Source organism: Mesorhizobium sp. M1396 (assembly GCF_040317725.1).
Lineage (GTDB): Bacteria > Pseudomonadota > Alphaproteobacteria > Rhizobiales > Rhizobiaceae > Mesorhizobium.
In genome coordinates, this window is record NZ_JAMYLA010000009.1 from 55,926 (window position 1) to 153,721 (window position 97,796).

General features: G+C 62.8%; 92 protein-coding genes and 1 pseudogene (1 of these 93 only partly in view). 37 read left to right on the forward strand and 56 right to left on the reverse strand.

From position 1 onward, the window contains the following. Both NKH02_RS07895 and NKH02_RS07900 read right to left on the reverse strand, forming a co-directional pair. Nucleotides 1-763, reverse strand: partial view of a circularly permuted type 2 ATP-grasp protein gene (locus NKH02_RS07895; protein WP_352877705.1) — the 5' portion only. Its footprint begins 650 nt before the window's first position; the window shows 763 of its 1,413 coding nt (coding positions 1-763); its start codon is at nt 761-763; its stop codon lies off the left edge, out of view. A gap of 170 nt (nt 764-933) precedes the next feature. After that, nucleotides 934-1,170 carry an Lrp/AsnC family transcriptional regulator gene (locus NKH02_RS07900; protein WP_010909609.1) on the reverse strand — a complete coding sequence of 79 codons (237 nt, stop codon included), beginning with the start codon at nt 1,168-1,170 and terminating at the stop codon, nt 934-936. A 311-nt stretch (nt 1,171-1,481) separates the two neighbouring features. Here NKH02_RS07900 and NKH02_RS07905 point away from each other — a divergent pair, with 311 nt between their 5' ends. After that, nucleotides 1,482-1,901, forward strand: coding sequence for a DUF4864 domain-containing protein (locus NKH02_RS07905; RefSeq protein ID WP_352877708.1), 420 nt, complete (start codon nt 1,482-1,484; stop codon nt 1,899-1,901). An 11-nt stretch (nt 1,902-1,912) separates the two neighbouring features. Here the strand turns inward: NKH02_RS07905 and NKH02_RS07910 are convergent, their stop codons facing one another. From NKH02_RS07910 to coaD, 8 genes are all read right to left on the reverse strand, one after another. Continuing rightward, entirely contained in the window at nt 1,913-2,638 is a 726-nt protein-coding gene (locus NKH02_RS07910; protein WP_352877710.1) for an SDR family NAD(P)-dependent oxidoreductase, read from the reverse strand. Between the two features lie 72 nt (nt 2,639-2,710). Further along, nucleotides 2,711-3,841 carry a tRNA guanosine(34) transglycosylase Tgt gene (gene tgt, locus NKH02_RS07915; protein ID WP_352877713.1) on the reverse strand — a complete coding sequence of 377 codons (1,131 nt, stop codon included), beginning with the start codon at nt 3,839-3,841 and terminating at the stop codon, nt 2,711-2,713. Further along, nucleotides 3,834-4,103 carry a hypothetical protein gene (locus tag NKH02_RS07920; protein WP_352877716.1) on the reverse strand — a complete coding sequence of 90 codons (270 nt, stop codon included), beginning with the start codon at nt 4,101-4,103 and terminating at the stop codon, nt 3,834-3,836. The genes tgt and NKH02_RS07920 overlap by 8 nt, the downstream gene beginning before the upstream one ends. Further along, nucleotides 4,096-5,181 (reverse strand): tRNA preQ1(34) S-adenosylmethionine ribosyltransferase-isomerase QueA, encoded by a 1,086-nt coding sequence (queA, locus tag NKH02_RS07925; RefSeq protein WP_352877719.1) that lies wholly within the window; start codon nt 5,179-5,181, stop codon nt 4,096-4,098. The genes NKH02_RS07920 and queA overlap by 8 nt, the downstream gene beginning before the upstream one ends. Further along, on the reverse strand, nt 5,181-5,630 hold the full coding sequence (locus tag NKH02_RS07930) for a DMT family transporter (protein ID WP_352871748.1): 450 nt from the start codon (nt 5,628-5,630) through the stop codon (nt 5,181-5,183). The genes queA and NKH02_RS07930 overlap by 1 nt, the downstream gene beginning before the upstream one ends. Nucleotides 5,631-5,642: 12 nt before the next feature. Continuing rightward, entirely contained in the window at nt 5,643-6,155 is a 513-nt protein-coding gene (locus NKH02_RS07935; RefSeq protein ID WP_109669164.1) for a peptidylprolyl isomerase, read from the reverse strand. A 40-nt stretch (nt 6,156-6,195) separates the two neighbouring features. Further along, the gene (locus NKH02_RS07940) at nt 6,196-6,690 is read right to left on the reverse strand and encodes a peptidylprolyl isomerase (RefSeq protein WP_352969084.1); all 495 of its coding nucleotides are present in this window, start codon (nt 6,688-6,690) and stop codon (nt 6,196-6,198) included. A gap of 109 nt (nt 6,691-6,799) precedes the next feature. Then, nucleotides 6,800-7,300, reverse strand: a complete 501-nt coding sequence (coaD, locus tag NKH02_RS07945; RefSeq protein WP_352871745.1) for a pantetheine-phosphate adenylyltransferase — start codon at nt 7,298-7,300, stop codon at nt 6,800-6,802. 298 nt (nt 7,301-7,598) lie between these two features. On the opposite strand from coaD, the gene NKH02_RS07950 reads away from it, so the two are divergent. Beyond that, nucleotides 7,599-7,751 carry a hypothetical protein gene (locus NKH02_RS07950; protein ID WP_352877721.1) on the forward strand — a complete coding sequence of 51 codons (153 nt, stop codon included), beginning with the start codon at nt 7,599-7,601 and terminating at the stop codon, nt 7,749-7,751. 68 nt (nt 7,752-7,819) lie between these two features. Here the strand turns inward: NKH02_RS07950 and gyrA are convergent, their stop codons facing one another. Together gyrA and NKH02_RS07960 are read right to left on the reverse strand one after the other, a co-directional pair. Further along, nucleotides 7,820-10,624, reverse strand: coding sequence for a DNA gyrase subunit A (gene gyrA, locus NKH02_RS07955; protein ID WP_352877723.1), 2,805 nt, complete (start codon nt 10,622-10,624; stop codon nt 7,820-7,822). 254 nt (nt 10,625-10,878) lie between these two features. Further along, on the reverse strand, nt 10,879-11,721 hold the full coding sequence (locus NKH02_RS07960) for a helix-turn-helix transcriptional regulator (protein WP_352877725.1): 843 nt from the start codon (nt 11,719-11,721) through the stop codon (nt 10,879-10,881). Nucleotides 11,722-11,806: 85 nt separating this feature from the next. On the opposite strand from NKH02_RS07960, the gene NKH02_RS07965 reads away from it, so the two are divergent. Both NKH02_RS07965 and NKH02_RS07970 read left to right on the forward strand, forming a co-directional pair. Further along, complete coding sequence (locus tag NKH02_RS07965) at nt 11,807-12,340, forward strand: hypothetical protein (RefSeq protein ID WP_352877727.1); 534 nt, start codon at nt 11,807-11,809, stop codon at nt 12,338-12,340. A 147-nt stretch (nt 12,341-12,487) separates the two neighbouring features. Then, on the forward strand, nt 12,488-13,117 hold the full coding sequence (locus NKH02_RS07970; RefSeq protein ID WP_352877729.1) for a MarC family protein: 630 nt from the start codon (nt 12,488-12,490) through the stop codon (nt 13,115-13,117). 24 nt (nt 13,118-13,141) lie between these two features. Here NKH02_RS07970 and NKH02_RS07975 read toward each other — a convergent pair whose 3' ends face one another. From NKH02_RS07975 to NKH02_RS07980, 3 genes and pseudogenes are all read right to left on the reverse strand, one after another. After that, nucleotides 13,142-13,567 carry an OsmC family protein gene (locus NKH02_RS07975; protein WP_352877732.1) on the reverse strand — a complete coding sequence of 142 codons (426 nt, stop codon included), beginning with the start codon at nt 13,565-13,567 and terminating at the stop codon, nt 13,142-13,144. Between the two features lie 310 nt (nt 13,568-13,877). After that, nucleotides 13,878-14,024 (reverse strand): annotated as a pseudogene (locus NKH02_RS34535) (DUF2306 domain-containing protein); the annotation flags it as partial. A gap of 43 nt (nt 14,025-14,067) precedes the next feature. Further along, on the reverse strand, nt 14,068-14,589 hold the full coding sequence (locus NKH02_RS07980) for a single-stranded DNA-binding protein (protein WP_352877735.1): 522 nt from the start codon (nt 14,587-14,589) through the stop codon (nt 14,068-14,070). 223 nt (nt 14,590-14,812) lie between these two features. Here NKH02_RS07980 and NKH02_RS07985 point away from each other — a divergent pair, with 223 nt between their 5' ends. The 8 genes from NKH02_RS07985 (at nt 14,813) to NKH02_RS08025 (ending at nt 23,282) form a co-directional block, all read left to right on the forward strand. Further along, entirely contained in the window at nt 14,813-15,127 is a 315-nt protein-coding gene (locus NKH02_RS07985) for an ArsR/SmtB family transcription factor (protein WP_352877737.1), read from the forward strand. Continuing rightward, nucleotides 15,124-15,633, forward strand: a complete 510-nt coding sequence (locus tag NKH02_RS07990; protein WP_352877739.1) for an SRPBCC family protein — start codon at nt 15,124-15,126, stop codon at nt 15,631-15,633. Before NKH02_RS07985 ends, NKH02_RS07990 begins: the two co-directional genes overlap by 4 nt. A 23-nt stretch (nt 15,634-15,656) precedes the next feature. After that, complete coding sequence (locus NKH02_RS07995) at nt 15,657-16,262, forward strand: ATP-dependent Clp protease proteolytic subunit (RefSeq protein ID WP_352871729.1); 606 nt, start codon at nt 15,657-15,659, stop codon at nt 16,260-16,262. 84 nt (nt 16,263-16,346) lie between these two features. Continuing rightward, nucleotides 16,347-16,640, forward strand: coding sequence for a hypothetical protein (locus NKH02_RS08000; protein ID WP_352871727.1), 294 nt, complete (start codon nt 16,347-16,349; stop codon nt 16,638-16,640). A 714-nt stretch (nt 16,641-17,354) separates the two neighbouring features. Beyond that, nucleotides 17,355-20,276: an excinuclease ABC subunit UvrA gene (gene uvrA / locus NKH02_RS08005; protein WP_352877741.1), complete on the forward strand. Its 2,922-nt coding sequence runs from the start codon at nt 17,355-17,357 to the stop codon at nt 20,274-20,276. Nucleotides 20,277-20,311: 35 nt separating this feature from the next. Further along, nucleotides 20,312-20,776: a GNAT family N-acetyltransferase gene (locus NKH02_RS08010; RefSeq protein WP_352877743.1), complete on the forward strand. Its 465-nt coding sequence runs from the start codon at nt 20,312-20,314 to the stop codon at nt 20,774-20,776. Between the two features lie 42 nt (nt 20,777-20,818). After that, a complete protein-coding gene (locus NKH02_RS08015; protein ID WP_352877745.1) occupies nt 20,819-21,622 on the forward strand; it encodes a DUF72 domain-containing protein in 804 nt (267 codons plus the stop codon). A gap of 508 nt (nt 21,623-22,130) precedes the next feature. After that, nucleotides 22,131-23,282, forward strand: a complete 1,152-nt coding sequence (locus tag NKH02_RS08025) for a GGDEF domain-containing protein (RefSeq protein ID WP_352877749.1) — start codon at nt 22,131-22,133, stop codon at nt 23,280-23,282. Between the two features lie 50 nt (nt 23,283-23,332). Here NKH02_RS08025 and NKH02_RS08030 read toward each other — a convergent pair whose 3' ends face one another. The 6 genes from NKH02_RS08030 to urtA all read right to left on the reverse strand — a co-directional run bounded on the left by NKH02_RS08030 (nt 23,333) and on the right by urtA (nt 29,551). Next, complete coding sequence (locus NKH02_RS08030) at nt 23,333-23,509, reverse strand: hypothetical protein (RefSeq protein ID WP_023759335.1); 177 nt, start codon at nt 23,507-23,509, stop codon at nt 23,333-23,335. A 271-nt stretch (nt 23,510-23,780) separates the two neighbouring features. Further along, on the reverse strand, nt 23,781-24,476 hold the full coding sequence (urtE, locus tag NKH02_RS08035; protein ID WP_109669216.1) for an urea ABC transporter ATP-binding subunit UrtE: 696 nt from the start codon (nt 24,474-24,476) through the stop codon (nt 23,781-23,783). A gap of 69 nt (nt 24,477-24,545) precedes the next feature. Then, nucleotides 24,546-25,292: an urea ABC transporter ATP-binding protein UrtD gene (gene urtD, locus NKH02_RS08040; RefSeq protein WP_352871715.1), complete on the reverse strand. Its 747-nt coding sequence runs from the start codon at nt 25,290-25,292 to the stop codon at nt 24,546-24,548. A 6-nt stretch (nt 25,293-25,298) separates the two neighbouring features. Next, nucleotides 25,299-26,531 carry an urea ABC transporter permease subunit UrtC gene (gene urtC / locus NKH02_RS08045; protein WP_352877751.1) on the reverse strand — a complete coding sequence of 411 codons (1,233 nt, stop codon included), beginning with the start codon at nt 26,529-26,531 and terminating at the stop codon, nt 25,299-25,301. Continuing rightward, on the reverse strand, nt 26,528-28,141 hold the full coding sequence (gene urtB / locus NKH02_RS08050; RefSeq protein WP_352877753.1) for an urea ABC transporter permease subunit UrtB: 1,614 nt from the start codon (nt 28,139-28,141) through the stop codon (nt 26,528-26,530). The genes urtC and urtB overlap by 4 nt, the downstream gene beginning before the upstream one ends. A gap of 99 nt (nt 28,142-28,240) precedes the next feature. Further along, entirely contained in the window at nt 28,241-29,551 is a 1,311-nt protein-coding gene (gene urtA / locus NKH02_RS08055; RefSeq protein ID WP_352870909.1) for an urea ABC transporter substrate-binding protein, read from the reverse strand. Nucleotides 29,552-29,865: 314 nt separating this feature from the next. On the opposite strand from urtA, the gene NKH02_RS08060 reads away from it, so the two are divergent. Next, the gene (locus NKH02_RS08060) at nt 29,866-30,279 is read left to right on the forward strand and encodes a hypothetical protein (RefSeq protein ID WP_352877756.1); all 414 of its coding nucleotides are present in this window, start codon (nt 29,866-29,868) and stop codon (nt 30,277-30,279) included. 64 nt (nt 30,280-30,343) lie between these two features. Here NKH02_RS08060 and NKH02_RS08065 read toward each other — a convergent pair whose 3' ends face one another. From NKH02_RS08065 to NKH02_RS08075, 3 genes are all read right to left on the reverse strand, one after another. Continuing rightward, nucleotides 30,344-31,915: a GMC family oxidoreductase gene (locus NKH02_RS08065; RefSeq protein ID WP_352877759.1), complete on the reverse strand. Its 1,572-nt coding sequence runs from the start codon at nt 31,913-31,915 to the stop codon at nt 30,344-30,346. A 38-nt stretch (nt 31,916-31,953) separates the two neighbouring features. Continuing rightward, nucleotides 31,954-32,484 carry a gluconate 2-dehydrogenase subunit 3 family protein gene (locus NKH02_RS08070; RefSeq protein WP_352870906.1) on the reverse strand — a complete coding sequence of 177 codons (531 nt, stop codon included), beginning with the start codon at nt 32,482-32,484 and terminating at the stop codon, nt 31,954-31,956. 169 nt (nt 32,485-32,653) lie between these two features. Further along, nucleotides 32,654-33,049 carry a VOC family protein gene (locus tag NKH02_RS08075; RefSeq protein WP_352877761.1) on the reverse strand — a complete coding sequence of 132 codons (396 nt, stop codon included), beginning with the start codon at nt 33,047-33,049 and terminating at the stop codon, nt 32,654-32,656. A 225-nt stretch (nt 33,050-33,274) separates the two neighbouring features. Here NKH02_RS08075 and NKH02_RS08080 point away from each other — a divergent pair, with 225 nt between their 5' ends. After that, nucleotides 33,275-33,580, forward strand: coding sequence for a ribbon-helix-helix domain-containing protein (locus tag NKH02_RS08080; protein WP_352870912.1), 306 nt, complete (start codon nt 33,275-33,277; stop codon nt 33,578-33,580). Here NKH02_RS08080 and NKH02_RS08085 read toward each other — a convergent pair. Then, nucleotides 33,577-34,287 (reverse strand): purine-nucleoside phosphorylase, encoded by a 711-nt coding sequence (locus NKH02_RS08085; protein ID WP_352877764.1) that lies wholly within the window; start codon nt 34,285-34,287, stop codon nt 33,577-33,579. The two genes, NKH02_RS08080 and NKH02_RS08085, sit on opposite strands and share 4 nt — an antisense overlap. Before the next feature lie 85 nt (nt 34,288-34,372). Further along, on the reverse strand, nt 34,373-36,946 hold the full coding sequence (gene cckA / locus NKH02_RS08090; RefSeq protein WP_352877766.1) for a cell cycle histidine kinase CckA: 2,574 nt from the start codon (nt 36,944-36,946) through the stop codon (nt 34,373-34,375). Nucleotides 36,947-37,169: 223 nt separating this feature from the next. Here cckA and NKH02_RS08095 point away from each other — a divergent pair, with 223 nt between their 5' ends. After that, the gene (locus NKH02_RS08095; RefSeq protein WP_352877769.1) at nt 37,170-37,907 is read left to right on the forward strand and encodes a hypothetical protein; all 738 of its coding nucleotides are present in this window, start codon (nt 37,170-37,172) and stop codon (nt 37,905-37,907) included. 231 nt (nt 37,908-38,138) lie between these two features. Here the strand turns inward: NKH02_RS08095 and dksA are convergent, their stop codons facing one another. After that, on the reverse strand, nt 38,139-38,555 hold the full coding sequence (dksA, locus tag NKH02_RS08100; RefSeq protein ID WP_013531862.1) for an RNA polymerase-binding protein DksA: 417 nt from the start codon (nt 38,553-38,555) through the stop codon (nt 38,139-38,141). Between the two features lie 332 nt (nt 38,556-38,887). Here dksA and NKH02_RS08105 point away from each other — a divergent pair, with 332 nt between their 5' ends. The 4 genes from NKH02_RS08105 to NKH02_RS08120 all read left to right on the forward strand — a co-directional run bounded on the left by NKH02_RS08105 (nt 38,888) and on the right by NKH02_RS08120 (nt 42,747). Further along, nucleotides 38,888-39,391: a SixA phosphatase family protein gene (locus NKH02_RS08105; protein ID WP_352870901.1), complete on the forward strand. Its 504-nt coding sequence runs from the start codon at nt 38,888-38,890 to the stop codon at nt 39,389-39,391. A gap of 63 nt (nt 39,392-39,454) precedes the next feature. After that, the gene (locus NKH02_RS08110) at nt 39,455-40,933 is read left to right on the forward strand and encodes a YcjX family GTP-binding protein (RefSeq protein WP_352877772.1); all 1,479 of its coding nucleotides are present in this window, start codon (nt 39,455-39,457) and stop codon (nt 40,931-40,933) included. After that, nucleotides 40,930-42,057, forward strand: a complete 1,128-nt coding sequence (locus tag NKH02_RS08115; RefSeq protein WP_352870899.1) for a YcjF family protein — start codon at nt 40,930-40,932, stop codon at nt 42,055-42,057. The genes NKH02_RS08110 and NKH02_RS08115 overlap by 4 nt, the downstream gene beginning before the upstream one ends. A 135-nt stretch (nt 42,058-42,192) precedes the next feature. Further along, entirely contained in the window at nt 42,193-42,747 is a 555-nt protein-coding gene (locus NKH02_RS08120) for a hypothetical protein (RefSeq protein ID WP_352870898.1), read from the forward strand. 89 nt (nt 42,748-42,836) lie between these two features. Here NKH02_RS08120 and NKH02_RS08125 read toward each other — a convergent pair whose 3' ends face one another. Continuing rightward, nucleotides 42,837-43,103 carry a hypothetical protein gene (locus tag NKH02_RS08125; protein ID WP_352870897.1) on the reverse strand — a complete coding sequence of 89 codons (267 nt, stop codon included), beginning with the start codon at nt 43,101-43,103 and terminating at the stop codon, nt 42,837-42,839. A gap of 247 nt (nt 43,104-43,350) precedes the next feature. On the opposite strand from NKH02_RS08125, the gene NKH02_RS08130 reads away from it, so the two are divergent. Both NKH02_RS08130 and NKH02_RS08135 read left to right on the forward strand, forming a co-directional pair. Continuing rightward, complete coding sequence (locus tag NKH02_RS08130) at nt 43,351-45,186, forward strand: monovalent cation:proton antiporter-2 (CPA2) family protein (RefSeq protein WP_352877774.1); 1,836 nt, start codon at nt 43,351-43,353, stop codon at nt 45,184-45,186. A gap of 14 nt (nt 45,187-45,200) precedes the next feature. Further along, nucleotides 45,201-45,746 (forward strand): DUF924 family protein, encoded by a 546-nt coding sequence (locus NKH02_RS08135; protein ID WP_352877777.1) that lies wholly within the window; start codon nt 45,201-45,203, stop codon nt 45,744-45,746. A gap of 25 nt (nt 45,747-45,771) precedes the next feature. On the opposite strand, the gene folK is transcribed toward NKH02_RS08135, so the two are convergent. Genes folK through folP form a run of 3 tightly spaced genes read right to left on the reverse strand, consistent with a single transcriptional unit; the run spans nt 45,772 to nt 47,482 of the window. After that, nucleotides 45,772-46,284, reverse strand: coding sequence for a 2-amino-4-hydroxy-6-hydroxymethyldihydropteridine diphosphokinase (folK, locus tag NKH02_RS08140; protein ID WP_352870892.1), 513 nt, complete (start codon nt 46,282-46,284; stop codon nt 45,772-45,774). Next, nucleotides 46,268-46,627: a dihydroneopterin aldolase gene (folB, locus tag NKH02_RS08145; protein ID WP_352870891.1), complete on the reverse strand. Its 360-nt coding sequence runs from the start codon at nt 46,625-46,627 to the stop codon at nt 46,268-46,270. Before folB ends, folK begins: the two co-directional genes overlap by 17 nt. Nucleotides 46,628-46,630: 3 nt before the next feature. Further along, a complete protein-coding gene (gene folP / locus NKH02_RS08150) occupies nt 46,631-47,482 on the reverse strand; it encodes a dihydropteroate synthase (protein WP_352877780.1) in 852 nt (283 codons plus the stop codon). 103 nt (nt 47,483-47,585) lie between these two features. On the opposite strand from folP, the gene NKH02_RS08155 reads away from it, so the two are divergent. After that, nucleotides 47,586-48,221, forward strand: coding sequence for a DUF922 domain-containing Zn-dependent protease (locus NKH02_RS08155; protein ID WP_502910997.1), 636 nt, complete (start codon nt 47,586-47,588; stop codon nt 48,219-48,221). A gap of 216 nt (nt 48,222-48,437) precedes the next feature. Then, nucleotides 48,438-49,913 carry an MDR family MFS transporter gene (locus NKH02_RS08160; RefSeq protein WP_352877782.1) on the forward strand — a complete coding sequence of 492 codons (1,476 nt, stop codon included), beginning with the start codon at nt 48,438-48,440 and terminating at the stop codon, nt 49,911-49,913. A gap of 51 nt (nt 49,914-49,964) precedes the next feature. On the opposite strand, the gene NKH02_RS08165 is transcribed toward NKH02_RS08160, so the two are convergent. The 3 genes from NKH02_RS08165 to NKH02_RS08175 form a co-directional block, all read right to left on the reverse strand. Further along, on the reverse strand, nt 49,965-50,999 hold the full coding sequence (locus NKH02_RS08165; protein ID WP_352870888.1) for an NAD(P)/FAD-dependent oxidoreductase: 1,035 nt from the start codon (nt 50,997-50,999) through the stop codon (nt 49,965-49,967). 96 nt (nt 51,000-51,095) lie between these two features. Then, complete coding sequence (locus NKH02_RS08170) at nt 51,096-51,416, reverse strand: 2Fe-2S iron-sulfur cluster-binding protein (protein ID WP_023674833.1); 321 nt, start codon at nt 51,414-51,416, stop codon at nt 51,096-51,098. 112 nt (nt 51,417-51,528) lie between these two features. Then, entirely contained in the window at nt 51,529-51,897 is a 369-nt protein-coding gene (locus NKH02_RS08175) for an Hpt domain-containing protein (RefSeq protein ID WP_352877785.1), read from the reverse strand. A gap of 271 nt (nt 51,898-52,168) precedes the next feature. Here NKH02_RS08175 and NKH02_RS08180 point away from each other — a divergent pair, with 271 nt between their 5' ends. Continuing rightward, the gene (locus NKH02_RS08180) at nt 52,169-58,468 is read left to right on the forward strand and encodes a kinesin (protein WP_352877788.1); all 6,300 of its coding nucleotides are present in this window, start codon (nt 52,169-52,171) and stop codon (nt 58,466-58,468) included. Nucleotides 58,469-58,626: 158 nt separating this feature from the next. Next, on the forward strand, nt 58,627-59,241 hold the full coding sequence (locus NKH02_RS08185; RefSeq protein WP_352877791.1) for a 3'-5' exonuclease: 615 nt from the start codon (nt 58,627-58,629) through the stop codon (nt 59,239-59,241). A 20-nt stretch (nt 59,242-59,261) separates the two neighbouring features. Here the strand turns inward: NKH02_RS08185 and NKH02_RS08190 are convergent, their stop codons facing one another. From NKH02_RS08190 to NKH02_RS08205, 4 genes are all read right to left on the reverse strand, one after another. After that, a complete protein-coding gene (locus NKH02_RS08190; RefSeq protein WP_502913527.1) occupies nt 59,262-59,855 on the reverse strand; it encodes an ABC-type transport auxiliary lipoprotein family protein in 594 nt (197 codons plus the stop codon). A 94-nt stretch (nt 59,856-59,949) separates the two neighbouring features. Continuing rightward, nucleotides 59,950-61,323 (reverse strand): MlaD family protein, encoded by a 1,374-nt coding sequence (locus tag NKH02_RS08195; protein ID WP_352877795.1) that lies wholly within the window; start codon nt 61,321-61,323, stop codon nt 59,950-59,952. 14 nt (nt 61,324-61,337) lie between these two features. Next, the gene (locus NKH02_RS08200) at nt 61,338-62,159 is read right to left on the reverse strand and encodes an ABC transporter ATP-binding protein (RefSeq protein WP_352877798.1); all 822 of its coding nucleotides are present in this window, start codon (nt 62,157-62,159) and stop codon (nt 61,338-61,340) included. A 1-nt stretch (nt 62,160) separates the two neighbouring features. Then, complete coding sequence (locus NKH02_RS08205; protein ID WP_352870878.1) at nt 62,161-63,348, reverse strand: MlaE family ABC transporter permease; 1,188 nt, start codon at nt 63,346-63,348, stop codon at nt 62,161-62,163. 76 nt (nt 63,349-63,424) lie between these two features. Between NKH02_RS08205 and dgcA the strand changes: the two genes are divergently transcribed. Then, nucleotides 63,425-64,408, forward strand: a complete 984-nt coding sequence (gene dgcA, locus NKH02_RS08210) for an N-acetyl-D-Glu racemase DgcA (protein WP_352877801.1) — start codon at nt 63,425-63,427, stop codon at nt 64,406-64,408. Here the strand turns inward: dgcA and NKH02_RS08215 are convergent. Both NKH02_RS08215 and NKH02_RS08220 read right to left on the reverse strand, forming a co-directional pair. After that, complete coding sequence (locus NKH02_RS08215) at nt 64,379-65,593, reverse strand: MFS transporter (protein ID WP_352877803.1); 1,215 nt, start codon at nt 65,591-65,593, stop codon at nt 64,379-64,381. The genes dgcA and NKH02_RS08215 overlap by 30 nt on opposite strands. A gap of 125 nt (nt 65,594-65,718) precedes the next feature. Continuing rightward, complete coding sequence (locus NKH02_RS08220; protein WP_352877806.1) at nt 65,719-66,534, reverse strand: UDP-2,3-diacylglucosamine diphosphatase; 816 nt, start codon at nt 66,532-66,534, stop codon at nt 65,719-65,721. A gap of 122 nt (nt 66,535-66,656) precedes the next feature. Between NKH02_RS08220 and NKH02_RS08225 the strand changes: the two genes are divergently transcribed. The 3 genes from NKH02_RS08225 (at nt 66,657) to NKH02_RS08235 (ending at nt 71,243) form a co-directional block, all read left to right on the forward strand. Further along, nucleotides 66,657-67,436: an SDR family oxidoreductase gene (locus tag NKH02_RS08225; protein WP_352870872.1), complete on the forward strand. Its 780-nt coding sequence runs from the start codon at nt 66,657-66,659 to the stop codon at nt 67,434-67,436. Nucleotides 67,437-67,613: 177 nt separating this feature from the next. Beyond that, nucleotides 67,614-69,938: an NADP-dependent malic enzyme gene (locus NKH02_RS08230; protein WP_352877808.1), complete on the forward strand. Its 2,325-nt coding sequence runs from the start codon at nt 67,614-67,616 to the stop codon at nt 69,936-69,938. A gap of 90 nt (nt 69,939-70,028) precedes the next feature. Beyond that, a complete protein-coding gene (locus NKH02_RS08235) occupies nt 70,029-71,243 on the forward strand; it encodes a DUF2865 domain-containing protein (protein ID WP_352877810.1) in 1,215 nt (404 codons plus the stop codon). Here NKH02_RS08235 and gltX read toward each other — a convergent pair. The 5 genes from gltX to NKH02_RS08260 form a co-directional block, all read right to left on the reverse strand. Beyond that, nucleotides 71,161-72,534 (reverse strand): glutamate--tRNA ligase, encoded by a 1,374-nt coding sequence (gltX, locus tag NKH02_RS08240; RefSeq protein ID WP_352877812.1) that lies wholly within the window; start codon nt 72,532-72,534, stop codon nt 71,161-71,163. The two genes, NKH02_RS08235 and gltX, sit on opposite strands and share 83 nt — an antisense overlap. Before the next feature lie 202 nt (nt 72,535-72,736). Beyond that, the gene (locus NKH02_RS08245; RefSeq protein WP_352877815.1) at nt 72,737-73,918 is read right to left on the reverse strand and encodes a hypothetical protein; all 1,182 of its coding nucleotides are present in this window, start codon (nt 73,916-73,918) and stop codon (nt 72,737-72,739) included. 199 nt (nt 73,919-74,117) lie between these two features. Further along, nucleotides 74,118-75,923, reverse strand: coding sequence for an ABC transporter ATP-binding protein (locus tag NKH02_RS08250; protein WP_352870868.1), 1,806 nt, complete (start codon nt 75,921-75,923; stop codon nt 74,118-74,120). 460 nt (nt 75,924-76,383) lie between these two features. Beyond that, the gene (locus tag NKH02_RS08255; protein WP_352870867.1) at nt 76,384-78,060 is read right to left on the reverse strand and encodes an NAD+ synthase; all 1,677 of its coding nucleotides are present in this window, start codon (nt 78,058-78,060) and stop codon (nt 76,384-76,386) included. An 86-nt stretch (nt 78,061-78,146) separates the two neighbouring features. Next, the gene (locus NKH02_RS08260) at nt 78,147-78,863 is read right to left on the reverse strand and encodes a DNA-3-methyladenine glycosylase I (RefSeq protein WP_352877818.1); all 717 of its coding nucleotides are present in this window, start codon (nt 78,861-78,863) and stop codon (nt 78,147-78,149) included. A 93-nt stretch (nt 78,864-78,956) separates the two neighbouring features. Between NKH02_RS08260 and NKH02_RS08265 the strand changes: the two genes are divergently transcribed. Beyond that, nucleotides 78,957-79,520, forward strand: coding sequence for a DUF1003 domain-containing protein (locus NKH02_RS08265; RefSeq protein WP_352870865.1), 564 nt, complete (start codon nt 78,957-78,959; stop codon nt 79,518-79,520). Next, a complete protein-coding gene (locus tag NKH02_RS08270; RefSeq protein ID WP_352870863.1) occupies nt 79,517-80,104 on the forward strand; it encodes a DedA family protein in 588 nt (195 codons plus the stop codon). The genes NKH02_RS08265 and NKH02_RS08270 overlap by 4 nt, the downstream gene beginning before the upstream one ends. A gap of 58 nt (nt 80,105-80,162) precedes the next feature. Here NKH02_RS08270 and NKH02_RS08275 read toward each other — a convergent pair whose 3' ends face one another. Both NKH02_RS08275 and NKH02_RS08280 read right to left on the reverse strand, forming a co-directional pair. Then, a complete protein-coding gene (locus tag NKH02_RS08275) occupies nt 80,163-80,522 on the reverse strand; it encodes a diacylglycerol kinase (RefSeq protein WP_292179283.1) in 360 nt (119 codons plus the stop codon). An 81-nt stretch (nt 80,523-80,603) separates the two neighbouring features. After that, nucleotides 80,604-81,020, reverse strand: a complete 417-nt coding sequence (locus NKH02_RS08280; RefSeq protein WP_352877821.1) for a GFA family protein — start codon at nt 81,018-81,020, stop codon at nt 80,604-80,606. Between the two features lie 410 nt (nt 81,021-81,430). On the opposite strand from NKH02_RS08280, the gene NKH02_RS08285 reads away from it, so the two are divergent. From NKH02_RS08285 to NKH02_RS08295, 3 genes are all read left to right on the forward strand, one after another. Continuing rightward, on the forward strand, nt 81,431-82,501 hold the full coding sequence (locus NKH02_RS08285) for a diguanylate cyclase (protein WP_352877823.1): 1,071 nt from the start codon (nt 81,431-81,433) through the stop codon (nt 82,499-82,501). Between the two features lie 98 nt (nt 82,502-82,599). Beyond that, on the forward strand, nt 82,600-82,974 hold the full coding sequence (locus tag NKH02_RS08290; RefSeq protein WP_183451823.1) for an MbcA/ParS/Xre antitoxin family protein: 375 nt from the start codon (nt 82,600-82,602) through the stop codon (nt 82,972-82,974). After that, on the forward strand, nt 82,934-83,701 hold the full coding sequence (locus NKH02_RS08295) for an RES family NAD+ phosphorylase (RefSeq protein WP_352877826.1): 768 nt from the start codon (nt 82,934-82,936) through the stop codon (nt 83,699-83,701). The genes NKH02_RS08290 and NKH02_RS08295 overlap by 41 nt, the downstream gene beginning before the upstream one ends. Nucleotides 83,702-83,769: 68 nt before the next feature. Here NKH02_RS08295 and NKH02_RS08300 read toward each other — a convergent pair whose 3' ends face one another. Beyond that, nucleotides 83,770-85,143, reverse strand: coding sequence for a class II 3-deoxy-7-phosphoheptulonate synthase (locus NKH02_RS08300; RefSeq protein ID WP_352877841.1), 1,374 nt, complete (start codon nt 85,141-85,143; stop codon nt 83,770-83,772). On the opposite strand from NKH02_RS08300, the gene NKH02_RS08305 reads away from it, so the two are divergent. Beyond that, on the forward strand, nt 85,100-85,300 hold the full coding sequence (locus NKH02_RS08305; RefSeq protein ID WP_352870913.1) for a hypothetical protein: 201 nt from the start codon (nt 85,100-85,102) through the stop codon (nt 85,298-85,300). The two genes, NKH02_RS08300 and NKH02_RS08305, sit on opposite strands and share 44 nt — an antisense overlap. A gap of 57 nt (nt 85,301-85,357) precedes the next feature. Here the strand turns inward: NKH02_RS08305 and mfd are convergent, their stop codons facing one another. Next, complete coding sequence (gene mfd / locus NKH02_RS08310) at nt 85,358-88,858, reverse strand: transcription-repair coupling factor (protein ID WP_352877828.1); 3,501 nt, start codon at nt 88,856-88,858, stop codon at nt 85,358-85,360. Nucleotides 88,859-88,886: 28 nt separating this feature from the next. Then, nucleotides 88,887-89,174, reverse strand: a complete 288-nt coding sequence (locus NKH02_RS08315) for a succinate dehydrogenase assembly factor 2 (RefSeq protein ID WP_352870856.1) — start codon at nt 89,172-89,174, stop codon at nt 88,887-88,889. A gap of 95 nt (nt 89,175-89,269) precedes the next feature. Here NKH02_RS08315 and recG point away from each other — a divergent pair, with 95 nt between their 5' ends. Next, nucleotides 89,270-91,378: an ATP-dependent DNA helicase RecG gene (gene recG / locus NKH02_RS08320; RefSeq protein ID WP_352870855.1), complete on the forward strand. Its 2,109-nt coding sequence runs from the start codon at nt 89,270-89,272 to the stop codon at nt 91,376-91,378. Here recG and NKH02_RS08325 read toward each other — a convergent pair. From NKH02_RS08325 to NKH02_RS08350, 6 genes are all read right to left on the reverse strand, one after another. After that, entirely contained in the window at nt 91,330-92,085 is a 756-nt protein-coding gene (locus NKH02_RS08325; protein WP_352870853.1) for a DUF502 domain-containing protein, read from the reverse strand. The two genes, recG and NKH02_RS08325, sit on opposite strands and share 49 nt — an antisense overlap. Nucleotides 92,086-92,165: 80 nt before the next feature. Next, nucleotides 92,166-92,465, reverse strand: coding sequence for a HigA family addiction module antitoxin (locus NKH02_RS08330; RefSeq protein WP_352870851.1), 300 nt, complete (start codon nt 92,463-92,465; stop codon nt 92,166-92,168). 37 nt (nt 92,466-92,502) lie between these two features. Continuing rightward, nucleotides 92,503-92,784, reverse strand: a complete 282-nt coding sequence (locus NKH02_RS08335; RefSeq protein WP_352870850.1) for a type II toxin-antitoxin system RelE/ParE family toxin — start codon at nt 92,782-92,784, stop codon at nt 92,503-92,505. 118 nt (nt 92,785-92,902) lie between these two features. Continuing rightward, nucleotides 92,903-94,726: a glutamine--fructose-6-phosphate transaminase (isomerizing) gene (gene glmS, locus NKH02_RS08340; protein ID WP_352877830.1), complete on the reverse strand. Its 1,824-nt coding sequence runs from the start codon at nt 94,724-94,726 to the stop codon at nt 92,903-92,905. A 175-nt stretch (nt 94,727-94,901) separates the two neighbouring features. Continuing rightward, nucleotides 94,902-96,260, reverse strand: coding sequence for a bifunctional UDP-N-acetylglucosamine diphosphorylase/glucosamine-1-phosphate N-acetyltransferase GlmU (glmU, locus tag NKH02_RS08345; RefSeq protein ID WP_352877832.1), 1,359 nt, complete (start codon nt 96,258-96,260; stop codon nt 94,902-94,904). 145 nt (nt 96,261-96,405) lie between these two features. Then, entirely contained in the window at nt 96,406-97,152 is a 747-nt protein-coding gene (locus NKH02_RS08350; protein WP_352877835.1) for a cytochrome c biogenesis CcdA family protein, read from the reverse strand. Nucleotides 97,153-97,337: 185 nt separating this feature from the next. On the opposite strand from NKH02_RS08350, the gene NKH02_RS08355 reads away from it, so the two are divergent. Further along, entirely contained in the window at nt 97,338-97,715 is a 378-nt protein-coding gene (locus NKH02_RS08355; protein WP_352877836.1) for a COG4315 family predicted lipoprotein, read from the forward strand. Nucleotides 97,716-97,796 lie beyond the last annotated feature (81 nt).

The following is a 97,796-nucleotide window of genomic DNA, read 5'->3' on the forward strand; positions in this document are numbered from 1 at the left end:
CATGGCCGTCGACGACCCGCAGATCCTGGCCTTCGACCAGTTGCACGCCCATCTGGTCGGCCAGGAAGGCGTGTTCGAAATAGGCGGAGTTGAAGCTGCCTGGCGTCAACACCGCAATCGTCGGCGCGCCCTTGGTGTTCTGCGGCCGCACTGCCGCCAGCGACTGGCGCAGAAGCTGCGGGTAGTTTTCCACCGGCCGCACCTTGATCTTCTGGAACAGCTCGGGGAACAGCTGCATCATCGTCTCGCGGTTCTCCAGCATGTAGGAGACGCCTGACGGCGTGCGCGCATTGTCCTCCAGCACGTAGAATTCGTCCTCTGAGATGCGGACGATGTCGACGCCGATAATGTGGGTGTAGACGCCGGCCGGCGGCCTGACCCCGATCATTTCCGGCAGGAATGCCTCGTTTTTGGCGATCAATTCCCTTGGAACGCGCCCGGCGCGCAGGATTTCCTGGCGATGGTAGATGTCGTCAAGGAAGGCGTTCAGCGCCTGCACGCGCTGCTCGATGCCTTGCGTGAGACGCCGCCACTCATTGCCCGAAATGATGCGGGGAACGATATCGAACGGGATCAGCCGCTCGGAGGCTTCCTGTTCGCCATAAACGGCGAAAGTGATGCCGGTCTTGCGGAAGACGCGTTCGGCGTCCTGCATTTTCTCGGTAAGCCTGGCCGGATCCTGCTCTTTCAGCCAGCAATCATAAGCCGAATACGGTCTTCTCAATCCGGAGACTTCCGGAAGCATTTCATCGAACGCTGCCAATCGCATACTCCCCTGTGACGCCATTTCACTGGCGTCGCCGGAGAAAATCAAGCGCAATCGGTGATTTGCGAGATACGGGCGATCAGTATGTTGCGCCTGCCTAAAATTGAGGCAGCCGAAATATAACAGTAATCAGGCTTTGCCTCGTGTCCGGGCAAGCGGGTTTCCAGCTAGAAAGCGCGGAACGTGACCACTGTGAACGTGTCCTTGATGCCGGGGAGAATCTGCACCTTCTCGTTGACGAAATGGCCGACATCTTCCTCGTCGTCGACATAGAATTTGGCGAGCAGATCGTAGTTGCCGGCGGTGGAGTAGATTTCCGAGGCGATCTCGGCATCGGCAAGCGCGCTGGCAACCTCATAGGATTTGCCGAGCTCGCATTTGATCTGCACGAAAAACGCCTTCATGGCTTCGTCCCGCTAAACGTCCAAGTCCAAGCGGCCCTTCTGGCAGACTGGACGCGGGCTTTCAAGCGCTGGAATTTGTACTCAGCCGGCACGGCCTCGATCTACGCCGCATCATTGGCATGCAGCGGTGGAAGAGCTTGCCACGGAGCACCAACGGGCGCTCACCGTTGAAAGAGGCTTGAGCACCGTTTGAGCGGGCGATGAATATTCCTCATCGCTGAAACCGTGAAGCACCGTCGCACGTATGTTAGGATATCTCCTGAAACGGCTTTTCTGGAGAGGCAGCTTTTCGAGGGCAACGGAGACAGGCCATGCGCCGCATGTTTCTCGCATTCGCGTTCGGTCCATTCATCCTGGTCTCGTCGGCGTTCGCCGGCGACGCCGAAATCAAGGCAGGGCAGTCTGTCATCGACGGTCAGTTAAAGGCCCTCATCGCCAATGACGGCGCCACCGCCTACAGCTTCGCCGCCCCGAATGTGAAACGGATTTTCCCGACCGTCGAGGCCTTCATGAACATGGTGACCAACGGTTATCCGCCGGTGCGCAAGCCGCAGACCTATTCCTTCGGCAAGGTCGAGGAGACGGCTCCGGGTTCGATCGTCCAGCAGGTGCTGATCGTCGGGCCCGACGGCAAGGACTACGAAGCTGTTTACACGTTGCAGCAACAGCCCGACGGTACGTTCCAGATCACAGGCTGCAGCCTGCGCGCGTCGAATTCGTTCAGCACCTGAGTAGAAAACGCTCAATAGCGCGCCCTGCCGCCCGACATATCGAACACCGCTCCAGTGTTGAACGTGCTGGCATCGGAGCATAGCCAAAGCACCAATGCCGCGACTTCATCCACAGAACCGAGGCGCCTGAGCGGACTGGCGTTGATCATGTCGTTCACGACCTCGTTGCCAAGGCGCCTGATGAGCTCGGTATCGATCGGCCCCGGCGCGACGCAATTGACGCGGATGTCGGTGTCGCTGACCTCCCGCGACAATGCTTTCGTGAAAGCAATGACACCCGCACTTGCCGCAGAATAGGCTGCGAGGTTCGGCAGTCCTTCCTTGCCCGCCAGCGAACCCATATTGACGATACGACCACTCCCGGCCTTGCGCATGATCGGCAGAACCTGATGCGTGACTTCGAAAACACCCATCAGGTTGACGCCGATGATCCGTTGCCATTCGATCGGATCGAAGGCCTCGAATCCACGATAGCTGCCAAGGTAGCCTGCATTGTTGATGAGGATATCGATCCGCCCGTCATCGGCTGTGGCCCCGGCCAATGCGTCCTTTATCTGGTGTGCCTTGGTCACATCGACAGTCTGGCAATGGGCGCCATCGAGAGGCAAGGGATCTGCATCCCATATCCAGACATCGGCACCGGACTGTATCAACTGCGCAGCAACGGCTTTGCCGATACCCCTTGAGCCGCCGGTCACGATCGCGGTCTTGCCGCCAAAGTCGTACGTCACGGTCATGGCTTAACCCCGACGGGACTCTGCGTCCGGACAATCGACCAGTCAATGATTATCACGCAGACGCTGGCTCATTCAAAGGGCCGGAATATCGCCCCTCGCCCAGCCCTCGGTCATTTCCGCGCCGCGCGTCTCGAAGGAGCCGGCCCCAATAGCGGCACGGATGTCCTGCATAAGCCTTTGATAATACGATAGATTGTTCCAGGTCAGAAGCATGGCGCCGAGCGCCTCCTGCGAGCGCACGAGATGGTGCAGATAGGCGCGTGAATAGTCCCGCGCGGCCGGGCAGTCGCTTTCCTCGTCGAGCGGGCGCGGATCGTCGGCATGGCGGGCGTTGCGCAGATTGACCTTGCCGCGCCTGGTATAGGCAAGGCCATGCCGGCCGGCTCGCGTCGGCATCACGCAATCGAACATGTCGATGCCGCGCGCCACCGATTTCAGGATATCGTCGGGCGTGCCGACGCCCATGAGGTAGCGCGGCTTGTCATCAGGCAGTTCCGGACAGGTGATGTCGAGCATCTCGAGCATCACCGCTTGCGGCTCGCCGACGGCTAGGCCGCCGACGGCGTAGCCTTTCAGCTCCAGCGCGCTCAACGCCTGCGCCGACCGCACCCGCAGTGCCGCGTTGTCGCCACCCTGCACGATACCGAACATCGCCTTGCCTAGCTGATCGCCGAACGCAGTCTTGCAGCGCTCGGCCCAGCGCAGCGACAGTTCCATGGCCCGCTCGATCTCCTTCATCCCGGCCGGCAGCGCCGTGCATTCGTCGAGCTGCATCTGGATGTCGGAATCGAGCAAGCCCTGGATCTCGATCGAGCGCTCCGGTGACATCTCATAGGCGGCGCCGTCGATATGCGAGCGGAAGGTGACGCCTTTTTCGGTCAGCTTTCTCAGCTTCGACAGCGACATCACCTGAAAACCGCCGCTGTCGGTCAAGATCGGATAAGGCCAGCGGGCGAACTCGTGCAAGCCGCCGAGCCGCGCCACGCGCTCGGCGCCGGGCCGCAGCATCAGATGGTAGGTGTTGCCCAGGATGATGTCGGCGCCGACGCCGCGCACCTGGTCCATGTACATGGTCTTGACGGTGCCGCCGGTGCCGACCGGCATGAAGGCCGGCGTGCGGATTGCACCGCGCGGCATGTCGATCACGCCGTGCCGCGCCTTGCCGTCAGTCGCCAGAACCTTGAAGCTGAACGGCTTAGCCATTGAATTCCTTGTCATGGACCGGGGCGTCCGGAGCCTGCTTGTCGAGCGACTGGCGGTAGTGGATGCAGCCACGCATGAATTTTGGCCAAGGCGGCACGGCGATCGCCGGTTCGGTCTTCTCCGGCAAGAGATCCCACAGATCGGGGTGATGCCAGCACAGATCGTGGCCGGTGGCATCGCGATGCTGGCGAATACCGGCGCGCAGTTTTTTCACCTCCGCGATCAGGGCATCGCGGTCCAGGTTCTTGAGATCATCATCCATCGCTCGTCTCCGCTCGATAAAGCAGGCTTGAGTCGCCATAGGAATAGAATCTGTAGCGGTTCTCGATCGCATGCGCATAGGCCGCGCGCATCGTCTCGAGGCCGCTGAAGGCTGAAACCAGCATGAACAGCGTCGAGCGCGGCAGATGGAAATTGGTCATCAGCATGTCGGCGGTGCGAAAGCGATAGCCGGGCGTGATGAAGATGTCGGTTGGGCCGGACCAGGCAACCAGGGTGCCGTCCTCGCGCGCGGCACTTTCCAGCAGGCGCAGCGAGGTCGTGCCGACGGTGACGATGCGTCCGCCCCTCGCCTTCACCGCGTTCAACGCGTCCGCGGTTTCCGCGCTGACCGAACCGGTCTCGGCATGCATCTTGTGGTCGGTGGTGTCATCCGCCTTCACTGGCAGGAACGTACCGGCGCCGACATGCAAGGTGACGAAGCGGCGTTCGATGCCCTTGGCGTCAAGCGCTGCAAAAAGCTCCGGCGTGAAATGCAGGCCCGCTGTCGGTGCCGCGACGGCGCCTTCCTCGCGGGCATAGATGGTCTGGTAGTCGGCCCGGTCGCGTTCGTCGTCGTCGCGCTTCGAGGCGATATAGGGCGGCAGCGGAATGTGGCCGACCGCGTGCAGTGCCTCGTCGAGGAAAGGCCCTGACAGGTCGAAGCCAAGCAGCGCCTCACCGCCCTCGCCTTTCTCGATCACGGTTGCGTCAAGCTGGCCGAGGAAACACGAATTGCCGTCATGGCCGAAATGGATGCGATCGCCGGCGGCAATGCGCTTGCCCGGCCGCATGAAGGCCAGCCAGCGGTCCGGTGCCATGCGCATATGCAGCGTGGCCTCGACCTGAGCCTGTGCCTCGCCGCGCCGCCTGAAGCCTTTGAGCTGCGCCGGAATGACCTTGGTGTCGTTGAACACCAGCACGTCACCGGCCCTGAGCAAGGATGGCAGGTCGCCAACCCTGCGGTCGTCGAGCCCTTCGCCCGGTTTGATCACCAGCATCTTGGCGCTGTCGCGCGGCTCCGCCGGACGAAGCGCGATGCACTCCTCCGGCAAATCGAAATCAAAGAGGTCGACGCGCATCAGTAGAGCCGGACGAGCAGCGCTCCGGCCAGCAGCAGCACCGCGCCGGCAACGCGGCCGAGCGAGATTTCACGCACCGCGACGCCGAGGAAGCCGACGCGGTCGATGAGCATGCCGGCCAGCAACTGGCCGGCCACCAGAAACGCCATCAGCGCGGCGGCGCCGATGCGCGGCGTCAGGATCGTCGACAACGTCACATAGAAGCCGCCGAGCATTCCGCCCGCGACGAACAGCCAGGGCGCCGGCGCTTTCCAGTCGAGCGAGATGCCCTGCAGCTTCACCACCGCGACGGAGATGACGCCCAGCACGATCGCGCCCGACAGGAACGAAAACGCCGCCGCCGCGACCGGAAGACCGAGATCGCGCGCCAATTGCGAATTGATTGGTGCCTGAATGGCAATGAAAGCGCCGGACAGGATGCCGAGAAGCGACCAGACGACGCCCATCATTGTCGTTTACCCTTACTTGACGTCGGCCGCGACCTTCAGCGACACGATCTTGTCGGGATCCTGCACCGGCTCGCCGCGCTTGATCTTGTCGACATTGTCCATGCCTTCGATGACCTGGCCCCAGACCGTGTACTGGCGGTTGAGGAAGGCGGCATCGTCGAAGCAGATGAAGAACTGTGAATTGGCCGAGTTCGGATTCTGCGAACGGGCCATCGAGCAGGTTCCGCGGCCATGGTTGGCGTTGGAGAATTCGGCCTTCAGGTCCGGCTTTTCCGAGCCGCCCATGCCAGCCCGGGACGGCGCAAATGTGGGCTTGCTGGAATTGCCGAACTTGACGTCACCGGTCTGCGCCATGAAGCCCTCGATGACGCGGTGGAAAACCACGCCGTCATAGGCGCCTTCGCGGGCCAGTTCCTTGATGCGGGCGACATGGCCGGGCGCCAGGTCGGGGAAAAGTTCTATGACCACCTTGCCCTTGGTCGTTTCCATGATGAGCGCGTTCTCGCGGTCCTTGATTTCGGCCATGTCAGATATCCTTTTGAGAAAACAGAGTTATTTGACAACTTTACTTGTCTGCGGCGATGCGCACTTTGATCATCCGGTCTGGATCGGTGACCGTGCCGTTGTCCGCCTGGTCGCCCTTCTTGATGTGATCCACCAACTCCATGCCGCTGACGACATTGCCGACGATGGTGTACTGGCCATCGAGCGGCGGCGCCGGCGCGAACATGATGAAGAACTGCGAATTGGCGGAGTTGGGGTCCTGCGAGCGGGCCATGCCGACCACGCCGCGCTTATAGCGTTCGGTCTGCGAGAATTCGGCCGGCAGGTCGGGCAGATCGGAACCGCCGGTGCCGACGGCCTCGGCGCTGAAACCCTTCTTCATGTTGCCGAACTTGACGTCGCCGGTCTGCGCCATGAAGCCGTCGATGACGCGGTGGAAGGCGACATTGTCATAGGCGCCCTGGCGCACCAGAGTCTTGATCTGGGCGACATGCTTGGGCGCGAGGTCGGGCCTCAGCGCAATGGTGACGTCGCCGTCCTTCAGCGTGATGATCATGGTGTTTTCCGGCTCGGCGGCAAAAGCCGAGACCGATGCGGTCACAAGACCGGCAAGCACGACGAGGAACGAGGCGAGCTTTTTCAGCTGCATGGTTTTCTCCGAGAACTTATTTTGCGAATTTGGCGGTGAGCGCACCGGCAACCGCCGCCGGCACGAAGGGGCGGATGTCGCCTCCCATCGAGGCAATCTGGCGGACAAGTGTGGCGGTAATGGTGCGCACGGAGGGGCTGGCGGGCAGAAAAACCGTCTGCAGTTCAGGCGCCATGGTCTCGTTCATGCCGGCCATCTGCATCTCGTAGTCGAGGTCGGTGCCGTCGCGCAGGCCGCGGATCATGATCGAGGCGCCTTGCTTCCTGGCCGCGTCGATGACCAGACCGTCGAAGGCGACGACCTTGATGCGGGCACCTTCACGCCCGAATTCCGCTTTCGTAGCGATCTCGATCAATTGCACCCGCTCCTCGAAGGAAAACAGCGGCTGTTTGCCTGGGTGGATGCCGATCGCCGCATAAACGATGTCGGCCACGGCCAGCGACGCCTTCAGCACGTCGAGATGGCCGTTGGTCAGCGGGTCGAAGGAGCCGGCATAGAGGGCGATGCGTTCAGTCATGGCAGGTGCTTCTAATGCATGATCCCAAAAAGTGGAAACCGGTTTTTGGAAAAGATCATGCTCAAATGAAAGCTAGAGCCTGTTCCATCTTCCGTCCATCAAGATGGAACAGGCTCTAGCGAGCCTCTCTCGCAAAGGCAAATCCGATCGGGGTGCCGGCCGTGAACCTTTTCCGGCGCATGAACGACAGATGAACACGCTAATCACGAAGCCTTCACGCAGCGTTCACTAGGTTGCAGCTTAATAAGATGAAACCAAAATCCCATCTATCCGTTGTTAGGCGCAGGAGAACACGCACATGCTGATCTACATGCTCGCCACCGCAATGACCGTCGCCATGCTGATCGCCACCGTATTTGGGCTGCATCGGGAGGCACAACGCATTCGCGCCAAGGCCAACACCAAGCGCTTCGAAGGCTTCGGCCCCCGCAAGCCCTATAGTCACTACTAAGTCAGTCTGAACCTGCCGCCGCGCCGGCTGATGGCCGGCGTTGCCATGTCAAAACCTGGATGCCGTGCTTACTCCGCACCCTCCGGACCGGCGTCAGCCGCCGGAGCGGCTTCAGCACCGCCCTCGACGGTCTCTTCGCTTTCTTCGTCCGATTGCGGTTCCGAGATCCGCTCGACCGAAACCACCTTTTCACCTTCAGCCGTGTTGAAGATGGTCACGCCCTTGGTGGCGCGGCTGGCGAAACGGATGCCGTTGACCGGCACCCGGATGACAGTGCCGCCATCCGACACCAGCATGATCTGGTCGTCATTGCCGACCGGGAACGTCGCCACCAGCCGGCCGATCTCGGCCACCTTCGACACGTCGGTGGCGCGAATGCCCTTGCCGCCGCGCCCGGTCAGGCGAAAATCGTAGGACGACGAGCGCTTGCCGTAGCCATATTCGGTCACCGTCAGCACGTACTGCTCATGTGCCTTGAGGAATTCGTAGCGTTCGTCGGAAAGCTCCGTCTCCTCGCCGACCTCTTCATTGGTCAGCGCGATCTCTTCCTCTTCGCCGGCAGCGATCCCGGCGGCAAGCCGCCGTTCGGCCGCCGCCCGCTTGAGATAGGCCGCGCGCTCGGCTGGCGGCGCATCGACATTCTCGATCACCGACATCGAGATGATGCGGTCGGTCTCGGCCATGGTTATGCCGCGCACGCCGACAGAATTGCGGCTCTGGAAGACGCGTACGTCGCCGACCGAGAAGCGGATGCACTGACCTGAACTGGCGGTCAGGAGCACGTCGTCATTGTCGGTGCAGGTCTCGACGCCGAGGATCTCGTCGCCTTCTTCCTCCAGCTTCATGGCGATCTTGCCGTTGCGGTTGACCTGGACGAAGTCGGACAGCTTGTTGCGGCGCACGGTGCCGCGCGTGGTGGCGAACATCACGTCGAGCTCGCCCCAGCTGGTCTCGTCCTCGGGCAGCGGCATGATGGTGGTGATGCGCTCGCCCTGCTCCAGCGGCAGCATGTTGATCAGCGCCTTGCCGCGTGACTGCGGATTGCCGATCGGCAGCCGCCAGACCTTTTCCTTGTAGACGATGCCGCGCGAGGAGAAGAACAGCACCGGCGTATGCGTGTTGGCCACGAACAGCCGGGTGACGAAATCCTCTTCCTTGGTCGACATGCCGGAGCGGCCCTTGCCGCCGCGGCGCTGCGCCCGGTAGAGCGACAGCGGCACGCGCTTGATGTAGCCGGAATGGCTCACCGTCACGACCATGTCCTCGCGCTGGATCAGGTCCTCGTCTTCCATGTCCGAACCGCCTTCGGAGAGCTCGGTGCGGCGCGGCGTGCCGAACTCGTCGCGCACGGCGGCAAGCTCGTCCTTGACGATCTGCTGGACACGCGCACGGGAAGACAAAATGTCCAGATAATCAATGATTTCGGCGCCGATCGTGTTCAACTCGTCGGCGATTTCGTCGCGGCCGAGCGCGGTCAGGCGCTGCAGGCGCAGTTCGAGGATGGCGCGCGCCTGCTCCTCGGACAGGTTGTAGGTGCCGTCCTCGTTGATGCGATGGCGCGGATCGTCGATCAACAGGATCAGCGATTCGACATCGCCGGATGGCCAGCGCCGCTCCATCAACTGCTCGCGCGCCGTCTGCGGATCCGGCGCGGTGCGGATCAGCTTGATGACCTCGTCGATGTTGGCGACGGCTATGGCGAGACCGACCAGCACATGGGCACGGTCGCGCGCCTTGCGCAGCAGGAATTTCGTCCGCCGGGTGATCACCTCCTCGCGGAAGGCGACGAACGCCTTCAGCATGTCGGTCAGGTTCATCACCTCCGGCTTGCCGCCGTTCAGCGCCACCATATTGGCGCCGAAAGAGGTCTGTAGCGGTGTAAAGCGATAAAGCTGATTGAGGATGACGTCGGCGACTGCGTCGCGCTTCAGCTCGATGACGACGCGGTAGCCCTGGCGGTCGCTCTCGTCGCGGATGTCGGAAATGCCCTCGATGCGCTTGTCGCGCACCAGCTCGGCCATCTTCTCGATCATCGACGATTTGTTCACCTGGTAGGGAACTTCGGTGATGATGATCGACTCTCGGTCATTGCCGCGCTGTTCGATGTTGACCTTGCCGCGCATGACAATAGAGCCGCGGCCGGTCGAGTAGGCGCTGTAGATGCCGGAACGGCCAAGCACGATGCCGCCGGTCGGGAAATCCGGTCCCGGAATGATCTCCATCAGCGCAGGCAGGTCGATCGCCGGATTGTCGATGAGGGCGATCGCGCCGTTGCAGATTTCGCTGAGATTGTGCGGCGGGATGTTGGTCGCCATGCCAACGGCGATGCCGCCCGAGCCATTGACCAGAAGGTTGGGGAACCGTGCCGGCAAAACCTTGGGTTCACTGCCCGACGCATCATAAGTGTCTTGGAAATCGACGGTATCCTTGTCGATATCCTCCAAGAGCTCGTGCGCGACCTTGGTCAGCCGCGCTTCCGTGTAGCGCATCGCCGCCGGCGGATCGCCGTCGATGGAGCCGAAATTGCCCTGTCCGTCGATCAGCGGCACGCGCAGCGACCAGTCCTGCGCCATGCGCACCAAGGCGTCATAGATGGAAGCGTCGCCATGCGGATGGTATTTACCCATCACGTCGGCGACCGGACGCGCCGATTTCACATATTTGCGGTTCCAGTGGTAGCCGCTCTCATGGGCGGCGAAGAGAATGCGGCGATGCACCGGCTTCAGGCCGTCGCGCACGTCGGGCAGCGCACGGCTGACGATCACGCTCATGGCGTAATCAAGATAGGAGCGCTGCATCTCTTCGACGATGGATATCGGCTCGATGCCGGTGGGGCCGCCGTCGGCGCCGCGCGGTGTTTTCTGGTCGGTCAAATCGGATCACAATCTAATCAGGAATCACTCGGTGCTTATATAGGAAGCAAGGCTGAAACTCCAACATGCCAGGCACTTTTCCAGTGTCATTTTTGATGGTAATTTCAAAAGGATACCACTGATTGCGACGATATGGCCAAGGCGGTTTCGCCGCCTTCGACGCAAAAGCCCGTAATGGACGTTTTTCCCTGAACGAAAGCCGCGAGTGCGATGGATCGGACCCTGTTGCCGCCCTTGCGAGCACCTGAACCGATTCACGCGACGCGAACGCCCATCGCGCCACGGCGGGCGCGATATTGGCCCGGCGTTTCGCCCATGATACGCCGAAACCGGCGGTTGAATGTCGACAGATCGTTGAAGCCGGCCTCGAAGGCGATCGCCGAGACCGCCTCATCCGACATGTGCAGTCGCACCGCTGCCCTGTGCAGCCGCGTCTTGAGCAGGAATTGATAGGGGGTCATGCCCGCGACCTGCCGGAAGATGCGCAGGAAATGATACGGACTGGTCGCAGTTTCATCCGCAAGAGCTGAAAGCGGGACTGGCCCGTCGGCATCCAGCTCTATCCGCCGCACGGCCTCGGCAACCCGCTTCTGGTCGCGACGGCTCGGCGCGCGCCTGACATGCGTCGGGCTGGAGACCGTTGCCACGGCGGCACCCGCAATGCGCAGCCCGAGTTCCTCGAAGGCGTCGATGTCGGCCGTCTCGCGAGCGGTTTCCGCCTCGGCGAGCAAGGACGCCAAGGCCGGCAAAGGTGGCAGGCGTGGCACCTCAAAGGCCAGCTTCCTGGCGCCCGGCACGCCAGCCACGATCCTTTCCATGTAGGACGGCCCGAAATGAAACGACAGGCAACGGTCGCCGCTGCCATGTTCATGCCCGCATTCGTAACATGTGCCGGGATTGCCGAGCAGGAGGGCGCCGGGCGCCAGCATCGCCGTGCCTTGTTGCGCGCGGTAGCGGAACGTGCCGTTGGTGACGGCGGCGACGCAGAAATCCTGATGTGCTTCCTCGAACGGCCGGTCGCCGGCGCCGGCCGTGCAGATCACATCCGTCACGTGCCAGCCGGGGCCGGATGCAAGCGTATGCATTGTCGCTGTCATGGCCGAAATATAGCAATTTTTCCCAAGCCCAGAACCCTGTCACCGCCTACCCTTCTCGGTCTCCTGACAAGAAGAGAGCTGAATCATGTTCGACCAATCCTCGTTTGCCGAAGCCTTGCACAGTTCCGGACCAGCAGAAGGGCTTGCCGAAAAACTGAACCTTTACGGCCGATTCGTCGGCGCCTGGATGTTCGATGCCTCGCGCCATCTCGAGGACGGCACGGTGCTGACCGGGCGTGGCGAGGTGCATTTCGGCTGGGTGCTGGAGGGCCGGGCGATCCAGGACGTCTGGATCCTGCCCGCGCGTGATGCCGGCCCCTCGCCCTCGCTCGGCACCTGGACCTTCTACGGCACGACACTGCGTGTCTATGATCCCGGCGCGGATGCCTGGCACATCTTCTGGAGCGATCCGCGCAACCAGTATTTCAGCCGCCAGCTCGGCCGCGCCGAGGGCGACACGATCGTGCAAGTCGGCGCCGATGGCACCGGGTCCTCGGTGCGCTGGAGTTTTTCGCGCATCACCGAAAATTCCTTCCGCTGGCTCGGCGAGCGTTCGCACGATAATGGCGCGACATGGCGGCTGGAAGTCGAGTTCCTGGCACAGCGGGCGGTTCGATGATCGAGGAATGCAGCCGCTCGAAATGAAAGCCTCGCGAACCTTCGCGCTCATGCTTTCAAAAGTTGAATGCCCGAAACTGTTCCCACCGACCGGGCTTTGCTCTACCAATGCCATGGTACGGGCCCTGCCCGGCGGGAGGGGTCAGAGATGCCGAGCTTCGACAGCCTGTTCAACGCCTTCGTCACCATTCTCGTGACCATCGATCCGCCCGGGCTGGCGCCGCTGTTCCTCGCCGTGACACGAGGCATGAACCGCGACGAGCGCCAGCAGGTGTCCGTCCGCGCCTCGATCATCGGCTTCCTGGTGATGGCGCTGTTTGCGGTTGCCGGCGCCTCGATCCTGTCGGTGTTCGGCATCACATTGCCGGCCTTCCGCGTCGCCGGTGGCTTCCTGCTGTTCTTCATCGCCTTCGAAATGGTGTTCGAGCGCCGGCAGGACCGCAAGGAGAAGATCGGCGACGTCGCCATCACCAAGGACATGATCCACAACATCGCTGCCTTCCCGCTGGCGATCCCGCTGATCGCCGGGCCCGGCGCGATTTCGGCGACGGTGCTGCTCTCCGGTTCCTTTCAGGGATTTGCCGCGCAGGCGGCCCTGGTCGGCATCATCTTCGCCTGCCTCGCCATCACCTATCTGGTGTTCGTGCTGTCGGAACGCATCGACCGCATCCTCGGCCAGACCGGGCGCTCGATCCTGACCCGGCTGCTCGGCGTTATCCTGGCGGCACTGGCCGTGCAGTTCGTCGCCGACGGCATCAAGGCGCTGATGGCGGGGTGAACGGCAGTGCCTACTGCCTTCCGCCTAATTCACGGCCGCATCGATCACTTCGAAGTCGTGAGTGATCGCAGCGGTCTTGGCCAGCATCGCCGAAGCCGAGCAATATTTTTCGATCGAAAGGTCGATTGCCCGCTTGACCTTGTCGCTGGACAGCGCCCGGCCCTTGACCACGAAATGCATGTGGATGCGCGTGAACACTTTTGGCTCGGTTTCCGCCCGGTCGGCGTCGAGTTCGACCACGCAATCCTCGACCGCTTCGCGGCCCTTTTCTAGAATATGGACGACATCATAGGCCGAACAGCCGCCGGTCCCGATCAGCACCAGTTCCATCGGGCTCGGGCCCGGCGTCTTGCCTTCCGGTCCGGGCGCGGTTCCGAACACGACCTTGTGGCCACTGCCGGACTCACCGACGAAGGTGCGCTCCTCGACCCACTTTACGCGTGCTTTCACCTGACATTTCCTTCCAATTTTGCGGTCATCCGCCTCTAAAACCGAAGAGGATCACGGCCCGGCTCGCGCGACGCCAAAGACGACGTCGTGCACGACCCTGCCCGGCAACAGCGTGAAGATGCCGGCGCCGGCCAATGCAAAGACATACAGCGCGATCATCGCCTTGCGATCCTGGCGATGCAGTGATTGTGAGCATGCCACAGCGGCACGGTGACCAGCACCAGGATCGACAGGAAATGGATCGGACTGAGGGGCCGATGAGCCGGATCTGATGAATCCAGAAACTCGAGTCGGCGATGACCAGCATCAGCGCGGCCCACACATAGCCCGCGATGCGATGGCTCGGCGTTCCCTTCGGCAATGCCAACTGCGTTGGCCCTATCGCCAGTGCGGCGAAGGCCGCAAAGGCATGCCAGGGTATAGGAGAGGGTGCGGCAAGCAGCGGGTCCTGCGACATTGTCCCCTCTCCGGTGACTGCCCCTCAATACGATCGATTGTCCTCAGAACGGGATTTCGTCGTCCAGTTCGCGCGACGAACCGCCACCGCCGCCACTCTTGGCACCACCGCCGCCGCCGCGATTGAAGCCTTCGCTCGGGCTGGACTGGCCGAAATCGGAACCACGGCTGCTGCCACCGGCATTGCCTCCGATCTGGCCGCCCTCACCCTGTCCGCGTGCGTCGAGCATCTGCAGCTCGCCCCGGAATTTCTGCAGCACGACTTCCGTCGTGTACTTGTCGGCGCCGGTCTGGTCCTGCCATTTGCGCGTCTGCAGCTGGCCCTCGACATAGACCTTCATGCCCTTCTTCAGATACTGCTCCGCCACCTTGGCGATGCCCTCATTGAAGATGACGACGTTGTGCCACTCGGTTTTTTCCTTGCGCTCGCCGGAATTCTTGTCGCGCCAGCTTTCCGACGTCGCGATGCGGATGTTGACGACCGGCTCGCCCGAGTTCAGGCGGCGGATTTCAGGGTCCGCACCGAGATTACCGACCAGAATGACCTTGTTGACGCTACCCGCCATGATATTTCTCCGCTCATCCAAAACCAATTTTTGTCGCAGCACCTTACAGGCTGCGGGCGTCGGCCGCCTGCTAAGGCTGGCTTTTCCCACAAGGTTTTTGTTCCCTTTTCGTTCTTATCCGCACTGCCGCTTATTGTCAAGGAATGGCAGCATCGCCGGAGCCCACATATGGGTTTGAAAAGAACGCTTGCCAAATCGATAAGTATCCACTTATGCTTTTGTCATGATCGAAGCAGAGATTTTCCGGGCCCTGGCCGACCCGACGCGCCGCGCCGTCTTTGAGCGGCTCGCCGCTGGTGAAATGACGGTATCGGAATTGCGCACCGGCATGATGGTGTCGCAACCGGCGGTGTCACAGCATCTGGCGGTGCTGCGCGGCGCCGGCCTGGTGGTCGAGCGACGTGCCGGCCGCAATGCTTTTTACCGCGCCGATCCGCAGGGGCTCGCCCCCTTGCTCTCCTGGATCGAACGCTACCGGACCTTCTGGCCGGAACGCATCGAAAGATTGAAGGCGGTTTTGAAGGACATGGACCAATGACGAACGTTCGATCGATGAAAGCCGACCAAAACCATCGCGAGATCTCTCCCGATGCGATCGAGTTCGAGTACGACCTTGCCGAGCCGCCGGAAAAGGTGTGGCGGGCCCTGACCGTGCCGGAGCTGCTCGCCGCATGGATGATGCCGAACGACATCAGGCCGGAGACCGGCAATCGTTTTGCCTTCGTCGGGCCGGATGCAGCGATCGAATGCGAAATCCTCGACGCCGAGCCGGAGAAGCTGCTGCGCTATTCCTGGCGGGAGCAGCCAGGCGACGCCGCGCGGCAGGATCGCCTCGACGGCCCGTTGGACAGCATTGTCACCTTCACACTTGCCCGAACCGTTTCCGGCGGCACCCATCTGCGCATCGTCCATGACGGCTTCGCCCGCAAGGCAATGCCCGCTGTCGCCATGGCGTGCGCTAGCTGCCGGCTTTCGCTCGACGCCAACGGTACACGCAAGCCGATCGCCGCAAACACGCTTCGCCGCTTGCTGCGCGCAGCCTGAACAAGGACAATGGAGAGAAGATCATGAGCGGTGTTGCCAGTCTGGTGCCGATGGTAATCGAGCAATCGAGCCGCGGCGAACGCGCCTTCGACATTTTCTCGCGGCTGCTGCGCGAGCGCATCGTCTTCATCAATGGCGAGATCAACGACGACATCTCGGCGCTGGTCTGCGCGCAGTTGCTGTCGCTGGAATCGGACAATCCCGACAAGGAGATCTCGCTCTATATCAACTCGCCGGGCGGCGTGGTGACCAGCGGCTTCGCCATCTACGACACGATGCAATACATCAGCTGCCCGGTGTCGACCGTGTGCATGGGCTTTGCCGCCTCGATGGGTTCTTTCCTGCTGATGGCGGGCACACCGGGGCGTCGTATCTCGCTGCCGAACGCCACCATCCTGCTGCATCAGCCGCTGGGCGGGTTCCAGGGCCAAGCCTCCGACATCCAGCGCCATGCCGAGCGCATCGTCCAGACGAAACGGCACATGGCCGGGCTCTATGCGCAGCATTGCGGACGCACCTATGAGGAGGTCGAACGCACGCTGGACCGCGACCACTTCATGACCGCCCGCGAGGCCCAGACCTGGGGCATCGTCGACCACGTTTTCGACACGCGAAAAAAGGCGGCATAAAGCCAGGCCCGGCTTCCTGCCGGCTTTCGAAGATTTGATGATGCCGGTCTGGTCCCATCGGGGGCAGGCCACTATAGTCCTGGGATGATCGACACTCATCCACCCAGAACATTGCACCGTGTCATCGCCGTTGTAGCGCTCGTGTGCCTTTCGAGCGGCACGGCCTTCGCCGGCGACAGCTCGGCGCAGGCGCAAAAAGGCGCCCTGCCCGGCGTGGCCGGCGACTATCGCATCGCCAAGCCGGCTCCCGAACCCGACGATGCATATCCCGGCAACGGCAACGGCCAGTTCAAGATCGGCGATACGGATGTCAGGATTTCCGGCAGCATCACCGTCGATCTCGGAGCCGGCTCAATCGGGCAGCCCCGCCACCGATAGTGGTGCCGGCGTGCTGCGCTGGCATATCGCCAACAAGACATCCGCACATAAAACGGCCCCGCCGTGCTTTGCGCAAACGGACGGGGCCTTTTTGGATCTAAAATCCAACTTCTACCGGGGGCGTACTGCCGGCACTAGATTTCGGATGCAACGCGGCGTCAGCCGACGATCCGACTGCAGTCTCTGATTTTTACGGGGTATGGCAGGTCACGGTTTGTCGGGTGGCGCAAACGCTAAACCCTGGCACTTATGCCTGCCGCCGCTCCAGTAACGACTGGAACCCTGTGGGACGATCCGGTGGCGTCATAGCTCCGCTCCTTTTTGTCCATTGCGACGTTGTCGTCCGAAGCACAAATCGCTAATGCCTGCGGCGTCTCGCAGGCCGCCTCTGGGCGGCGAGACCATCGAAAGACGGCCGGCTTCGTTGACTGCCGAAGCTTGCCTCCAGGAGCCGGCGCCCGTCAAGCTTCAATAGCCGGTTACCGAAAAATGTGATCGTCGGGAGGTTACGTGCAAGTCAGTTTTTGCACAGCTTTGTCAGGAGCGTGTTCGGTCTTTGTTCTTTCTACTTGCCCGTTCACGCGAAAGACGCTTAAACGGCTTTTGTCGGGAATTGTGGCGTCTCTCGACGTGGCGGCAAAACTACCTACATAGGGGATGGCTGGGAAAACCCGCCATTCCAGGAAATTCCAGATTCTGAGGCGGCGACCGGCGATGGCCGACCATAAATATCTTTCCATTCGCGGGGCGCGCGAACACAATCTGAAGAATGTCGATCTCGACCTGCCGCGTGACAGCCTGATTGTCATGACCGGCCTGTCGGGTTCCGGCAAGTCGTCGCTTGCCTTCGACACCATCTATGCCGAAGGCCAGCGCCGCTATGTCGAAAGCCTTTCGGCCTACGCCCGGCAATTCCTCGAAATGATGCAGAAGCCTGACGTCGACCAGATCGACGGCCTGTCGCCTGCCATCTCGATCGAGCAGAAGACCACCTCGAAGAACCCGCGTTCGACGGTCGGCACCGTCACCGAGATCTACGACTATATGCGCCTGTTGTTCGCGCGCGTCGGCATCCCCTATTCGCCGGCCACCGGCCTGCCGATCGAGAGTCAGACGGTTTCGCAGATGGTCGACCGCGTGCTGGCGGTCGAGGAAGGCACGCGCCTGTTCATCCTGGCGCCGATGGTGCGCGGCCGCAAAGGCGAGTACCGCAAGGAACTGCTGGAACTGCAGAAGAAGGGCTTTCAACGCGTCAAGGTCGACGGCGTCTTCTACGAGATCGCCGACGTGCCGGCGCTGGACAAGAAGTACAAGCACGACCTCGACGTCGTCGTCGACCGCATCGTCGTGCGCGGCGATCTGGCGACGCGGCTCGCCGACTCCATCGAAACGGCGCTGAAGCTGGCCGATGGGTTGGCGGTAGCCGAATTCGCCGACAAGCCGCTCGACTCCAGCCAGACCGGCGAGGATTCGGTCAACAAGTCGAAGAACGAGACGCATGAGCGCATCCTGTTCTCGGAAAAATTTGCTTGCCCGGTCTCCGGCTTCACCATTCCGGAAATCGAACCGCGCCTGTTCTCGTTCAACAACCCGTTCGGTGCCTGCCCGACCTGCGACGGTCTCGGCAGCCAGCGTGCCATCGATGGCAATCTGATCGTGCCGGACGAAAACATCTCGCTGCGCGACGGCGCCGTCAGCCCGTGGGCTAAGTCGACCTCGCCCTATTATACACAGACGCTGGAGGCGCTGGGCAAGGCTTATGGCTTCAAGCTTGGCGACAAGTTCAGGGATCTGACCGAAGAGGCAAAGGAAGCCATCCTGCGCGGCACCGGCGAGCGCGAGATCACCTTCCAGTATGATGACGGCCTGCGCTCCTACAAGACCACGAAAACCTTCGAAGGCGTCATCCCCAATCTCGAGCGCCGCTGGAAGGAGACCGAATCCGCCTGGATGCGCGAGGAGATCGAGCGCTTCATGTCGGCCACGCCCTGCCCGGTCTGCAAGGGCTACCGCCTGAAGCCCGAGTCGCTTGCGGTGAAGATCGCCGGCAGGCACATCGGCGAAGTCACCGAACTTTCGATCCGCAAGGCCGACCAGTGGTTCACCGACCTGCCCGCGTCGCTCAACGACAAGCAGAACGAGATCGCGGTGCGCGTGCTCAAGGAGATCCGCGAGCGGCTGCGCTTCCTCAACGATGTCGGGCTCGACTATCTCACTTTGTCGCGCAATTCCGGCACGCTGTCGGGCGGCGAGAGCCAGCGCATCCGGCTGGCGTCGCAGATCGGCTCCGGCCTCACCGGCGTGCTCTATGTGCTGGACGAGCCGTCGATCGGTCTGCATCAGCGCGACAATGCGCGCCTGCTCGATACGCTCAAGCACCTGCGCGACATCGGCAACACGGTGATCGTCGTCGAGCATGACGAGGACGCCATCCTGCATGCAGACTATGTCGTCGACATGGGCCCGGCCGCCGGCATCCACGGCGGCGAGATCATTGCCCAGGGCACGCCGCAGCAAGTCATGGCCAACCCCAATTCGATCACCGGCAAATATTTGTCGGGCGCGCTCGAAGTGGCGACGCCCGGCGTGCGCCGCGAGGCGAAGAAAAACCGGCGCCTCAAAATCGTCGGCGCGCGCGGCAACAATCTGAAGAACGTCACCGCCGAAATCCCCCTCGGCACCTTCACCGCCGTCACCGGCGTGTCGGGCGGAGGCAAGTCGACCTTCCTGATCGAGACGCTGTTCAAGGCCGCCTCGCGCCGCATCATGGGCTCGCGCGAGCACCCGGCCGATCATGATCGCATCGAGGGCCTCGAATTCCTCGACAAGGTCATCGACATCGACCAGTCGCCGATCGGCAGGACCCCGCGCTCCAACCCGGCCACCTATACCGGCGCCTTCACGCCGATCCGCGACTGGTTCGCGGGCCTTCCCGAGGCCAAGGCGCGTGGCTATCAGCCCGGCCGCTTCTCGTTCAACGTCAAGGGCGGGCGCTGCGAAGCCTGTCAGGGCGACGGTGTCATCAAGATCGAGATGCACTTCCTGCCCGACGTCTACGTCACCTGCGACGTCTGTCACGGCAAGCGCTACAACAGAGAGACGCTCGATGTCCTGTTCAAGGGCAAGTCGATCGCCGACGTGCTCGACATGACCGTCGAGGAAGGCGTCGACTTCTTCGCCGCAGTGCCCGGTGTGCGCGACAAGCTCGATACGCTGAAACAGGTCGGCCTCGGCTACATCCATATCGGCCAGCAGGCGACGACGCTGTCGGGCGGCGAGGCGCAGCGCATCAAGCTCGCCAAGGAGCTGTCGCGCAAGGCGACCGGCAAGACGCTCTACATCCTGGACGAGCCGACCACCGGCCTGCACTTCCACGACGTCGCCAAGCTCCTGGAAGTGCTGCACGAGCTGGTCGACCAGGGCAACACGGTGGTGGTCATCGAGCACAATCTCGAAGTCATCAAGACCGCCGACTGGGTGCTCGACCTCGGCCCAGAAGGTGGCGACGGCGGCGGCGAGTTGGTGGCCTCCGGCACGCCGGAAGCGATCGTGCGCGAAAAGCGCAGCTACACCGGCCAGTTCCTCAAGGAGCTCCTGGAGCGACGCCCCGGAGGCAAGCGCGAAGCGGCGGAGTGATGATCCGGCCGGTTGGCGCCTGGAGAGCTTTTTGAATGACAATCCGAAGAGCGCTTGCCGGTGATCTCCAAACTGTCGTGTCGCTAACCGAAGCCGCCTATGCACCCTACAGCGCCCTGTTCGGGGCACCGCCGATTCCGGTCACCGAGGACTATGCGCCGCGCATCGCGCGTGGCGAGGTCTGGCTTCTGGAGAGCGGCGGCGAGATGGCCGGAGCGCTCACCGTGGAGCGGCATGACGATCATGCGATGATCTTTTCCGTCGCGGTTGCCCCGGCCTTTCAAGGCAAAGGCCTCGGCATCGCCCTGCTCAAACACGCCGACGAGCAGACGCGCCTGTGGCGCCTGCCCGAGGTGCGGCTCTACACCAACGCCAGGATGGAGCGGAACATCGCGCTCTATCTGGCCTATGGTTTCCATGAAACGGGGCGCCGGCCCAATCCCTACCGGCCAGGATGGGTGCTCGTCGACATGGCAAAACCAGTCGGTGAAACGGCCTGATCTTCTGAACTCGGCCAGATTTCTTCACTTGGGAGGATGACAATGAGCACATCGGGAACAATCCGCGCCGGCATGGGCGGCTGGACCTTCGAGCCCTGGGACACGTCCTTCTATCCCGACAAGCTGTCGAAGGCCAAACAGTTGCAATACGCCACCCGGCAGGTGCCGACCATCGAGGTCAATGGCACCTATTATTCCAGCTTCAAGGAGCCGACCTTCGTCAAATGGGCAAGCGAGGCGCCGGACGGTTTCGTCTATGCGCTGAAGGGCAACCGCTTCGTCACCAACCGCCGCGTGCTTGGCGAGGCCGGCGAATCGATGATGCGCTTCCTCGGCTCGGGTGTGGCGGCACTCGGCGAAAAGCTCGGGCCGATCCTGTGGCAGTTCGCGCCGACGAAAAAGTTCGATCCGGACGATTTCGAAGCTTTTTTGAAACTGCTGCCGGAAAAGCAGGACGGCGTCGCGCTGCGCCACGCGGTCGAAGTGCGCAACGACAGTTTTGTCGTGCCGGAATTCGCGGCGCTGGCGCGCAAGTATAAGGTGGCGATCGTCTATGCCGACCATGCCAAATATCCTGATATCGCCGACGTTACCGGTGATTTCGTCTATGCACGGCTGCAGACCGGCAGTGACGACAATCCCGACTGCTACACGCCAAGGGGTCTCGATGAATGGGCCGCGCGGGCAAAGGTCTGGGCGGCGGGCAAGCAGCCGGCCGACCTGCGGCGTGCCGATCCCGCTACCGATGCACCGGTCCAGCCGCGCGACGTGTTCGTCTACTTCATCACCGAGGGCAAGGTGCGCGCGCCGTTCGGCGCCATGGCGCTGATGAGGCGTGTGAATTAAAGCGGCGGATCTCCACCCGGCGCCTTACTTTGGAACCTGCCCGGCGCTTTGATCGTTCTATGCTCTCAGGCGGCGACGCGTGCGACATCGCCAACGCTTAGCCACCGATCCCGCAAGTCCCTGCAAAGAAGGGCAAGGACAAATGGCTATCATCCTCCTCGGTGCATTGCTTACCGTCGCTGGCGTTGTGTACATGGCAGGCGCCGCCCTTCGGCGCGGACGGCTTAGCGATCCCGCGCCTGTGGTTCCAGATCGCCCGATGCCAAACCTCGCAACACCAGGCCCGACGCTCGAGCCACGCCGGCGGGGGCTCGGTTTCCTCGGCCTGTCACAGAATTGGCCAGGCCTGTTGATGATGGGCATCGGCCTAGCCTTGCTGTTGTTGTCGGCGCTCTTCTGACACGGCGAAATCTCGACATCTTCACTGATATCGTAACCTTATCGATACTTCCTTGCTGCATGAATCCATCTGGGCGCGGAGTTGCCCAGAGCGGGCAAGGAAGAGGGCATGTCACTCGACTACAACTCACTGCTGCTCGCGGTCGGCTTTTCCGCCGCCTGCCTCAGCCTGACGTTGTTCGGCATCTGGCTTACCGCGCGTTCCGAGAAATTCTTGCTGACCTGGGCGGCCAGCGTGCTTCTGGTTGTCGGCGACGTCTTTGCCTACAAAGCCTATATCGACCAGCCCGGACCGATGCTCGGCGTCGCCACGCTCACCCTGCTGCTGTTCGGTTTCTCGACCATGCTCGGCGCCGCCCACCAGTTCACGACAGGCCGCTCTCCGCTGCCGCGTATCGCGCTCGGCGCCAACATCTCGCTGGCCGTGGCCCTGCCGCCGATGGCGCTCGGCTATGACGGACTGGGCTTCATGCTGGAGAATTCCTTTGCCGCGCTGCTGCTCTTCGCCACCGCTCTCGAATACTGGAAGGGCCGCGTCGAATCTCCTGCCCCGATCATCGGGCTCGCCGCGCTCTATTCGATCACCGCCGTATCCTTCGTGCTGTGCGCCATGGTTCTGGCATCGGACGGTAAGCTTGTGCTCGGCCATGCGCCGAGCAACTGGGCTGAGGACCTAAGCCTCGTCATCGTCATCGCCTGCATGACCGGTATCGGTGCTCTTTCGCTGGCGCTCAACCAGGGGCGCCTGGCACACTATCACCGCCGCAATGCGCTGACCGATCCGCTGACCGGCCTTCTCAATCGCCGTGCCTTGTTCGACATGCACGGCGATGCGCCCGTCGGCGCCTTCACGGCCGTGGTGGTGTTCGACCTCGACGGCTTCAAGGCCATCAACGACGAATTCGGCCATGCCGCCGGCGATGAAGTGCTGAGGGTGTTCGCCAGGGACCTCGCCGGCAATCTTCGCCCGGCCGACGTCGCCGCGCGCATGGGCGGCGAGGAATTCGCGCTCGTGCTGAAGCGGACCTTGCCCGAAACGGTGGAAGCCACCGCCGAAGCCATACGGGCAGTTTTTGCCGCGCGTCGCATCGAAACCGAGACCGGCTCGCTGATATGCACGGTTAGTGCCGGTTTTGCCTTCGGCACCAAGGAGGGCCTCAGCTTCGACAAGGTGCTCAGCGCCGCGGACAAGGCGCTCTATGCCGCCAAGCGCGGCGGCCGCAACCGTGTCACCGCCTCGGCATTCCGGCGCGCGGGTTAGACCACGCGCACCGACGCCATGGCTACGACCGGGACGGGCGAATGCGGCTCCTATGCCGCCATGACGATTTCATTGAAAGCATCCAGGTCGACATAGAAGACCTTGGTGATTTCCTCGATCAGGTCGTCGTGGCCGTAGCCTTGGGACTTCAAGATGTTGATGGCGGTGATGATATCGACGCGCTCGGTAAGCCGCCGCTTCTGGTAGTCCTCGACATAACGTTCCATGGCTGTCCCTTGGCCTGTGTGCCCAAACACGTTTGAACGACAGAGATCGCAGGAGGGAAGCTAGGAAGCCTTGCTTGCGTGAACCTTGCCCGGTGCTAGCCGCGCCCTCGATCTGCGATGAACCAGACTGATACGGAAGCGGCCGACTCACAAAAGCCTTGGGGAAAGACTAGCACGCAGCTTGTGGCGCACCAGTGACGCAGAGAGCTCGATCGGAGAAATATTGGCTTGCCAAGGACTTCGGATCGTCAACTGAAGTCCAGCGCCGATTCTACACCGTCAGGAACTTGCGAACGTCCGCCCTGTCGAGATCTTCCGCCGGGCCGGTATGGACGATCAGGCCACGGTCCATGATGTTGACCTCGTCGGCGAGTTCGCGGCAGAAGTCGAGATATTGTTCGACCAAAAGCACGGCGATGCCGGCCTGGTCGCGCAGATAGCGGATGGCACGGCCGATATCCTTGATGATCGACGGCTGAATGCCTTCGGTCGGCTCGTCGAGCACCAGCAACTTCGGCCGCATCACCAGCGCCCTGCCGATGGCGAGCTGCTGCTGCTGGCCGCCGGAAAGGTCGCCGCCACGGCGGCCGAGCATCTGCTTGAGCACCGGGAACAATTCGAAGACATGCGCCGGAATGTTGCGGTCGGCCCGCTTCAGCGGCGCGAAGCCCGATTCGAGATTTTCCCGTACGGTGAGCAGCGGAAAGATCTCCCTGCCCTGCGGCACGAATGCGATGCCCGACCGGGCGCGGTCATACGCCGCGCTCCGGTCGAGCGCCTTCCCCTCGAAGGCAACGCTTCCGCTCGTCAGCCGGTGGTGGCCGACGATCGATCTCATCAAACTGGTCTTGCCGACGCCGTTGCGGCCGAGCACGCAGGTGATCTTGCCCGCGCCTGCCTTCAGCGACACGCCGCGCAGCGCCTGGGCGGCGCCGTAGTGCAATGTGGCATTGGAAACTTCGAGCATGTCAGCGCCTTCTCCAGAACCTGAGAAACGACAGATCGAAGCGATGGAATTGAACCCGCCAGACCATGCTCACCTCCCCAGATAGACTTCGACGACGCGCTCGTCGGCCGACACGAAATCGAGTGTGCCTTCCGACAGCACCGAGCCCTCGTGCAGGCAGGTGACCTTGACGCCCAGCTCGCGCACGAAATGCATGTCATGCTCGACGACGATGACTGAATGATCGCGCGCAATATCTTTGAGCAGGCGCGCGGTTTCCTCGGTCTCCGCATCGGTCATGCCGGCGACTGGCTCATCGACCAGAAGCAGCTTCGGATCCTGCGCCAGCAGCATGCCGATCTCGAGCCACTGCTTTTGTCCATGGCTGAGATTGGCTGCCAGTTCGTTACGCTTGTCGCCAAGCCGGATGATGCCGAGGATGTGGTCGATCTGCCGCGTCTCGGCGGCCGAGCGGCGATGGAACAGCGCCGGAAAGATCGAGCGCGGACCCTTCAGCGCCAGCATCAGGTTTTCCTTGATCGTGTGGCTTTCGAACACGGTCGGTTTCTGGAATTTGCGGCCGATGCCCATCATGGCGATCTCGGCCTCGTCATGCTTGGTGAGATCCACCTCTCCGTCGAAGAAGACCTCGCCCTCGTCGGGTCGCGTCTTGCCGGTGACGATGTCCATCATCGTCGTCTTGCCAGCCCCGTTGGGGCCGATGATGGCCCGCATCTCGCCCTTGTCGAGCACCAGCGACAGCTTGTTGATGGCACGAAAGCCATCGAAGGAAACCGAGACGCCGTCGAGATAGAGGATCGTGTTCGACTTCGACATGGTCGCTCACTCCGCCGGCTGCGGTTCTGGGCTGGTCGAGGACCAGTCGCCGGGCGTTCTCGCCGCGCTGCGAACGATTTTCACTGGCGGCGGAACGACGGCATCGGTGCCCGCTTCCTCGGCAATCGAGGCTGCCCGCAACGCTTTGGCGTTGCCATGCCAGGAATCCCACATGCCGATGATGCCCTGGGGCAGCAAAAGCGTGACGGCGACGAACAGCCCACCCAATGCAAACAGCCAGAATTCCGGCAGCACGCCGGTGAACCAGGATTTGCCGGCATTGACCAGCAGCGCGCCGATGATCGGTCCGACAATGGTGCCGCGTCCGCCGACTGCCGCCCACACCACGACCTCGATCGAATTGGCCGGCTCGAACTCGCCCGGATTGATGATGCCGACCTGCGGCACGTAGAGCGCGCCGGCGATGCCGGCCATGACAGCCGACACGGTAAAGGCGAACAGTTTTACATTCTCCGCCCGCCAGCCGAGGAAGCGCGTGCGGCTCTCGGCGTCGCGCACCGCCATCAGCAGCTTGCCATATTTGGAACCGACGATTGTCCAGGTGACGAAGACGGCGAGCGCGAGCATCACAGCACTGGCCGCGAACAGCGCCGAACGCGTCGCGTCGGCCTGCACGTTGAAGCCGAGAATATCCTTGAAATCGGTCAAGCCGTTGTTGCCGCCGAAACCCATGTCGTTGCGGAAAAACGCAAGCAGCAGCGCGTACGTCATCGCCTGGGTGATGATGGAGAGATAAACGCCGGTGACACGGCTGCGGAAGGCAAACCAGCCGAAGACGAAGGCGAGCAGGCCAGGCACCGCGAGCACCATGATCGCGGCGAACCAGAAATGGTCGAAGCCATACCAGAACCACGGCAATTCCTTGTAGTTCAGGAACACCATGAAATCGGGCAGGATCGGGTTGCCATAGACGCCGCGCGAGCCGATCTGGCGCATCAGATACATGCCCATCGCATAGCCGCCGAGCGCGAAGAAGGCGCCGTGGCCGAGCGAAAGGATGCCGCAATAGCCCCAGACAAGATCGAGCGCCAAGGCGAGCAGCGCGTAGCAGAGATATTTGCCGGTCAGCGCCACGATGTAGGATGGGACGTAGAAGGCGCTGGTGGGAGACACCGCAAGATTGAGCAGCGGCACGATGACCGCCACCGCCAGCAGGATGAGAATCGTGACGGCGATGCGGCGATCCGCGCCCGCGGCGAAGAAGCGTCCTGACATCATGCTTCCACCGCCCTACCCTTGAGCGCGAACAGGCCGCGCGGGCGCTTCTGGATGAACAGGATGATGAGGACCAGCACGACGATCTTGCCGAGCACGGCGCCGGCATACGGCTCAAGTAACTTGTTGACGATGCCGAGCGAGAACGCGCCGACCAGCGTGCCCCACAGATTGCCGACGCCGCCGAAGACGACGACCATGAAGCTGTCGATAATGTAGCCGCGGCCAAGATTGGGCGAGACATTGTCGATCTGGCTGAGCGCGACACCGGCGATGCCGGCAATGCCGGACCCTAGCGCGAAAGTCAGCGCGTCGACCCAGGGCGTCCTGATGCCCATCGAGGCGGCCATGCGCCGGTTGGCGGTGACGGCGCGCATCTGCAGGCCCCAGGGCGTGCGCTTCATCACGTAAAACAGCATGGCGAAGACGGTGAGCGCGAAAACCAGGATCCACAGCCGATTCCAGGTGATCGCAAGCTGTCCGACATTGAACGAGCCCGACATCCATGAGGGATTGCCGACCTCCTGGTTTGTCGGCCCGAAGATCGAGCGCACCGTCTGCTGCAGGATCAGCGAAACGCCCCATGTCGCCAGCAGCGTTTCCAGCGGCCGGCCGTAGAGGAACCGGATGACACCACGCTCGATGATCAGGCCAACCAGTGCCGAGACGAGGAAGGCGAGCGGCAGCGCGATGACCAGCGACCAGTCGAACAGGTCCGGAAAAGACGTACGGATCACCTGCTGGACGACGAAGGTCGTGTAGGCGCCGAGCATGACCATCTCACCATGCGCCATGTTGATGACGCCCATGACGCCGAAGGTGATGGCAAGCCCGATCGCCGCCAGCAGCAGCACCGAGCCGAGCGAGATCCCGTACCAGATGTTCTGGCCGGCTTCCCAGAAGGCCAGGGTCGAATTGATGGTGGCGATCGCGGCTGTCGCCGCTTGCTTGACCGCATCCGGAGAATTCGCCTCGACCGAAGTCAGCAACGAAACCGCATCACGGTCGCCCCGTGCACCGATGAGCGCAATTGCGGCGAGCTTGTCCGCGTCTGGTCGGTCGGAGACCAGGATGGAGGCCGCACGAGCCTGTTCGAGCAGAGCCTTGACGCTGGCCACGGCCTCGCTGGCGATCGCGGTGTCGAGCGGTTCGATGTTTGCGGCGTCGGGCGTCTTGAACATGGTATCGGCCGCCGCAATACGTACAGCCGGATCCTTGGCGCCAAGCGTCAGCATGCCCAGCGCATCGCGGATGGCGCGGCGCAGCGTGTTGTTGACCTTGATCTTGGTGATGTCGTCCTTGGCCGCCTCGCCCGATGCCTCGCCGCTCAGCGGATCGAAAAGTTGGACGCTCTCGCCCGCTTCCTTGCCGGCGAACACCAGGGAATCGGCCTTGCGGATGTAGAGGTTGCCGTCGGCGAGCGCCGCAAGCGGCCGCTCCACCGCCGGGTCGCCGGTGGCAGCCAGTTCGTGGACGACGGCTCCGATCTCAGAAAAACCCTTGGCCGTCGCGAATTTGGCGATGATGCCGCGCAGATCGGCTTCGCCAGCGCCCGATGACGACAGAGTCGCCAGCAGGAACAACAGCGTCAGGCCGGCGCGGATCAAGGTCATCGGCTTATGTTAACCCCTTGAAAGGTTTGAATTGGACGTCCGGACGGCGGAGGAAGCCGTCCGGACGCGCGCGGTCTGACTAGATCAGCCCGGGGAGGATCAGTTCGTTCCCTTGCCGCCGCACTTGCCCGTGGCGACGTTGAAGTTGCCGCAGGACAGAGGCGCGCGCCAATCGGAGATCAGGTCCTTGGAATCAGGCAAATAGTCGGACCACTCGTCGCCCATCACCAGGCCCGGCGTGCGCGAGACGGTTTCGAACTGGCCGTCGGCCTGGATTTCACCGATCAGCACCGGCTTGGTGATGTGGTGGTTCGGCATCATCGTCGAATAGCCGCCGGTCAGGTTAGGCACCGAAACACCGACCATGGCGTCGATGACCTTGTCCGGATCCGTGGTGCCGGCCTTCTCGACCGCCTTCACCCACATGTTGAAGCCGATGTAATGGGCCTCCATCGGGTCGTTGGTGGTGCGCTTGTCGTTCTTGATGAACTTGTGCCAGCCGGCGATGAACTTCTTGTTCTCGGGCGTGTCGATGCTTTCAAAGTAGTTCCAGGCGGCGAGATGGCCGACCAGCGGCGCGGTGTCGAGACCGGCGAGTTCTTCCTCGCCGACGGAGAAGGCCATGACCGGGATGTCCTCGGCCTTGACGCCCTGGTTGCCGAGTTCCTTGTAGAACGGCACATTGGCATCGCCATTGACGGTCGAGACGACGGCGGTCTTCTTGCCGGCCGACCCGAACTTCTTGATCGCCGAAACCTCGGTCTGCCAGTCGGAGAAGCCGAACGGCGTGTAGTTGACCATGATGTCTTCGGCAGCGACGCCCTTGGCCTTCAGATAGGCCTCGAGGATCTTGTTGGTGGTCCGCGGATAGACGTAGTCGGTGCCTTCCAGCACCCAGCGCTTCACCGAACCGCCATCCTCGCTCATCAGATAATCGACCGCCGGAATGGCCTGCTGGTTCGGCGCCGCGCCCGTGTAGAACACGTTGCGCTCGCTTTCCTCGCCCTCATACTGGACGGGATAGAACAGGATGTTGTCGAGTTCGGAGAACACCGGCAACACCGACTTGCGCGACACCGAGGTCCAGCAGCCGAACACCGCCGCGACCTTGTCCTTGGAGATCAGTTCGCGCGCCTTTTCTGCGAACAGGGGCCAGTTGGAAGCAGGATCGACGACAACCGCCTCGAGCTTCTTGCCGAGCAGGCCGCCCTTGGCGTTCTGCTCGTCGATGAGCATCAGCATGGCGTCCTTCAGCGTCGTCTCCGAAATCGCCATGGTCCCCGACAGCGAATGGAGAATGCCGACCTTGATGGTGTCGTCGGCCGCCCTGGCGGGTGCGGACATCAACAGGCCGGCGGCAACCACGCTCGCCGAAAACATCTTTGTTATTGTCGAGAAATTACCCCTCATATTACAGACTCCCAAGCTGGTTGATTGCACCGCAACACTACAAAGCAACCCCCATGCCAATCGCCTTGGCGACACCAAATGGAGACGAATAGTCCAGCGTTATCAGCGTGTTGAAATGCCAGGCTTATAGAAACATAGAGAGCTGGTTAAAAATTGATTGAGAGAAATTTGCGCAGCACACGGGGGCATCTGCCTAATTTTCGCTCATTATTGTTAAATGCCTAGATTTTGATCTTCGTAGGCATGTCGCAGACGACCGGTGTTGCGGCACGGTGCAAAAATAGGGCAAGCTCGCGCCTCAAACGAGCGACGTCATGGTTTCAGGCATTTCACGCATTTTTATCGGTATATTGCTTGCGGCGGCAGCAACCGGGGCCGCGCGAGCCGACTTCAGCGACGGCAGGATGCCCGACGGCACCTATCGCTGCGAAGTGTATCTGCTTGGCATGTTCCTCAATCTCGGCGACATCACCATCAAGGGGAACGTCTACACTGGCCCATTCTACACCGGCCTCGGCACCTTCGGGACCGCGCAGCAGGGGTACAATTATCAAATGGATGCAAACGGCGGGATCTCCTGGCTCGGGCCATTGGGCGGCTATACCGCCGGCGGCAACTCGCTGTCGCTGACCCAGGCAACGTTGGACGGTCAGACCCCGCCCTCTTTCGACATCATCATGAAGCAGCCCGACGGCGCCTTCACCGCCTCGACCTGCACCAAGCAATGAGGCGGCAAGAAAAAGACGCGGAACCTTGCGGGTTCCGCGCCATCAGGTCGTCGGGAGGAAGTGACTAGATCGTCTTGGCCGACATCTGCGCGGCGATGTAATCGGCCTGGCGGATTGCCAGCGACACGATCGTCAGCGTCGGATTTTCCGCCGCACCGGTCGTGAACTGGCTGCCATCCGACACGAACAGGTTCTTGATGTCGTGCGTCTGGCCATGCTTGTTGACGACGCCGTCTTCCGCTTTTTCGCTCATCCGGTTGGTGCCGAGATTGTGGGTCGACGGATAGGGTGGCGTCGGGAAGGTGCGCGTGGCGCCGACCGCATCGTAAAGCGCCGAAGCCTGCTTGTAGGCGTGGCTGCGCATCGCGGTGTCGTTCGGATGGTCGTCGAAATGCACGTCGGCGATCGGCATGCCGTGCGCGTCCTTCTCGTCGGCATGCAGCGTGATGCGGTTCTCCGCGCGCGGCATGTCCTCGCCGACGATCCACAGGCCGGCCATGTGGTCGTAGTGGTCGAGGGCGGTGGTGAAGGAGCGGCCCCAGGCGCCCGGATCGAGGAAGGCGGCCATGAACGGCAGACCGAGCGACAACGTCTCGAACTCGTAGCCGCCGACGAAACCACGCGACGGGTCGTGGCGCGCCTCGTCGCGGATGATGCCGGCCATGGTGGTGCCGCGATACATGTGCACCGGTCTGTCGAAGATGGCATAGACCGAGCCGGTGGTGTGCCGCATGTAGTTCTTGCCCATCTGTCCCGACGAGTTGGCGAGACCATCGGGGAATTTGCCCGATGCCGAATTGAGCAACAGGCGCGGGCTTTCGATCGAGTTGCCGGCGACGGCGACGATGCGCGCCTTCTGCTCCTGCAGCTTACCGTCCTTGTCGGCATAGACGACGCCAGTCACCTTGCCCGTGGCGTCATGGTTGATCTTGATCGCCATGGCGTTCGGCCTGACCTCGAGATGGCCCGTCGCCTCGCCCTTGGGGATCTCGGTGTAGAGCGTCGACCATTTGGCGCCCCATTTGCAGCCCTGGAAGCAGAAGCCGGTTTGCTGGCAGGACATACGGTCGTCGCGCTCGACCGAGTTGATCGCCATGTTGCCGGTGTGGCATTCCTTGTAGCCGAGCTTGTCGGCGCCGGCCTTCAACACCTTGAAATTGTTGTTGCCCGGCAGCCTCGGCCAGTCATTGGTGCCGGTGACGCCCATCTTGGCTTCGGCCTTGGCATAGTAGGGCTCCATCTCGGCCAGCGTGATCGGCCAGTCCTGCAGGTTGGCGCCTTCCAATTTTCCGTAGGTCGACAGCGTCTTGAACTCATGCTCCTGGAAGCGCAGCGAGGCTCCGGCCCAATGCGTGGTCGAACCGCCGACCGACTTGACGATCCAGGCAGGCAGGTTCGGAAAATCCTTGGCCACACGCCAGTCACCGGACGTCGTGCGCTTGTCCGTCCAGGCGAGTTGGGTGAACGAGCCCCATTCGTCGTTGATGAAATCCTCGTATTCGTGGCGCGCGCCGGCTTCCAGGATGACGACGTCGACACCCTTTTGGGCGAGTTCGTTGCCGAGCGTGCCGCCGCCGGCGCCCGAGCCGATGATGACGACCACGCCGTCGTTGTTCAGATCAAATGAAGCTGCCATGGTTTCCTCCCATGATTTCTGTTTGCGGGTTCGGGGGCTCAGAGCCACTCGATGTCGTCGAAACCGCGCGCGATGTAGCCGCCCTTGGAATAGGATTCGCCCTCGTAGCCGAAGATCGGCCACACCTCTTTTTGGTTGTAGAGGCTGACGACGAGGCCGCCACGGATGGCCTGGAAGAACGGCGTCGCCTCGACCTGCTTCAGCACGCCGACGCGCTGGTCCTCCCAGCCGAGGCCTCGATAGCCGCCGTCACCGGCCTTCTTGTCGAGGTCGGCGATGCCGTCTTCGATCATCGCCTTGTAGGCGGCATCCTTGCCGGCCTCCTCGTCATGGCCCTTCACGGCAATGGCATAATATTTGTCGGGGACCTGATCGTGCGGATAGATGTCGCGCGCCATCTGGATCAGCGTCGCCATGGTTTCGGGCTTGAGCGCCGATGTCTCGAGCCCCCAGGCATGTTCGGGACTGATGACCGCACTGCCGGAGATGACCAGCAGCGCGCCGATGCCACCGCGTTTGAGAAGCTCGCGACGTGAAAGCCCAGGCTTCGCGTCATAGATCGTGACCATTTTGTTCCTCCCTGCTTGCTATTTGCACCCCTTGAAGCACGTCACAATTGACGGGCTTCAAGACCTTGTTTGTGCATGTCGTCATCCCAAAACCGCTGCGCACTTTTGGGCGACATGCTTGAGAGTGCCGTTGCTGGCGTCGCGCTGGCGAGCGCGGCCGAATATTCTCCTATTGGAAGCGACCTGTGCGTTGCAGAACCTCGATCTTGTAGCCGTCGGGATCCTCGATGAAGAAGAAGCGGGCGATCAGCGACCCGTCGCGGTTGAACTCGACGATCTTCTTCGGGTTGAGGCCGATCGCGCCGAGACGGTCATGTTCGCTGTCGAGGTCGACGACCGAGACCGCAAGGTGACCGTAGCCGTCGCCGAGTGCGTAAGGCTCCTGCCGATCCTTGTTCACGGTCAGTTCGAGCTCGAACCCCGTCTCGGCATTGCTGAGGTAGACGAGCGTGAAAGTCTCGAAGTCCAGCCTGTCGGCGACATCGAGCCCGAAGGCATTTCTGTAGAAGTCGACGGATCGGGCCTCGTCGAGGACCCGGATCATGCTGTGGATCGCCTTGGGCAAATCAGTCTCCGCGATGGTGTGCAGGCGATTATGCGCGGCGCGGACAAAAGGTGGTGGCAGCCGGTTACCCCGCCCGAGGCCGTAACCGTCCTGCATCGCCGACAGGGACAAAAGTCCGATTGCCGTCGCGGCGATTTTGCCCGAGAATGCACATGGGGACAGGTTAAGCAGTATCAAACCGCAGGCCCGTCCACCCAAGACCAACAATCATGGGAGGTTTGTCGGATGTGCAGGGTGTTTGCGGGCCAGGATCCCGAAGGCTATCGCCAGATCAACCGGTCGATTCGCATCGACGGCCACTCGACCAGCATCCAGCTTGAAGCGACATTCTGGGCCTTGCTGGACGAAATCGCTGAAAACCAGGGTTTGACGACGCCGAAATTCATCTCCAAGCTTTATGACGAAGCCATCGAGATCAACGGAGCCATTCCGAACTTTGCGTCGATGCTGCGCACCACCTGCGCGCTCTACCTGCGTGGCCACCGGCCGAGCATGGAAGAGCGGATGGTGCCGAAGCGGGAAGCGGCCTAGGGCGCCTCCACGGCGACCGCGAGCGCTAGCCGGGTCATGTCGGTGAAAAGCGCCTGGCGCTCGGAATAATCGATCTGTTCGCCGGTCTCGATGTCGTCGACCACGACGCAGATCGACAGCGCGCGAGCCCCGAAATGCGCGGCGATGCGATAAAGAGCGCTGGTTTCCATATCCACGGCCAGGGCTCCGGCCGCCCGCGCATCGGCAAAGCGGCCGGCTCCTTCGGGGTGATAAAAGATGTCACTGCACACCGTTGGGCCGGTGCAATGGTCGATGCCAAGTTCGGCCGCCTTGGCAAGCGCACAGGCGAGAAGCGCCGGATCCGGGCCGGCGGGTTCATAAAGGCCGAAGACCTGACCACTCTGCGCGCTTTCCGCTTGTGCCGATTGCGAGATGACCAAGCTGCGCAGCTTTGCCTTGGCGGTCAGGCTGCCGCAGGTGCCGGTACGGATCAGCGTCCGGGCGCCATAATAATCAAGCAATTCATGCACATAGATCAGAAACGACGAGACGCCGATGCCGGTCGAGTGGATGCTGACGGGCTTGCCGCGAAACAGTCCGGTAAAGCCAAGCGCGCCGCGTCGGCGATTGATGCAGCGCGGCACTTCCAGGAAGGTTTGCGCCATCCAATCGGCGCGCTGCGGATCGCCCGGCAACAGCACCGTGTCGGCGTAGTCGTCCTTGTCCGCTTCGTTGTGCGGCGTCAATCGCTGCTCCCCAAGCCCGCTTGCCGTTTCACCCGCGATCATGGCGTTGTCACGGCGCGACGCAAGGGAAGAAAATAGAGAAGTTCTAAGACTCCAGCATGTCCTTGACGATCGTCGCCAGCTGCTTGAGCGAAAACGGCTTTGGCAGGAAGCCGAAATGCGCGTCGGCCGGCAGGTTTCTGGCGAATGCGTCCTCGGCATAACCGGACACGAAGACAAACTTGATGTCCGGCTGGCGCTTGCGCAACTCACCAAGCAGGGTCGGTCCATCCATTTCCGGCATCACCACGTCGGAAACGACGATGTCGACCTTGCCGCCCAGCGCCTCGAACACTTCCAGCGCCTCGACGCCCGAAGACGCCTCATGCACGGTGTAGCCACGCGACACCAGCGCGCGCATGCCGCCCATGCGCACGGCATCCTCGTCCTCGACGAGCAGCACCGTGGCCGAGCCAGACAGGTCCTTGGCCGCATCGGCCACCTTCACCGGTGCCGCCGGCACATCGTCGGGCTCGCCTGCTTTTTTTACGTCCGCGATATGACGTGGCAGGAAAATGCGGAAAGTCGACCCTTTGCCGACCTCGGAATCGCAGTAGATGAAGCCGCCGGTCTGCTTGATGATGCCGTAGACCATCGACAGGCCAAGGCCGGTGCCCTTGCCGACTTCCTTGGTGGTGAAGAAGGGCTCGAAAATCTTCTTCAGCACGTCGGGCGCGATACCGCTGCCGGTGTCCTCGACTTCGACCACGACATAGTCGGCCGGGGTGAGTTCACGATAGGAAAAGGCCTTGCATTCCTCGGCGGTCACATTGCGGGTGCGCACGGTGAGATCACCACCCCCCGGCATGGCGTCGCGCGCGTTGACCGCGAGGTTGACCACCACCTGCTCGAACTGCCCGATATCGACCTTGACCGGCCACAGGTCGCGGCCATGGTCGACCTTCAGCTTGATGTCGTTGCCGACCAGGCGGGCCAGCAGCATCCTGAGATCGGCGAGCACGTCGGTCAGGTTGAGCACTTCCGGCCGCAACGTCTGCTTGCGCGAGAAGGCCAGCAACTGCCGCACCAGCGAGGCCGCCCGGTTGGCATTCTGCTTGATGTTCATGATGTCGGGGAAGGACGGGTCCGACGGACGGTGGTTGGTCAACAAAAGGTCGGACGCCATGATGATGGCGGTCAGCACATTGTTGAAATCATGCGCGATGCCGCCGGCAAGCTGGCCCACCGCCTGCATCTTCTGGCTTTGCGCCATCTGCCCTTCGAGCGCTTTCTGCTCCGTCGTCTCGACGGCGTAGACGATGGCGGACTCCTCGGCGCCCTCGCCGCCGGTACCGTCGGCGACAGCGTTGACGTAGAAACGGATGTGCCGCTCGTCATTGCCGGGCAGAAGCGTATCGATCGGCTCGATGTCGGCCTGCCGCTGCTGCGCCTTTTCGAAAGCAGCCGCGAAGGCCAGCCGGTCGCGTTCATGGATGACCGTGTCGAGCCGCACACGGCGATCGACGGCGTCGCGGTCGACGACGGATGAAAACAGCGACAGGAACGGCGCATTGGTGCGCAGGATGCGCCCGTCGTGGTCGACGCCGGCTATCGCCATCGGTGTCGAGTTGAAGAAGCGGGTGAAGCGCACTTCCGAGGCCCGCAAATCGGCAGAGGAGTCCTCGCCTTGCGTGCGGTTGAGCACGATCGTGCGCGTCGGGCCGTTGAGGCCTTCGCGGCTGGCCGAAACGCGATGCATGAAGCGCACCGGCAGCGCTTCGCCCGTCATCGTCGTCAAGTCGAGATCGACGACCGCGTTGCGCGTCGTGCCGGGATCGGCCTTGACCGAACGGACCAGCGCCATGCCGTCGCCGGCCACGATCTCGGCCAGGGAGACCGCACCGGGCGTGAAGCTGGTGAGGTCGATGCCCAGCCATTCGGCGAGCGTGGCATTGATGTAGGTGACGCGGCCCTCCTGGTCGGCCGAAAAGAAGCCGGCCGGCGCGTGGTCGAGATGATCTATCGCCTGCTGCAAATCGAGGAAGAACCGCTCCTGCTCGGCCCGCTCCTGCGAGATGTCGGCAAGCTGCCAGGCCAGCATCGGCAGCCGCTGGCCTGGAACGCTGAAGGTGCGGGCGCGCGCCCGGTACCAGCGGGCGCCGGGCTCGGCACCGGGCCGAATGGATTGCGCGAGCCGAAACTCGCCATCGCCCGGCTGGCCGTCGCGCAGGCCGGACGCCAGGCGATAGATCGTCACCGACGCTTCGGGGACATCCGAGAGCAACCCCTCGACCGTCTTCAGGTCGGCCGCCGACGACGCTCCGGTCATATCGGCATAGGCGCGATTGGCGTAGACGACACGGCCCTTGGTGTCGGTGACGAGAAGGCCCTGCGACATCGAATCGACGAAGGATTTCGACAGTTCGTCGCCTGTCGAGCGCGGCGTGACCTGCACGAAGCCGATCGCCGTGGCAAACAGGAAGCCGACGCCGATCATCGCCAGCACGCCGAGCATGCCGAGCAGGAAAGGATCGCCGAGGCGCTCGCGGAAAAGGCCGAAGACGATCGCCGCCCCCGTCAGAACGACGATGAAAATGATGAGCCGGGTGACCGCGCCCGGTCGCGTGTTCTGGTCGACGATCGGTACCGGATAGAAATCGCCGCGCGCTTCCTTGGCCATATGCCCCCTGCTCGTGAATTCCGGTGTTCCGACATCCGCCCCTAGCGGGTTGAATCACATTCTCCTAGTCCGGAAAAGGCCTTGGCGGCAAATGTCGGATAAAAATGATGTCTTCAAGCCTTCGGAGTTTTTCTAGCTGTTCACCAGCGTGAAACGCAACTTGCGGTGGCCCGCCGCAACGGTCTAGTGTCGCGTCACTTCCAAGGGCAATCAGGGGAAACCGATGCAATGGCTGGATAGCGTGGCGGGTCCTGGTTATGCCGCGGCACTGTTGTGGACGTTTGCAGCACTTGTCCTGCTGGTCATCGTTCTCATCCTCGTGAAACTGGTGCGCAATCTGACGTTCGGAACCTTCGTTGCCGGCGGCAGGAACCGCAAGACACGGCTGGCCGTCATGGACGCCACCGCCGTCGACAGCCATCGCCGGCTGGTGCTGGTGCGCCGCGATGACATCGAGCATCTGCTTCTGATCGGCGGCCCGACCGACCTCGTCGTCGAGCGCGATATCCGTCTTTCGGCGCCGCGGCGTCCGGCATTGACCGGAGACGGCGGCTTGCAGCCGGTGCCGGCCGCCGCGGCCCCGGCGGCAAGGCCGCGTCCGCCGCAACCCGCTCCACCGCCGCCAAGACAGGCACCGGCTCCGCAGCCGGCGAACACAGCGCCGCCCGCTCGCCCGCGCCAAACAGCACCGGCACCGCCAACCGCGGCGCAAAGCTACCAGCCGACCAATGTCACGCCGCTGCCCGCCTACGGCTCCGCGAATGCCAATGTCGTCCGGCCTGCACCACTGCCGCCGCCGAGACAGGAGAGCATCGACGACACGCTGATGAGGGAACTCGAAGTGTCGCTCGACCAGCCCCGCTCCGGCAGCCCGGCGGGCAAGCCGGCGGCCAAGACACCACAGTCGCTCGACGATGAAATGACCAAGCTTCTCGGCGAACTCTCCAGCCAGAAGCGATGAGCGGCCCCTGATTAGCTATCCCAAGCGAAAATCGTAACCGGTTTGGCTGCCGAACCACCTTTCGGAAGGCCCATACGTCAAGGGCCATGGGGTCAAGAGCCCATGCTTCAAGGTTTTGTGGATTTCGTGCGCCCTGACCGGTCTGCCGCGCCAATGAAATGGCCGGAAAACCGGCCATTTCAAAATCAACGTCGCTCATGACGGCCGGTCGTGCGCCGCCGGCTTTGACTCTCAGTCGTCGCGGTAGACTTTTTCGCGGCGCTCATGCCGCTCCTGCGCTTCGATCGACAACGTCGCGATCGGACGTGCATCGAGCCGCTTCAGCGCGATCGGCTCGCCGGTCTCTTCGCAATAGCCATAAGTGCCTTCGTCGATGCGCTGCAGCGCGGAATCGATCTTTGCAATGAGCTTGCGCTGACGGTCACGCGCCCTGAGTTCGATGGCGCGGTCGGTTTCCGAAGAGGCGCGATCGGCCAGATCGGGATGGTTGGCGTTTTCTTGTTGCAGGATTTCCAGTGTTTCGCGCGCTTCGCGCAATATGTCGTTCTTCCAGGTGACGAGCTTTGAGCGGAAATAGGATTTCTGCCGCTCGTTCATGAACGGCTCGTCTTCGGAGGGTACGTAATCGGCGGTAACGATGTCGTTCATTCGACTCACCCAAACTGCCCCAAATTTGGCGCCTATATATTCGCCGTCCGACGCCTGCACAAGCGCAATCAGCCGCTGTCTCACGCAATTGTTAATGTGCGCCGGAGCGCACCTTTGCAGCGGTGCGCGGTGGTCTTGATACCAAACTACGCTGTGACACGTTGGATCCTGTGAAACATGCTTTCGGAACATCGGCTGTGATCTTCGGCCGATGCACTATCGCCTTTTGCGGCACCGCATCATGGGTGATTCGGGTATTCGAGGCACACGAGCCATTGTGCGCAACGCGTTCTCGTGGCTAATCCCGGAAGGCCACGGCATTCGGAGGTTGGGTGAGCAGGCTTTATCTGTTGCGACATGCCAAGGCTGGCTGGGCACTGCCCGGCATGCGCGATTTCGATCGCCCGCTCGATGCATCCGGCCGCGCCGACGCCGAAATGATGGGCGCCGCCATGCGCTCCCGCTCCTATGTTCCGGACCTGACGCTGTGCTCCAATGCCAAACGCGCCAAGGAGACGCTGGAAGGCCTGGCCGGCCAGACCGACACCGGTCGGGTGCTGTTCTTCGACACGCTCTACAGCGCGGACGCGGCCGGCTACCTCCATCTCATCCGCGACAATGGCGGATCGGGCTCCTTGCTGGTCATCGGCCACAATCCGATGACGGAAGATCTCACCATGGCGGTTTCGGGCGATGGCGACGAGACGGCGCGGGCAACACTCAACCATGGGTTCCCGACCGCGGGCCTGGCGGTCGTCCGCTTCGACGGCGATCTTGCCAAGGCCGCCCAGGGCACCGGCTATCTCGAAGCGTTCCTGACGCCGGCCAATCTCTGAAGCCATTTCAAACGCGGGTTGCAGAGCCTATATCGGGCGGAGGCAAGCCCAAGAGAGCACATTTTGGCATCATCGCTGACCACCTTCACCGACGAGGCGAGGATTGCCCTCGACACGCTGTCGGGACGCGCTACCGGGCTTTTTTCCCCATCGCTGCGCCTCGGCGTGACCGGATTGTCCCGCGCGGGCAAGACGGTGTTCATATCGGCCCTTGTCCACAACTTGATCCATGGCGGGCGCCTGCCGCTGTTCAAGGCACAGAAATCAGGGCGCATCGCCCGCGCCTTCCTTGAGCAGCAGCCGGACGACGCCGTGCCGCGCTTCCAGTACGAAGACCACATCGCCGCCTTGGTCAACGACCGCGCCTGGCCCGATTCGACGCGCGCCATTTCGGAACTGCGGCTGACCATCGAATATGAATCGGCCTCCGGCTGGAGCCGCATGTTCTCCTCCGGCAGATTGTCGGTCGATATCGTCGACTATCCCGGCGAATGGCTGCTCGACCTGCCGCTGCTCGGCAAATCCTTCGCCGATTTTTCGCACGAAGCATTCGAAATGGCCGTTCTGCCGATGCGCGAGGACCTGTCGCAGGCCTGGCGGACGCTGTCGGCGGAGATCGACCCGAACGCCGATGCCGACGAGATGACGGCGCGCCGCCTGGCCGAAAGTTTCGCCGCCTATCTGAAGGCATGTAAGCTCGACGAGCGGGCGCTTTCGACCTTGCCGCCCGGCCGCTTCCTGATGCCTGGCGATCTCGAGGGCTCGCCAGCACTGACCTTCGCGCCTCTGGCTGGGATTGGCGACAAGCGTCCGCGCCCAGGGTCGCTGCACGCCATGATGGACAGGCGTTACGAGGCCTACAAGACGCATGTCGTGAAACCGTTCTTCCGCGAACACATCACCCGCCTCGATCGCCAGATCGTGCTGATCGACGCCATGCAGGCGCTGAACGCCGGTCCCGGCGCCATGGCCGACCTGGAGCGCGCGGTGACCGAGATCCTCAGTTGTTTCCGTCCCGGCCGCGGCAGCTTCCTCACTGACCTGTTCTCGCGGCGCATCGACCGCATACTGGTTGCCGCGACCAAGGCCGATCACCTGCACCACGAAAGCCATGACCGCCTGCAGGCGATCGTGCGGCGGCTTGCCGACCGCGCCGTGGCGCGCGCGAATTTCACCGGCGCGGATGTCGATGTCGTCGCCATGGCGGCGATGCGCGCGACACGCGAAGGCACCGTCAAGCAGGGTCGAGAGACGTTGCCAGTCATCATCGGCACGCCGATCGCCGGCGAGAGGATCAACGGCGAAACCTTTGATGGAAAGACGGAAACAGCCATATTTCCCGGTGACTTACCGGAGAATATTGATGCCGTGTTCGATGTTTCGGGCCCCGACCATAAGCAGGACTCCGCGGATCCGGCAATTCGCTTCGTCCGTTTCCGTCCACCAAAGCTCGAACGCACGGCCGAAGGCGTCACGCTGTCGTTGCCGCATATCAGGCTCGATCGTGCCTTGCAGTTCCTGATCGGAGATCATCTGGCATGACCGCCCCCCGCAAGCCGGCGGCATTCCGCATCGAGCCGGAAGCCACATCGAGACAATCGGCCCCTGGGCCTCGCAACGACCAGGCTGAGACCCGTGCCCAGGCCGCAATCCGTGCCCAGACCGACACCAAACGCAAACCCCGTGCGATGAAAACCGATGTCGCGATGGTCATACCGGCGGATGTCGATGTCTTCGACGAGCCCGACATCATTGCCGCGGAGCCGCCGCCAGCGATCGCCCCCAAAAAACGCTCGCTGCTCGGCAGCATCTTCTTCGGCGCTTTTGGTGTCCTGGTTTCGCTGGCTGTCGGCCTGTGGACCGACCAGCTCATACGCGACCTCTTCGCGCGCGCCGAATGGCTGGGCTGGCTGGCCGCGGGCATGGCTGCCATCGCCGTGCTGGCGCTTGTGGTGATCCTGATTCGCGAGTTTCTGGCGATTGCCCGCCTCGCCGAGGTCGAAAAGCTGCAGAAGCGGGCGCTCGACGCGATCGCGCGTGACGATCCCAAGGCAGCACGATCGGTCGTCGACGAACTGTCGGCCTTTGTCGCGGCCAAACCCGAGACTGCGGCCGGCCGGCGCGCGCTGGCCGAACTGCGTGGCGAAATCATCGACGGCGGCAATCTTGTGCGCCTGGCCGAGGCCGAAATTCTCGGCCCCCTCGATGCCAGGGCGAAGGTGATGATTCTCGAGGCCGCCAAACGCGTCTCGCTGGTGACGGCGGTCAGCCCGCGCGCGCTCGTCGATGTCGCCTATGTCGTGTTCGAGGCCGGGCGGCTCATCCGCCGCCTGTCGGAACTCTATGGCGGACGGCCGGGAACACTGGGTTTCTTCCGCCTGGCGCGCAGCGTGCTGGCGCATCTGGCGGTTACCGGCTCGATCGCGATCGGCGACAGTTTCGTCCAGCAGATCGTCGGCCACGGCCTGGCGGCGCGTCTTTCGGCCAAGCTTGGCGAGGGCGTCGTCAACGGCATGATGACGGCGCGCATCGGCATCGCGGCGATGGAGACGGCGCGCCCCCTGCCCTTCAGCGCCGCGAAGCGTCCCGGACTGGGCGATTTCCTCTCCGCGCTGACATCGTTTGCCACCAGGAAAGACAGTGAAGCAGCCCCGCCTGGCAAGTAAGCCGGGCCGGAGCGTTTGGACCTTCGGAATTGTTACCGGACTGCTTTGTGGCGGCCCCTTAGTGACGAAGCATTAACCAATCTTGTTCATGGTCAGACGGGTTCCAAACAGCCTCTTTGTTGCCGGGTGTCGTCGATGAAAAGCGTAGTACTATCCAGCGTCCTGCCCCTGGCAACCGTGATCACAGCTCTCGTCGGCATTGCCGGAGCGGCCTCCGCGGCGGAACCGGACAAGCAGTTCTTCCAGTCGGCCGAAGGCAAATGGATCGGCCCCGGCGAAATCGTCGCCGGCAAGTACAAGGGCACCAAATTCAACTGCAGCTTCACCGGCTCGACGCCCGACGGCACGGTCGGCATGTCGCTCGACGGCGGCTGCCGGGTCGGCATGTTCACCCAGCAGATGTCGGCCAAGATCGAGCGCAAGGGCCGGGAGGGCTACAAGGGCAGCTTCATGGGTGGTGCCACCGGCTCCGGCCTCGACATCATCGGCGGCAACGTGGTCGATGCCCGCAAGGTGGTCTTCACCATCAACCGCAACCAGTTGCGCGGTGTCATGCAGGCCCGCATCCCCGACGACAACTCGATGACGGTGACCATTGCAGTGCGCGTCGACGACCAGTTGGTGCCGGTGATCGGCATGAGCCTGAAGCGCGTCGACGCCGTCCAAGTCGGCTCCATCGCCCCGAACTGAAAAATCCAAAAAAAGGCGGCGACCTAGCGGTCGCCGCCTCGTTTGAATCATCGAATCAGGCGCTTAGCCCTTGATCTCGAATCAGGGCGTTAGCCCTTGATCGCGGCCGTCACCTCGTCATAGGCCTTGCAGGCGTCGGCCAGTGTCGTGGTGCCCTGATACTTGGTTGTCACCGCCTGGACCTTGGCGGTCAGATCAGCCGCCTTGGACGGGTCCTTGGTGATCGCCTCCTGCAGCGCGGTAGCCATGTCCTGCGCCTTCTTGGTCGCGATCTCCGCCGTGCACTCAGGCGCCTTCGAGCAAGCCGAACCGGCAAGCACCGCCAGGCCGACGGCAACAAACAAAAACTTCTTCATGTCAGTCATCTCCTCAAAAAGGGCGCGACTTGATCGTCGATCACCCTCCAATGGCCGAAGCCGAGCGTCCTTAGCCATCGATTGTGCCAAGATGCAACGTGTTCCCGGCGTCAACTTGTGTATCGCGCCTGCAACGTCGCCGGTGATCTGGATTCGGGCTGTTCGATCCCCGCCGAAGCCCCTATCTTCGCCCCCTGTCACATAAACCCGAAATCGGAATCGGTCCTCAAACGAGCGGAATGGCGGCATGGCGGTAGAGGCATCGAGCAGCGATCTGGTTCAGGTGGTGGCGCTGCTTGCGGCCGGCGTCGTCGCCGTTCCGATCTTCAAGCGCATGGGCCTCGGCTCGATTCTCGGCTATCTGGCCGCCGGTGTGGTGATCGGCCCGTTCGGCCTCGGCGTCTTTTCCGAATCGGAAGCCATTCTTCATGTCGCCGAACTCGGCGTGGTGATGTTCCTGTTCATCATCGGGTTGGAAATGCAGCCGTCGCGGCTGTGGGGCCTGCGCCGCGAGATCTTCGGCCTGGGCGCCCTGCAGGTCGGCGTCTGCGCGCTTCTGCTGACCGGTGTTGGCATGGCGGGAGGGTTTCCGATCGCGCAATCCTTCGTCGCCGGCGCCGGCTTCGTGCTGACCTCGACGGCGATCGTCATGCAGCTTCTCGAGGAACGCGGCGAAATCGCCGCGCCGAAAGGCCAGCGCATCGTATCGGTCCTGCTGCTCGAGGACCTGGCCATCGTGCCGCTGCTGGCCCTGATCGCGTTCCTGGCGCCTGGTGGAGCCGACACCAGCCTGTCGGAGCGGCTGACCGAGGTCGGCATCGGCCTCGCCGCGATCGTAGGCCTGGTGGTGGCCGGCCGGTATCTGCTCAATCCGTTCTTCCGCATCCTGGCGGATGCCCGTGCCCGCGAGGTGATGACGGCGGCGGCGCTTCTGGTCGTTCTCGGATCCGCGCTCGCCATGCAGCTCAGCGGCCTGTCGATGGCGATGGGGGCCTTCCTGGCCGGCGTGCTGCTGTCCGAATCGACTTTCCGCCACCAACTCGAAGCCGACATCGAACCGTTCCGCGGCATCCTGCTCGGCCTGTTCTTTCTCGCGGTCGGCATGTCGCTCGACCTGCATGTGGTCGCCGCGAACTGGCGGCTGATCGCCATCTATGTCGTCGCCTACATGGTGATGAAGGCGTTTGGCATCTACATCGTCGCCCGGGTCCTGAAGTCAGGTCATCGCGAAGCCTTGGAGCGCGCGATCTTCATGGCGCAAGGCGGCGAATTCGCCTTTGTCCTTTACTCGTCGGCGGCGGCCGTCGGCATCATCGACGGCAACGCCAACGCGACGCTGACGGCGATCGTCATCATCTCCATGGTGCTGACACCGCTGGCGATCATCGCCTTGCGGTATCTGACACCACACGACGAGCAGTCGCTCGACGGCGTAGATGTCGCCGATGGCCTGACCGGCAGCGTGCTAATCATCGGTTTCGGCCGCTTCGGGCAGATCGCCAGCCAGCCGCTGCTGCTGCGCGGCATCGACGTCTCGATCATCGACAATGAGGTCGAGATGATCCAGGCGGCGGCCGATTTCGGCTTCAAGGTCTACTATGGCGACGGCACCCGGCTGGACATCCTGCATGCCGCCGGCGCCGGCCGGGCGCGCGCCGTACTGATCTGCGTCGACAAGCCGGATGCCGCCGTCCGCATCGCACAGCTGATCAAGGCTGAGTTTCCTTTGCTCACAGTGCTGGCACGCGCTTTCGATCGTGGCACCGCGCTGCAACTCATTCGCGCCGGCGTTGATTACCAACTGCGTGAAACCTTCGAATCCGCACTTGTTTTCGGCGGCTCGGCCCTGGAATCGCTGGGTGTCGATCCGGAAGACGTGGCTGAAACGATCGAAGATGTCAGACGCCGCGACACCGACCGCTTCGAAACTCAGCTCGCCGAAGGCATTCGCGCCGGACAGCGCTTCTTGAAAGGCAATATCGGCACGCCGATTCCGACACCGCTCTCCACGCCACGCCGCCCTGGTCAGGCGCTCAACGAAGAGACGGCCGGCGTGCTGCACAAATCCGAACCCGCTGACTGAGCAAGGAATCAGGCATGGAATTGGACAGCAGAGCCCTGTCGGTCACCAAGTTCTGGCGCGATGCCGGCGAGGACGCGTGGTTCGAGAAGAATGAGGCATTCGATGCCGTCTTCCGCGACCGCTTTCTGGATCTGCACTACGCGGCGGCGCGGCGTGAATGCGACGGCTGGCTGGAGCATGCCGAAGGCTCGCTGGCGCTGATGATCCTGCTCGACCAGTTTCCGCGGAACTGCTTTCGCGGCACCGGCCATATGTACGCGACCGACCCGCTCGCCAGATATTTTGCCGCAAAGGCGATCGCGGCCGGCCATGATCTGGCGCTCGAAGAGGAAGTCCGCGTCTTCCTCTATCTGCCGTATGAGCATTCGGAATTGCTCGCCGACCAGCACATATCGGTCGATCTGACCCAGGCCAGGGCCGAACCCTATCTGAAGTATGCTGTCGAACACCTTGATATAATTCAGAATTTCGGCCGTTTTCCGCACCGAAACAGGATGCTTGGCCGCGAAACCACCCCACAGGAGCAGACGTTCCTGGATGGCGGCGGATTCTCGGGCTAAAAGTGGCCGCCACCTCGTCCGGATGTCAGGCTAGCCACCAATCCCGGCCGGACGACAATCGCTCGATGCCAGAGGTGTCGACGGCGACCAGCCGGTCCGTGATGCTGCGACCATTGACGACCAGGCTGGGCGCGATCTCGGCCAGCGGCGCCAGCACGAAGGCACGCTCCAGCATGCGCGGATGCGGCACCTCCAGCCCCGTCTCGTGAATGACGCGGTCGCCGAACACCAGAATGTCGATGTCGATCAGCCGTGGCCCCCAGCGCTCCTCGCGCACCCGCTTCAGCTTGCGTTCGGCATCGAGGCAAAGGTCGAGCAAGGCACGCGGCGCTAGCCCGGTGGAAATTTCCGCAGCCGCATTGAGAAAATCCGGCTGATCGAGCTTGCCCCAGGGTGGCGTGCGATAGAGTGAGGAGACGCCGGTGACACGCGTGTCCGCGTCGGCATCCAGCATGCGCAACGCCGCGCCCATCGACTTTGCCGGGTCGCCAAGATTGCCACCAAGGCTGAGATAGACCGTACTATTCGGGCCAGACAACGGTCACCTCGACGTAATCGAGCACGCCGGGCACCGGGGCGTTGGGCTTGCGCACCGTGATTTCGGCTTTCTTGATTTGCGGAAAACGCGCCGTCAGCGCACGGGCCACTTCGAGCGCCAGGGACTCGATCAGGAAACGGCGCTGCCCGGTGATGATCTTTTCGATCACCGTGAACGCAATGCCATAGTTGACGGTGTCATCGATGGAATCCTCGACAAGCGCCCGGCCGGGATCGACGGTGAGCGCGGCATCGACATAGAAGCGCTGGCCGAGCCTCTCTTCCTCGTCCAGCACGCCGTGCCGGGCAAAGAAAGCGCAGTTCTTCATGCGGATGACATACATCGCTCAGTTTCTCGCCCGGTCGGTTTGACGCGCCAGCATAGCATCGGCGAGCGCCAATGCGTCCACGTTGAATGCGACATCGTGGACGCGAAACAGATCGGCGCCCTTGAGCCGCAAGATGACGCTGGTCGCCGCTGTTCCAACCCCTCTGTCGGCGGCATCGCGGCCGGTGACCGTGCCGATGAAGCGTTTTCGCGACGTACCGGCCATCAGCGGCAAGCCCAGTATATGCAGCTCGGAAAAGCGAGCCATCAGGTCGAGATTTTCCTCCGCCGTCTCCTTGGCGAATCCGAATCCCGGATCGAGCACGATATGGTCGTCGGCAACGCCGTTCTGGCGGGCGATCTCCAGCGATTTCCGCAGGAACGCCAACTGATCGGCAATCACGTCCGGCAGCTTCCGGCGATCCCGCCCGGTATGCATGATGACAAGCCCGGCGCCGGTATCGGCGGCGACGCGCGCAATGTCGGGCTCGCGCTGCAAACCCCAGACATCGTTGACGATATGCGCACCGGCGGCAACCGCGAGCCGCGCGGTCTCGGCGCGATAGGTGTCGACCGAGATCAGCACCTCGCCAGTGCTCGCCAGTGCTTCGATCACCGGCAGGATGCGGGCCTGTTCCTCGCTTGCCGATACCGCGGCGGCACCGGGGCGGGTCGATTCTCCGCCGATGTCGACGACCAATGCCCCTTCCGCCATGATGCGCCGTGCCTGGGTCAGTGCCGTTTCGGGGGCGTCGAACAGACCGCCGTCGGAAAAGCTGTCGGGCGTGACGTTGAGGATGCCGACGACCACGGCCTTACCGCCAAGGTCGAGATGGCGCCCATGCGCCAACTGCCACCGCCTAGCCGTCATTGCTCATCAACCATGGAGTTCATCAATCATGTGTGATCCCCGGCGGATCAATTCCGTTGCGCCGGCAACGGCCGTAAAGCAAGGTGGTCGAAGAGGCAACATGATGAAACCATCCATGCTTGGCATGAAACAATTCCTGCTTGGCGCGCTGCTCGCCCTGACCGCGATCCCGGCGGGTGCGGCCAATCTCGTCAAGACGTACAGCTACTTCGCCGTTGGCGGCAGCACGCTCGATGAAATCGAGGCACAGCTCTTCAAACGCGGGCCGGAGGTGAAAAGCACGGGTACGCGCCACCCTGGCGCCACGCAAATGGCCTTCACCACCCGCATCAGCTATGCGCGGACATCGAGCTCCTGCCGGATCGCCGATGCCGTGGTGACCGTCAAAGTGAAGGTGATCCTTCCCGAATGGCGCCGCACACGCAAGGCCGATGCCGATGTCAGGCTGTTCTGGGACACGCTCTCGGCCGACATCAAGCGACATGAGGAGCGCCACGTCGAGATCGCGAAGAACCATGGCCGCGAGCTCGAACAGGCGCTGGAAGCCACCTACCCGCAAAGGAACTGCGACGCCGCCAAGGCCAAGGCCGCCGCCATCACGGCGGCCGTTCTGGCCAGACATGACCGTGCCCAGGTCCAGTTCGACCGTGTCGAAAGCGTCAATTTCCAAAGCCGCATCCTCAGGTTGCTGCGCTACCGGATGGAGCGCATCGGCAACGGTAAACTGCCGCCGGCCTGAATCCGCCGAGGCGTTGAATGGCGGCGCAGGCCAATTGCGCTGAAGCGTAGTGCCAGCTTCGAAAAATTTCCGAGCACAGGTCGAAATCGGCCTATACGGGACGACATATGTCAGGTTCGCCAGGGCGACCTTCGAAAGATCAATGCGGCCAACGCGATCAACACGCTGGAATGGCTGAATGGGGCCGGCCAGCCGCAAGCATACGGATGAATGGACATGGACCAGACTGTCGATAGTCGGACGGCGGTGAAGAGCGACGCGCCTCTCAGCGAAAGCGAAAAGAACGCAATCATCGGTGGCGTACTCCTGTCGATGCTTCTGGCAGCGCTTGACCAGACCATCGTCGCGCCGGCGATGCCGACCATGGCGCGCCTGCTCGGCCATGCCGAATATCTGCCATGGATCGTGACCGGTTACCTGTTGACCGCCACCGCGATGGCGCCGCTCTATGGCAAGATATCGGATGTTTATGGTCGCCGGCCAACGATTTACGCGGCAATCCTCATCTTCCTTGCCGGATCTCTGGTTAGCGCCATGGCGCCTAACATGCTGGTCCTGATTGTCGGCCGCGCGATCCAGGGCGCCGGCGGCGGCGGCCTGTTCGCGTTGGCGCAGACCGTGATCGGTGACCTCGTGCCGCCGCGCGAGCGCGCGCGCTACTCGGCCTGGATCGCGGGAACCTGGGCGGTCGCCAGCATCGCGGGCCCGCTTTTGGGCGGCACCTTCGCCGAGCATCTCCACTGGTCGCTGATCTTCTGGATCAACATCCCGCTTGGTCTCGTCGCCATGGCCATCATCAACAAGCCGCTGAGAAAGCTGCCGATCGCGGCAAAACATCATCGCATCGATGGCCTAGGCGCGTTGCTGCTCGTCGCGGCCACCGCCTTGCTGTTGCTGGCGTTGAACTGGGGTGGCAGCGAATATCCATGGCAGTCACGCGAAATCTTTGGGCTGCTCGCCTGTTCGGCTGTCATCTGGAGCGCCTTTGCGTTGCGGCTGCTGCGCGCGGCCGAACCGCTGATCTCGCTCGAGGTGCTTGGCAACCCGATCGTCCTTGCCGGCACGTTGTCATTGTTCCTGCTGCAGGCCGCCAATATCGGGCTCGCGGTCTACCTGCCGGTCTACTTGCAGTCCATCCTCGGGCTTTCGGCCAGTGAATCGGGAACCGCCATGCTTGGGCTCATGCTCGGCACCGTTGCGGGCGCGACATTCAGCGGCCGCACGATTCCCCGGTTCGTTCACTACAAGCGGATCGCGATGGTAGGGGTGACCTTCGCCATCCTGTGCCTCGGCATACTTAGCCTGGTGGCGGGGCATGCTTCCCTGCTGATCGTCGAGATTCTGACGACCTGCATCGGCCTGGGCAGCGGCACGACATTTCCGGTTGCCACCGTGTCGGTTCAGAATGCCGTCGATCAGGCCCATCTCGGCGTCGCCACCGGCGTACTGACCTTCCTTCGTTCTTTGGGCAGCGCGCTTGGCGTCGCCATCCTTGGCGCGGTCGCGCTCGGCTACGGCCTGCCGCTTGCCGGAGAAGGGACCCAAGCGGCCAGCACCGCCGTCGAGGCACTGGCATTCGTGATGATCTTCTTCACCGCGGCAGCGATGCTGGTCATGGCGCTCGTCGCGCTGGTGCTGATGCCGGAAAAGCCGCTGCGCGGCCATCCCGAGGCTCCGGTGCTGGCTGACTGACAAAAGACGTGAAGCGCGTCGGCTGCATTTGATTATTCAAAGCGACACGTTTCAGGAAGCTTCCACCACGCCGAGCTTCTTCTGCAGGCTGGTCGAGGAGGTCGTGTACTGGAACACGATACGCTCGCCGGGGCTGATGACGCGCTTGGCGGCCTGCGCCATCAGCGCCACCTCGTGGAAACCCGACAGGATCAGCTTCAACTTGCCCGGATACCAGTTGATGTCGCCGACCGCGAAGATGCCGGGCACCGATGTCTGGAACTTCTCGGTATCCACCGGAATGAGGTTCTCGTGAAGATTGAGCCCCCACTCCGCGATCGGTCCGAGCTTCATGGTCAGGCCGAAGAACGGCAGCATGCGCGTACAAGGCACCTCGACATCGCCGTCCGGCCCCTTGATGGTGGCCGATGACAGCTGGCCGTCGGCGCCGGTCAATCCGGTCACCTGCCCGACCTGGAAATGCAGCTGCTTCATCTCCTGCATGGCATACATCTTGTTGACGCTGTCGGGCGCGGCACGGAATTCAGGCCGCCGGTGCACCAGCGTCACGCTCTTTGCCACAGGCTGCAGGTTGAGCGTCCAGTCGAGCGCCGAGTCGCCGCCGCCGACAATGACGAGGTCGTGGTCGCGAAAATCCTCCATCCGCCGCACCGAATAGAAGACACTCTTGCCTTCATAGGGCTCGATGCCCGGGATCGGCGGACGCTTGGGCTGGAAGGAGCCGCCGCCGGCGGCGATCACCACCACCTTGGCCTCGAACACTTCGTTCTCGTCGGTGGTGACGCGAAAACTGCCGTCCTCCAGCTTTTCGAGGCTGGAAACCATGCGGTTGTAGGTGAAATCAGGCTTGAACGGCGCGATCTGCTCAAGCAGTTTGTCAACCAGCCCCTGCGCCGAGATCGAGGGCCAGCCGGGAATGTCGTAGATCGGCTTTTCCGGATAAAGTTCCGCGCATTGGCCGCCGGGCCGGTCGAGGATGTCGATCAGGTGGCACTTCATGTCGAACAGGCCGAGTTCGAACACGGCAAACAGGCCGACAGGCCCTGCCCCGACAATAAGCACGTCTGTCTTGGTGGTCTCGGTCATGCGATGTGCCTCGCTGCGAAGAGAGCAGGACACTGCATGACCAATGCTCCGCTGCCAAGCCGCAGCGGGAAAAATCAGTTGGCAAGGATCCTGCGCTTATCCCTGGCGGGCGGGCACGCGGACAACCAGGCCGTCAAGCGCGTCGCGCACCTTGATCTGGCACGACAGGCGTGAGTTCGGCTGGACCTCGTAGGCGAAGTCCAGCATGTCCTCTTCCATCGCTTCCGGCTCGCCGACCTCAGCCGTCCAGGCTTCGTCGACATAGACGTGACAGGTCGCGCAGGCACAGGCGCCGCCGCATTCCGCCTCGATGCCGGGCACGGCGTTGCGGATCGCGTTCTCCATGACCGTCGAGCCGTTCTCGGCGTCCACGTCGAAATGTGTGCCGTCATGGGCGATGAAAGTTAGCTTGGTCATTTGTCACCTGAAGGGAGTTGCAGCCGAGATAATCACTCCGGCGAGCAAGTCAACTGCCGCGCGAAAGCGCCGCCCCGTGACGTTTTTCCGCAAACCGGGTTTGGTGCCGGATTCAGCGACTGATGGCGGCGATGAAATCGCGCACTTCGTCGATCAGCGTGCCGAGTCGCTTGAGCGTCTGGTTGTCTTCCGGCCGGCGCTCGATCTCGGTGACGCAATCGGCAATGGCAAAGGCACCCACGCCGCGTGCCGAGCCCTTGAGCCCATGGGCGAGCAGAAGCCGGTCCTTGATGTCGGCGTCGACTATTCGGTCGCGCACCGACAGCGCCTGTTGTACAAACAGCGCCAGCACCTCCTGCTCGAGGCCGCGGTCGCCCATCGTCTGGCGGGCAAGGTGTGCCAAATCGACCGGCCGCGACCGCCTCGGTCCGGATACGTCGCCCCCGGGCATTGAGAAGGCAATGCCGCTTTCGCCACGCATGAACTCGAACTCCGTTTCTTCAATCGCCCCAAAACCTAGGCGAATCCAGTGGACAACGGGTTAATGGATGGCCCCGAAAAATGTTGCGAAAACGGCGCCGAAATCACGGTTGCGTTAACCTTATATTTAAAGTTTTACGTATCCCGCGGAATGCATGTTTTCTTTACCCCCCTGTGTCATTACGATACGAGGGGTCCATTTTCAGCCTCCTGCGCGTGGTACGACAAACAGAATTATAAGCCCGCGGCAGCTAGTACAGGGTAGCGAAGGCATGGCAAAGAAACCAACGACGACGAGAACTCTCGACAGCGACGTGGCCAGGGAACTGGAGAAGGCGCTTGATATCGACCTCAGCAATGACGTCGGCAGCGGCGACCTCGACATCGCGGCTTCGATGGAGGATCTGGAAGCACAGATATCCCAGGCCGCCGACGAGCTGGCACGCGAGGGACGCAATCAGAAACCAGAGTCCGTGGTCAATCAGAACCAAGCCCAGAGCCAGGCCGCAAAACCCGCACCAAAGGCCAAGCCCGCCGAGTTGCGCCCCGTGGAAACACGCAATGGCGCCCAGCCCGCGGGCTTCGCCCCGGCCAATGACGATCGCCAGAAGGACTACAAGACGCTCCTGCACAGCCTCAACAGGCGTGCCTCGAACACCATTTACTGGGTCGTTGCCTTCGTTTCGCTCGCCTGGTTCGCCGGCGCCGGCGGATTGGCCAATCTCCTTTTCGGACCGAGCATCTGGAGTATCCGCACGCTCGACCAGTTCCTTGCCCGTCCGGAGCTGATCGGCCTCGCCGTCGCGGCGATCGTGCCGGTGATCCTGTTCTGGGCCTTCGCGGCCATGATTCGCCGCGCCCAGGAAATGCGCATCGCCGCCCAGTCGATGACCGAAGTTGCCTTCCGCCTGACCGAACCGGAAAACCTTGCCCAGGATCGCGTCATGATGATCGGCCAGGCCGTTCGTCGCGAGGTCGCGGCCATGGGCGAAGGCATCGAACGCACGCTTGCCCGCGCCGTCGAGCTGGAGACGCTGGTGCACAGCGAAGTCAACCAGATCGAACGCTCCTATTCCGAGAATGAGTCCCGCATCCGTTCGCTGGTCGACGGGCTCGGCAGCGAACGCGAAGCCGTCGTCACCCACGCAGAGCGCGTCCGCGCGTCGATCACCGGTGCGCATGAGACGCTGAAGGACGAGATCGGCGCCGCCTCCGACATCATCCGCGACAGCATTCTCAATGCGTCGACCAAATTGTCGATGACCATCACCAATTCCGGCGACACGCTCATCGACCGCATCAACGAAAGCTCGATGTCGATCTTCGATTCGGTGGAAGGCCGGCTCGATTCGATCACCGACCGGCTGTCGACTTCGGGCGAGGCCTTCGCCAGCCTTCTCGACACCCGCATCGCCAAGCTGACGGACACCACGGACGGCCTGACACGGTCGTTGACCGATCTGCTCGACGATCGCACCACCGGCATGGTGTCGCTGCTTGGCGGCGCCGCGCGCACGCTCAATTCCGAATTCGAGGCCAGCCTCAACGGCATCGAACGCACGCTCGCCGAACGCGGCCAGGCGCTGATCAGCGAGTTCCAGACCCGCGCCGAGGCGCTGGACACCGGAACGCAGAAGCTCAATGCGGCCCTTGAGGCCCGCGCCCGCCAGATCAACGAGACACTGGTCGAGCGCGCCCGCGAAATCGCCCACACCTTTGCCGAGAGCAAGGACACGCTGTCGGCGATGATCGATCAGGGCAAGACCCAGATCGGCGCCGATATGGCCGACATCGTCACCTCGACCTCCTCCATGCTCGAAGCCCGCGCCAGCGACTTCGCCGGGCGCATGGAAGCCGCCCGTCACGTCGTCTCGCGTTCGTTCGACAGCGACATCCAGCGGCTCGCCGATGCCCGTGTCGGCATCGAGGAAGCCGTCGAGAACCATAGCAGAAAGCTGGCCGAAAGCCGCGAGCGCATGGCCGAGGCCATGCAGGCCGATCTGGCGAAGTTCGCAGAGAGCCGCGCCGGTATCGATGCGGCGGTGACAGACCAGGTGCAGAAGCTGGCCGAAGGCCGCACCCTGATCTCGCGCGCTCTCGAAGAGGATCTGCGCAAGGTCAATGAATCACGGGCGGCCATCGATGCGTCGCTTGGCAGCCATCTCGAAAGGCTGGAAGAAGGCCGCAACAGGCTCTCCGCCGCCCTGAACGAAGACTCAGGGAAACTGGTGCAAGCCCGTACGATCATTGATGAAATGGTTGCCGGCCATGTCGGAAAACTAGCCGAAGGCCGTAACATCCTGTCGCGCGCCCTGGAAGCCGATCTCGGCAAACTGTCGGACAGCCGTGCCGACATCGACGGTCTGGTCGCCGGTCAGGTGGAAAAGATCGCCGAAGGCCGCGCCGTGCTCGCCAAGGCGTTGGAAAACGACATCATCGGCATCAAGAGCCTCATCGAAACCCATTCCGCCAAGCTGGCGGAAGACCGCACGCAGCTTTCCCATTCGCTGGACGACGATCTATCCGGCATACGCGGCCTGATCGAAAGCCATTCGGGACGGCTGGCCGAAGACCGCAGCCTGCTGTCACAGACCCTCGAAGCCGACCTTGCCAAGCTGGCGGAGAGCCGCTCCAGCATCGACGGGCTCGTCGCCGGCCAGGTCGAGAAGCTGGCCGAAGGGCGCGACATTCTCAAACGCGCGCTTGAATCTGATCTGAACACGATCAAGGGCGTCATATCGAGCCAGTCGGAAAAGTTGGCCGAGGATCGCGGCCAACTTTCGCGGGTGCTGGAAACCGATCTGGAGAATGTGAACAGCGTCATCGCCGACCACATGAACAGGCTGGTGCAGGATCGTTCGACCCTGTCCAAGGCCCTTGAGGACGATCTCGCCAAGCTGGCGGAGAGCCGCTCCAGCATCGACGGGCTGGTCGCCGGCCAGGTCGAGAAGCTGGCGGAAGGCAGAGATATCCTGCGGCGCGCCCTGGAATCCGACCTCAATGCGATCAAGGGAACCATTGCCGACCAGTCGCAGAAACTGGTCGATGACCGGGCACAGTTCGCCCGGGCGCTCGAGGCTGATCTCGAAAGCGTCAACGGCCTCGTCAACAGCCATTCCGAACGGCTCGCCCAGGATCGTTCGACCCTGTCGAGATCACTTGAGGCCGACCTCGACAACGTCGCCGGCCTGGTCGACAGCCACGCGGAAAGGCTTGTCCAGGAGCGCTCGACCCTGTCGAAGGCGCTTGAAGACGACCTAGCCAAGCTCGCCGAGAGCCGCTCCAGCATCGATGGCCTTGTCGCCGGCCAGGTCGAGAAACTCGCCGAAGGCCGCGATGTTCTCAAGCGCGCGCTGGAAGCCGACCTTGCCAAGCTGGCCGAGAGCCGCTCCAGCATCGACGGTTTGGTCGCTGGTCAGGTGGAGAAACTGGCCGAAGGCCGCGATATTCTCAAACGCGCCCTCGAAGCTGACCTGCAGAAGCTGGCCGAAAGCCGCGGCGATATCGACGATGTCATTGCCGGACATGTCGGCAAGCTGTCCGAAGGCCGCAATATGCTGACCCGCGCACTGGAAGACGATCTCGGCAAGCTCGTCGAGACCCGCAAGGACGTCGACCGCTCGCTGTCGGGCCATATCGACCAGATCGCCGCCAGGAGCACCGATATCTCCGCGGCGATCGCAAGCGATGTCGAGAAGATCGAGCAGGCGTTCAGCCGCCAGACCGGCATCATCGAGGAGCGCGCCGGCACCATGGAGCGTGCGCTCTCGACAGGCGTCGACAACGTCCGCGCTGTGCTCGAAAAGAGCGCCGTGTTTGTCGCCGGCGCCTTGCGCGAGAAGGTGCTGGAAGTCACCAGCACGCTGCACGAGCAGGCCGGTGCCGCGTTCAGCGACGCCGACCGCAAGATCGCCGAGCGCGCCGAGCAGACTTCCGCAGCCCTGCTGGCACGGGCCGAGGACATCGCCCGCACGTTCGAGGACGCGGACCGTCGCCTGCACGCCCGTGCGGAAGATACGTCGAACGCCTTGCTCGCCCGCGCGGAAGATACGTCCAGTTCGCTGCTGGCCCGCGCCCATGAATCCGCCGATCAGCTGGCTGCTCGTGCAAGCCAGATCGCCGGCGCCTTCGACGTGGCGGACCAGAAGCTCGCCGCCCGCGCCCAGGAAACCACCGACCAGCTGACCGCCCGGGCTCAGGACACCGCCGATCATCTGGCCGCCCGTGCAAGCGAGATCGCCGGTACGTTCGATGCAGCCGACCAGAAGCTGGTCGCCCGCGCCATCGAAACGGCCCAGTCGCTGGCCGCTCGCGCCGGCGACATCTTGCGCAATTTCGAAGGCGCCGACCAGCGGCTCGGCATGCGCATTGGCGAATCGGCCGAAGCGCTTGCCGCCCGTGCATCGGACCTCGGCCGCATCTTCGATGCCGCCGACCAGCAATTGGTCTCGCGCATCGCCGAAGGTTCGGAAGCGCTGTCGAGCCGTGCCTCCGAAATCGGCCGCATCTTCGACGACGCGGATCAGCGTCTGGTGTCGCGCATCGCCAGCAGCACCGCCACGATCGGCGAGCACGCCGAGACCATCGTCGGCGCCTTTACCGACACCGAGCAAAGGGTCGCCGAACGTGCAAGGCGGACCGGCCAGGAAATGGCCGTGCATGCCCGCGAAGTCGAACAGGCGCTTGCCGGCGCCGATGAGCGGCTTGCGTCGAGCGCCGCGGCCGCGGCCGCCCGTGTCGAAGAGCAGGTCTCAGGCGTCGAGAACCGCCTCGCCCATACGGCCGAGACCATGGGCCAGAAGCTCAACGAGCAGGTGTCGAATGCCGAGGCCCAACTCGTCTCGCGCGCCAATGTCATCGCGGAAACGTTCACCGCGGTCGGCCAGCATATCGGCCAGAGCACCAACGATGCCGCCAAGACGATCGGCGCCAACACCCGCGAACTCAACACCATGCTCGCGGCGCGTTCGGCCGAAATGTCGAAGATCCTCGACGAAACCGCACGGCCTTTGGTCGAGCGCTTTGCCCAGGGCGGCTCGGAACTGCAAAAGAGCATGGCAGAGGTCACCGAACGCGCCACCGAGAAGCTGCGCAGCGAGAATGCCGCCCTTGTCGACGCGCTCGCCAGCCGTACCGCCGAGACCTTGTCGGCGGTCGAAGGCGCTCGCTCGTCGCTGTCCGACAGCGTCGCCGATCTCATCGGCCGCATGACCAAGTCCAGCTCGCAGCTCGGTCAGCTGATCGAGCAGGCCGCGGTCAATCTCGGCCAGGTCGATGAACGCCTCAGCGGCAGCACACAAAGCTTCGCCGCCACCACGGAGAAGGCCGCTCAGACCTTCGCCAGTTCGGCGCGACTGGTCGATTCGAACACGACAAGGCTGACTGAACTGTCGTCGTCCACCTTGCGCGAGGTCGCGTCGATCGCCACCAAGTTCGACGAACATAGCCGCCTGCTGTCCAGCGCTTCGGACCTGTTGAGCTCGGCCCAGAGCAACCTCGAACACACGCTCGAACGGCAGTCGTCGCTCGAAGACCTCGCCGTCGGCTTGGTCAAGAAGTCGGAAGATCTCGAAAGGGTCATGCGCTCGTTCGAAAACCTCGTCGGCCAGACGCTGCAGAACGCCGAGGGCAAGACGATGGAGTCGGCCGACAAGATCCGCAACGCCATCACCGACGTCGTCGATTCGGCTACCAAGCGCTTCGCCGATGCGACCGAGGAGATGCGGCGCACCGCTGGCTCGATCAAGAGCGAGCTCGACCTCACCCGCGCCGAGCTCAAGAAGGGCGTCATCGAAATGCCGGAAGAGGCCAAGGAATCGACCTCGGCCATCCGCCGCGCCGTTTCCGAGCAGATCAATGCGCTGAAAGAGCTTTCCGAGATCGTTGCGAAATCTGGCCGCAATGGTGACGGGTCCGAGCCACGCAATCTGCGCCCGGCGCCGCAAGCGCCGGCCGCACGCGCCGCCGAACCACCGCGCCGTGCACCGTCGCCGCAGCCGGAGCTGCGCACGCCCCAGGCACCCTTGGGCGGCCCTGCATTGCGCGGCACGCTCGACCTTGAGCGTCCGGCCGACTCGGCACCCCGTCCGCGTTCGGACGCCAGTGCCCGCACGCCGCAAGGCGGCTGGGTGCGCGATCTCCTGACCGCGGCGTCGAACGACGAGGACCTGAGGCCCGCGGCACCCTCGGAAGGGCCGCGCGCGGCCCCTGCCCAGCGCTCGCCCCTGCATGTCGTGGAATCGCTGAACTCGCTCTCCGTCGATATCGCGCGGGCCATCGATCACGAAGCGTCGATCGAGTTGTGGAACCGCTACCGGCGCGGCGAGCGTGACGTGTTCACGCGGCGGCTCTACACGCTGAAGGGTCAGCAGACGTTCGACGAGATCCGTCGCAAGTATCAGGCGGAGGCCGAGTTCCGCGCCGCCGTCGACCGTTACTGCGACGATTTCGAGAAGCTGCTCAACGATGTCTCGCGCAACGACCGCGACAACATCATGGCGCAGACCTACCTGACGTCGGACACCGGCAAGGTCTACACCATGCTGGCCCACGCCAGCGGCCGCCTGCACTAAGACAGCAATTGAATAGGCGGGGCCATGGGTCCCGCCTGTGACTGCCTTAACATCCAGCACGCGCTGAACCTGGATGCGTTCGGGAATCGTCCAAAGTCCGATTCCCAACGGCACCAAGTCCACTGGCAAAGCTCCGCCTACGCTCAAAGGATGTGATCGTGAAGACGGCAATCATATTCGACTGCGAGTTTCTTTGCCTCGAAGGTTCGCAACGTCGATTCTGGTGTGCGGCCCACGACCCCGACCCGGTGATCGTGCAGATCGGCGCCGTCAGACTAGGACTCGGGGACGACTTTCCCCTGTTGGGCACGCACAAGGCCTATATCAGACCGGTCGACCGGTTTGGCAACAGATACGCCCTCGACCCGTTCTTCACCAAGCTGACCGGCATCACCGAGGAAGACTTGGAGACCGAAGGGGTAGACCTCGGGGAAGCCCTCGCGGACGTCGATCGCTTTTCCGATGGAGCGCGGTTCTGGTCCTGGGGCAAGGACGAACTGAACATGGTCGCCATCAGTTGCTATATCGCGGGCATTCAAGCTTCGATCCCGGCCACCCGGTTCGACAACGCCGTCAGGCTGCTGGTCGAGGCTGGGATGCCGACCGAGGATCTGGCGAGAACGCCGAGCAACAAGCTTGCGGACTACTATGGCATCGAACACCCGCCATTGCAGGGGCACGACGCGCTCAATGACGCGCTGTCTGTGGCCTACACCCTGCAGCACGTGATGAAGACTGGAAAGCTCCGGCCGGACATCTTCGACCGCTTGTAGGGGATTCTGGCACCTCGCGCTCAGATCACCGAATCCGTCCAGCGCACGATCTGCCGGGCGGCATCGCCGAACGCGTTGTCGAGCGCGTTGACATAGGCTGGATTGCCGCTGCCCGAAACCGGCGCGGATGCGGTGAAGCTCTTCGAGGCACGCACCTCGCCATTGCGGTCGTTCAGAATGCGCACGAACAGGTCGACCTCGGCATGCTCGCCGCCGTCGACGCGCACCTCGAACGAACGTATCTCGACGATCACCTGATAGTCGATGGCCAGGCCCTCGCCCGGCTTGCCGACGCCGGCAAAGCTGCCTGAGCGCTGGAACGTCTCGGCCAGCCGCGCCTGCACGATCAGCGGCAGCCGGTCGGCCCATTGCGCGCCCTTGAGATACTGGATCGAGCGATCCGACGGCTTGATGACGATGTTCTGGCTGTCCAGCGCCTTGAGCGCCGATGGCTGCGCGATCAGGATCTGACGGCGGCTGTGGCCATGCGCATCGACCGAAGGCGCCGACAGCTCAAAGGTGTCGAGTGGCGCAGGCTTGCCGCCCAACACCGCGCAGCCGGCCAGCGTTAGGGCAAGCAGAGCCGCAGCCGATGTCAACCCGCCCGTTCTCACCCACACAGACTTCACACGCGATCCCCGTTGTCCCCGGATCGTAAGATCAACCCGCTTTCGCGGCTCATGTTCTTGCGGCGCGCCGACGCCGAAGTCAACGCCGCGCCCTGCCATTGAACTGCCGAACCTCGCCCTCGCCACCCGAAAGGATGCGCTGCGGATTGCGGCTGAGATCGGTCACCGCCTCCTCGATGCGGCTGATCGAACGGCGGCTGTCCTGCACCAGTGCTTCGACATTCGACAGCCCCTGGCCCGAGAAACGCGTCAGATTGTCGGTTATGACGCCAAGGCGGGCATTCAGCGTGTCGGCAACCTGCTTGAACGATTTCAGTGTAGCCCTGGCGTCGGCCATCACCCCATCGGCCTGCCCTGAACCGAGCAAGTGGTCGACCCTGGCAAGTATGCCATCGACACGCACCGAGGCATCGTTGAGCCGCTGCGCCAGTTGCTTGGCATCCTTGATCGTCTGGTTGATGTCGTCGGCGCGGTTGGCGAACTTGTCGGTCACCTCCGCGATGTCGGCGGCGGCCTTGTTGGCGTTTTCGCTGGCTTTCTGGATATTGGCAAGCGCCGTGCGCACCTGCGCCGGATCGATGCCGTCGAGCACGCCGTCGACCTTGGCCAGCGTGCCTTGCGTCTGCTTGGCGAAATCGTTGACCGACCCGACCGCCGTGTCGACGTTCTTGATCACGCCGTCGAGCTGTTTCGAAGTCTCCTTGAGGTTGCCTGTCACCGTATCGACGTTGGCGACAATGCTCTTGATCTTGTCCTTGTCGACGGCGTTGAGCAGGCCTTCGGCTGCCTTCAGCGTGCCGTCGAGCTTGCCGGAAACGCCTTTCAGCTCATCGGACAGCGCACTGGCGGCGGACAGGAACTTGTCGATGCCGTCGGAATTCTTGGCCAGCGCGTCGGAAAAGGTCCGCACGTTCTGCACGGTCTGCGTCAGCGGCCCACGAACGTCCCTGGTGAAGCCTTCGAGCTCCGTGAGCACCTTGTCGGCGCGAGTGAAGATGTTCTGCGCTGTCTGCAGGAGGTTGGTCACGGCAGAGGGATTGGCGACGATCTCGGCGACCTTGCCTTCCTTTTCCGCCTGGTCGAGGAGTTTCACTTCCTTGGGATCGGCGCCCTTGAGCTCGATGTTGGCCTGTCCGGTGAGGCCGGCAAGACCGATATCGGCCTGCGTCGACTTGGTGATCGGCGTCAGGCGATCGATCTCGGTATCGGCGATGGCGACGGTCGGATTGTCGACATCGATATAGACGCGCCTGACATCACCGACCTTGACGCCGTTGAACAGCACGAAACTGCCGCGGCCTAGTCCGGACGCCGAGCCTGGAATGCGCACGCGCAGCACCGTCGTCTCGCCCTTCTCGCCGATCGCAGCCGTCCAGTAGACGAAGGCGAACGCCGCCAGGATCGCGGCCAGCGTGAAAATGCCGACAATGACGTAGTTGGCTCTGGTTTCCATTGTCCCACTTATGGCTATGCGCGCGCCGCAAGATCAAGTTGCCGGGCGCGTTTTCCGCGGAAATAGGACTTTACCCACGGTTCCTCGCTCTTCAGCATGTCGTCGATGGTGCCTTCGACCAGCACTTTCTTCTTGCCGAGCACGGCCACCCGGTCACACGCCGTGAAAAGCGTGTCGAGATCATGCGTCACCATATAAACGGTCAGATCCATCGTATCGCGCAGCTTGACCACCAGTTCGTCGAATTCGGCCGCGCTGATCGGATCGAGGCCGGATGTCGGCTCGTCGAGGAAGACGATATCGGGGTCGAGTGCCAGCGCCCGGGCCAGCGCGGCGCGCTTGATCATGCCGCCGGAAAGTTCGGACGGGAATTTCTGCGCCGCGTCAGGCGGCAATCCGACCAATTCGATCTTGAGCAACGCCAGCTCATCCATCAGCTTCTTAGGCAGGTCGAGATATTCGCGCATCGGCACCTGGACGTTTTCCTGTACCGTCAGTGCCGAAAACAGGGCGCCGTGCTGGAACAGCACGCCAAGCCGCATATCGATGCGCAGACGCTCCACTTCGCTGATCTTCTCGACATCGACGCCGAACAGCTTGATCGTTCCCGACTGCTTGCGCGTCAGGCCGAGAATGGTTCGCAGCAGAACTGACTTGCCGGCGCCCGAGGCGCCGACAAAGCCAAGGATCTCGCCGCGCCTGATATCGAGCGACAGTTTGTCGAGGATGAGCTTGTCGGCGAAGGACACGCTGATGTCGTGCGCGGAAAGCACGATGTCGCCCTCGCCCGTGTCGTCAGTCAGCGCACTTGCCTTTTTCCGGTCTCGCAGCTTCATCTCAAAACTCGATCGCTGCGTAGAACATGGCGAAAAGCCCGTCGAGGATGATGACGACGAAAATCGACTTCACCACCGAGGCTGTCACGTGCTGGCCGAGCGATTCCGCGCTGCCGCCAACCTTCATGCCTTCGACCGAGGCAATCGTGCCGATGATCATGGCCATGAACGGCGCCTTGATCAGGCCGGCGAAAATCGTGCTGAGATCGATGGCGACGCGCAGCCGGTCGATGAAGGCGGCCGGCGCGATGTCGGAATAGAGCCAGGCAGCCAGTATGCCGCCGCCGAGTGCGGCGAAATTGGCGATGATCGTCAGGCACGGCAAGGCGATGACCAGCGCCACGAGCCGTGGAAAGACCAGGACGCCGATCGGGTTGAGCCCGATGACCTTCAGCGCGTCGACCTCCTCGCGCATCTTCATCGAGCCGATCTCGGCGGTGATCGCGCTGCCGGAGCGGCCGGCGATCATGATCGCCGTCATCAGCACGCCGAGTTCGCGCAGGATCAGCACGCCGACCAGGTCGACGACGAATATATCGGCACCGAAATAGCTGAGCTGATAGGCGCCTTGCTGGGCGACGATGGCGCCGACGATCGCCGACATCAGCACCACCACCGGAATGGCGCCGACGCCCATGCGGTCGATCTGGTTGAAGATTGCCGCCGGATTGACGGCATGACCACGACCGAGCTTCATCTGCGCGCCGCGGATGGTGGCGCCGAGGATGTTCATCGAGGCGAGGAAGTCGTCGCGCATCTCGTAGACGCGGCGGCCGACCGCCTCCAGCGCGCGGATGACGATATTGGGCGGACCGGCGGCGCCGGATTCGGGTTCGCGTCGCACGGCCTCGCCCACAGCGTCGAGCAGGATCGAAGCGATCTCGCTCTGGCCTTGCATCTGGATCTCGACGCCCTTCTTCTCGAAGGCGCTTACCAGCCGGTCGATCAGCCAGGCGCCGGCGGTGTCCATCTTCTCGATCTTGGAAAGATCGAGCGCCAAAGTTTTGAAGCCGCTTCGTTTTTCGATCTTGCGCATGTCGGCGTCGATCAGCGCGACGGTCCGTGTCGTCCAGATTCCGGAGAAGGCGCAGCCGAGAACGCCGTCCTCCTCGCCGATTGCCACGCGCGGTTCGTGGTCAGCCTCCCCCGCGGTCGTGCCGCTTGCGTCGCGCTTGCCAATGGTCAACATGGCGTCCTGTTTAGCCTGACGGGTCTGACCTGTCGATTTGCCGACAACGCTTGTCGCATAGCAGGAGCAGAAAAATATGGCGCGTGTCATTTCGGTCGAGGCCGAGCGTTTTCCAATCGCCGGAACCTTTACGATTTCGCGCGGTTCCAAGACCGAAGCCGAAGTGATCTGCTGCACGATCAGCGACGGCGGCAACGCCGGCCGCGGCGAATGCGTTCCCTACAAGCGCTATGGCGAGACGATGGACGGCGTGCTCGAGGCGATCGAAGCCATGCGCGACCGGATCGCCGGCGGCATCAGCCGAACCGCCTTGCTCACGGCCATGCCGGCCGGAGCCGCCCGCAACGCTATCGATTGCGCGCTGTGGGACCTCGAAGCCAAGCTGAGCGGCAAACCGGTGGCATCCAGCATCGGTGCCGCTCCACTACGGGCGCTCGAAACCGCCTACACGCTGTCGCTCGGCGAACCGGAAGCGATGGCGGCGCAGGCCCGCGCCAATGCGGCGCGGCCCCTGCTCAAGGTCAAGATCGGTGGCGACAACGACATCGCCCGTATCCGCGCGGTAAGCCAAGCAGCGCCCGACAGCCGCATCATCCTCGACGCCAATGAGGGCTGGACCGACGATAATATCGTGGCAAACCTCGCTTTTGCCGCCGAGCAAGGCATCGCGCTGATCGAACAGCCGCTGCCGGCCGGCCATGACGAAATCCTGCGCCATATCGCGCATCCAGTGCCGATCTGCGCCGATGAAAGCGTGCACGAGGTGAAGAATCTCGGAACTCTTATCGGCCTTTACGACGCCATCAACATCAAGCTCGACAAGTCGGGCGGTCTGACAGCTGCCCTTGTGCTGCGCGATCGCGCCCGCGAACTCGGTTTCGGCGTGATGGTCGGCTGCATGGTCGGTACGTCGCTGGCGATGGCGCCGGCGGTGCTGCTCGCTCAGGATGCCGATTTCGTCGACCTCGACGGTCCGCTGCTGCTTGCTCGCGACCGTGTGCCCGGCCTTGTCTACCAGGGCTCGCTGGTGTCACCGCCTGATAAGGCGCTGTGGGGCTGAGCGCGCCGCTAGCCCGATCAGCACCAGGCCGATCAAGGCGATCGGGATCATGGCAAAAAAGCCGTTGACGCCGAACCGCTCGTAAAGCGGGCCGGATGCCAGCGTCATTACCGCCATGAAGAAGCCGTTGGAGAAATAGGCGATGCCTTGCGCGGCGCCGGTTCTTTCCTCGGAGACCGTTTCGCCGATCATCTTCTGCAGGCCGATCAGTACCAGCGCCACCGAGACCGAGTGCAGCGTCTGGACGCCGAAAAATCCGGCAACGCCGAGGCCGAGCGGCCAGACCAGCGGAAAGGCGATCCAGCGCACGATCGAGCCGATCCCTGCCATCACCATGATCGACACGACGGAGAACCGGTCGAAAAAGCGGGTGAACATCATGAACATGCAGACTTCCGCAACCACGCCCCACGCCCACAAAAAGCCGACAACCGAATCGCTGATGCCGATCGATTTCCAGTAGATGGAGACGAAGCCGTAAAGGAATGCGTGGCTGGCGGTGATGACGCCGACGCCGATGGAAAAATACAGGAAATACGGGTTGAGAAGCTTCGGTGCTGAATGCTGGATGTCGGTGGCCGACAGCGGCGAAGCGCGCCGCGGACGGCCAAGACGCGGCGCCAGCAGCCCGGCGGCAAGAGCCGCGACAAACGCCATGAGAATGATCACCGGAACCGCCCGCGAGCCGGTTGCCGACAGGATGAAGCCACCGGCGACATTGGCGAGCAGATAGGAGATCGAGCCCCATTTGCGCATGCTCGTATAGTTCGATCCGAAGCGGCGCACACCCGAAAGCGCAAGCGAATCGGCGATCGGCGAATGCGGCGTCCAGACGATGGTCAGCGCCAGCGACACCGCCAGCACCATCGCATAGGTCGGCGTCAGGAAATAACCGGCCGACAAAAGCAGCGACGCAGCCACCAGCGCGGCATAAACATCGGCGCGATCCCTGGCACGGTCGGCCAGCGCGGTCAGCAACGGCGTCGTCACAACGCGTAGGAACATGGGGGCCGCCAGGATGACGGCGATCTGCTCGGCGTGGAAACCCTTGGCCTGCAGCCACAGCGGAAAGTAAGGCAGATGCGTTCCGAGCGGCACGAACAGCGTCGCGAAGATCAAGCTCATGCGCAGTTCGAAATGGCGCGGCTTGACGAGTTGTTCGGGCGAAAGCGGCGGCAGGGACATGAATCGATCCAATCACGCTGCGCTTGGCCGGACGGCAACGCGTGTCGATCCCTTAACATGAGCGAAAACCGGGCGAAACCGGTTGGACCAATCGATTGCCGCCGGAGCGGGGAGGAACGCCGGCGCTATGCCGCCTGCCCTACCCGGTCTTCGATGAGCAACGGGATAAAGGGCTCGTCCGGCGCCTCGGGCAGCACCTGTGCCCAGGTCAGGATTTCCATCCGGCCATCAAAATGCTCGACCACCGCCGTGCAGCTTTCCACCCAGTCGCCGGTATTGATGTACTGGACATCGCCAAAATTCTCGATGACGGCATGATGGATGTGGCCGCAGATGACGCCGTCGACATGCGAGCGGCGCGCCTCGTCCGCGAGCATGGTCTGGAACGAGCCGATGAAGTTGACCGCTTTCTTGACGTTGACCTTGGCCCAGGAGGAAAACGACCAGTAAGGCATGCCGAGCAGCTGGCGCAGCCGTGTCACCACGCGGTTGACCAGCATGGCCGCGTCATAGGCGTGGTCGCCGAGATAGGCCAGCCAGCGCGCATTGTGGACGACGGTGTCGAACTGATCGCCATGGATGACGAGCAGGCGCTTGCCGTCGGCGGTCTCGTGGATGGCTCGGTCGGCGACGACGATGCCGCCGAAATGCACGCCCTGGAACTGGCGGGCGAATTCGTCATGGTTGCCGGCGATGTAGGTGATGTTGGCGCCCTTGCGCGCCTTGCGCAGCAATTTCTGCACGACGTCATTGTGGCTTTGCGGCCAGTGCCAGTTCCGCCGCAGCCGCCAGCCGTCGACGATGTCCCCGACCAGATAGATGATGTCGGCGTCATGATAGCGCAGGAAGTCGATCAGGAATTCGGCCTTGGCCGCCTTCGAGCCCAAATGGACATCGGAAATGAACATGCTGCGGAAAGTGCGGGGCTCTTGGCCGGACATCGCGATTTTTCACCGTTGCTTTCGCGAGAGCCTATGCCCCGATTCATGCAACAACCGTATGACGGTTGCGATTGGTCCAGTCGAAGGACTAGCTTGCCGCCGGCTCACAAGGAGAAATCATCATGGATCTCGGTATCAGCGGGAAGAAGGCCATCGTCTGCGCTTCGAGCAAGGGACTTGGGCGCGGTTGTGCCATGGCGCTGGCGGAAGCCGGCTGCGACGTCGTCGTCAACGGGCGCAATGCCGAACTGGTGGCGAAAACCGCTGCGGAACTGCGCCAGCGCTATGGCGTCACGGTGACGGAAGTCGTTGGCGACGTCTCGAGGCCCGAGGTGCAGAAGGCGCTGCTCGCGGCCTGCCCGGAACCGGATATCCTCGTCAACAACAATGGCGGACCGCCGCTTCGCGATTTCCGCACGCTCGACCGCGAAAAGATTCTCGAAGGCGTCACCCAGAATATGGTGACGCCGATCGAACTGGTGCAGGCTGTCCTCGACGGCATGGCGGCGCGCGGCTTCGGCCGCATCGTCAACATCACCTCGCTGTCGGTCTATGTTCCGATCCCCGGCCTGGACCTGTCGTCCGGCGCACGCGCCGGCCTGACCTCGTTCCTGGCCGGCGTGGCGCGGACGGTGGTCGATCGCAACGTGACCATCAACAGTCTTTTGCCGGGCAAGCTCGACACCGACCGGCTGCGCGGGCCGCACGAGGCCGGCACATCAGAGGATCCCGCCGCCGCGGCAGCCCGCAAGACCCGCATCAGCGCCGATGTTCCGGCCAAGCGGCTCGGCACGCCGGAGGAATTCGGCCAGATCTGCGCCTTCCTGTGCTCGGTCCATGCGGGCTATCTGACCGGGCAGAACATACCGGTCGATGGCGGTCTCTATGTCAGCGCCTTTTGATCGACGCGCCTGCCAACCAGCAGCAATCATTTGCTGTCAAATCGGCATAAGCACTTGATAGATAACGATTTTCGACACGCCGCAGGGTAAAGCCGCCGGCGCGTCAATTAGCGTCGCGAAAAACCTCGGCTGCATGCTAAAAGGGAATCTCCAGGCAGATTTCGGAGGAGCGGCCGCATGGAAGGCGAGAGCAAAAAGACGGCACGTTCGGACCTCGACGAAGCCGCCCTCTACTTCCACAAGCACCCAAGGCCGGGAAAACTCGAGATCCAGGCGACCAAGCCGCTCGGCAATCAGCGCGACCTCGCGCTCGCCTATTCGCCTGGTGTCGCCGCCCCTTGCCTGGAAATCCGCGACGATCCGGCGACCGCCGCCGACTATACGGCGCGCGCCAATCTGGTTGGTGTCGTCTCCAACGGGTCGGCGGTGCTCGGCCTCGGCAATATCGGCCCGCTGGCCTCCAAGCCGGTGATGGAGGGCAAGGCTGTCCTGTTCAAGAAATTCGCCGGCATCGACGTCTTCGACATCGAGATCGACGCGCCCGGCATCGAGCGCATGGTCGAGACGATTTCGGCGCTCGAGCCGACCTTCGGCGGCATCAACCTCGAAGACATCAAGGCGCCGGAGTGCTTCGAGGTCGAGGAGCAGTTGAAGGCCCGCATGGGCATACCGGTGTTCCACGACGACCAGCACGGCACCGCGATCATCGTCGCCGCCGCCGTACTCAACGGGCTGGAATTCGCCGGCAAGACCATCTCGAACATCAAGATCGTCACCTCAGGCGCCGGCGCTGCTGCCCTTGCCTGCCTCAACCTGCTGGTCTCGCTCGGCGCGCGGGTCGAAAACATCTGGGTCACCGACCGTTTCGGCGTCGCCTACAAGGGCCGCGTCGACGAGATGGACCGCTGGAAGGACCCCTATGTGAAAGACACAGAGGCGCGCACGCTGGCCGATGTCATATCAGGCGCCGACGTCTTCCTCGGCTTGTCGGCGGCAGGCGTGCTGAAGCCGGAACTGCTCCAGCACATGGCGCCGAAGCCACTGATCCTGGCGCTGGCCAACCCCAATCCAGAGATCATGCCGGAGGTGGCGCGTGCGGCGCGTCCCGATGCGATGATCTGCACCGGCCGCTCCGATTTTCCTAATCAGGTCAACAACGTACTGTGTTTTCCTTACATCTTTCGCGGTGCGCTCGACTGTGGCGCCAGCGCCATCAACGAGGAGATGAAAATGGCCGCGGTGCGGGCCATCGCAGCGCTCGCTCGTGAAGAACCCTCCGATGTCGCGGCCCGCGCCTATTCCGGCGAGACGCCGATCTTCGGCCCCGAGTTCCTGATCCCCTCGCCCTTCGATCCGCGCCTGATCCTGCGCATCGCCCCGGCGGTCGCCAAGGCTGCCTGCGACACCGGTGTCGCGACAAGGCCGATCACCGACTCCGCCGCCTATATCGACAAGCTCAATCGCTTCGTCTTCCGCTCCGGCCTAGTGATGAAGCCGGTGTTCTCGTCCGCCAAGGCATCGACCGCCAAGCGTGTCATCTATGCCGACGGCGAGGACGAGCGCGTGCTGCGCGCCGCCCAGGTGGTGCTCGAGGAAGGCATCGCAGAACCGATTCTGATCGGCCGCCCACATGTCATCGAAGTGCGCCTGAAGCGCTACGGGCTGCGCATCAAGCCCGGTGTCGATTTCGGCCTGATCAATCCGGAAGACGATCCGCGCTATCGCCACTATGTCGACCTGCTGATCGAACTCGCCGGCCGGCGCGGCGTGACGACGGAGGCCGCGCGCACCATGGTGCGCACCGACAACACGGTGATCGCAGCACTTGCGCTGAAGCGCGGCGATGCCGATGCCATGGTCTGCGGTCTCGAAGGCCGCTTCGAGCGGCATCTGCGCAACGTCACCCTGATCATCGGTCCGCGCACCGGCGTTAAGGATCGCGACCTCTCGACGCTGTCGATGCTGATCTCGCAGCGCGGCATCATCTTCCTGACCGACACGCATGTCTCCGTCGATCCCACGGCCGAGGAGATCGCCGAGATGACGGTGCTGGCGGCGGAAGAAATCCAGCGCTTCGGCATCGAGCCGAAGGCAGCACTCCTGTCGCATTCCGATTTCGGCTCGCGCGATTCACCCAGCGCGCTCAAGATGCGGCAAGCGGCGGCGATCCTGGCGCGTATTGCACCCGAACTGGAGTGCGACGGCGAGATGCATGCCGATTCCGCCTTGTCGGAGCATCTGCGTCAGCGCGTCTATCCGCATTCTCGGCTGAAGGGCGAAGCCAATCTGCTGGTATTCCCCAACCTCGATTCGGCCAACATCACGCTGACCGCGCTCAGAACCATGATGGATGCGCTGCATGTCGGGCCGATCCTGCTCGGCACCGCCATGCCGGCGCACATATTGACCCCATCGGTGACCTCACGCGGCGTGGTCAACATGACGGCGCTTGCCGTTGTCGAAGCCGCTCACAAGGCGCAGGCGGTCGTCAATCTGGGCTGAACGCGGATTTCGCGGTAAACTGCGATTAACCGCGAACACGGTAGCCTTGCGGGCCAACGGGCGGGATTTGGGCAGGCGGAGTTTGGGTCGATGGCAAGCGGAGGGTGGAAGCAGGCGCATGCTGCCGTGCTGCTTGGCCTCCTGTTGTCCGCAACATGGGGGGTAGCCGAGCCACGGGCCGCCTCGCGGGTCTGCCGCCAGTTGGAAGCCGATCTTGCCGCGGCCTCACGCGGCGGTGGCGGCGGTCCGGCACTGATCCGGAAATACGATTCCGCAATTGCCAGGCAGCATGAGCAGATTTCCAAGGCCCGCGGCCAAGCGAGCCGGGCCGGGTGCGGCTTTTCCCTGTTTGACCGCAACCTCAATCAATGCGCCGGGCTCAACGCCACCATCGACCGCATGAATGCCAATCTCGACGCCTTGCAAAACAAGCGCGAGCGGATGGCCGGCGGTGGCTCGCGCCGTGACCGCGAGCGCATCGTGGCGGCACTTGATGCCAATGGCTGCCGCGACGACACCGTTGCGCCACGGCACGCGCCCTTGCAGGAGGCGGACCGCGAAGGCGGCGGCACAAACCTGTTCGATCAGCTTTTCGGCGGCAACAGCCAGCAGCTCGATACGCCAGATCCACTTGACCAGCTTGACGATCCTGGCGAGGAGCGCAGCGTCCGCCGGGTGCTCAACCGGCCCGGCGTACCGGACTTTCCGAGTGTCGGCGGTGAATTCCACACCTCCTGTGTGCGCACCTGCGACGGCTACTTCTTCCCGATGTCCAACTCGGCCTCGGCGAGCGATTTCGAACGCGACCAGAAGAATTGCGAATCGAGCTGCCCAGGCACCGAGATGCAGGTTTTCTACTCGCGCGGCATGGATGACGATTCGGCCTCGATGACGTCATCGGTCACCGGCCGGCCCTACAGCGAATTGCCGACCGCCTATCTCTACAAGCAGCCCGACATGTCGCGGCCACCGGCTTGCGGTTGCAACGCCGCCGCGCAGGGCTTCCAGATCATCGCCGGTAACCCGCCATATCAGGAGCAATCGCAGCCCGAAACGGACGCTGCACCGTTCATCCCAGTCCCCGTTTCCAAGCCAGACCCAGGCGCTGATCCGGAAACCGCGGCCAATCTGGCAGGGGGGCTCGACCGCGAGGCGATCAAACGGCTTTCCGCCAAGCCGGTGACGTCGCCGGTGTCCGCGCTGCCGCCGGAACAGCGCAAGGTCAGGGTCGTCGGGCCGACGTTCCTTCCCGACCCATCAGCGGCAATAGATCTGCAAGCTCCGGCCCCGAAGGCAGTCCGGTAAGGGCGAGCCTGAGCGGCATGAACAGGGCTTTGCCCTTGCGGCCGGTCGCTTCCCTGATCTTGCCCGTCCAGTCTTTCCAGATCGTCCCGTTCCAAGGCTCTTCCGGCAAAAGGTCGAAGGCCTGACCGAGAAAATCGCGGTCGTCATCGGAAAATTCCGGCTTCTCCCGTGGCCCTTCGCGCAGGATACGCCACCAATTGACCGCATCGGCCAGCCTGTCGAGATTGCCGCGCACCGCCAGCCAGAACGGTTCGGCCTGCTCGCCCGAGACGCCGAGCACGATCAGCCGGTCTTGCGCCTCGGCGAACGGCATGTGGTGCAGCAGTGTCCGGTTGAGCACGAACAGCTCGTCCGGATCGAATTTGGCCGCGGATTTCGATGTCGCCGCCGGATCGAAGCGTTCGGCGAGTTCGCCCATCGTCGGCACCGCCGCGACATTCTCCGAGGTGCCGACCAGCACGGCCAATGAGGCGACGGCCATCGGCTCGATGCCGTCCTCGCGCAGGCTTTCGATGGAGAGCGCGCCGGTGCGCTTCGACAACCCCTCGCCCGAGGACGTGGTCAAGAGATTGTGGTGGCCGAACACCGGCGGCGCGGCAGCCAGTGCCTGGAACAGCGCGATCTGCACGCCCGTATTGGTGACGTGGTCGTCGCCGCGGATGACATGGCTGACGCCCATCTCGATGTCGTCGACCACGGAGGGCAGCGTATAGAGGTAAGTACCGTCCTCGCGCACCAGCACTGGATCGGAAAGCGAGGCGAGATCGACGGTCTCCTCGCCGCGCACCAGATCGTTCCACTGGATTTCGGTGCGTTCCGGCTGTTGCGGATCGCCCGAGAAATTAGGGAGGAGAAAACGCCAGTGCGGCCGGCGGCCATCGGCCTGGTATTCGGCGATCTGCTCGTGCGTCAGCGTCAGCGCCTCGCGACCATAGACCGGCGGCAGGCCGCGCGTGCGGCGCACCTTGCGCCTGAGATCGAGCTCCTCCGGCGTTTCATAGCAGGCATAGAGAGCACCTGCCGTCTTCAACCTCTCGACCGCCGCGTCGTAGATCTCGAAACGCCGCGACTGGTACTCCGTGGCGTCCGGGAAAATGCCCAGCCAATGCAGGTCGTAGAGGATGGCGTCTGAAAATTCCTGCTTCGAGCGCGCAATATCGGTGTCGTCGAAGCGCTGGATGAAGCGGCCCTTGTTGTTCATGGCAAACAGCCAGTTGAACAAGGCGGTGCGCGCATTGCCGATATGGATGCGGCCGGTTGGCGACGGGGCGAAACGAACGGTAACTGTCATGAGCGGGGCGTACCGGATGCTTTTGCGGTTGACAAGACGCGCCCCCGCGCTGCCCGGCAGACATAGAACATGGCGCACATAATGAAAAGACCGGGGCGGCGCGCCTCAGGCGGCACATACCCGGCGGCCGGCCGGCGGCGGCGCCCGCCCTGTACCGAGCACAGCCAGCCGGTGGCGCCGACGAACAAGTCGTTGAAGGCAATCAGTGGCCGAAGTCATCGGAACTGAGGCGGGTCCAGCGGTCGCCCATCACCCCACCGATAAAGATATCGCCGGAGCGGACGGCCTCCGTGACCTCGGCGTTTCGCGACCGGACCATCGTCCCCCCGGCATAGCGGAAGAAGAGATTCTTGTAGCCGAAGAGTTGAGGCATGAATCTGCTCTGCGTCTGCCCGGTTATGCCCACGCAGCCCATAGCCCATGCGGCCGCGATAAGGCCATCCAGCGTCGTGCGCCAGTGAGATCCGGACGACTGGATTTGCAACAGGCTCGCGATGTCGCCGGCTTGACCGTAGAAGGCATAACAACCGACCATTTTGCCCGTTTCGTCGTAAGTCCCACCGAAATGAAGTGGGCCGTTGGCGCGCTTCTCGGCCGCCAGCGCGAGCAGCCGCGGCAGCTCGCCATCCTTCCAGCTCGGCCGAAGAGAGTAATCGGACAGGAGGGTCGGCAGCCGCTCGGCAAATTGCGCGGCAGCGATCGGCTCACTGTGGACCCGTTGCGACGATGAAGCCTGGACGGGGAGTTCGAACCTTCTTTTCGTAAGAGCGTCGAATGCTCTCGCGCAGGGATCGAGCGCCAAGCGAGGCAGGCCGGGCCATTTACGGTGCAGTGTGGCTGCGGCCATCGCGGCCGGCCGGAAAATATAGGTCCATCCAAGGCAATGCACCGGGAGGAGCTGATATTTCATCGGCCGCGCGAAGGCCAAAGATGTCCGGTTGGCCGAATCGGTCAGCTGCAGATCGAATTCGCCTTGGTGCAAGGCACGCAGCAATTGCGGTCCGGCCGAGCCGTCATCGGTGCCGGGGTCGGCCATGAGTGGACCGATGATCGCCGCGTTTAATGCCGCTCCGTTGAGCTCGTATCGGGCTTTCAAGACGCCGAGGAAACCACCCAGACGACCCTGCCGGTTGATCTGGACAAGAGCGTTGCTCACGCCGGTCTGGCTGGCAGGGTCAAGATAAATCTCTCTCATATAATCGGCCGTCTCAGCGATCGCGCGATCGAGGAGACGACGCCGCCGCCGGCGAAACTTGGTCAGGAAGAGTGCGGCGACGCCCTCGAGATCTGAGGCAGCGAGCGGCCGAACCGAGCCGTGCTGAGATTCCAGCACCGACGGCGCAGCCAGCTTTTCCGGGCCGGCATTCGCGGAAACAAGATGCATCGTAAAGACCGCCTCTGGTTGCCTGCGTATGCTTATATCGATCGATGATAGAAACAACGCATCTCGATCGGTAGCGTAAACAGACGTGTCAAACTCAGAATCTGGAAGCGGACTTCACAGGCGGATTTGCTCGGCCGGCACACGCTGAGTGACAGGGATTAGAGGTGGCCCCCGGCCGAAGCCGGAGGCCATCTCAGGGTCAGATCACCAGACCCTTGGTCAGTTCCAGCGCCTGGCGCTCGAACAGGCGGCGATAGATGCCGCCTTTCAGCCGGATCAGCTCGTCATGCGAGCCTTCCTCGACGATCCTGCCGCGATCGAAGACCAAGAGCCTGTCGAGCGCCCGCACCGTCGAAAGCCGGTGCGCGATAACCAACGTGGTGCGGCCGACCATCAGCCGCTCCATCGCCTGCTGGATCAGCACTTCCGATTCCGAATCGAGGCTCGATGTCGCCTCGTCCAGGATCAGGATGCGTGCATCGGCAAGGAAGGCACGCGCGATCGCCACGCGCTGACGCTCGCCGCCCGACAGTTTCACACCGCGTTCGCCGACCAGAGTGCCGTAGCCCTTCGGCAGGTTGGTGATGAAATCATGCGCGCTCGCCAGCTTTGCGGCATGCTCGATCTCATCCTGCGTCGCGCTCGGCCTGCTATAGGCGATGTTCTCGGCCAGCGACCGGTGGAACAGGATCGGTTCCTGCTGGACGATGGCGATCTGCCCGCGCAGCGACGCTTGCGCCACCTGCGAGATGTCCTGGCCGTCGACCAGGATCTTTCCCGCATTCACGTCATAGAGCCGCTGGATCAGCTTGACGAAGGTTGTCTTGCCCGAACCCGAATGGCCGACCAGCCCGACACGTTCACCCGGCGCGATATCGACCGAAAAGTCGCGATAGAGCGCCGATCGGTGATTGCCGTAGTGAAAGGTGACGTTGTCGAAGCCGATCCGTCCTTCAGTGATCCGGATCGGCTTTGCGCCGCGCCGGTCCTCGATGCCGAGCGGTTCGGACTGGAAATCGACCAGTTCCTCCATGTCGTTGATCGAGCGCTGCAGATTGCGGATGTGCGTGCCGATATCCCTGAGATAGCCTTGCAGCACGAAGAACGAGGTCAGCACGAAGGCGACGTCACCGGCGCTCGCCTGCCCCCACGACCACAGCATCAGCGCCAGGCCGATCACCGCGGCCCGCATGACCAGCAGCAGCGCCCCTTGCGTGGTGCCGTTGATGGTGCCGCGCACCCAGGTGCGCCGTGTGCGCGCACGCCATTTGGCGACGACCCTGGCGAGGCGGCGCTCCTCGCGCTCCTCGGCGCCAAAGCCCTTGACCACGGCGTTGCAGCTGACCGCGTCGGCCAGCGAGCCGCCGAGGCGCGTGTCCCAGATGTTGGCGAGCCTTGCCGCCGGGGCGACATAGCCAAGCGACAGCATCGCGGTCACCATGATGAACAGCACCGAACCGGCGGCAACCACCGCGCCCATCAACGGCCAGAACCAGCCGAGCAGCAGCGTCGAGCCGACCAGCATGACGACGGACGGCAGCAGCGCGATGAGGATCGTGTCGTTGAGCAGGTCGAGCGCCCACATGCCGCGCGTCACCTTGCGCACGGTCGAGCCGGCAAAGCTGTTGGCATGCCAGTCGGTGGAAAAGCGCTGGACGCGATGGAAGGCGTCGGCGGCGATATCCGCCATCATCTTCAGCGTCAATTCGACGATGCCCATGAAGGCAAGGTTGCGCAAGACAACGCCGGTCAATGCCAGGGCCATCAGCATCGAAAACGCCGTCATCGCGGCATTCCAGGCAATGGCGTCCGCACCGGCGCTGCTGGCGACGGCGTCGACCAGCCGGCCGGAATAGAGCGGCGTCAGGACGTCGGCCAGCGTCGACAGCAGGAAGCCGCCCATGATGAGCGAAAGCCGCCACGGCTGGCGCCGCCAATGGGTGAGCGTGAAGCCAAGGACGCTGCGAAAGGCGCTCGCGCGCAAATCGATTCGAAAACGAGCCATGATGTCATTCGGGCGCGAACGAGCCCGATCCCAGTAAGGTCGAAAATTGAAGAAGCCGCGCATGGGGCCAACGAGCGCCCAGAAGCGGAGTGGCATATTTGGCGTCTCGCCCGTAGTCGGGCGGCGACCGGCATCGACATAAGCCTGCGCTCGATCCGGAGTCGGTGCGAGGGCAAAGCCCTCGCGGAACGCCAGATGAGACCTAGGCTTCGCGGCCTCGCATTACCATTTGAAATACTGCCATTCGGACCTCCCGCAAATGAATCGCGGAGAGGTCCTTATAGAGACGCCCAGATGCATCGCCAAGATCAGCGCACGCCAAAAGTGTATCTGGTCCAACCACTACGATCATTTTGCAACAATGGCAGCAAGTCATCGCCGCATGCCGCTTCATCTGGTCGATAAGGGCTGGGACGAGCCAGTTGCCGATGCCGCCGCGGCCGCCGCGCGCTTTCAGTGTCTAGCCGCGATCCCTGAACCGGTTGGTGATGGGGTAGCGGCGGTCGCGGCCGAAGTTCTTTTTGGTGATCTTCACGCCCGGAGCCGCCTGCCTGCGCTTGTATTCGGCGATGTAGAGCAAGTGCTCGATACGCGTCACCGTCGCCCGGTCATGGCCGCGCGCAACGATGTCGTCGACGCCCATCTCGTTCTCGACCAGGCATTCGAGGATGTCGTCCAGCACCGGATAGGGCGGCAGCGAGTCCTGGTCGGTCTGGTTCTCGCGCAATTCCGCCGACGGCGCCTTGTCGATGATGTTCTTCGGGATCACCTCGCCCGAAGGCCCGAGCGCGCCCGGCGGCACATGGCTGTTGCGCCAGCGCGACAGTGCGTAGACCTGCATCTTGTAGAGGTCCTTGATCGGATTGAAGCCGCCGTTCATGTCACCGTAGAGCGTGGCGTAGCCGACCGACATCTCGCTCTTGTTGCCGGTGGTGACGACCATCGAGCCAAACTTGTTGGAGATCGCCATCAGGATGGTGCCGCGCGCGCGGCTCTGCAAATTCTCCTCGGTGATGCCTTCCTTGGTGCCTTCGAACATCTGCGTCAACGTATGCAGAAAGCCCTCGACCGGCTCGAAGATCGGCACGATGTCATAGCGGCAGCCGAGCGCACGGGCGCAGTCCTCGGCGTCCTTCAGCGAGTCCTTCGAGGTGTAGCGGTAAGGCATCATCACCGCGCGCAGGCGTTCCTCGCCGAGCGCATCGACGGCAAGGGCGGCGCAGATCGCCGAATCGATGCCGCCCGAGAGACCAAGCACGACGTTCTTGAAACCGTTCTTGTTGACGTAGTCGCGCAGGCCCAGCATGCAGGCGCGATAGTCGGCCTCTTCCCTGTCCGGGATTTTCGACATCGGCCCTTCCGAACAGACCCACCCTTCGCCTTGTCTTTTCCAGGTGGTGACGTCGACTGCTTCCTCGAACTGGCTCATCTGGAAGGCCAGTGTCTTGTCAGAACCTATGGCAAACGAGGCGCCGTCGAAGATCAGCTCGTCCTGGCCGCCAAGCTGGTTGGCATAGATCATTGGCAGCCCGCATTGGATGACCTGGCGGATGACGACCTGGTGGCGAACATCGATCTTGGCGCGATAGTAGGGCGAACCGTTCGGCACCAGCAGGATTTCCGCCCCGCTTTCGGCCAGCGTCTCGCAGATGTCGATATCGCCCCAGATGTCTTCGCAGATCGGAATCCCGATCCGCACGCCGCGGAAATTGACCGGCCCCTGAATCTCGGGCCCGGCCTGGAAGACGCGCTTCTCGTCGAATTCGCCGTAGTTCGGCAGATCGAGCTTGTAGCGCTCGGCGATGATCTTGCCGCCATCGGCGAAGATGATCGAATTGTGCGTGCCGCTCTTGCGCTTTAGCGGCGTGCCGATGATGACGCCCGGGCCGCCGTCGGCGGTATCGGCGGCAAAGTCCTGTGCCGCCTTTTCGCAGGCCTTCAGGAAAGCCGGCTTCAGCACCAGATCTTCCGGCGGATAGCCGGCGAGGAAAAGCTCGGTATAGAGCACGAGATCGGCGCCTTGGCGGGCGGCATCCGCTCTCGCCTCGCGGGCCTTGGCGAGGTTGCCGGCGACGTCGCCGACGGTCGGGTTGAGCTGGGCGATCGCGATGCGCAGGATGTCGAGGTTCTTGGTCATGCCTGCTGACTTAGCGCGGCAAATTTCGTCGGGCAATGGCGTTCGTTTGGACCACTTCGGACCGATTGTGGCCGGACTGCCGGCGATCAGTCGTCGCCCATATATTCGCGCAACGCTTGCGGAGAATGGTTGTCGCCGATCGACATCGCCAGGATGCGCGAGATATGGCGGCGCGGCAGGCCCGTCTGCGCCACCCACTGGTTGATCTGGGCCTGGATCTTGTCGAGGTCCCTCATCGAAGTCGGGGGTTCGGCGATGTCGAGCCCCGAGTCGCGCAATGCCGCCGCCATATCGCGCGAGATGACGAAGGCATCCCAACCCAGCCAGCGCAGAAAATACTGGCCGGTGTTGCCGCCGAGCCGGCTGCCGTGCTTGCCGAGCCAGGCCATCAGCCCGACCTGGTCGTCGGCCGGCCAGTTGGCGAGGAATTCGCCGAAGCCGCCGTGCTCCTTCGACACACGTTCGACGAAGGCCGCGTTGGCGCGAACGGATTTGATCTTCTGCGGGTTGCGCACGATGCGCTGGTCGGAAGCCAGATCGTGCCAGAAATCGTCAGGCTGGAACAAGAGCCGCTTCGGCTCGAAGCGCAGAAACGCCTCTTCGAAGCCAGGCCACTTCTGTTCGATGACCCGCCAGACGAAACCGGCGGCAAAGACCCGTTCGGCCATAACAGACAGAATGCGATCGTCCGCGATGTCTGCCACGGCGGCATTGTCGGGCGCCGGGCCCAGCAGTGACGAAAGCTCCGCCTCGCCACCCTTGCGTTTTGCGGCACGAGCGCGGATTTTTGCGAAATCGGGCATTCTGCTTGCATCCTCACGTCGTGCTTTTGACGAACCGGCATCTTCCTATATGGAAACCAGGCTGCCAAGCCGCTGCTTTGTATGGAGACATCCATGAACAAGACCGTGCCGGAACTCGCCAATCGCTGGCTGAGGCGAAACCCGGAGAGCCTGAGCGAACTTGAGAGGCGGGTGCTGCAGAGTACCGTCGACCGCAAGCCCATAGCGCAGGACATCAACGACCATCTTGCCGGCCTTCAGGGCGCGGGCGACCGTATCGCCGACGCCATTGCGCGCGTCGGCGGCTCGTGGACGTTCATCCTGTCCTTCATCGCCTTCCTGATCCTCTGGATCGGTGCCAATTGGTGGCTGCTGGGGCGAGAGTCGTTCGACCCCTACCCCTTCATCTTCCTCAACCTCGTCCTCTCGATGATCGCCGCCTTGCAGGCGCCGGTGATCATGATGTCGCAGAACCGCCAAGCGGCGCGCGACCGCATCGACGCCGCCCACGACTACGAGGTCAACCTCAAGGCCGAGATCGAGATCATGGCACTGCACGAAAAGCTGGACGAGCTGCGCCACAGCCAGATCATCGGCATGCGCGACGAGATCGCCCAGATAGCAGAACAGCTGAAACGGATCGACGAACGGCTTGCCCCCCAGACCCAGCCCTCATGACGCAGGCCATCCATCATTTCATCGAACAATATGGGCTGCTTGCTGTCTTTATCGGCTGCGTCGCCGAAGGTGAAAGTGCCGCCATCCTCGGTGGCTTTTTCGCGCACCAGCAGGTCTTCGTCCCGTGGCACGCCTTTGTCGCGGCTGGCCTCGGCGCCTTCGCCGGCGACACCTTCTTCTTCATCCTCGGACGAAGCTTTGCCGACCATCGCTATGTCGTCAGATTGCGCAAGCGACCCGGCTTTCGCCGCGCCTTTCGCCTGCTCAACTCTCATCCCGACATTTTCGTCCTGTCGAACCGCTACGTCTACGGCATGCGCCTCGTCGGCGGCATCGCGGCCGGGCTTTCCAATATCCCCGCGCTGCGCTTCGTCGTCCTCAACGCCATTTCATCGGCAATCTGGGCGGTGCTGTTCGGCACGGTCGGTTATGTCTTTGGACTGGGAGCCGAGCACTTCATCGGCCAGGCATTGATGCGCCACGAGCGGCTGCTGATCGGGCTTGGCATCGGCCTGAGCGTGGCGATCCTTGCCTGGTTCGTCGCCCGTCACATCGCCAGCAGGGAGCGCGCCAGGGAGAGCTGAGCTGGATGTGCTTGAGATTCAGGTTAGGCCGGTATCACCTGAATATCGAGCACCTTCTCTAGATCGGTAGTCCCGTAATCCGTTCGATGATGGCGATGCCCCAGACACCGGCGACGATGAGCACCGAAATCAGCACCGCCAGCGAACCGCAGTCCTTGGCCAGCTGGATGTCGACATTGAACTCGCGGCTGAAGGCGTCGCACGCCGCCTCGATGCCGGTGTTCAGCACTTCGACCATGATCAGCAGCAGCACCGCGCCGATCAACAAGGCATAGCCGCGCCATGAGATCGAAACGAACCAGCCGAGCGGCAAGGCAAGCGCCAGCAGCATCAGCTCCTGCTGGAAAGCCTTCTCGCTGACGGCCAGTTTGCGAAACGCCCGCACCGAATTGAAAAAAGCGTCGATCAGCCGCTGCATGCTAAACCCCTTTCCGAATCACCGGCACGGGATAATGCAATGGCTGGCCAGATCAATGGAATAAGGCGACTTGTCCAAGTTTCATTCAGCGACCGGTATGGACGGTGTCGATTTTTCAAACTGCGGCAGCCCGTCGTTGATCGAATAATAGTCGCCCTTGTCGCCGACGAAGATATGGCATTCGCCCTCAAGGCCTGTCGGCCTGTCGAACGATCCCGCCATGACTGAAATGTAGTCGTGGTCTCGCGGCTTCCAGAACAGCACCGACCCGCACACCTTGCAAAAACCGCGCCTGGCGAAGGCGGACGCCTCGTACCAGGTGATGCTTTCCGTGCCTTCGATGACGATGTCGGCGTTGGCAACATTGGTCGCGGCATAGAAATGTCCGCTCTGCTTGCGGCATTGCGAGCAATGACAATAGACGACCCCACGCAGCGCTCCGTGCGTTCTGAAGCGGACCGCTCCGCACAGACAGGACCCTTGATGGCCATCACTCATGTCGACCCCTTGTTGAAGAAAATTCTGCCTGGCACGAGCATCGCCATCAGGATTCCAGCTTTGCGGCGGCCACGCGCAAGCAAATGCGACATGTACTGGCGCGGCGAATCCGAAATTCGGTTTCATTCTTAATGCGCGAATTTCGGATTCGACGCCACCAAACTGGCGCTGTCACGGATTGTTGGTGCGAAGATTCAAGCTTCTACAGCCGCAAAATAGAGAAAAACGTGTCCGCTTCTTACAAATTAAGGAAACTTTAGCGCCAGCGCATTTATGGTCACGGCAAGCGAAGGTCGTGGGTGGGGACGCATCCCTTCGCAGGTTGTTCTGGAGTGTCGGTCGCATTCCCCAGATCGGCGACAAAGGGGACCCGCGAATTCCGCGGCGGGATTCGAGGGGAAGAAACAAAAATGCAGCCGGCACCTGTCCCGACCGAACGAAGCACCGACATCGCAGCCAGTGTCATCGCCACAATGCGCCAGCTGGGTGTGCTCGGCCTGCCACGCAACTACGAGATCTTCTACGAGGCCCTGAGCGGCACCAATCGCGAACTCAGCCTCGCCGTCGTTTCGCTGAGCAACCGGCCGACACAGGATGAACTGGACCAGATCGGGCGCACTTTCTTTGCCCAGAACCATGGCCCGGGCATCGTCGAGCATGCCAGGGACGTCATTGCCAGGGAGCTTGAGGAGGTCGCCTCGCTGTTGCGGAGCGAGCGCAGCCACATCGAGAAATACGGCAGGATCCTCGATGAGACATCGAGTGGCCTCAGCGGCCGCAGCCTTCTCTCCCAGGACCTTTTGCAGAAGATCGCCAACGCCATGGCGGTTGCCACCAATTCGACGATCGATCACGGCCGGCAGGTGGCCTCGACGCTCAGCGACAAGACGGCCGAACTCGAGAGCGTCAAGTCGAAGCTCGAGGAGTACAAGCGGCTGGCCGATACCGATCCCTTGACCCATATCTGGAATCGCCGCGCCTTCGACAAGGAAATCACCAGGATCTACAACAGCAACAGGGGCATCCTGTTCAATGCCTTGATCCTTGCCGACATCGATCGCTTCAAGGACATCAACGATCGCTACGGCCACCCGGTTGGCGACAAGATCATCCAGATCATCGCCGACATTTTCCAGACCGGCATTCGCGGCGACATGTTCGTCGCCCGCACCGGCGGCGAGGAATTCGCGCTGATTGTCGAGGGCGCCAGCGAGGATGCCACCTACGAGATCGCCGAGCGCATTCGCGCCCTGATCGAACAGACGCCGTTCACCAGCAGCCAGACCGGCACCAATTACGGCACCGTCACCGTCTCGATGGGCATCTGCATGGCGTCCGAGGCGGAGGGGCCGGAGGATCTCTACACCAAGGCCGACCGGGCGCTCTATCGCTCGAAGGTCAGCGGCCGCAACCGCGTCACCAAGCACTCGACGATGGCTGGCCGGGCCGGCAAAAGCTGGCTGCTTTACAAGAAGGACTGAGCTTCCCCGTCGATCGCCGCTGCGGATTGTTTTGCGCCATCCCTTTCCATATGAATTTCTGTAGGCTATATTTTCCACAGAAATAGGAAGGCGCCGCGATGCAACCTCAAACCGCTGCCAAGACAGCCGAGAATGCAGTCCTTACCAAGGCAACGCTGCGCGCGGCAGACCTGCTGGACATCACAGCCAGGATGCTTGCCTCGGTAATAGGCGTTTCGGAGGCCACGGTTTCGCGCATGCGCAGGGACGAATTCCTGCTCGAACGCGGCACCAAGCCATTCGAGCTCGCCGTGCTGTTCGTCAGGCTGTTCCGCTCGCTCGACGCCATTGTCGGCGGCGACGCGGCTGTCGCCCGGGCATGGCTGAAGAACGCCAACACGGCGTTCGACGCCGCTCCGCTTGAAAAAATCCTCACCATCACCGGACTTGTCGATGTCATCGCCTATCTGGACTCCCGTCGCGCTCTCGTCTGAGGCCGTCGGGATCGACGGCAAATACTGGCGCATGGTCGAGGCGCAGCACCACGTCTCGACGCTGAAAATCGTCGACACGCTCGACGAGCAGGCGATACTGGAAGACTTGATCGAGGAAACCAAGCCGCGGATCCCGCTCGAATGCCGCCATCTCCACTATCTCCTGGCGACGCCCTTCCGCTACGGCTCGGTCTATCCGCACGGCTCGCGCTTCCGCCGCGCCGGCAGAACCAAGGGCGTCTACTACGCGGCCGAGACCATGATGACCGCGGTGGCCGAAATGGCCTTCTACCGGCTGCTGTTCTTTGCCGAGTCGCCCAAAACACCCTGGCCGAGCGACGCCGCCGAATACACGGCCTTTGCCGCCGCGATCAAATGCGTCAGGGCGATCGATCTCACCCGGAAGCCGCTTGATCGCGACGCGGCTGCATGGACACACCCGACCGATTACGCGGTCTGCCAGGCCATTGCCGATGTCGCCCGCGAGGCCGGGCTGGAGGCGATCCGCTACCGCTCGGCGCGTGACCCCAAAGGTGCCAACATAGCGCTGCTGACCTGCCGCGGCTTTGCCAGGGCCAAGCCGATGGAGCCGCGGACCTGGCGGATCCGCCTGGGCGCGTTCGGTGTGCAGGCGATCAGCGAATTTCCTGAAAAACGGATCGAATTTTCCAGAACCGCCTTTGCCGATCCCCGTCTCGCTGGCTTGCGCTGGGAACGCGGCCGCTGAACCAAAAACGAAAAGGCGCCGAATTTCTCCGGCGCCTTTTTATGAATTCATTCGGACCGCGTCGAAAATCAGCCGTTCACGGCCTGCTTGTGCTGCACCGGGTGGCTCTTCTTCAAGAGATCCGAGACCAGGAACGCCAGTTCGATCGCCTGGTCGGCGTTGAGGCGCGGATCGCAATGGGTGTGGTAGCGGTCCTGCAACTCTTCGGCGGTGATGGCGCGCGCGCCACCGGTGCATTCGGTGACGTTCTTGCCGGTCATCTCGACATGGATGCCGCCCGGATGCGTGCCTTCGGCGCGATGCACCTCGAAGAAGGTCTGCACCTCCTTCAGGATGCGGTCGAACGGCCGCGTCTTGTAGCCGGCCGCCTCTATCGTGTTGCCGTGCATCGGGTCCGAAGACCACACCACGCTGCGGCCTTCCTTCTTCACCGCGCGGACCAGCTTCGGCAGATGGTCGGCGACCTTGTCGGAACCGAAGCGCGCGATCAGCGTCAGCCGGCCGGGCTCGTTGTCGGGGTTGAGCAGATCGATCAGTTCCAGCAACCCGTCCGGCGTCAGCGACGGTCCGCATTTCAGGCCGAGCGGGTTCTTGATGCCGCGGCAATATTCGACATGCGCATGGTCGGGCTGGCGTGTGCGGTCGCCGATCCAGATCATATGGCCTGAGGTGGCGTACCAGTCGCCGGAAGTCGAATCGACGCGGGTCAGCGCCTCCTCGTAGCCGAGCAGCAACGCCTCGTGGCTGGTGTAGAAATCGGTTTCGCGCAGGGCGTAGTTGGTTTCCGAGGTGATACCGACGGCCTTCATGAAGTCCATCGTCTCGGTGATACGATTGGCAAGCGATTCATACTTCTCGCCTTGCGGACTGTCGGACACGAAGCCGAGCATCCAGCGATGCACATTCTCCAGGCTGGCATAGCCGCCCTGCGCGAAGGCGCGCAGAAGGTTGAGTGTCGCCGCCGACTGGCGGTACGCCATCTCCTGGCGGGCAGGATCGGGAATGCGCGACTTGGCGTCGAATTCGATGCCGTTGATGATGTCGCCGCGATAGCTGGGCAGCGTCACCCCGCCCTTGGTCTCGTTGTCTGACGAGCGCGGCTTGGCGAACTGGCCAGCAACGCGGCCGACCTTGACCACCGGCTGCGCGCCGGCGAAGGTGAGCACCACCGACATCTGCAGGAACACGCGGAAGAAGTCGCGGATGTTGTCCGCGCCATGCTCGGCGAAGCTCTCGGCGCAATCGCCGCCCTGGAGAAGGAATGCGTCACCGGCAGCGACGGCCGCAAGCTGCTTCTTCAGCTTGCGTGCCTCACCTGCAAAAACCAGCGGCGGAAAGGTCGCGAGTTGGGCTTCCGTGGTCTTCAGCGCGGCAAGGTCCGGATAGGCAGGAACCTGCTTGATCGGCATCGCTCTCCAAGAATTCGGCGACCATTTCGTCATCGCTGCACCCAACGCTCTTTCCGAGCAACTCCAGGAAAAGCGTGAAACGGTTTTCCGTCCGGAATTGCGTCAAACAACAAAAGCAAGCGCCATCGCCCGCCAACCCGCCCCATATGGGGATCGCGGCTCCATACACGAAGCCGATTTCCTATTCTAGACCGGATTTGGCCGCGTGGCGAATGGCGGCCTGGCGAGGCGCTGTCCTACCCCTGCCCTACGCCGCCGCCTTCTCCACCAGCCGCGCCAGTTGCGTCATAACGACCGCGGAGCCCGCCAGCCGCTTCTCGGCCGTTGGCCAGTCGCGCACGAACACGACGCTGTGGTCCGGCCGGATCTTGGCCAGCGAGCCCTGCTCGCCGATGAACCGGACCAGCCCGACCGGGTTGGAGAATTCACGCTTGCGGAAATGGATGACGACGCCCTTCGGGCCGGCGTCGAGCTTCTCGACATTGGCCTTGCGGCAGAGCGCCTTGATGAAGACGATCTTGAGGAGATGCTTGACCTCCTCGGGCAGCGGGCCGAAGCGGTCGATCAGCTCGGCGCCGAAAGCATCGATCTCCTCGGTGTTTTCGAGATCGCCGAGACGGCGATAGAGCGCCAGCCTGAGCTGCAGGTCCGGAACATAGCTTTCCGGGATCATCACCGCCGTGCCGACGGCGATCTGCGGCGACCAGCCGCCATCCTGAACCTCGCCGGAATCCTTCACCTCGGCGACGGCTTCTTCCAGCATCTGCTGGTAGAGTTCGAAGCCGACCTCCTTGATGTGGCCGGACTGCTCTTCGCCCAGAAGATTGCCCGCGCCTCTGATGTCGAGGTCGTGGCTGGCCAGTTGGAAGCCGGCGCCCAGCGTGTCGAGCGATTGCAGCACTTTTAGCCGGCGCTCGGCGGTGTCGGTCAGCTTGCGGTTGGCCGGCAGCGTGAACAGCGCATAGGCGCGCACCTTCGAACGCCCGACGCGCCCGCGCAATTGGTAGAGCTGCGACAGGCCGAACATGTCGGCGCGATGGATGATCAGCGTGTTGGCGGTTGGGATGTCGAGGCCGGATTCGACGATGGTGGTCGACAGCAGCACGTCGTACTGGCCGTCGTAGAAGGCATTCATGATGTCGTCGAGTTCGCCCGGCGGCATCTGGCCATGGGCCACCGCAACTTTCAATTCAGGCACGGATTCTCTCAGGAAATCATGGATTTCCGCCAGATCGCTGATGCGCGGAACGACATAGAAGGAATGCCCGCCGCGATAACGTTCGCGAAGCAGCGTCTCGCGGATCACCAGCGGATCGAAGGGCGAGATGAAGGTGCGCACCGCCAGGCGGTCGACCGGCGGCGTGGCGATCAGCGACAGCTCGCGCACCCCGGTCAGCGCCAGTTGCAGCGTACGCGGGATCGGCGTCGCCGACAGCGTCAGCACGTGCACATCGGTTTTCAGGTCCTTCAGCCGTTCCTTGTGCTTGACGCCAAAGTGCTGCTCCTCGTCGATGATCAGCAGCCCAAGACTCTTGAACGAGATCGCGGACCCAAGCAGCGCATGGGTGCCGATGACGATGTCGACCTGGCCCTCGGCAATGCCCTTCTTCGTTTCCGCCAGCTCCTTGGCACCGACCAGACGCGAGGCCTGGGCAACGCGGATCGGCAGGCCTGAGAAACGCTGCGAAAACGTCTTGAAATGCTGGCGCGACAACAGTGTCGTCGGCACCACCACCGCCACCTGAAATCCTTCCATCGCCGCGATGAAGGCGGCCCGCAACGCGACCTCGGTCTTGCCGAAGCCGACATCGCCGCAGATCAGCCGGTCCATCGGCTTGCCGGCGCCAAGATCGTCGCGCACGGAGTCGATCGCCGTCTGCTGATCGTCGGTCTCCTCATACGGGAAGCGGGCGGCGAACTCGCCATAGAGGCCTTCGGCCGGCACCAGCGCCGGTGCGGCGCGCATCTGCCGTTCGGCGGCGATGCGGATCAATTGCCCGGCCATGTCGAGCAGGCGTTTCTTCAGCCGCGCCTTGCGCGACTGCCAGGCTCCGCCGCCGAGCTTGTCCAGCGTCGCTTCGGCCGAATCCGAGCCATAGCGCGAAAGAAGCTCGATATTCTCGACCGGCAGGAACAGCCGGTCATCGCCGGCATAGTGGATTTCCAGGCAGTCATGCGGCGCGCCGACCGCTTCGATGGTGCGCAGGCCGATGAAGCGGCCAATGCCGTGGTCGGCATGGACGACGATGTCGCCCGCCGACAGCGCCGAGGCCTCGGCGATGAAGTCCGACGGACGCTTCTTGCGCTTCGAGCGCCGGATCAGCCGGTCGCCGAGAATGTCCTGTTCGGCGACGACAACCAGTTTTTCGGTCTCGAAGCCGGATTCGAGCGGCAGCACGGCGAGAGCCGCCTGCCCCGGCTCAAGCTTTTCGGCTTCCGCCAGCGTCGCGACCTGCTTGAGGTTGCCGAGGTGGTGCTCGCCAAGGATCTGGCCAAGCCGGTCGAGTGAGCCTTCTGTCCAGCCGGCGATGACGACGCGGCGGCGCGCCGCGCGCTCGTCGGCGATGTGTTTGACGACGACATCAAAGACATTGACGTTCGGGTCGGCGCGTTCCTCGACGAATCTGCGGCCGTGCCGCGAACCGGCGTGAAAGGCCTTTTTCGCGCCGGCATCGGGCGCATCGAACGGCGTGAAATCGATCGCTTCGCGCGGCCCGAGCGAGGCGATCAGGTTTTCCGGCGAAAGATAAAGCAGATCCGGCGGCACCGGCTTGTAGGGCACGGCGTCCTTCAAGGCACTATCGGCCTGCTTCTTGCGCGCCTCGTAGTGATCGAGGATCAGCGTGTGGCGTTCGGCCAGTGCCTCATGCGCCAGGTGATCGAAGACGACAGGTGTATCGGTGAGATAGTCGAACACCGTCTCCAACCGCTCGTAGAAGAACGGCAGCCAGTGCTCCATGCCGGCGAAGCGTCGTCCTTCACTGACCGCCGCATAGAGCCCGTCGTCGCGCTGCGGTGCGCCAAAAGCTTCGATATAGGAGCGGCGAAAGCGGCTGATAGTTTCCGGCGTCAGCGCCACTTCGCTCATCGCTTGCAGCGCCATCGACTTGCGTTGGCCGGTGGTGCGCTGGGTGGCGGCATCGAAGACACGAATCGATTCCAGCGTGTCACCGAAGAAGTCGAGCCTGAGCGCCTCGGTCCAGCCGGGAGCAAACAGGTCGAGAATGCCGCCGCGCACCGCGAATTCGCCGATGCCGCGCACCGTCGGCACGCGCTCGAAGCCGGATGTTTCCAGCCGCGACACCAGTGCGTTCATGTCGATCTGGTTACCGGGCCTGGCGTGAAAAGTCTGTGCCTCGACCAGTTCAGCCGGCGGAATCCGCTGCAGCAGTGCATTGGCGGTGGTGAGGATGACGGCGCGGTGCGGCTTTTTCGCCAGCGCGATCATGGCGGTCAGCGCATCGAGGCGCTTGGCGGCGGCGTCCGAACCAGGCGAGACGCGGTCGTAGGGCAGACAATCCCAGGCCGGTAGTTCGAGAATCGGCAGACCTGGCGCCGCGAAGGACAGCGCCTCGATGATCGCCGGCAGGCGCTGGCCGTCGCGCGCCACGAACAGCACCGGCTTGTCGGGCGCGATCTCGAGTGCCGCCTGCACCAGCGCGAAAGCTTCGTAGCCGTCGGCGACGCCGTCGACGATAAACTGGCCGGCGCGGCCTTTCGGCAGACCGATGGTGGGAATGAGGCTCATGAAATCACGTCGTTTTGAATGTGGTTGTTCAAAATGTCAGGGAGTGGCGGAATGCCAGGATCTTTTGCAGGACGGCACAATCGATGTCCGCCGGGACCGGGCGTTCGCCGGTGACCATGGGCAGGAATTCGGTGTCGGGAATGTCGAGGAGCTTCTCATATTGGTCGATTTCCTCGCCGGTCAAGGCGCCGATCTCGGCGTCGGCGAAAGTGCCAAGGATCAGGTCCATCTCGCGCATACCGCGATGCCAGGAGCGAAACAGAAGCTTGCGGCGGTGGGCGTCCAGCCCCTCGCTTGATCTCGTCGTTCCGGTCATTGTGCCGCATCCTCACTTGCTGCGGCGCATATAGCGTGGATAGAAGGTGCTGTCAGCCTTGCGCTGTAGCCGTCACGACATAAGCTGACATCATCATGCGCCCCACCATCCTCGATCCGCTGTTTGTCCCGATCACCTCGCTTGCCGGCGTCGGGCCGAAGGTTGGCGCCCTGATCGAAAAGGTTGTCGCGGCCGATCTGGGTGATCGCGTCGCCCGCGCGGGCGACCTTCTGTTCGTGCTGCCGCACACCGTCATCGACCGCCGCAGCCGTCCGGGTATTGCAGGGTCCGCCGAAGGCCAGATCGTCACGCTCGACGTGCGCATCGACCGCCACCAGCCGCCGCCGCGCGGCAACAGGTCGGTGCCCTACCGGGTCTATGCCCATGACGACACCGGCGAGATCGCGCTGACCTTCTTCCATGCGCATGCTTCCTATCTCGAAAAGGCGATGCCCGAAGGCGAGCATGTCGTGGTCTCGGGCCGCATGGAATGGTTCAATGGCCGCCCAAGCATGGTCCACCCCGACCATATCGCGCTGGCCAGCGAAGCGGAGAACCTGCCGCTGGTCGAACCGGTCTATCCGCTCACCGCCGGGCTCTCGGGCAAGGTGCTGCGCCGGGCAATCGGCCAGGCGCTGGCGCGCGTGCCTGAATTTCCCGAATGGCAGGATGGCGCCTTCATGCGCCGGCACACCTTTGCGGCCTTTGGTGATGCGCTTGCCCGTATCCACAATCCGGCGGACCCGATCGACGTCTCTGTCGACGGCGCTGCATGGCGGCGCCTGGCCTATGACGAGTTGCTGGCGGGCCAGGTTTCGCTGGCGCTGGTGCGGGCAAAAGTCCGTCGCCTGTCCGGCCGTCCCCTGGTCGGCGACGGCAGCATCGTCGAGAAACTGCGCGCCGCACTGCCCTACTCGCTGACATCAAGCCAGGAGTTCGCGCTGGCCGAAATCAATGCCGACCTCGCCGATCCCGAACGCATGCTGCGGCTTTTGCAGGGCGATGTCGGCTCCGGCAAGACGGTCGTGGCGCTGCTGGCCATGGCGCGTGCCGTCGAGGCCGGCGGCCAGGCCGCCTTGATGGCACCGACGGAAATCCTGGCGCGTCAGCACCTGGCGACCATCGCGCCGCTTGCCGCCAAGGTCGGGCTGCGCATCGCTATCCTCACAGGCCGTGAAAAGGGCCGCGAGCGCACCGACACGCTGGCAGGCCTGGCCAGCGGCGCGATCGACATCATCGTCGGCACCCACGCGCTGTTCCAGGAGACGGTCACCTTCCACGACCTGGTCTTTGCCGTCATCGACGAGCAGCACCGCTTCGGTGTCCACCAGCGCCTTGCCATCACCGCCAAGGGCGATGCGCCAGACATGCTGGTGATGACGGCCACACCGATCCCGCGCACGTTGGTACTGACCGCTTTCGGCGACATGGACGTGTCGAAGCTGACGGAAAAGCCGGCCGGCCGCCAGCCGATCCGCACCGTCACACTGCCCCTGGAGCGGCTCGATGAACTGGTCGGGCGCATGGTCGACGCCGTTGCCGCTGGCCAGAAGATCTACTGGATCTGTCCGCTGGTCGAGGAATCCGAAGAGATCAAGCTGATGTCGGCCGAGGACCGTTTTGCCTCGCTGAAGCCGCTGTTCGGCGACCGCATCGGCCTCGTCCATGGCCGCATGAAGGGCGCCGACAAGGACGAGGCGATGCGCGCCTTCAAGCAGGGCGAGACACGCATCCTGATCGCCACCACGGTCATCGAGGTCGGCGTCGATGTACCGGACGCCACCGTCATGGTCATCGAACATGCCGAACGCTTTGGCCTGGCCCAGTTGCACCAGCTGCGCGGGCGTGTTGGGCGCAGCGACAAGCCCTCCTCCTGCGTGCTGCTTTACAAGGACCCGCTCGGCGAGACCGCAAAACGCCGGCTGTCGGTAATGCGCGAGACCGAAGACGGGTTTCTGATTGCCGAGGAAGACCTGAAGCTGCGCGGCGAAGGCGAATTGCTGGGCACCCGCCAGTCCGGCACGCCGGGTTTCCAGGTGGCGCGCATCGAGGCGCATGCCGACCTTCTTGAGGCCGCCCGCGACGACGCCAGGCTGATCCTGTCGCGCGATCCGGAGCTGCAATCCGAGCGTGGCGAGGCGCTGCGCCTGCTGCTTTATTTGTTCGGACGCGACGAGGCCGTGCGGCTCCTGCGCGCCGGCTGAGCCAAGGCGGCAACCGATGGATTGGCAAGCATCCCCTCGATCGGCTCGCCATTCACGACGACCATTGGCTTGACCTCGGGGGCCACCAGCCCGGCCGAGACGATCAGCTTGGCGCCGTCCTCGATCGTCATGTCAAGCAGCACGATATCCGACTTCGGCACGTACATGAGAAAGCCAGTGGTCGGGTTCGGCGTACAGGGCATGAACACCGCAATCAGCGGATCGCCTTCCTGATCGAGCTTCTGGTTGATCTCGGTCTCCTTCTCGCTGGCGACGAAAACCAGCGACCAAACGCCCTTGCGCGGATATTCGACCAGCCCGACCTGGCGGAACATGTCGCCCTTGTTGGACAGCACGGTCTCGAAAATCTGCTTCAGCGAACCATAGATGCCGCGCACCAGCGGCATGCGGCCAAGCAGCCGTTCGCCGAAATTGACGATGGCTCGGCCGACGATGTTGGCCGTCAGGAAACCGATCAGCGTGATCAGGATCAGCGCCACGATCAGCCCGAACCCCGGAACCGGAAACGGCAGGTAGGAGTCCGGACTGTAGCGCACCGGAATATAGGGTTTCACCCAGGAATCGACCCAGCCGATGAACGACCAGGCGATATAGGCGGTGATCGCCAGTGGCGCACAGACAACGAAGCCTGTGAGGAAATAATTCCTCAGCCGGGTCATGCCGGAGGTCTTGGGAGCGTCGGACATGGTTCACCGGGAACGCGGGTTGCAGCGCAACATAGTGAACCGCAAGACGCTTTGGAACTACGAAGTTTTTAAAGGGCCGATTATGCCGCCGCGTCCAGCGGTTCGATTTTCTCGAGTTCCGGCGCCAGTTTCTTGGCTTCGGTTTCAAGCTCATAGGCCTGTTGAAAATTCATCCAGAATTCGGGTGTGGTGTTGAAAAATCTGGCGAGGCGGAGGGCCGTATCGGGGGTCAAGCCGATCTCCTCCTTGGCAATGCGCTCGATACGGGTGCGCGGAAGATTGAGATTTTTTGCCAGCGCGCCGGCACTCATGCCGAGCGGGACGAGATATTCTTCGCGCAGGAATTCTCCAGGATGAACTGGACGTGCGAACTTGAGCATAATTCAGGGTCCTCAAGGGTTCAGGGCAAATGCCTGCTCAATGGTAATCGACGATCTCCACGTCTTCAGCGCCAGCGGCGGTCCATTTGAAGCAGATGCGCCATTGGTCGTTGATGCGAATTGAATGCTGTCCGGCGCGGCTTCCTTCCAGGGCTTCGAGGTGATTTCCGGGCGGCGATCGAAGGTCATTCAGTTGGGCAGCGTTGGCAATTGCGCGGAGGCGACGTTCGCCGCGGGCAACCAAATCTGGCGGAAAGCCTTTTGGCGCCTTCCCTTCGGCAACCGCTTCGACCGCCTTGCCTTTGAACGAAACGATCAATAACGCGCCCTCTGGACTGTATCATACATTGATACAGACCGGCACGCAAGCAAATGTATCATCGGCCGATACAAATTTGCCACCGGTTGATCGGTGGCAAATGGTGAGTTGCCGATAGCTATTCCACCGTCACCGATTTCGCCAGATTGCGCGGCTGGTCGACGTCGGTGCCCATGAACACGGCGGTGAAATAGGCCAGCATCTGGATCGGCAATGCGTAGATGATCGGCGAGATGATTTCCGGCACGTCGGGCAGCACGATCGTCTCCATCGTCTTGACGCTCGTCAGTGCCGCACCCTTGCTGTCGGTGATCAGGATGATCTTGCCGCCGCGTGCCGCCACTTCCTGCATGTTCGACACGGTTTTTTCGAAAATGCGGTCATGTGGCGCGATGACGATGACCGGCATGTTCTCGTCGATCAGCGCGATCGGGCCATGCTTCAGTTCGCCCGCGGCATAGCCCTCGGCATGGATGTAGGAGATTTCCTTGAGTTTTAGCGCGCCTTCCATGGCCAGCGGGAAATTGGTGTCGCGGCCGAGATAGAGCACGTTCTTGTAGTGCGCGAGCTCGCGTGCGATCTTTTCGATCTGATGATCGAGCTTCAGCACCTGGTTGGCAAAGCGCGGAGCCTCCGAAAGCTCGCGCACAAAGATCTTTTCCTGCTCCTTCGAAATCGTGCCGCGCGCCACGCCGGCGCGCACGGCGAGCGATGCCAGCACCGATAGCTGGCAAGTGAACGCCTTGGTCGAGGCGACGCCGATCTCCGGCCCGGCCAGCGTCGGCAGCACGACGTCGGATTCGCGCGCCATGGTCGATTCCCGCACATTGACGACGGCGCCGATCTTCATCCCCGCCTTGCGGCAGTAGCGCAGCGAGGCCAGCGTGTCGGCGGTCTCGCCCGACTGCGAGATGAAGAAGGCGGCATCGTTCTTCGACAGCGGCATTTCGCGGTAGCGGAATTCGGAGGCGACATCGATGTCGACCGGCAGCCGAGCGTAGCGCTCGAACCAGTATTTGCCGATCAGGCCGGCGAGATACGCCGTACCGCAAGCCGAAATCGCCAGCCGGTTGATCTCTGCAAAATCGAAAGGCAGGTCGAGCGGCTTGGAGACGCCGCCGACAAAATCGAGATAATTCGCCAGCGTGTGCGAGATCACCTCGGGCTGTTCATGGATTTCTTTCTCCATGAAATGGCGGCGGTTGCCTTTGTCGACCATGAAGCTTGTCGAGAGCGATTGCTGGCGCTTGCGGTCGACCTTTGTGCCGTCGATGTCGAAGATGGTGACGCCGTCGCGGCGCACCACCGCCCAGTCGCCATCTTCCAGATAGGTGATCGAATTGGTGAACGGGGCGAGCGCGATGGCGTCTGACCCCAGAAACATCTCGCCATCGCCATGGCCGACAGCCAGCGGCGGGCCGTTGCGGGCGCCGACGATCAGGTCTTCATCGCCCTTGAACATGATGGCCAGCGCGAAAGCGCCTTCCAGCCGCTTCAGCGCCTGGTGCGCGGCATCAACCGGCTTCAGCCCCTTGGCGAGTTCGCGCGCCACCAGATGCGCCACGACCTCGGTGTCGGTCTGCGACGAGAAAGAATAGCCGTCGCGGATCAGCTCGGCGCGCAGTTCGGCGAAATTCTCGATGATGCCGTTGTGGACGATGGCGACGCCATCGGAAAAATGCGGGTGCGCATTGGTCTCGTTGGGCACGCCATGCGTCGCCCAGCGCGTGTGGCCGATGCCGATCGTGCCGTCGAGCGGCTCGTTTTTCAGCAGGCGTTCGAGGTTGACCAGCTTGCCTTCGGCGCGGCGGCGGCCAAGCGCACCGTGGTCGATGGTGGCAACGCCGGCCGAGTCATACCCGCGATATTCGAGCCGCTTCAGCGCATCGACGATGAGCGGCGCAACCTGCGAGTGGCCGACGATTCCAACGATACCGCACATCCAGACAGCCCCCGATTCCCATGGAAAACCAGCGCTATTTAGGGATGGCCGGCCTGCCGCGAAAGTCACATTGCATTTCGTCCCGTGTAACGGAACGCTTATTCCTGTCGATGCACCATGACAGGCCGCTCTTGCAATCCGGTTACTGCATTCGTTCGGCTTTTTGCGGGCCGAGTTACTTTTTCTTCGCCGCAGCGGCCGAAGCAAAGCGCTCGCGCAATTCCCTGCCCTTGCCGGGGATTGTCTTCTGGCGAGCGCGGCCGAAGGCCAGCGCATCTTCGGGTACGTCTTCGGTGATGACGCTGCCTGAAGCGATGTAGCCGCCCTTACCGATGGCGACAGGCGCCACCAGTGAGGAATTCGAACCGACAAAGGCGCCCTCGCCGATGTCGGTGAAGAATTTCGAATAGCCGTCATAATTGCAGGTGATGGTGCCGGCACCGATATTGGCGCCCGCGCCGACCCGCGCATCGCCGATATAGGTCAGGTGATTGACCTTGGCGCCCTCCTCGATAACAGCCTGCTTGACCTCGCAGAAATTGCCGACCTTGGCCTTTTGCCTGAGATCGGCACCCGGCCGCAGCCGCGCGAACGGCCCGACATCGCAATTCGCTGCAATGGTGGCGCCATCGATGTGGCTGAAGGCATGGATCTTGGCGCCGCCGGCGATTTTCACGCCTGGGCCAAACCAGACATTGGGCTCTACGATCGTGTCGGCGCCGATTTCGGTGTCGTGCGAGAAATACACGGTCTCCGGCGCAATCAGCGTTACGCCCGACAGCATTGCCTCATGGCGGCGGCGCGCCTGCCAGATGCCCTCGGCTTGCGCCAGTTCGGCGCGGTTGTTGATGCCGAGCGCGCTCTCGAAGCTGGCTTCGGTGGCAACGACGTCGAGTCTCCGCGCGCCGGCGATCTCGACAATGTCGGTGAGGTAGTACTCGCCCTTGGCATTCTTGTTGCCGACCGCGTCGAGCAGCTTCAGAGCATGCGCGCCGGCCACCGCCATCATGCCGGCATTGCAGAACGTGATTTTCTTCTCCTCCTCGGAGCAATCCTTCTCCTCGCGGATTGCGACCAACTTGCCGTCTTTTTCGATCAGCCTGCCATAGCCGGTCGGATTGGGCGGACGGAAACCGATCACGACGACGGCAGCACCTTCCGCCAGTTTCAGCCGCGCCACCGTCAGCGCATCCGCGTCGATCAGCGGCGTGTCGCCAAACATCACAAGGATATCGTCATAACCCTTTGATATTGCATCGCGCGCGGCCAATACCGCATGAGCGGTGCCAAGGCGCTTTTCCTGCACGAAGGTCTCGGCTTTCGGAGCAAATTTTGCCGCCGCCTTGCGCATCTCTTCCGCGCCATGGCCAATCACCAGCGCCTGGCTGCCGGCGCCTGCGGCCTCGGCAGCCTTCACCACATGGGCGACCATCGGCAGCCCGGCAATCTGGTGCAGCACCTTCGGCAGCACGCTCTTCATGCGCGTGCCTTCGCCGGCGGCGAGGATGACGGACAGGCAGGATCTCTGGCTCATGAAAGGACAACCATATGAAAGGGTTGGGAATCAAGACACGATAGCAGTGGCGCCATGCTGCACCAATGCGGTTAAATTCCGGTGAGATGGTGGTGCAGCTGACTCTTAATCAGTGGGTCCAGAGTGCAGATCTAGTGTCGGGTGCCTACCCCAACCGCCCCAGCACCGGGAAATTCTCCAGCAGCCAGTAGGACACGGTCTGCACGCCACCGGTGAGGAAAAACACGCCGGCGACGACCAGCAGCGCGCCGATCGCCTTTTCGACGCGGCCGAGATGGACGCGGAATTTGCCAAGGAAGCGCATGAAGGCGCCGGAAAACAGCGCCGCGATAAGGAACGGGATGCCCAGGCCGAGCGAATAGGCGGCAAGCAGGAGCGCGCCCTCGCCCACCGTCTCGCGGCCGCCGGCCAGCGTCAGGATCGGCCCCAGCACGGGGCCGATGCACGGTGTCCAGCCGAACGCGAAAGCCAGCCCCATGACATAGGCGGCGACCGCGCTTGCCGGCTTGCCCTGCGCCTGGAAGCGCGCCTCGCGCGACAACAGCGGGATGCGCAAAATGCCGAGGAAGTTCAGGCCCATCAGGATGATCAGCACACCGGCGCCCATCGCCAGTTGCTCCTGCCAGACCCGCAGCAGCCGGCCGATGGTCGAGGCGCCGGCGCCCAGCGCGACAAAGACGGTCGAGAAGCCTAGCACGAAGGCGATCGAGGAATAGAGCAGCGCACCGCGCGCGCCTTCGCGCGCCGTCGCACCCGCATTGCCGCGGAAATCGTCGACCGAGACGCCGGCCATATAGCAGAGATAGGGCGGCACCAGCGGCAGCACGCAAGGCGACAGGAACGAGATCGCTCCCGCCCCGACCGCGCTGACATAGCCGATGTCCAATGCCATTTCCAAGAACTCCAGTGCCGTGGCTGATATAGCGGCGCGCAGCCTTGTCCACCAATCACCATTGTGTTGGCAAGATCATCCCTTGCCGAACGCACTTGCCGGGGAAGAAACGACGACGCGCGGGCGTTGATGCGGTGAGGCCGCGATTTCCCGCGCGTCTCCAGATATCAGTCAAGGAGATTTCCATGAGAACCATAACCGTTGGGCTGGCAGCGCTTTTGTTCAGCACCGCCGCATCCTTCGCCGCCGACGCGTGGAAGGAAGCCGAGGTCAATGGCACCAAGATCTACACCGACGCCAACGGCATGACGCTTTATACCTATGACAAGGACGAGAAGGGCAAGACCAACTGCTACGACAAATGCGCCACCAATTGGCCGCCGCTGAAAGCCGAAGCCGGCGCCAAGCCGGACGACGAATGGAGCGTTGTCGACCGCACCGACGGCACCAAGATGTGGGCCTATGACGGCAAACCGGTCTATACCTTCATCAAGGACAAGAAACCAGGCGATGTGACCGGAGATGGTGTCGGCGAGGTCTGGCATATCGTCAAGGCCGACTAGGGCCTGTTGAGATTCATCTGGAGTTTATCACGGCGGCGGCGAGATGGATGATGGCGTTGAAGCTCTGGTCGGTTTTGTCGG

Bases quoted from the DNA above. Each gene is read 5' to 3' on its own strand.
- NKH02_RS07900 (WP_010909609.1), bottom strand. From the start codon at position 1,170: ATGAAGGCGTTTTTCGTGCAGATCAAATGCGAGCTCGGCAAATCCTAT.
- NKH02_RS07905 (WP_352877708.1), top strand. From the start codon at position 1,482: ATGCGCCGCATGTTTCTCGCATTCGCGTTCGGTCCATTCATCCTGGTC.
- NKH02_RS07910 (WP_352877710.1), bottom strand. From the start codon at position 2,638: ATGACCGTGACGTACGACTTTGGCGGCAAGACCGCGATCGTGACCGGC.
- tgt (WP_352877713.1), bottom strand. From the start codon at position 3,841: ATGGCTAAGCCGTTCAGCTTCAAGGTTCTGGCGACTGACGGCAAGGCG.
- NKH02_RS07920 (WP_352877716.1), bottom strand. From the start codon at position 4,103: ATGGATGATGATCTCAAGAACCTGGACCGCGATGCCCTGATCGCGGAG.
- queA (WP_352877719.1), bottom strand. From the start codon at position 5,181: ATGCGCGTCGACCTCTTTGATTTCGATTTGCCGGAGGAGTGCATCGCG.
- NKH02_RS07930 (WP_352871748.1), bottom strand. From the start codon at position 5,630: ATGATGGGCGTCGTCTGGTCGCTTCTCGGCATCCTGTCCGGCGCTTTC.
- NKH02_RS07935 (WP_109669164.1), bottom strand. From the start codon at position 6,155: ATGGCCGAAATCAAGGACCGCGAGAACGCGCTCATCATGGAAACGACC.
- NKH02_RS07940 (WP_352969084.1), bottom strand. From the start codon at position 6,690: ATGATCATCACGCTGAAGGACGGCGACGTCACCATTGCGCTGAGGCCC.
- coaD (WP_352871745.1), bottom strand. From the start codon at position 7,300: ATGACTGAACGCATCGCCCTCTATGCCGGCTCCTTCGACCCGCTGACC.
- NKH02_RS07950 (WP_352877721.1), top strand. From the start codon at position 7,599: ATGCTGATCTACATGCTCGCCACCGCAATGACCGTCGCCATGCTGATC.
- NKH02_RS07960 (WP_352877725.1), bottom strand. From the start codon at position 11,721: ATGACAGCGACAATGCATACGCTTGCATCCGGCCCCGGCTGGCACGTG.
- NKH02_RS07965 (WP_352877727.1), top strand. From the start codon at position 11,807: ATGTTCGACCAATCCTCGTTTGCCGAAGCCTTGCACAGTTCCGGACCA.
- NKH02_RS07970 (WP_352877729.1), top strand. From the start codon at position 12,488: ATGCCGAGCTTCGACAGCCTGTTCAACGCCTTCGTCACCATTCTCGTG.
- NKH02_RS07980 (WP_352877735.1), bottom strand. From the start codon at position 14,589: ATGGCGGGTAGCGTCAACAAGGTCATTCTGGTCGGTAATCTCGGTGCG.
- NKH02_RS07985 (WP_352877737.1), top strand. From the start codon at position 14,813: ATGATCGAAGCAGAGATTTTCCGGGCCCTGGCCGACCCGACGCGCCGC.
- NKH02_RS07990 (WP_352877739.1), top strand. From the start codon at position 15,124: ATGACGAACGTTCGATCGATGAAAGCCGACCAAAACCATCGCGAGATC.
- NKH02_RS07995 (WP_352871729.1), top strand. From the start codon at position 15,657: ATGAGCGGTGTTGCCAGTCTGGTGCCGATGGTAATCGAGCAATCGAGC.
- NKH02_RS08000 (WP_352871727.1), top strand. From the start codon at position 16,347: ATGATCGACACTCATCCACCCAGAACATTGCACCGTGTCATCGCCGTT.
- uvrA (WP_352877741.1), top strand. From the start codon at position 17,355: ATGGCCGACCATAAATATCTTTCCATTCGCGGGGCGCGCGAACACAAT.
- NKH02_RS08010 (WP_352877743.1), top strand. From the start codon at position 20,312: ATGACAATCCGAAGAGCGCTTGCCGGTGATCTCCAAACTGTCGTGTCG.
- NKH02_RS08015 (WP_352877745.1), top strand. From the start codon at position 20,819: ATGAGCACATCGGGAACAATCCGCGCCGGCATGGGCGGCTGGACCTTC.
- NKH02_RS08025 (WP_352877749.1), top strand. From the start codon at position 22,131: ATGTCACTCGACTACAACTCACTGCTGCTCGCGGTCGGCTTTTCCGCC.
- NKH02_RS08030 (WP_023759335.1), bottom strand. From the start codon at position 23,509: ATGGAACGTTATGTCGAGGACTACCAGAAGCGGCGGCTTACCGAGCGC.
- urtE (WP_109669216.1), bottom strand. From the start codon at position 24,476: ATGCTCGAAGTTTCCAATGCCACATTGCACTACGGCGCCGCCCAGGCG.
- urtD (WP_352871715.1), bottom strand. From the start codon at position 25,292: ATGTCGAAGTCGAACACGATCCTCTATCTCGACGGCGTCTCGGTTTCC.
- urtC (WP_352877751.1), bottom strand. From the start codon at position 26,531: ATGATGTCAGGACGCTTCTTCGCCGCGGGCGCGGATCGCCGCATCGCC.
- urtB (WP_352877753.1), bottom strand. From the start codon at position 28,141: ATGACCTTGATCCGCGCCGGCCTGACGCTGTTGTTCCTGCTGGCGACT.
- urtA (WP_352870909.1), bottom strand. From the start codon at position 29,551: ATGAGGGGTAATTTCTCGACAATAACAAAGATGTTTTCGGCGAGCGTG.
- NKH02_RS08060 (WP_352877756.1), top strand. From the start codon at position 29,866: ATGGTTTCAGGCATTTCACGCATTTTTATCGGTATATTGCTTGCGGCG.
- NKH02_RS08065 (WP_352877759.1), bottom strand. From the start codon at position 31,915: ATGGCAGCTTCATTTGATCTGAACAACGACGGCGTGGTCGTCATCATC.
- NKH02_RS08070 (WP_352870906.1), bottom strand. From the start codon at position 32,484: ATGGTCACGATCTATGACGCGAAGCCTGGGCTTTCACGTCGCGAGCTT.
- NKH02_RS08080 (WP_352870912.1), top strand. From the start codon at position 33,275: ATGTGCAGGGTGTTTGCGGGCCAGGATCCCGAAGGCTATCGCCAGATC.
- cckA (WP_352877766.1), bottom strand. From the start codon at position 36,946: ATGGCCAAGGAAGCGCGCGGCGATTTCTATCCGGTACCGATCGTCGAC.
- NKH02_RS08095 (WP_352877769.1), top strand. From the start codon at position 37,170: ATGCAATGGCTGGATAGCGTGGCGGGTCCTGGTTATGCCGCGGCACTG.
- dksA (WP_013531862.1), bottom strand. From the start codon at position 38,555: ATGAACGACATCGTTACCGCCGATTACGTACCCTCCGAAGACGAGCCG.
- NKH02_RS08115 (WP_352870899.1), top strand. From the start codon at position 40,930: ATGACCGCCCCCCGCAAGCCGGCGGCATTCCGCATCGAGCCGGAAGCC.
- NKH02_RS08120 (WP_352870898.1), top strand. From the start codon at position 42,193: ATGAAAAGCGTAGTACTATCCAGCGTCCTGCCCCTGGCAACCGTGATC.
- NKH02_RS08125 (WP_352870897.1), bottom strand. From the start codon at position 43,103: ATGAAGAAGTTTTTGTTTGTTGCCGTCGGCCTGGCGGTGCTTGCCGGT.
- NKH02_RS08130 (WP_352877774.1), top strand. From the start codon at position 43,351: ATGGCGGTAGAGGCATCGAGCAGCGATCTGGTTCAGGTGGTGGCGCTG.
- NKH02_RS08135 (WP_352877777.1), top strand. From the start codon at position 45,201: ATGGAATTGGACAGCAGAGCCCTGTCGGTCACCAAGTTCTGGCGCGAT.
- folB (WP_352870891.1), bottom strand. From the start codon at position 46,627: ATGTATGTCATCCGCATGAAGAACTGCGCTTTCTTTGCCCGGCACGGC.
- folP (WP_352877780.1), bottom strand. From the start codon at position 47,482: ATGACGGCTAGGCGGTGGCAGTTGGCGCATGGGCGCCATCTCGACCTT.
- NKH02_RS08155 (WP_502910997.1), top strand. From the start codon at position 47,586: ATGAAACCATCCATGCTTGGCATGAAACAATTCCTGCTTGGCGCGCTG.
- NKH02_RS08160 (WP_352877782.1), top strand. From the start codon at position 48,438: ATGGACCAGACTGTCGATAGTCGGACGGCGGTGAAGAGCGACGCGCCT.
- NKH02_RS08165 (WP_352870888.1), bottom strand. From the start codon at position 50,999: ATGACCGAGACCACCAAGACAGACGTGCTTATTGTCGGGGCAGGGCCT.
- NKH02_RS08170 (WP_023674833.1), bottom strand. From the start codon at position 51,416: ATGACCAAGCTAACTTTCATCGCCCATGACGGCACACATTTCGACGTG.
- NKH02_RS08175 (WP_352877785.1), bottom strand. From the start codon at position 51,897: ATGCGTGGCGAAAGCGGCATTGCCTTCTCAATGCCCGGGGGCGACGTA.
- NKH02_RS08180 (WP_352877788.1), top strand. From the start codon at position 52,169: ATGGCAAAGAAACCAACGACGACGAGAACTCTCGACAGCGACGTGGCC.
- NKH02_RS08195 (WP_352877795.1), bottom strand. From the start codon at position 61,323: ATGGAAACCAGAGCCAACTACGTCATTGTCGGCATTTTCACGCTGGCC.
- NKH02_RS08200 (WP_352877798.1), bottom strand. From the start codon at position 62,159: ATGAAGCTGCGAGACCGGAAAAAGGCAAGTGCGCTGACTGACGACACG.
- NKH02_RS08205 (WP_352870878.1), bottom strand. From the start codon at position 63,348: ATGTTGACCATTGGCAAGCGCGACGCAAGCGGCACGACCGCGGGGGAG.
- dgcA (WP_352877801.1), top strand. From the start codon at position 63,425: ATGGCGCGTGTCATTTCGGTCGAGGCCGAGCGTTTTCCAATCGCCGGA.
- NKH02_RS08215 (WP_352877803.1), bottom strand. From the start codon at position 65,593: ATGTCCCTGCCGCCGCTTTCGCCCGAACAACTCGTCAAGCCGCGCCAT.
- NKH02_RS08220 (WP_352877806.1), bottom strand. From the start codon at position 66,534: ATGTCCGGCCAAGAGCCCCGCACTTTCCGCAGCATGTTCATTTCCGAT.
- NKH02_RS08225 (WP_352870872.1), top strand. From the start codon at position 66,657: ATGGATCTCGGTATCAGCGGGAAGAAGGCCATCGTCTGCGCTTCGAGC.
- NKH02_RS08230 (WP_352877808.1), top strand. From the start codon at position 67,614: ATGGAAGGCGAGAGCAAAAAGACGGCACGTTCGGACCTCGACGAAGCC.
- NKH02_RS08235 (WP_352877810.1), top strand. From the start codon at position 70,029: ATGGCAAGCGGAGGGTGGAAGCAGGCGCATGCTGCCGTGCTGCTTGGC.
- gltX (WP_352877812.1), bottom strand. From the start codon at position 72,534: ATGACAGTTACCGTTCGTTTCGCCCCGTCGCCAACCGGCCGCATCCAT.
- NKH02_RS08245 (WP_352877815.1), bottom strand. From the start codon at position 73,918: ATGCATCTTGTTTCCGCGAATGCCGGCCCGGAAAAGCTGGCTGCGCCG.
- NKH02_RS08250 (WP_352870868.1), bottom strand. From the start codon at position 75,923: ATGGCTCGTTTTCGAATCGATTTGCGCGCGAGCGCCTTTCGCAGCGTC.
- NKH02_RS08255 (WP_352870867.1), bottom strand. From the start codon at position 78,060: ATGACCAAGAACCTCGACATCCTGCGCATCGCGATCGCCCAGCTCAAC.
- NKH02_RS08260 (WP_352877818.1), bottom strand. From the start codon at position 78,863: ATGCCCGATTTCGCAAAAATCCGCGCTCGTGCCGCAAAACGCAAGGGT.
- NKH02_RS08265 (WP_352870865.1), top strand. From the start codon at position 78,957: ATGAACAAGACCGTGCCGGAACTCGCCAATCGCTGGCTGAGGCGAAAC.
- NKH02_RS08270 (WP_352870863.1), top strand. From the start codon at position 79,517: ATGACGCAGGCCATCCATCATTTCATCGAACAATATGGGCTGCTTGCT.
- NKH02_RS08275 (WP_292179283.1), bottom strand. From the start codon at position 80,522: ATGCAGCGGCTGATCGACGCTTTTTTCAATTCGGTGCGGGCGTTTCGC.
- NKH02_RS08280 (WP_352877821.1), bottom strand. From the start codon at position 81,020: ATGAGTGATGGCCATCAAGGGTCCTGTCTGTGCGGAGCGGTCCGCTTC.
- NKH02_RS08285 (WP_352877823.1), top strand. From the start codon at position 81,431: ATGCAGCCGGCACCTGTCCCGACCGAACGAAGCACCGACATCGCAGCC.
- NKH02_RS08290 (WP_183451823.1), top strand. From the start codon at position 82,600: ATGCAACCTCAAACCGCTGCCAAGACAGCCGAGAATGCAGTCCTTACC.
- NKH02_RS08295 (WP_352877826.1), top strand. From the start codon at position 82,934: ATGTCATCGCCTATCTGGACTCCCGTCGCGCTCTCGTCTGAGGCCGTC.
- NKH02_RS08300 (WP_352877841.1), bottom strand. From the start codon at position 85,143: ATGACGAAATGGTCGCCGAATTCTTGGAGAGCGATGCCGATCAAGCAG.
- mfd (WP_352877828.1), bottom strand. From the start codon at position 88,858: ATGAGCCTCATTCCCACCATCGGTCTGCCGAAAGGCCGCGCCGGCCAG.
- NKH02_RS08315 (WP_352870856.1), bottom strand. From the start codon at position 89,174: ATGACCGGAACGACGAGATCAAGCGAGGGGCTGGACGCCCACCGCCGC.
- recG (WP_352870855.1), top strand. From the start codon at position 89,270: ATGCGCCCCACCATCCTCGATCCGCTGTTTGTCCCGATCACCTCGCTT.
- NKH02_RS08325 (WP_352870853.1), bottom strand. From the start codon at position 92,085: ATGTCCGACGCTCCCAAGACCTCCGGCATGACCCGGCTGAGGAATTAT.
- NKH02_RS08330 (WP_352870851.1), bottom strand. From the start codon at position 92,465: ATGCTCAAGTTCGCACGTCCAGTTCATCCTGGAGAATTCCTGCGCGAA.
- glmS (WP_352877830.1), bottom strand. From the start codon at position 94,726: ATGTGCGGTATCGTTGGAATCGTCGGCCACTCGCAGGTTGCGCCGCTC.
- glmU (WP_352877832.1), bottom strand. From the start codon at position 96,260: ATGAGCCAGAGATCCTGCCTGTCCGTCATCCTCGCCGCCGGCGAAGGC.
- NKH02_RS08350 (WP_352877835.1), bottom strand. From the start codon at position 97,152: ATGGCATTGGACATCGGCTATGTCAGCGCGGTCGGGGCGGGAGCGATC.
- NKH02_RS08355 (WP_352877836.1), top strand. From the start codon at position 97,338: ATGAGAACCATAACCGTTGGGCTGGCAGCGCTTTTGTTCAGCACCGCC.